The sequence below is a fragment of the Pseudoalteromonas denitrificans DSM 6059 genome (assembly GCF_900112265.1).
GTDB classification, from domain to species: Bacteria; Pseudomonadota; Gammaproteobacteria; order Enterobacterales; family Alteromonadaceae; genus Pseudoalteromonas; species Pseudoalteromonas denitrificans.
In genome coordinates this window covers 256977-364194 of the sequence record NZ_FOLO01000001.1, presented here as the reverse complement: position 1 = coordinate 364194, position 107218 = coordinate 256977, and the positions used below count along the sequence as shown (strand labels likewise).

At 35.0% G+C, this 107218-nt stretch carries 86 protein-coding genes (1 of these 86 running past the window's edge); 33 read left to right on the top strand and 53 right to left on the bottom strand.

The features are described from left to right. Window positions 1–43: 43 nt before the first annotated feature. The 4 genes from alaS to BM088_RS01435 are packed head-to-tail and all read right to left on the bottom strand — an operon-like array spanning window position 44 to window position 4545. On the bottom strand, window positions 44–2644 hold the full coding sequence (gene alaS / locus BM088_RS01450; RefSeq protein WP_091979100.1) for an alanine--tRNA ligase: 2601 nt from the start codon (window positions 2642–2644) through the stop codon (window positions 44–46). A gap of 8 nt (window positions 2645–2652) precedes the next feature. Then, window positions 2653–3111 carry a regulatory protein RecX gene (locus tag BM088_RS01445; protein WP_091979098.1) on the bottom strand — a complete coding sequence of 153 codons (459 nt, stop codon included), beginning with the start codon at window positions 3109–3111 and terminating at the stop codon, window positions 2653–2655. Between the two features lie 13 nt (window positions 3112–3124). Next, a complete protein-coding gene (locus BM088_RS01440) occupies window positions 3125–3910 on the bottom strand; it encodes a BPSS1780 family membrane protein (RefSeq protein ID WP_091979096.1) in 786 nt (261 codons plus the stop codon). Next, complete coding sequence (locus BM088_RS01435; RefSeq protein WP_091979093.1) at window positions 3910–4545, bottom strand: GTP cyclohydrolase II; 636 nt, start codon at window positions 4543–4545, stop codon at window positions 3910–3912. Before BM088_RS01435 ends, BM088_RS01440 begins: the two co-directional genes overlap by 1 nt. A gap of 261 nt (window positions 4546–4806) precedes the next feature. On the opposite strand from BM088_RS01435, the gene BM088_RS01430 reads away from it, so the two are divergent. From BM088_RS01430 to BM088_RS01420, 3 genes are read left to right on the top strand one after another with little or no spacing between them, the layout of a single operon-like run. Continuing rightward, window positions 4807–5451: an energy transducer TonB gene (locus tag BM088_RS01430; protein WP_091979091.1), complete on the top strand. Its 645-nt coding sequence runs from the start codon at window positions 4807–4809 to the stop codon at window positions 5449–5451. Window positions 5452–5502: 51 nt separating this feature from the next. Continuing rightward, entirely contained in the window at window positions 5503–6057 is a 555-nt protein-coding gene (locus BM088_RS01425; RefSeq protein WP_177207912.1) for a sigma-70 family RNA polymerase sigma factor, read from the top strand. A 1-nt stretch (window position 6058) separates the two neighbouring features. Further along, window positions 6059–6661, top strand: coding sequence for a hypothetical protein (locus tag BM088_RS01420; RefSeq protein ID WP_091979089.1), 603 nt, complete (start codon window positions 6059–6061; stop codon window positions 6659–6661). 94 nt (window positions 6662–6755) lie between these two features. Here the strand turns inward: BM088_RS01420 and BM088_RS01415 are convergent, their stop codons facing one another. The 12 genes from BM088_RS01415 to ubiU all read right to left on the bottom strand — a co-directional run bounded on the left by BM088_RS01415 (window position 6756) and on the right by ubiU (window position 24752). After that, window positions 6756–8702 carry an alpha/beta hydrolase family protein gene (locus BM088_RS01415; protein ID WP_091979087.1) on the bottom strand — a complete coding sequence of 649 codons (1947 nt, stop codon included), beginning with the start codon at window positions 8700–8702 and terminating at the stop codon, window positions 6756–6758. Between the two features lie 136 nt (window positions 8703–8838). Next, window positions 8839–11481: a methionine synthase gene (gene metH / locus BM088_RS01410; protein ID WP_091979085.1), complete on the bottom strand. Its 2643-nt coding sequence runs from the start codon at window positions 11479–11481 to the stop codon at window positions 8839–8841. A gap of 14 nt (window positions 11482–11495) precedes the next feature. Next, window positions 11496–12551, bottom strand: coding sequence for a homocysteine S-methyltransferase family protein (locus tag BM088_RS01405; protein WP_091979083.1), 1056 nt, complete (start codon window positions 12549–12551; stop codon window positions 11496–11498). A gap of 69 nt (window positions 12552–12620) precedes the next feature. Continuing rightward, entirely contained in the window at window positions 12621–13568 is a 948-nt protein-coding gene (locus tag BM088_RS01400; protein WP_091979081.1) for a homoserine O-succinyltransferase, read from the bottom strand. 93 nt (window positions 13569–13661) lie between these two features. Next, a complete protein-coding gene (locus BM088_RS01395; protein ID WP_177207911.1) occupies window positions 13662–14282 on the bottom strand; it encodes a 3'-5' exonuclease in 621 nt (206 codons plus the stop codon). A gap of 45 nt (window positions 14283–14327) precedes the next feature. Further along, window positions 14328–16178, bottom strand: coding sequence for a DUF294 nucleotidyltransferase-like domain-containing protein (locus tag BM088_RS01390; protein WP_091979146.1), 1851 nt, complete (start codon window positions 16176–16178; stop codon window positions 14328–14330). A 123-nt stretch (window positions 16179–16301) separates the two neighbouring features. Next, window positions 16302–18026: a sodium:solute symporter family protein gene (locus BM088_RS01385; RefSeq protein WP_091979078.1), complete on the bottom strand. Its 1725-nt coding sequence runs from the start codon at window positions 18024–18026 to the stop codon at window positions 16302–16304. 10 nt (window positions 18027–18036) lie between these two features. Next, entirely contained in the window at window positions 18037–18300 is a 264-nt protein-coding gene (locus BM088_RS01380) for a DUF4212 domain-containing protein (protein ID WP_091979076.1), read from the bottom strand. 535 nt (window positions 18301–18835) lie between these two features. Then, window positions 18836–19210 carry a nuclear transport factor 2 family protein gene (locus tag BM088_RS01375; protein ID WP_091979074.1) on the bottom strand — a complete coding sequence of 125 codons (375 nt, stop codon included), beginning with the start codon at window positions 19208–19210 and terminating at the stop codon, window positions 18836–18838. A 466-nt stretch (window positions 19211–19676) separates the two neighbouring features. Beyond that, window positions 19677–22607: a TonB-dependent receptor domain-containing protein gene (locus tag BM088_RS01370; protein WP_245763724.1), complete on the bottom strand. Its 2931-nt coding sequence runs from the start codon at window positions 22605–22607 to the stop codon at window positions 19677–19679. A 262-nt stretch (window positions 22608–22869) separates the two neighbouring features. Further along, the gene (locus tag BM088_RS01365; protein ID WP_091979142.1) at window positions 22870–23751 is read right to left on the bottom strand and encodes a U32 family peptidase; all 882 of its coding nucleotides are present in this window, start codon (window positions 23749–23751) and stop codon (window positions 22870–22872) included. A 5-nt stretch (window positions 23752–23756) separates the two neighbouring features. Further along, window positions 23757–24752: a ubiquinone anaerobic biosynthesis protein UbiU gene (gene ubiU / locus BM088_RS01360; protein ID WP_091979072.1), complete on the bottom strand. Its 996-nt coding sequence runs from the start codon at window positions 24750–24752 to the stop codon at window positions 23757–23759. 132 nt (window positions 24753–24884) lie between these two features. On the opposite strand from ubiU, the gene ubiT reads away from it, so the two are divergent. Next, window positions 24885–25391 (top strand): ubiquinone anaerobic biosynthesis accessory factor UbiT, encoded by a 507-nt coding sequence (gene ubiT, locus BM088_RS01355; RefSeq protein ID WP_091979071.1) that lies wholly within the window; start codon window positions 24885–24887, stop codon window positions 25389–25391. Between the two features lies 1 nt (window position 25392). On the opposite strand, the gene BM088_RS01350 is transcribed toward ubiT, so the two are convergent. Both BM088_RS01350 and BM088_RS01345 read right to left on the bottom strand, forming a co-directional pair. Beyond that, a complete protein-coding gene (locus BM088_RS01350; RefSeq protein WP_091979140.1) occupies window positions 25393–25914 on the bottom strand; it encodes a cytochrome b in 522 nt (173 codons plus the stop codon). 132 nt (window positions 25915–26046) lie between these two features. Further along, a complete protein-coding gene (locus BM088_RS01345) occupies window positions 26047–26649 on the bottom strand; it encodes a MarR family winged helix-turn-helix transcriptional regulator (protein ID WP_177207910.1) in 603 nt (200 codons plus the stop codon). Window positions 26650–26799: 150 nt separating this feature from the next. On the opposite strand from BM088_RS01345, the gene BM088_RS01340 reads away from it, so the two are divergent. The 4 genes from BM088_RS01340 (at window position 26800) to BM088_RS01325 (ending at window position 33521) form a co-directional block, all read left to right on the top strand. Next, entirely contained in the window at window positions 26800–27390 is a 591-nt protein-coding gene (locus tag BM088_RS01340) for a carboxymuconolactone decarboxylase family protein (protein WP_091979069.1), read from the top strand. Between the two features lie 346 nt (window positions 27391–27736). Next, window positions 27737–28945, top strand: a complete 1209-nt coding sequence (locus BM088_RS01335; RefSeq protein WP_091979067.1) for an aromatic amino acid transport family protein — start codon at window positions 27737–27739, stop codon at window positions 28943–28945. Between the two features lie 96 nt (window positions 28946–29041). Further along, complete coding sequence (locus BM088_RS01330) at window positions 29042–32509, top strand: PAS domain-containing hybrid sensor histidine kinase/response regulator (protein WP_091979065.1); 3468 nt, start codon at window positions 29042–29044, stop codon at window positions 32507–32509. Between the two features lie 61 nt (window positions 32510–32570). After that, entirely contained in the window at window positions 32571–33521 is a 951-nt protein-coding gene (locus tag BM088_RS01325; protein ID WP_091979063.1) for an ion transporter, read from the top strand. A gap of 20 nt (window positions 33522–33541) precedes the next feature. Here BM088_RS01325 and BM088_RS01320 read toward each other — a convergent pair whose 3' ends face one another. The 3 genes from BM088_RS01320 to BM088_RS01310 form a co-directional block, all read right to left on the bottom strand. Then, window positions 33542–38071, bottom strand: coding sequence for an EAL domain-containing protein (locus BM088_RS01320; RefSeq protein WP_091979060.1), 4530 nt, complete (start codon window positions 38069–38071; stop codon window positions 33542–33544). A 138-nt stretch (window positions 38072–38209) separates the two neighbouring features. Next, window positions 38210–38638, bottom strand: a complete 429-nt coding sequence (locus tag BM088_RS01315; RefSeq protein ID WP_091979058.1) for a GNAT family N-acetyltransferase — start codon at window positions 38636–38638, stop codon at window positions 38210–38212. Between the two features lie 2 nt (window positions 38639–38640). After that, complete coding sequence (locus BM088_RS01310; RefSeq protein ID WP_091979056.1) at window positions 38641–38838, bottom strand: DUF3283 family protein; 198 nt, start codon at window positions 38836–38838, stop codon at window positions 38641–38643. Window positions 38839–38917: 79 nt separating this feature from the next. Here BM088_RS01310 and BM088_RS01305 point away from each other — a divergent pair, with 79 nt between their 5' ends. After that, entirely contained in the window at window positions 38918–39628 is a 711-nt protein-coding gene (locus tag BM088_RS01305) for a hypothetical protein (RefSeq protein ID WP_091979054.1), read from the top strand. On the opposite strand, the gene BM088_RS01300 is transcribed toward BM088_RS01305, so the two are convergent. The 9 genes from BM088_RS01300 to zntR all read right to left on the bottom strand — a co-directional run bounded on the left by BM088_RS01300 (window position 39625) and on the right by zntR (window position 49712). After that, complete coding sequence (locus BM088_RS01300; RefSeq protein ID WP_091979136.1) at window positions 39625–39876, bottom strand: DUF1289 domain-containing protein; 252 nt, start codon at window positions 39874–39876, stop codon at window positions 39625–39627. The two genes, BM088_RS01305 and BM088_RS01300, sit on opposite strands and share 4 nt — an antisense overlap. A gap of 98 nt (window positions 39877–39974) precedes the next feature. Next, window positions 39975–41090 (bottom strand): 1-acyl-sn-glycerol-3-phosphate acyltransferase, encoded by a 1116-nt coding sequence (locus BM088_RS01295; protein WP_091979134.1) that lies wholly within the window; start codon window positions 41088–41090, stop codon window positions 39975–39977. Window positions 41091–41200: 110 nt separating this feature from the next. After that, window positions 41201–42286 (bottom strand): DUF1513 domain-containing protein, encoded by a 1086-nt coding sequence (locus tag BM088_RS01290; protein ID WP_177207909.1) that lies wholly within the window; start codon window positions 42284–42286, stop codon window positions 41201–41203. A 1-nt stretch (window position 42287) separates the two neighbouring features. After that, window positions 42288–43424 (bottom strand): imelysin family protein, encoded by a 1137-nt coding sequence (locus BM088_RS01285; RefSeq protein ID WP_091979050.1) that lies wholly within the window; start codon window positions 43422–43424, stop codon window positions 42288–42290. Between the two features lie 10 nt (window positions 43425–43434). Further along, window positions 43435–44856, bottom strand: a complete 1422-nt coding sequence (locus BM088_RS01280; protein WP_091979048.1) for a di-heme oxidoreductase family protein — start codon at window positions 44854–44856, stop codon at window positions 43435–43437. Beyond that, window positions 44856–46544, bottom strand: a complete 1689-nt coding sequence (locus BM088_RS01275; protein WP_091979046.1) for a di-heme oxidoreductase family protein — start codon at window positions 46542–46544, stop codon at window positions 44856–44858. The genes BM088_RS01280 and BM088_RS01275 overlap by 1 nt, the downstream gene beginning before the upstream one ends. A 78-nt stretch (window positions 46545–46622) precedes the next feature. After that, window positions 46623–48050 (bottom strand): imelysin family protein, encoded by a 1428-nt coding sequence (locus BM088_RS01270; protein ID WP_091979044.1) that lies wholly within the window; start codon window positions 48048–48050, stop codon window positions 46623–46625. A 173-nt stretch (window positions 48051–48223) separates the two neighbouring features. Continuing rightward, window positions 48224–49312, bottom strand: coding sequence for an SO_0444 family Cu/Zn efflux transporter (locus BM088_RS01265; RefSeq protein WP_177207908.1), 1089 nt, complete (start codon window positions 49310–49312; stop codon window positions 48224–48226). Beyond that, on the bottom strand, window positions 49284–49712 hold the full coding sequence (gene zntR / locus BM088_RS01260; protein ID WP_091979042.1) for a Zn(2+)-responsive transcriptional regulator: 429 nt from the start codon (window positions 49710–49712) through the stop codon (window positions 49284–49286). Before zntR ends, BM088_RS01265 begins: the two co-directional genes overlap by 29 nt. 162 nt (window positions 49713–49874) lie before the next feature. On the opposite strand from zntR, the gene BM088_RS01255 reads away from it, so the two are divergent. The 5 genes from BM088_RS01255 (at window position 49875) to BM088_RS01235 (ending at window position 56209) form a co-directional block, all read left to right on the top strand. After that, the gene (locus BM088_RS01255) at window positions 49875–50834 is read left to right on the top strand and encodes a D-2-hydroxyacid dehydrogenase (RefSeq protein WP_091979130.1); all 960 of its coding nucleotides are present in this window, start codon (window positions 49875–49877) and stop codon (window positions 50832–50834) included. 139 nt (window positions 50835–50973) lie between these two features. Then, the gene (locus BM088_RS01250) at window positions 50974–51792 is read left to right on the top strand and encodes an MBL fold metallo-hydrolase (RefSeq protein ID WP_091979040.1); all 819 of its coding nucleotides are present in this window, start codon (window positions 50974–50976) and stop codon (window positions 51790–51792) included. A 53-nt stretch (window positions 51793–51845) separates the two neighbouring features. Then, window positions 51846–53426 (top strand): HD domain-containing phosphohydrolase, encoded by a 1581-nt coding sequence (locus BM088_RS01245; protein WP_091979038.1) that lies wholly within the window; start codon window positions 51846–51848, stop codon window positions 53424–53426. A 118-nt stretch (window positions 53427–53544) separates the two neighbouring features. Beyond that, a complete protein-coding gene (locus BM088_RS01240; protein WP_091979036.1) occupies window positions 53545–54477 on the top strand; it encodes a hypothetical protein in 933 nt (310 codons plus the stop codon). Between the two features lie 73 nt (window positions 54478–54550). Further along, a complete protein-coding gene (locus tag BM088_RS01235; RefSeq protein WP_091979033.1) occupies window positions 54551–56209 on the top strand; it encodes an amidohydrolase in 1659 nt (552 codons plus the stop codon). On the opposite strand, the gene BM088_RS01230 is transcribed toward BM088_RS01235, so the two are convergent. Further along, window positions 56199–56435 carry a YgjV family protein gene (locus tag BM088_RS01230; RefSeq protein ID WP_091979031.1) on the bottom strand — a complete coding sequence of 79 codons (237 nt, stop codon included), beginning with the start codon at window positions 56433–56435 and terminating at the stop codon, window positions 56199–56201. The two genes, BM088_RS01235 and BM088_RS01230, sit on opposite strands and share 11 nt — an antisense overlap. 114 nt (window positions 56436–56549) lie before the next feature. On the opposite strand from BM088_RS01230, the gene BM088_RS01225 reads away from it, so the two are divergent. Beyond that, a complete protein-coding gene (locus tag BM088_RS01225) occupies window positions 56550–57206 on the top strand; it encodes a Crp/Fnr family transcriptional regulator (RefSeq protein ID WP_091979029.1) in 657 nt (218 codons plus the stop codon). A 51-nt stretch (window positions 57207–57257) separates the two neighbouring features. Here the strand turns inward: BM088_RS01225 and BM088_RS01220 are convergent, their stop codons facing one another. The 3 genes from BM088_RS01220 to BM088_RS01205 form a co-directional block, all read right to left on the bottom strand. Then, the gene (locus BM088_RS01220) at window positions 57258–57818 is read right to left on the bottom strand and encodes a phosphoribosyltransferase (RefSeq protein ID WP_091979027.1); all 561 of its coding nucleotides are present in this window, start codon (window positions 57816–57818) and stop codon (window positions 57258–57260) included. Between the two features lie 198 nt (window positions 57819–58016). Beyond that, entirely contained in the window at window positions 58017–58736 is a 720-nt protein-coding gene (locus tag BM088_RS01210; protein WP_091979023.1) for an SIMPL domain-containing protein, read from the bottom strand. Between the two features lie 4 nt (window positions 58737–58740). Next, window positions 58741–59115, bottom strand: a complete 375-nt coding sequence (locus tag BM088_RS01205; protein WP_091979021.1) for a cupin domain-containing protein — start codon at window positions 59113–59115, stop codon at window positions 58741–58743. Window positions 59116–59354: 239 nt separating this feature from the next. On the opposite strand from BM088_RS01205, the gene BM088_RS01200 reads away from it, so the two are divergent. Both BM088_RS01200 and purU read left to right on the top strand, forming a co-directional pair. After that, complete coding sequence (locus tag BM088_RS01200; protein WP_091979019.1) at window positions 59355–62027, top strand: bifunctional acetate--CoA ligase family protein/GNAT family N-acetyltransferase; 2673 nt, start codon at window positions 59355–59357, stop codon at window positions 62025–62027. A gap of 98 nt (window positions 62028–62125) precedes the next feature. After that, window positions 62126–62959 carry a formyltetrahydrofolate deformylase gene (gene purU, locus BM088_RS01195; protein ID WP_091979017.1) on the top strand — a complete coding sequence of 278 codons (834 nt, stop codon included), beginning with the start codon at window positions 62126–62128 and terminating at the stop codon, window positions 62957–62959. A 190-nt stretch (window positions 62960–63149) separates the two neighbouring features. Here the strand turns inward: purU and BM088_RS01190 are convergent, their stop codons facing one another. Both BM088_RS01190 and acs read right to left on the bottom strand, forming a co-directional pair. After that, complete coding sequence (locus BM088_RS01190; protein ID WP_091979015.1) at window positions 63150–63800, bottom strand: response regulator transcription factor; 651 nt, start codon at window positions 63798–63800, stop codon at window positions 63150–63152. A gap of 70 nt (window positions 63801–63870) precedes the next feature. Continuing rightward, window positions 63871–65811, bottom strand: a complete 1941-nt coding sequence (gene acs, locus BM088_RS01185; RefSeq protein WP_091979013.1) for an acetate--CoA ligase — start codon at window positions 65809–65811, stop codon at window positions 63871–63873. 393 nt (window positions 65812–66204) lie between these two features. Here acs and BM088_RS01180 point away from each other — a divergent pair, with 393 nt between their 5' ends. Further along, window positions 66205–67377 (top strand): DcaP family trimeric outer membrane transporter, encoded by a 1173-nt coding sequence (locus BM088_RS01180; protein ID WP_091979011.1) that lies wholly within the window; start codon window positions 66205–66207, stop codon window positions 67375–67377. Between the two features lie 125 nt (window positions 67378–67502). Here BM088_RS01180 and recA read toward each other — a convergent pair whose 3' ends face one another. Both recA and BM088_RS01170 read right to left on the bottom strand, forming a co-directional pair. Then, a complete protein-coding gene (recA, locus tag BM088_RS01175) occupies window positions 67503–68540 on the bottom strand; it encodes a recombinase RecA (RefSeq protein WP_091979008.1) in 1038 nt (345 codons plus the stop codon). Window positions 68541–68621: 81 nt separating this feature from the next. Continuing rightward, on the bottom strand, window positions 68622–69110 hold the full coding sequence (locus BM088_RS01170; protein ID WP_091979006.1) for a CinA family protein: 489 nt from the start codon (window positions 69108–69110) through the stop codon (window positions 68622–68624). A 25-nt stretch (window positions 69111–69135) separates the two neighbouring features. Here BM088_RS01170 and mutS point away from each other — a divergent pair, with 25 nt between their 5' ends. Beyond that, window positions 69136–71718 (top strand): DNA mismatch repair protein MutS, encoded by a 2583-nt coding sequence (gene mutS / locus BM088_RS01165; RefSeq protein ID WP_091979004.1) that lies wholly within the window; start codon window positions 69136–69138, stop codon window positions 71716–71718. Window positions 71719–71783: 65 nt separating this feature from the next. Here mutS and BM088_RS01160 read toward each other — a convergent pair whose 3' ends face one another. After that, a complete protein-coding gene (locus BM088_RS01160) occupies window positions 71784–72353 on the bottom strand; it encodes a LysE/ArgO family amino acid transporter (RefSeq protein WP_245763723.1) in 570 nt (189 codons plus the stop codon). Window positions 72354–72504: 151 nt separating this feature from the next. On the opposite strand from BM088_RS01160, the gene BM088_RS01155 reads away from it, so the two are divergent. The 5 genes from BM088_RS01155 to BM088_RS01135 all read left to right on the top strand — a co-directional run bounded on the left by BM088_RS01155 (window position 72505) and on the right by BM088_RS01135 (window position 80845). Continuing rightward, window positions 72505–73410 (top strand): LysR family transcriptional regulator ArgP, encoded by a 906-nt coding sequence (locus BM088_RS01155; protein ID WP_091979000.1) that lies wholly within the window; start codon window positions 72505–72507, stop codon window positions 73408–73410. A gap of 93 nt (window positions 73411–73503) precedes the next feature. After that, entirely contained in the window at window positions 73504–74091 is a 588-nt protein-coding gene (locus BM088_RS01150; protein WP_091978998.1) for a TetR/AcrR family transcriptional regulator, read from the top strand. Between the two features lie 265 nt (window positions 74092–74356). Beyond that, a complete protein-coding gene (locus BM088_RS01145) occupies window positions 74357–75502 on the top strand; it encodes an efflux RND transporter periplasmic adaptor subunit (RefSeq protein ID WP_091978996.1) in 1146 nt (381 codons plus the stop codon). Next, a complete protein-coding gene (locus BM088_RS01140; RefSeq protein ID WP_091978994.1) occupies window positions 75502–78825 on the top strand; it encodes an efflux RND transporter permease subunit in 3324 nt (1107 codons plus the stop codon). Before BM088_RS01145 ends, BM088_RS01140 begins: the two co-directional genes overlap by 1 nt. Before the next feature lie 133 nt (window positions 78826–78958). Continuing rightward, window positions 78959–80845, top strand: coding sequence for a DUF885 domain-containing protein (locus tag BM088_RS01135; protein ID WP_091978992.1), 1887 nt, complete (start codon window positions 78959–78961; stop codon window positions 80843–80845). Between the two features lie 31 nt (window positions 80846–80876). Here the strand turns inward: BM088_RS01135 and BM088_RS01130 are convergent, their stop codons facing one another. From BM088_RS01130 to BM088_RS01115, 3 genes are all read right to left on the bottom strand, one after another. Further along, window positions 80877–81578, bottom strand: a complete 702-nt coding sequence (locus BM088_RS01130) for a hypothetical protein (RefSeq protein ID WP_091978990.1) — start codon at window positions 81576–81578, stop codon at window positions 80877–80879. 417 nt (window positions 81579–81995) lie between these two features. Beyond that, window positions 81996–83225: a hybrid sensor histidine kinase/response regulator gene (locus tag BM088_RS01120; protein WP_091978986.1), complete on the bottom strand. Its 1230-nt coding sequence runs from the start codon at window positions 83223–83225 to the stop codon at window positions 81996–81998. After that, the gene (locus BM088_RS01115) at window positions 83218–85599 is read right to left on the bottom strand and encodes a response regulator (protein WP_091978983.1); all 2382 of its coding nucleotides are present in this window, start codon (window positions 85597–85599) and stop codon (window positions 83218–83220) included. Before BM088_RS01115 ends, BM088_RS01120 begins: the two co-directional genes overlap by 8 nt. 226 nt (window positions 85600–85825) lie before the next feature. Here BM088_RS01115 and BM088_RS01110 point away from each other — a divergent pair, with 226 nt between their 5' ends. Further along, window positions 85826–86443 (top strand): LysE family translocator, encoded by a 618-nt coding sequence (locus BM088_RS01110; RefSeq protein WP_091978981.1) that lies wholly within the window; start codon window positions 85826–85828, stop codon window positions 86441–86443. Window positions 86444–86500: 57 nt separating this feature from the next. Here BM088_RS01110 and BM088_RS01105 read toward each other — a convergent pair whose 3' ends face one another. Beyond that, window positions 86501–88303, bottom strand: coding sequence for a DUF885 domain-containing protein (locus BM088_RS01105; RefSeq protein WP_091978979.1), 1803 nt, complete (start codon window positions 88301–88303; stop codon window positions 86501–86503). A gap of 141 nt (window positions 88304–88444) precedes the next feature. Between BM088_RS01105 and BM088_RS01100 the strand changes: the two genes are divergently transcribed. Then, a complete protein-coding gene (locus BM088_RS01100) occupies window positions 88445–89269 on the top strand; it encodes a mechanosensitive ion channel family protein (RefSeq protein WP_091978977.1) in 825 nt (274 codons plus the stop codon). A gap of 206 nt (window positions 89270–89475) precedes the next feature. Further along, complete coding sequence (locus tag BM088_RS01095; RefSeq protein ID WP_091978975.1) at window positions 89476–89817, top strand: hypothetical protein; 342 nt, start codon at window positions 89476–89478, stop codon at window positions 89815–89817. On the opposite strand, the gene BM088_RS01090 is transcribed toward BM088_RS01095, so the two are convergent. From BM088_RS01090 to BM088_RS01050, 9 genes are all read right to left on the bottom strand, one after another. Continuing rightward, window positions 89756–90997 carry an HD-GYP domain-containing protein gene (locus BM088_RS01090; RefSeq protein WP_091978972.1) on the bottom strand — a complete coding sequence of 414 codons (1242 nt, stop codon included), beginning with the start codon at window positions 90995–90997 and terminating at the stop codon, window positions 89756–89758. The genes BM088_RS01095 and BM088_RS01090 overlap by 62 nt on opposite strands. Before the next feature lie 272 nt (window positions 90998–91269). After that, window positions 91270–91605: a ribonuclease E inhibitor RraB gene (gene rraB / locus BM088_RS01085; RefSeq protein ID WP_091978970.1), complete on the bottom strand. Its 336-nt coding sequence runs from the start codon at window positions 91603–91605 to the stop codon at window positions 91270–91272. A gap of 29 nt (window positions 91606–91634) precedes the next feature. Further along, window positions 91635–92333 (bottom strand): 1-acylglycerol-3-phosphate O-acyltransferase, encoded by a 699-nt coding sequence (locus BM088_RS01080; protein ID WP_091978968.1) that lies wholly within the window; start codon window positions 92331–92333, stop codon window positions 91635–91637. A 176-nt stretch (window positions 92334–92509) separates the two neighbouring features. After that, on the bottom strand, window positions 92510–94807 hold the full coding sequence (gene parC / locus BM088_RS01075) for a DNA topoisomerase IV subunit A (RefSeq protein WP_091978966.1): 2298 nt from the start codon (window positions 94805–94807) through the stop codon (window positions 92510–92512). Between the two features lie 91 nt (window positions 94808–94898). Further along, window positions 94899–96788, bottom strand: a complete 1890-nt coding sequence (parE, locus tag BM088_RS01070) for a DNA topoisomerase IV subunit B (protein WP_091978964.1) — start codon at window positions 96786–96788, stop codon at window positions 94899–94901. A gap of 62 nt (window positions 96789–96850) precedes the next feature. Next, entirely contained in the window at window positions 96851–97423 is a 573-nt protein-coding gene (locus BM088_RS01065) for a YqiA/YcfP family alpha/beta fold hydrolase (protein ID WP_091978962.1), read from the bottom strand. Then, complete coding sequence (locus BM088_RS01060; protein WP_091978960.1) at window positions 97420–98205, bottom strand: metallophosphoesterase; 786 nt, start codon at window positions 98203–98205, stop codon at window positions 97420–97422. Before BM088_RS01060 ends, BM088_RS01065 begins: the two co-directional genes overlap by 4 nt. Further along, the gene (locus tag BM088_RS01055; protein ID WP_281247122.1) at window positions 98192–98599 is read right to left on the bottom strand and encodes a DUF1249 domain-containing protein; all 408 of its coding nucleotides are present in this window, start codon (window positions 98597–98599) and stop codon (window positions 98192–98194) included. The genes BM088_RS01060 and BM088_RS01055 overlap by 14 nt, the downstream gene beginning before the upstream one ends. A gap of 47 nt (window positions 98600–98646) precedes the next feature. After that, window positions 98647–99261, bottom strand: a complete 615-nt coding sequence (locus BM088_RS01050; RefSeq protein ID WP_091978957.1) for an NUDIX domain-containing protein — start codon at window positions 99259–99261, stop codon at window positions 98647–98649. A 185-nt stretch (window positions 99262–99446) separates the two neighbouring features. Here BM088_RS01050 and tolC point away from each other — a divergent pair, with 185 nt between their 5' ends. The 3 genes from tolC (at window position 99447) to BM088_RS01035 (ending at window position 102501) form a co-directional block, all read left to right on the top strand. Continuing rightward, the gene (gene tolC / locus BM088_RS01045; protein WP_091978955.1) at window positions 99447–100799 is read left to right on the top strand and encodes an outer membrane channel protein TolC; all 1353 of its coding nucleotides are present in this window, start codon (window positions 99447–99449) and stop codon (window positions 100797–100799) included. A gap of 114 nt (window positions 100800–100913) precedes the next feature. Further along, window positions 100914–101840, top strand: a complete 927-nt coding sequence (gene lpxL / locus BM088_RS01040; protein WP_091978953.1) for an LpxL/LpxP family Kdo(2)-lipid IV(A) lauroyl/palmitoleoyl acyltransferase — start codon at window positions 100914–100916, stop codon at window positions 101838–101840. An 82-nt stretch (window positions 101841–101922) separates the two neighbouring features. Then, entirely contained in the window at window positions 101923–102501 is a 579-nt protein-coding gene (locus BM088_RS01035; RefSeq protein WP_091978951.1) for a TcpQ domain-containing protein, read from the top strand. A 146-nt stretch (window positions 102502–102647) separates the two neighbouring features. On the opposite strand, the gene glnE is transcribed toward BM088_RS01035, so the two are convergent. After that, window positions 102648–105515 carry a bifunctional [glutamate--ammonia ligase]-adenylyl-L-tyrosine phosphorylase/[glutamate--ammonia-ligase] adenylyltransferase gene (gene glnE / locus BM088_RS01030; RefSeq protein WP_091978949.1) on the bottom strand — a complete coding sequence of 956 codons (2868 nt, stop codon included), beginning with the start codon at window positions 105513–105515 and terminating at the stop codon, window positions 102648–102650. Window positions 105516–105573: 58 nt separating this feature from the next. Here glnE and BM088_RS01025 point away from each other — a divergent pair, with 58 nt between their 5' ends. The 3 genes from BM088_RS01025 to hemW all read left to right on the top strand — a co-directional run. Then, on the top strand, window positions 105574–106461 hold the full coding sequence (locus BM088_RS01025) for a DUF350 domain-containing protein (protein ID WP_091978947.1): 888 nt from the start codon (window positions 105574–105576) through the stop codon (window positions 106459–106461). A gap of 63 nt (window positions 106462–106524) precedes the next feature. Beyond that, window positions 106525–107127: an XTP/dITP diphosphatase gene (locus BM088_RS01020; RefSeq protein WP_091978945.1), complete on the top strand. Its 603-nt coding sequence runs from the start codon at window positions 106525–106527 to the stop codon at window positions 107125–107127. A gap of 2 nt (window positions 107128–107129) precedes the next feature. Then, on the top strand, window positions 107130–107218 hold the beginning of the coding sequence (hemW, locus tag BM088_RS01015; protein WP_091978943.1) for a radical SAM family heme chaperone HemW. 1078 nt of this gene lie beyond the right edge of the window; 89 of the gene's 1167 nt are visible here — the first part of the coding sequence; its start codon is at window positions 107130–107132; the stop codon falls past the right edge of the window.

Sequence of the window (107218 nt, the reverse complement as noted above, 5' to 3'; positions counted from 1 at the left end):
GACATGAAGCCATATCAAGGTGACTGTAAACCTTTTTTAAGGTTTAAGCTTTTTCGGTTACCCAAGCTTGTACACTATCAAGTGCCGAAGCTAAGTTTTCAGGTTGTGAGCCGCCGGCTTGCGCCATATCTGGACGACCACCACCTTTTCCGCCTACTTGCTGAGCAAGGAAATTAACTAATTCACCCGCTTTAAATTGGCTGGTTAAGTCTTTGGTAACACCTGCAATTAAACTTACTTTAGCGCCAGCTGCCACACCTAATACGATAATACCTGAATTGAGTTTTACTTTAAGGTCATCAACCATACCACGTAACGCTTTTGATTCAGTACCTTCAACATTGGCTATCAATACTTTCACGCCATTAATATCAATGACAGAATCTAATAAAGATGCACCTGCTGCACTGGCTAGTTTATCATTCAATTGACTTATTTCTTTTTCTAAGCCTTTAGCTTTATCAACAAGAGCAGATACTTTTTCAAGCGCTGTATGGCTATCAGCTTTTACGAGTGCAGCTATTTTTGCTAATACATCAGCTTGTGCATTTACATGTTCTAGTGCCGAAATGCCTGTTACAGCTTCAATACGACGAACACCTGCAGCAATACCACTTTCAGATACAAATTTAAATAAACCAATATCACCAATTCGATTTACATGTGTACCACCACATAACTCAATTGAAAATTCACCAATACTAACAACACGTACTTCATCATCATATTTTTCACCAAACAGTGCCATCGCACCTTTTTCTTTGGCTTCATCAATTTGCATTAGCTCAGTATTTAAATCAAGATTACGACGAATTTCACTATTCACCATAGCTTCAATTTTTGACAATTCAGCTTTAGTAACTCCTTCAAAGTGAGAAAAATCAAAACGTAAACGATCTGGACCAACCAAAGAACCTTTTTGTGTAACATGTTCACCTAAAACTTGGCGTAAAGCTTCATGTAGCAAATGAGTTGCAGTATGGTTTTTACGAACACTATCACGACGTGCAACATCGATTTTTGCATCAGCACGGTTATTTAAACCAATTGAGCCAATAACTTTACCTTTATGTGCAATTGCATTACCAAGCTTAGTTGTATTTTCCACTACAAACTCGCCACCATTTACCTTAATCACGCCAGCATCACCAATTTGACCACCAGATTCAGGGTAGAATGTTGTGCGATCTAAAATCACGATGCCTTCTTGACCATCCTCAAGCACTGATGCATTTTCACCATTCGTAAATAATTCTACAACTGTGCTGCTTATATGATCATTTTGGTAACCTTTAAATGATGTAGTGTGGTCTGATTTTAATTGTTCATTATAATCTGTACCAAACTTACCTGCTTTTTGTGCTGTTTCACGCTGTACTTGCATTGCAGCTTTAAAGCCATCTTCATCAATTGTTAGTTCGCGTTCACGTGCAACATCAGCAGTTAGATCTGATGGGAAGCCATAAGTATCATAAAGTTTAAATACTAAATCACCAGGGATCACAGTACCTTCAAGTGCTTTTAAGCTATCTTCTAAAATCACTAGCCCACGGTCTAATGTTTTACTAAATTGCTCTTCTTCAATACGTAGCACTTTTTCAACAATTGCTTGTTGTTTGGTAAGTTCAGGGTAGGCATCACCCATTTCATTAATTAATGAAGCAACTAACTTATGGAAAAAAGAACCTGTCGCACCCAGCTTATTACCATGGCGAACAGCACGACGAATTATACGGCGCAATACATAACCACGACCTTCATTAGATGGCATCACACCATCAACAATCAAGAATGCACAAGAACGAATGTGATCGGCTACAACACGTAATGACTTATCTTCTAAATTAGTTGCATTTGTTACAGTCGCTGCTGAGCGAATTAAATTTTGAAATATATCAATTTCATAATTTGAATGTACACCTTGTAAAATAGCTGCAATACGCTCTAAGCCCATTCCTGTATCTACCGAAGGTTTAGGCAAAGGTTCCATGGTCCCATCTGCATGACGGTTAAATTGCATGAAAACTAAGTTCCAAATTTCAATATAGCGGTCGCCATCTTCATCAGGTGTGCCAGGAGGTCCACCAAAAATATCTTCACCATGATCATAAAAAATTTCAGTACATGGACCACATGGACCAGTATCACCCATAGACCAAAAATTATCTTTAGCGCCTATACGTGCTACTCGATCTGGATTAACGCCAATTTGATTAATCCAAATATCTGCAGCTTCATCATCTTCAGTGTAAACAGTCACCCATAATTTTTCTTTCGGTAATTGAATCACTTCAGTTAAGAAATGCCATGCAAACTGAATTGCTTCAACTTTAAAATAATCACCAAAACTAAAATTACCTAACATTTCAAAAAATGTATGGTGACGGGCTGTATAACCCACATTTTCTAAATCATTATGTTTACCGCCAGCTCGAACACAACGTTGAGAGCTCGTAGCTCTTGTATAAGGGCGATTTTCTGCACCTAAGAATACATCCTTAAACTGAACCATTCCCGCGTTGGTAAATAGTAAAGTAGGATCGTTACCAGGCACTAAACTACTAGAAGGAACTATTTGATGTTGCTTACTAGCATAAAAATCTAAAAATGTTTGGCGTAATTTTGAAGTACTCATGTGTTGCATGGATTATCTCACTCGTCTGACGGCGATATTGCGAATTCAATTTGTTCATAGTTAAAACCCCGATACATTAAATAGCGAACGATTTTCGCTTTTTGCTTGTAATCAGGAGTAGCTGTTAATGCTGAAAACTTCTTATTATAAGCAGCTCTAGCCATTTCATACCAGTCTATTTCCATTTCATCAATTTGAAATGATAATAGTGTTTTATCTATACCTTTTGCTGATGCTTCTGATTTAATACGTGCGAAACCATGCCCTTTGGCTAAATGACGTCGTATAAATCCCTCGCAATAGCGTGTTTCATTTATATAATTAAGGCTTTCACACCAGTCTAATAATGTTTCTATATATTCTGGTGAAGCTTCTTTTTTTTGTAGTTTAAGCATTAAATCTCGACGAGAATATTCTTGTCGAGACAATAACCATAAAACATAGTTTTTTAATTTTTGTTTTACTTGATCATCCATCTAATACTCGACTTTAAGCATTAAATTGGCCATGAGAACTAGGCGGTTCATCATGTTTATCTGTTGATTTTTCTGCTATCTCTATCTGAAAAATAGCTTGATACGCAACAAAGAAAGCAATGTAACTTATCGGCATAACAACCAATAATGGGAGCAAAGATAAAAGAGACGAAATTAAAATCAATCCTGAAATGATGCCACCAAAAACCCCAAGCGCCGCAAAGTTATGCCAAAAAGCTAATAAACTGACCTTAATAACTTCAAATATCGCTTGCTTCTTTTTAAAATAAACAAGCGGTACAGCAAAAGCAAATGCCATCATATATACAGATATTAAACTAATAAATATCAGCACGCTCACAGGCTCTATTGCGGCAATAAATTGCTCAATAACTTGTTCTGGATTTTCACTATTTTGTTGTAAAATTAATAATGCATCTTCAAATAAAGCACTACTGGCAATAGCCAATAAAATTCCCATCGCCATTTGGTATAAACCTAAACGAAATAGCCCCAATCTAGCCCCTTTTTCTGAAAAAGGCTTTAAAATATCTGCAAGCATAATTTTTTGACCTTGCAGTTTAACCAAAACGGCACGATAAAAACCTGCAATCAAAAAAGGAGCTGCCAGCGCAGCCGGTATTTGCAATAAAGGCATCACCAAAGGAATTAAACCCACCAAAATGATAAATATTTGCATAAAAATAAATGTACTAGGTTGGGTTTTAAAGATTTTCCAACCGGCTTTAAACCAGTCTAAGCCTGATTTTGCTTTAAAAACTCTTAATTCTGTTGCCATTACTTGTCTTCATTCTCTTTTCGTATACTAATTACTTTGCCTAAATCTAACCTATGCGAACCATGTTTTATTTTAGTTTCAAGATATGCCTTGTTGCCTTCTTTAACATGCGCATGTGTACCAACAACACTTTCAACTGAGATCCCAGCATCTTTTAACGAATTAATTTTACGAGGGTTATTTGTTAATAGTTGAACTTGAGAAATACCTAATGCTTTTAACATTAATACAGCATCTGAAAAATCACGTAAATCATCTTCAAAACCTAAATGATTATTTGCTTCATAGGTATTCATACCTTGGGACTGTAAAACATAGGCATCTATTTTATTATATAAACCTATGCCACGTCCTTCTTGGCGTAAATAAAGTAAAATACCACCTTGCTGATGCATTTTTTCTATTGATTCATTTAATTGCTCACCACAATCGCAGCGTGATGAATGGAAAACATCGCCTGTTAAACATTCAGAATGCATACGCACTAAAGGTGCTTCTTGATTTTTGTCAGCATCATTGAAAATCAAAGCAACGTGTTCTAATTGATCTTTTAGGCCTGTGAATGATACTAATTGCGCTAAGACATCACTATTTTTGCCAACCTTAAGTTGAACTCTTGCCCTTACTTCTGCCACAACATATCTCAAATCTAAATTTAATAGCGGTATTATACTTAAACCGCTTCAAAATACGAGTTTCACAACTTTAAAAAACACCTTTAGAAATATACTTCAAACCACTATGAAATTTACAACTACCACAATCAATTATTTCCTAAAAAAACTATTTTTAAATTAATTTAAAAAACTTCACCCCTTTTTCATTTATGTAACGTTTTATATATGAGCCTTATATTTTCAGACATTCAAATGAATTATAATTTCTAGGAGAAGTTTATGACATTCGCAATTAATCAAAGCCCTTTGTATAAAAGTGCAAAGTTTTCATCATTCATTCTAGGTGCAACATTAACGACCTTAGTAACTTTTGCGTTCATGCACTACTTAATAAAAAATAATTACACAACATCGAGCACACCACCTCCTCCTATAGTGATTGATGTAATTAGTGAGCCAGAAATAAAAAAAGTAACATTGAGAGATAGAATGCCACCACCGCCACAAATAAAACCTCAGCCACCTAGAAATATACGCCCTCAGGTTGAAAGTATTGCGCAAGGAGGTCAATTGACACATTACACGCCATCACTTTCTCAGATAGAGCCGAAAATAAATATGCCTACCATGCTAAGTTCTGGTCAAGGAGGTGCAACCCCTTTAGTTAGAATATCACCTAAATATCCCATAAAAGCCGCTAGAGAAGGAAAGCAAGGTTGGGTACAAATTGGCTTCACAATTTCAGAAATTGGTACTGTTACCTCACCGTTTATCATAAACTCAGAACCTAAACGACTTTTTGATAAAGCAGCATTAAGAGCAATTAGAAAATGGAAATACAAACCAAAAATGATTAATGGCAAAACAGTTAAACAAACAAATCAAAGTATTCAACTTGATTTTAAAATAGACCAAGCACTTTAAATATAAAAATGGAGTGTAAAATACTCCATTTTCAAAGGGATAAATTTATTGATGATATTGAGTTTAAAAAAATGGTTAAACCCAGAAATAGATGCCGAAACTTTAATGTCTCGTTATGCAAAATCTGGTAACAATGATTTATTAAAACGACTTATAGAACTGCATGCCGATGATTTATACCACTATTTAATTAGCCAAAGTGATATAGAACTAGCTAAAGATATCAGTCAAAAAACGTGGTTAAAAGTGATAGATAAACGAGAGTACTATCAAAGTAGTGGTACTTTTAAGGCTTGGTTGTTTACCGTCGCTCGTAATGCTTTATTTGATGAAATGAGAAAGTTGCAAAGATTTAAACTCATTGTCGATCAGAATATAGAACCAGAGTTAATCGCCATCAAACCTTTAGAGCATAATGAAGATATGAACATTAAATTCAGACAAATATTAGAACAACTACCTTTTGTGCAAAGAGAAGCCTTTGTATTACAACAAGAAGGGTTTTCTATTGCACAAATTGCTGACATTACACAACAAAAAATTGAAACAATAAAAACCAGATTACGCTATGCAAAATTACAATTTAAACAACACATAGGAGCCTGACATGTCACACCATAATGACGATTTTGATACCAAGCTCAATCAATTATATAAGCAACATAAAAACCAAAATAAATTATCGAATATAGATAAAAAAAACTTATTACTAGGTGATGAAAAACGAAAGAGTACGCCTGAATTTAGTTGGGTTAATACACTGCAATTTAGCTTAGCGGCTATCGCATTATTTACTTTATTTAACTTATATTTTAACGAACAAGCTTATTTAACCAGCCCTGAAATAAATGTAAAATCAGCAAAAATCTCGATTACTGAAATTCATTATTTAGAAAAAAATACTTACCACAAAAAAATTAAATATAGCCACCAGCAAGCTAAAGAACAATTAGCGCAAGCCAAAGAAACACTAAAAAACCAAGTTCTGTTCAGAGGAAGATTAATTAATAAAGCAGATGATTGGTACATTGCATCATGCAATAAAGAAATATTAGTACAAGTTAATGCTTCTCTTTTACAGCAATTAAAAACGAATAAAACACTTGATAACAACATTGCCCAAGGTGATTTATTAGCCTTTAAACATAATTCTAAAGGTGAAATTATTGCGTTACTCAAAACAGATAATATGCAGCAATGTCGGGGATAATACTGTTATTGTTAATTAACATACCACTAAATTTAATCAAGCACTCTCGATAACGTAACTCGAAGTACTTGATTAATCTATTTTCCTATAACTACTATAAATGCTTATCTAAAAAACCTACCACTTTTTTCATATAAGCTTTTTGATTTTCAGGGTTATAAAAACCATGGCCTTCTTTATCCAGCACAAACCATTCATATGATTTATCAACTTTATCAAGTGCTTCACGTAAACGCTCAGCATGCGCGTAAGGTGCGCGCTCATCATCTTCACCATGCGCAAGTAATAAAGGTATTTTAATTTTTTCAACATAATTTACAGGTGACATGCTTTTTAGTAATTTATCATCAGTGCCGAGTACTTTTTTTAAATAACTCATTCCTGAACGACGCTCTTGTACATCTCCTTCATCAAACATAAGATCTAAATCATATATTCCCGCATTTGCAATCGCACACTTATAAGTTGAGGGATAAATAGCTGCGCTTTGAATGGCTGAATAAGCTCCAAAACTTGCACCCATTATGCAAACATTATTCTTTTCTGCTTTTTTATTTTTAACTAACCATAAATACGCATCCCGAATATCTTGTTGGATTAAAGACCCCCACACTTTATAACCAGCAGTTTCGTAATCATAACCAAAACCACCTGATCCCCGATAATTCACTTGTAAAACAGAATAACCATTGGATGCGAGATACTGCACTTGAGATGAGAAACCCCAGTAATCTCTTACGCCATGAGGACCGCCATGAACTAACACCACAACTGGCGCCAATTTATTTTTTTCAGTTATTTTTGCTTGTGTGAAAAAACCATTGAGACTCTTTCCATCAGATACTTCAAATTGAATTGGTTCAACTGGCGAAAAATCTGCCTTTTTAAATTCAGGTTTAAACTTAAATAGAACTTTTAACTTATTTTTTATTTTATCAAATAAATAAAGTGTACCGGGGTCAGTGTCAGAAGACACCATTACCACATAAAACTCACCATTTTTTGTTTTACTCGTAATAGAAACTTCACTATAAGGAAAAGTGGTTAATAAGTTTTTGAATACTTTTGCTTCTTCAAGTTTTTTATTTAAGATTAAATAAGCTGGGTATCCATCATCAATACGAATTGCATAAGCAGAGCGATTATCGGTTGTCATTTCAACACCCGTTATATTGACCTTTTTATCTGTAAAAACCTTTTTATAGCTATAATCTTCAAGATTTAATTTAAAAAGCCCCTTTATATCTTGTTTATAATTATCAATTGTATACAAATACTTGCCTGAGGCACTAACTGATAATAGTTGTATGCCTGTTCCAACTCTACCTAAGGGGACTTGCTTCCACTGACGATCTTTACTGACATATAATAATTCATTATTATTTTCATCCGTACCGACCAAAGCGCGTAACTCCCCTTTAGTGTCAGTTAAAAAATGTGAAAAAGGAACAGGGGATCTCCCAAGTTTATTTTTAATAATTCCTGTATACACATTAAGTTTTAAAACTGAAGCTAAACTTTCACCAGTCCTAGTCATAGGTGTTGAACTTATTAATATATGTTTGTCATCTTCAGGTAAAATATCGATAATCTCCCCCCAACCCCGAGTTGATTGTTTTTTCTTTACGTGGCTACCGGTTTGCATTTCCCCTGAACGATATCCATATATCATCTTTCCTTTTTTTCCATTTAAATTTACTGCATATAATTCACCGTATGAACTAGGTAGTTCACGCCAAGGTTTTTGCTCTACAATGCTTATAACAACTCGTTCATTGTTAACCCAGTAATATTCTCCAACACTTAAACGTCCATGAAACTTAGCAGTTCCAACCGCTTTAAATGTGCTACGTTCCAAAAATATTAGCACTTTTTTCCCTTCAGAAAAGACAGCCACAGCAAGATGCTTACCATCAGGTGAAATTTTAGCATTCTGGTATTGAGAGTGATCAAATAGCTTCTCCCATTCTTTGGCTTTCGCATCATTATTTATGACAAGTAAGCTTATTATGCAAAACACTAAAACTATTTTGTTTATCACTTTATATCCTTTAGGAAGATTTTATTAATTTATGAATTACCATTTTAACAAAGTAAAATAAACAAAAAAGCCGCCTAGGCAGCCTTTTTGTGAATAAGCGTAAATGCTTTATTCTTTAACAATCACATCAGATAAGTTAATTTTCATAACCCAAGTTTGGACCTAACCAACGTTCCGCTTCTTCTAAGCTCATATCCGCACGAATGGCATAATCTTCAACCTGATCTTTTTGAATAGCAGCAACAGCATAATATTTCGAATCAGGATGAGAGAAATACCAACCAGATACAGCAGCACCAGGCCACATAGCATAAGAACTCGTTAATTTCATACCAATACGATTTTCAACATCAAGCAACTGCCAAATCTTTTTCTTCTCCGTATGTTCAGGACAAGCAGGATACCCAGGAGCCGGTCTTATGCCTTGATAGTTTTCACGGATCAATTCATCATTAGTCAGATTTTCATCTGTTGCATAACCCCAATATTCTTTACGTACTTTTTCATGTAAATATTCAGCAAAAGCTTCAGCAAGTCTATCGGCTATGGCTTTGATCATAATTTTATTATAATCGTCTTGTTGAACGTCAAATGCATCGGCAATATCATCCTCAGCTAAACCACCCGTTACTGCAAAACAACCAAAATAATCTTTAACCCCCCTTTTTGCGATATAATCTGTTAAGCAATAATTGGCAAAATCTGTTTTTTCGGTCTGTTGGCGTAACTGACATGATTTTGTGATTATTTCAGAACGAGTTTCGTCTGTGTATATTTCAATGTCATCTTCAACCCGATTAGCAGGGAATAAACCGATAATACCTAGAGGTTGTAACTTACCTGAGACTTCAAGTTCATCTAACATAAGATTGGCATCTTTAAATAAATTTTGCGCTTCTTCACCTACAATTTCATCGGTTAAAATTCGTGGATATTTCCCTGCCAATGACCAAGTCATAAAGTAAGGGGTCCAATCTATATATTGGCGCAATGTTTTAATTGAAACATTTTTAAACTCCGTAATACCTAATTTTTTAGGTACTGGCGGTGTGTAATTATTCCAATCTAATTTAGCGGCATTAGCTCTTGCTCTCGCTAGAGTAACGGGTTTAGAACGCGGGCGTTTACGCGCTTGTTGATCTCTTACTTTTACGTATTCACCAGTGGTTTTTTGTAAAAATTCGGTTTTATTTTTTTCACTTAAAAGGTTAGAAACAACACCCACTGCACGACTGGCATTATTCACATAAACCACACCTTTTTTATCTCCTTCAGCACGATATTGTGGTTCAATTTTAACTGCTGTGTGAGCTTTAGAAGTAGTAGCCCCCCCAATCATAAGTGGAATATCAAACCCCTGGCGAGTCATTTCTTTTGCAACGTGCACCATTTCATCAAGCGATGGTGTGATAAGACCAGACAAACCTATGATATCTACATTTTGTTCTTTTGCGGTACGTAAAATCGTTTCTGTCGGTACCATTACACCTAAATCTATCACTTCATAGTTATTACATTGCAGCACAACACCGACAATATTTTTTCCGATGTCATGTACATCTCCCTTTACCGTAGCCATCAAAATTTTACCATTTGATGAACCTTTTACTTTTGTTGCCTCAATATAAGGGTCTAGGTAAGCAACCGCTCTTTTCATTACACGTGCCGACTTTACAACCTGGGGTAAAAACATTTTACCTGCGCCAAATAAATCCCCGACTACGTTCATGCCATCCATTAATGGACCTTCAATCACTTCAATCGGTAAATCAGCTTCTAAACGACATTCTTCTGTATCTTCTTCAATAAATTGCGTAATACCTTTAACTAACGCATGCTCTAAACGTTTTTTAACTGACCAAGTGCGCCACTCTAAATCTTCTTTTTTATTTTCTTGCGCCATACCTGAGTATTTAGGTGCAATTTCAACTAAACGCTCTCCCGCTTCAGCGTCACTATTTAAAACAACATCTTCAACTGCATTTCTAAGCTCTAATGGAATGTCATCATAAACAGCCAATTGACTTGCATTTACAATGCCCATATCCATACCTGCTTTTATTGCATGATATAAAAATACAGAGTGAATCGCTTCACGTACCGGGTTATTACCCCGAAATGAAAACGATACATTAGAGACTCCACCTGATACTTTACAATGTGGCAGCCCTTGCTTTATACGTCGTGTTCCTTCAATAAATTCAACAGCATAGTTATCATGCTCTTCAATACCTGTCGCAACAGCAAAAATATTTGGATCAAAAATAATGTCTTCTGCTGGGAAACCTATTTCGTTAACTAAAATATCATATGCACGTTTACATATATCAAATTTACGGTCTTGTGTCTCAGCCTGTCCGGTTTCATCAAATGCCATTACAACTGCAGCAGCACCAAAACGCTTAATTAATTTTGCCTGATGTTTAAAATTATTTTCACCTTCCTTTAAAGAGATAGAATTTACAATTGCTTTACCTTGAATGCATTTAAGGCCAGCTTCAATCACATCCCATTTAGAAGAATCTACCATGATAGGTACTTTACAGATATCAGGCTCTGCTGCTATCAAATTTAAAAATTTAACCATGGCAGCCTTTGAGTCCAACATGGCTTCATCCATATTGATATCAATTACTTGCGCACCATTTTCAACTTGCTCTCGCGCAACGCTAAGCGCTTCTTCATATTCTTCATTCATGATCAGGCGTTTAAAACGTGCTGACCCAGTCACATTTGTTCTTTCACCTACATTAGTAAAAACAGCTACTTGTTGTGTCATAATCACTTTCTCAACTAATTTAGGTTACAGGCTTCAAGACCTGATAAACGCATTTTGACTTCAAGTTCAGGTAATTTACGAGGTGAAACACCTTCAACACCATCAGTAAAGGCTTTAATATGCTCAGGCGTAGTACCACAACAGCCACCCACAATATTAATAAAACCACATTTAGCCCAGTCAATCATTTCAACCGACATTTCATATGCTTCCAAGTCATATTCACCAAACTCATTAGGTAAACCGGCATTAGGATGTACCGAAGTATAGGTTTCACATACTCCCGACAACTCTTCCACATACTGGCGTAATAAATCAGGCCCTAATGCACAATTTAAACCTATTGAAATCGGTTTAATATGACGAATTGAATTGTAAAAAGCCTCAGTGGTTTGACCCGATAAAGTTCGTCCAGAAGCATCTGTGATAGTACCAGAAATCATAACAGGTAAAGTACGACCTGCTTGCTCAAACGCTTCTTCAACACCAAAGGCTGCAGCTTTTGAATTTAAAGTATCAAATATGGTTTCTATCAAAATAATATCTGAACCGCCTTCCATTAATGCTAAAGTTGACTCTATATAAGCCTCTACTAAGGCATCAAAAGTGATATTTCTAAATGAAGGATCATTCACATCCGGTGATAATGAACATGTTTTTGAAGTTGGACCTAATACACCTGCAACATAACGTGGTTTGCTTGGATCTTTTGCCTCTATTTCATCACATACTTTACGTGCTAACTTTGCAGATTCAAGATTAATTTCTCGGCTAAATTTAGCCATTTCATAATCTTCCATTGAAATTGTGGTTGCATTAAAAGTATTAGTTTCAATAATATCAGCGCCCGCTTCTAAATATTCACGATGAATTTGTTCAATGATCTGTGGTTGAGTCAAACTCAATAAATCATTATTGCCCTTAATTAAAATATGCCAGTCAGCAAAACGCTCACCACGGTAATCTTCTTCTTCAAGCTTATGTTTTTGGATCATTGTGCCCATAGCACCATCTAAAATAAGAATGCGTTCTTGTAACGCTAATTTTAACTGCTCTAGCTTGGTAGGCATTAGTATTTCATCCTATATCTTTTAATCTGTTTTATTACGTTGTCGTATTTATTGATATGCGCAGCTAATTTATTCTGCATAGTTATCTGTTCTAATATCTTGGCTGATAAGCTTTATATCATATGGTGTGGTTTGATATACATAATAGTTTAGCCAATTTGAAAATAATAAAAATGCATGACTTTGCCAAGTTTTTGAAGGTACACTTTTTGGATCATCATTTAAATAATAATTTTCAGGCAAAGGTGCCTTTGGCCCTTTAGCAACATCACGCGCATATTCACCCGCTAACGTATCAGCATCATATTCAGGGTGACCAGTTATAAATATTTGGCTACCCGAACTATTTTTAATTAAGTATGCACCAACTTCACTTGAACCTGCGACAACTTCTAACTCAGGGATATTATCTATTTGTTCTAAGGAAATATGGCCATAGCGAGAATGTGGCACTAAAAAATTATCATCAAAACCTCGGGTTAAAGCACCATGCTCTGAAAAACAGTGATGTTTAAATACACCACATAATTTATTCTCTTTAAGTTCACGTTTTAAATCATAATGATGAAATAAACTGGCATGTGCTGCCCAACATGAAAATAACGTAGAAGTTACATGTGAATTAGCCCAATCAAAAATAACCCCAAGCTCTTTCCAATAAGCAACATCTGTATATTCTAAATGAGCCAAAGGGGCTCCAGTGACAATTAAAGCATCATAATTAAGATGTTTAACTTCTGAAAAATAACGGTAAAAAGTATTTAAATGTTGCTCTGATGCATTTTTACTTCTATGAGTATCTAAACGCAATAAATCAACATTAACTTGCAATGGGCTATTTGCCAATAAGCGAATAAATTGCACTTCAGTTTCAACCTTGTTTGGCATCAAATTTAAAATAGCCAAGCGCATAGGACGGATCTCTTGTGTTTTAGCGCGACTTTGCGGCATAACAAATACATTTTCATTTCTAAGCGCTGCAATAGCAGGTAACTGATCTTGTACCGTGATAGGCATAAAAAATCTCCAAACAAGTTTACATATCCGTATTATGAACGGATAGCTAGAATTATCAAGCTCTGGATGTTTAGACGTCCACGCAAGGACTATTTATAACAACTGCTTTATCAATAATGCTTTTGAACGACTCATATTATTAATTTGTGCTAGCAATAATTCAGCTGTTGCCATAGCATCCGTAAATGCATTGTGATTAGCATAGTCTGGCAAATGATACCTTTTACGGCATCTCTCTAAATTTAATGCATCAAAACGCATATCTTGACTCTGTCTAGATAGGCGTCTATGTTCAATTTTCATCGTGTCTATCATTACAATTGATTTTATTTTTTCTGTCGGTATAGAAATATTGTAGTCTTTAAATGCCTTTAATAAAAAAGCCCAATCTAATGACGCATTGTGAAATACCAAAACTGAATCATCAATTAACTTTACTAATTGCTCTAGCGCAGAATTAAGTGGTTTGCCTTGCTCAATTGCACCAGTATCTAGACCATGAAATATAGGGCTTTGCTTCAACTTTCCTACTTGAGAGTTTATAAAATACTTTCCTTTACCTACATAGATCCTTTGTTTAACAATCGGTAACCAGGCAAGAGAAACAATTTCATCTTGCTTTGAATTAAGGCCTGTTAACTCTAGGTCAATCACTAAATAATTAACATCAAAACAGCTTAGGTTATGACGTTTATTCAGATTATTTAAACGCAAAAAAAAATGCAGAATCATTTTTGGTATTTTTAAAATCATGCCTATTTATAAACTCCCTCGGGCAAATTTAAAGACTACCGCTTGTTGCGCTTGTTTTATTAAATAAAAAGCCTCTTTTAGCTGATGTTTCTCCATAGATGTTAGGTTTTCAGGATTTATGCAATTACTTGGCAAACCTTCCTGATTAATCTGAGTACGTAAACGCAATTGCGTTAAGTAACGCCAACAATCTTTTAAATTGTAAATATCAGTTTTATTTATGTCAGGCAATTTAGCTAAAGCATTTAAACGCTCCAAAGTATTGTCTGCTCGAACCGAATAGTTCAAAGCATATAAGCGCACTATGTCATTAATTATTACCACGCCACGCTTTTTCAAATCAATAAACTTATGTTTATACGGTTCTTTTTCTCTAGTTTTTTCTAATTTGAATTGATTAAACAAACCTATAGGCACTGAGTTACGATTAATATCAGTTGCCATACCAGCAAAGAACAATTGGTTTTTAGGAATATTTACAAGCTTATTCATAAAATTATCAAATAACTCTGCTGAACCTTCAACATAGCGAATATCAAAAAAAATTTTACAGTTGAGCAAACTACTTGGTGAAGGTTTTTTAATCCAAAGATAAAATTGAGCAACCCAAGCTTCAAGTTCTAATCGACATGGATCAGAACTAGCCATAATGTTACCCGGACAGAATTTAATGCCACAGCTTGCTAAATTTGTACACACAAACTCTCCCAAACTTTTAAAGTATGACCTTTGTTCAGCCGTAATATCATCCGATAGTAATAAACCATTATCTTGATCTGAATGTAAGGTTTGCTCTTCTCTGGCCTGAGATCCAAAACAAATCCAACAAAAAGGAACTTCTGCCAAACCAAACTCTTCTTGATATAAATAAATAAGTCTAGAGGTTAAAGCATCTGTAATACCGCTTAGAAGCTTACCTATTAAACTGATATCTTCTACTTTATGAGAAAAGCCTTGCAATAACTCAGGTATTTCTAATGCATAACGCTTCACGTTTGCCACAGAATTAGCTTTATAGATCCGCCCAATTAATTGCACAGGATCAGATTTTTGCTGTCGTAATAAATCCGTACTGGTAAGCATTCCAATAGGTTTGAATGCTTCAGTAAGTACAGGCAAATGATGGATATTATGTCTGAGCATTAATTGAAAAGCTGAAAATACACGATTATTTTCAAAAATATACTTAGGGCTGGAGGTCATAATATGTGTCACAACAAGGTCAGGATTTACATCTAACGCCAAGACTCGGTTACGTAAATCTCTGTCAGTTATCACACCAATAAGCTTATCTTCTTTGGTGATCATAATAGATGAAACACCACTTGCACTCATTTTTTTAGCTGCTTGACGAATACTGGCATCAGGGGGGAGTGCCACAGCTCCCAAGTGCATTAACTCTGAAATTTTTCGATCTGACCAGTTATCTTGTCTTTTTTTATAATGAGATGAGAGTAAACGGTTTGCGTGAGCACGTACAAAATATTGCTCAAAAACCTTATATTCTCGCCGTAGAAAGTCGAAATCAGCTTGTTCTAATAAATAAACAATCCCATCTTTTTGCACCTCTAAACTATTTTTTATCGTTTCACCGCTCAACAACGACGGATAACCAAAATAATCGCCTTGACTTAAGCGCGTTATCACCTCATTTTGTGGGTTTACTAAATCATACAAACCTGAACGAATTAAAAACAAAGAGGGGTTATTTGAATCAAACCATTGAGACTGATTTTCTTTACTTAAATAAATAATTTGCAGATGTTTAATAAAATAACTAATAGCAGTAGATGCAAGTTCTGAAAATGGCGCTTGTGCATTCAAAAATTGAAACAATTCTTTTTGCTCTATCGTTATGTTAGTCATGACTTACTCCGTTTAAACTCTACTCCCTTCACTTTACTTAATTTAAGAACAAAAAAAAGCTCGACTATAGTCGAGCTTTGGTTATTAATTGATATGTATCAATGTGTTTCTATTTTAATGAGCGTGAGCTTCACCTGAACCTTTAGGGCTTCGTATAGATTCAACCATATCAATGACATCTTTTGGTATTTCTTTCGTTACTTTTTGTACCGCAACAGCAACTACAAAATTAACAAGCATACCAATCAGGCCAATACCTTCTGGAGAAATACCAAATAACCAGTTTTCAGCACTGTTCAAATCAGGGCTAATGAACTTAAAGTAAACGATATAACCTATAGTGAATAAAATACCCGATATCATACCTGCAATTGCACCTTCTTTATTCATCGTCTTAGAGAATATGCCCATAATAATTGCAGGGAAGAAACTCGAGGCTGCTAAGCCAAATGCAAAAGCAACAACTGAAGCCACAAAACCAGGTGGATTAATACCAAAATATGCCGATATGGTAATGGCCACCACTGCAGCCAGTCTTGCGGCCCTGAGCTCTTGCTTATCGCTAATATCAGGCTTCAAGGTACGTTTAAGTAAATCATGGGAAACTGACGTTGAAATAACCAATAATAAGCCCGCTGTTGTTGATAACGCTGCAGCGATACCACCAGCTGCAACTAATGCAATAACCCACGCTGGTAAATCAGCAATTTCAGGCGTAGCTAAAACAATAATATCGCGGTCAATTTTAACTTCGTTCTTGCTAGCAGGATCTGAAATTTTACCTGCGGAGTAGAACATTTTGCCATCTCCATTTTTATCATTAAAGGTGATAAGTCCTGTTTTTTCCCAATTTTTAATCCAGCTAGGAGCTTCAGCGTACGCAGTACCACTCCCCTCTTTACCATTAATGGTATCAACCATATTGACACGAGCAAAAGAAGCTAATGCGGGCGCTGTCGTGTAAACAATTGCAATAAATATTAAGGTCCATGCAGCTGAAATACGTGTATCTTTTACTTTTGGCACAGTGAAAAATCGTACGATTACATGTGGTAAACCTGCCGTACCCACCATTAAAGCACCTGTAATAGCAAAGACATCTATCATACTTTTGGAGCCTTCGGTGTATTGAGCAAAGCCCAATTCAGTACTTAAACCATCTAGCTTATCTAACAAGTGCATGCCTGAGCCATCAGCTAAAGTCGCACCAAAACCTGTTTGGGGTAATACATGCCCAGTCATCATTAACGATAAAAATACAGCAGGTACTAAGTAAGCAAATACTAAAATACAATACTGAGCTACTTGCGTATATGTAATGCCTTTCATACCACCTAAAACAGCATAGAAAAATACAATTACCATACCAATGTAAACACCCGTTTCTATTTCAACTTCTAAAAAACGGGAAAAAACAACACCAACACCACGCATTTGCCCTGCAATGTAAGTAAAACAAATAAAGATGGCACAAATTACCGCCACAGTGCGCGCTGTTTGTGAATAATAACGATCACCAATAAAATCAGGCACAGTAAATTTACCGAACTTACGTAGATAAGGCGCTAAACATAAAGCTAATAATACATAACCTCCTGTCCACCCCATTAAATATACACCACCATCATAACCTGCAAATGAAATAATACCTGCCATTGAAATAAATGACGCTGCACTCATCCAATCTGCGGCTGTTGCCATGCCATTTGCTAAAGGTGGCACACCGCCACCAGCAACATAAAACTCTTTTGTTGAGCCAGCTCGTGCCCATACAGCTATGCCTATATATAGCGCAAAACTTAAACCAACAATTAAAAAGGTGAGAGTTTGAACATCCATCATATTGCTCCTATTCGTCTACGCCATATTTTTTATCTAACGCATTCATTTTCATTGCGTAAACGATAATCAAAGCTACAAATGTATAAATTGCACCCTGTTGTGAAAACCAGAACCCTAACTTAAACCCAAAAAACCTTATTTCGTTCAGTACATCAACAAGTAAAATACCAAATCCAAAAGATACTAAAAACCAAATTGCCAATAGTTTAAACATTAAGGACAGATTTTCTGACCAATATGCTTTTGCTTGTTCATTATTTTTAAAAGCCATTTTTAATTCCCTAACAACATTCATATTAAGTGCGTATTCATTGCCATATTCAACATAGCAAGCTCATCTGAACTTTAAAGTCAGACCTTAGTCGTAACAAACTGTTAACGTGTATTGTTTCAGATATTAAACAAGTTAACAATAAAAGATAAGTGACTGATAAATAAGCACTTACCAAGCTAACAATTGATAACCATCATGCATTTAACACTGAATGAGACATTAGTCTTATGATATATAGTGTCTAAACTGAGGTAGAGTCTAAGTGTAATAATTATTTTTTCGGTCTATTTGTATTTTTTAAATTCATTAACTGATTTTTGAAAAGACTTGGTTGATCTTAAATATGTTAGATAGGCTGCATTTTAAAGTAGCTTGAGAAGTATACTATTTAGCCTCAAAACTTATCCTGAATGTTATCTATAAGTATTCTGTTTGATGATAAATAAAACCTCGCAAAAAAAACACACCAAAAGATTGATTTAACTACATTTATAGAAAGTAAAATTAATTAACCTATGATAATATTGACTTGTCAGGCGACGATACTTGCGTGCCCAGTTAAAACTTGCCATCGACTATCAAGATTTCCCCACCCCTTTGTGAAACGAAAATGACCACTTGTAGCTTCCCCTTTATAACTCCCCTTAATTTTTGCATGGACAGATACAATAACAACACCACCAGAAGTTTTTACGATTTGATCAGATAATGACAGAGCATTAATTTTAAACTCACCTCTTTTGTGGGCAGCTAAATCATCACTTTTTGAAAGGATCTGCCCCATGTGATTAGTAAAAATTAAATCCTTTGAAAAAAGTTGGTTAAGTACCTCAATGTCAGATGAAATCATTGCCGACTTCAATTTTTCTTCAGCTTCAATTATTTCCTTTTTTAATGCAAAATTCAAAACTATCTCTTTATAGCATTACAACTTAATAGACAAAATTATTTCTTCTTTAATTTCTTCTTTATTAAATTCAAACTAGCATTAAACATAGCACTTCCTCATCTAACAAAAGCATTTTAGACTCTTAATTGCATTATATATACTGGATGATTACAAGAACTTAACTATAAATATTGAAAGTAAAAAATACAGTAATTAGCTTAGTGATTTTTGATTAAACTTATAAATACATTTTATGAATAAAATAAAGTTCTAAAAAATGTTTTGAAGACGAGTATTTTATACGAATATAAAAAGTGGATCGTCTTAGCTGGAAAATGATATTTACAATCTAACAATTAATATTTTAGGTTTAACTTAGCCAATATTAACTTAAGCTGGTTAAATTAAACCTATAAAGTAATGACTTACAAGATAAAAACCACTTGATAATTTAAGTGGTTTTACATTTAAGACATTGACCTAATTAAAAGTTGTACTTAGCTGTTAACGCTAAAGTACGCCCGTATACATCAAAATATTGACCATCATCAAATGTATATGGATTACGTGTTGGCGCTTTATCAAAAACATTACGTATACGCGCAGTTAGAACAAAGTCTTCAGATATATCAAAACCAGCCTGTACATCAGCTCTTGTATAAGAGGCTATATCATTATAATTACTTGTTTCTATTGTTCCATCTAGATCGCGTTTTGTGCCATGACGATAATTAACGATTGCACCGATGAAGTAACCTTCTGCCTGATAACGCGCAGTCAATCTCGTTTTTATTCGCGTATAATTATGATCATCATTGTACTCTCCTAGCTGAACCTCAACCGCATCAGCTTCACCCGTTGCATTATAATCAGCTTCTAAATTATAAGTTCCCACAAAACCAAATGAAACAATGCCTCCTTGAACATCAAACTTATATTTAGCATCAAAATCAATACCTGAACGATTCCACACAGCTGCATTTAAGGGGCGTTCATAAAAATTATCAATTTCATTGGTTGTTTTGTTACGATTTACATTGGCACAAAAAGGACTATCTGGATCGCCTGACTCATAACATAAGTTGATAGACTCATCACCAAAGGTTTCAAGTGCGCCTTCAATCTCAAATGTCCAGTAATCTAGTGTCATATCTAAGCCTTCAACTGACTTAGGTGAGTATACAATACCAAAAGTATAATCATTTGACGTTTCATTTTTAAGTTCTGTATTACCTTCCACATATCCTATGATTGAGCCACCATCTAACCACTGATCTGAAGGTCTAAAATCAGTTGGTACACCTTGAGCCTCACACACAGCTTTCACTTGAGCAGCTTTTATATCACGAGCAGCTAAATTGACAGCTGTACATGGATCTGTTCGAGTTCCATATGTCACTGAGCGAGTATTAAATAACTCGCCTAAGGTTGGAGCTCGTACAGATTTAGAACGGGTAGCTCTAAATTTAAGCTCATCATTTACTTCATAATTGAGCCCTAACTTCCATGCATTATCACTACCTGTTACTGAGTAGTCCATATAACGAATTGCAGTATCTAATGTTAAACTTTTACCCCACTCACTGTCTGCTAATAATGGCACAGAGAACTCTGCGGAGACTTCTTTCACTGACATTTCACCATCCATAGGATCACTTGAATTACCAAAAATGGTGCCATTTTGCATATCTTCACTTGGTCTAGTTTTAGCCGTATTTTTACGATATTCAACAGAAAATGCAGCAGCGATGTCACCTGCTGGTAACTCATATAGAACACCATCAACAGTTGCGCCATAAGCCGACATTTTACTTGATCTGTCATTTCTTGCGACTGTTACAAGGTAGTCAGATTGCGCTTGTGTTAAAGATTGTAAGTTCATCACATTCAAAGGTGTACAACCTGAAATAGCGCCTATTACCTCACCATCATTATTTCTATCGGCACAAACTATATTGCCATTTAACTCAACCGCATCAACTGCATTTGCGATGTTTTGCTCAAAAACTTCACCGAACCATTTAGAGTTATTTTCATTACTGCCATATTGTGCGTAAAGGTCATAATTCCAGTTATCATTAATAGCGCCATTAAAACCAAAATTAAAATTTAAAGCCTCACGGTTTTGTTCATATTCACGATTTCCAAATACAGGTGTCATTTGAAATAATGTAATACTCTCTTTTGCATCGGCTTCACCCGCTTCATTGGTATTATTAGCCAATAAATTTTTCATTTCATCACTCATAAATGCATTATCAGTGGTAATTGAGTGTTGATAAAAGGTCGGCGAAGATAAGCCAGTTCCTTTAGATTGGGTATAATAAATACTTGAAGTAAATTCATGGTCTTGTGAAATATCATAACTTAGAGAGGTCGCAAAGTTTGCTCGCTCCAAAGGTGAATTAAAATACTGGTATTGATTAGTACCCCCATGAGGAATACCATCACCTAGATTATCCCCATTTGAAGCATAATAAACACTCGCATTTTCACTAGGGTGATCATATAATCGCCCTAACCCATAGTCGAATAAACGTATGCTTCCATCAGGATCAAAAGTATAATTACGATTATCTAAAGCCCAACCATCTCTAGTACTACCTAAAACAAAATTACCTTGAGATGCATATAAACCATAACCTTCACCAAAGTTATGGGATATTCGTCTGGGAATTAAATCAGAGTTAGTTGTGTTCGCAGGATTAAAATGAGACTCAACAGGTGTTCTAAAAAAATCACGGTCCATTTTTTTCAAAGCTTCATTTTTTGTATATTCTACAGATGTAACAAAATTAAAACCTGAAAACTCAAAGCCACCTACTAGACTAATTGCATGCTTCTCACCACCTGTTTGCTGTGGTTTACTGGTATCAAGTTGCACCGAAATACCTTGGTGTGATTTTTTAGTAATTATATTTACAACACCAGCTACTGCATCAGCACCATATACCGCCGATGCACCACCAGTAATAACTTCAACACGTTCAATCATAGATGCAGGTATGTTATTTAAATCAACTGCAGGATTTGTAGGACCAGCACCAATAAATCGTTTACCATCAACCAATACAAGCGTACGCTCAGATCCTAGTCCTCTTAAATTATAAGTATTTAGACCATTAGCATAAATATAACCATTTGTTGAATCAGGTGATAAACCCACTTCACCACTGGGTAACTCAGCTAATAAGTCATTAATATTAGTCACACCCGCCTGTGCTAAATCTTCACTACTAATAACAATTACGGGGGTAGGAGAAGTAATACCAATTCTTTTTATTTTAGAACCAGTCACTGAAATACGTTCTATTTTTTCATTGTTGATTTCAGCAATTGAATTTTGTGATACAGAAACTGTTGCCAGCATTAATGCTGACTTGATCGCAAGAGAAACTAAATTTAATTTTTTCAAAATTTTTACCTGTTTTTATTATGAATTTAATAATTTAGAAGCTGGTAAAAACCAACCCTGAAATATAAACTTACATTTACTCATTACTTGTAACATAAAAACCCATAACAGGTACACAGTAATGAGTTAAACAGATATCAACTTAATTAAAAAAAACACTACAAAATGTAACCTTTCGTTTACATTACAGGTACACTAGCGTGCAACAATTGACATTCATTTTATTTTCATAATAAAAATAAGGCTTCCGCCTTTTAAACCTCTAAACCTCAACTTGAACCATGCCCTCTACCTTATGCCAATAACCGTTACATTCTTGTTCTTTATCAAGTGGCATAGGGTTTTGACCTGTTTCGTTAGCACGAAAATTTTTTAACATTTTTAATGTATCTTCTGACTCAGGACTAAGCCTGACAACATCAACAGTATTGTGCATACTTTTTAAATCATTAATTAAGTTATATTTTAATCCCGACATTGTTTGTATACCATTGATCACAAATAGTTGATTTTTATCTTGGCTATTAACCACTCGTCCTTGCGGGTAGTCAATGCAACATAATTTACATTCATCTTTTGAGTGGTTTTCAGAACGCGCAGTAAAACACCTAGCAGAATAAGCCAATGGCATATTGCCATAAGCAAAAACTTCAACTTCAAAATCCGTACGTTTATTTTCAAGTAAAGGGGCATTCACTATTTTCCGAAGCCAGTCATGGGATAACTCAACAGGCATAGTCCAACGCTTCATGCCTTTATTTAAAAATAAGTCAAGCGTTTGTGCGTTATAACAATTTACTGCTGGGCCCACAGAAAAAGGCAAATCTTGCTTTGACAATAATTGAATTGCCGATAAATCATTGGCCTCGATCATAAAATCTTGTTGATCGCAATAACGTTTTAACATGGCTAAATCTGAAGGTGTTTCAAGGAGAGCCATGGTAGATAAACACACTTTTTTACCTGCACCAATTAACATTTGCGCTATCTTCAACCAATCTTGAATCTTTAGCTCTCGACGCTTTGAGCAAACCGTTTCACCTAAATACACGATATCTACATCGGATTTTGCAACCATATGATAAAAATCTTCAACGCGCTGTTTTGGCCAATAATATAAAATAGGACCTAATGCATATTTCATAACCTTTACTTCCACTTCTTATGATAGGCACCCAAGGTAGTTTGACTACCTTCAGATAAATTACTTAAACATTGTTCTGTTTCTACCGATGGCTTGAAACTATCTGGTGAAGCTTTACAGGCATCAATGGCTTGACGCCAACTCTTTGTGACTTGAGAAACATAAGCAGGGCTTCGCTGACGCCCTTCAATTTTGATAGCACTTATACCCATTTGCATTAATTCAGGTAACATTTCCATGCTATTTAAACTAGTAGGTTCTTCAAGCGCATGATATCGCTCATCGCCAACATCAAATCTACCTTTACATAATGTCGGGTATCCTGCTTTTTCATCATCAGTAAATTTGTCAATTAAAATACCATTTAAATGAGTTTCTAAACCGGTATCAGTTTCTTTATATTCAACAAATTTAGCTGGAGAGCATGCCCCTGCGGTATTAGGGGATTCACCTGTTAAATAAGAAGATAAATAACAGCGCCCTTCAGCCATTATGCATAGACTACCATAGGCAAAAACTTCAATTTCAACAGGACTTACTCGGGCTAGCTGGCGAACTTGATGAATAGAGAGTACTCGTGGCAATACCACCCGCTTTACATTAAAGCTATCTACAAAAAAGTTAATTGCAGCTGCATTAGTTACCGAAGCTTGTACTGAAGCATGAATCTCAATGTTTGGATACGTTTTAGCACAATAATCTAATACAGCTAAATCTGCGATAATCAGTACATCAGCACCTATTGAAACAGCTTTATCTACCGACCCTTTCCAACGCTCTAAACCATCAGGGTGAGCAAATGTATTAATGGCAACATGCAATCTGCAATTATGCTGACGTAAATATCTGATGCCTTTTTCTAACTGTCTGTCAGTAAAGTTTAACCCTGCAAAATGCCGGGCGTTAGTATCATCTTTAAAACCAATATAAACAGCATCTGCACCCGCATCGACCGCCGCTTTTAAAGAAGCCAGACTTCCCGCTGGACAAAGTAGTTCCATGAATAAAATACCAAAAAATTTTTATTCAGTTAATTTAATGATAATTGCTAAGGGAAACTTGATTTAGATTAAGCTTTGAAATGATCTCTGCGAATAAAATAACAGCCACTCTAAACATTAAACTTGATTTATATGACCTTTTTAAAAAATGTAATTAAATTTGCAGTAGAAAAGTTTCCTCAAGGTGGAAAGTTAGCACTAAAGCTTATTCCAAATCAGGTCCCCTGCTTTGTACTTGAACGTATTTTAAATAAAGTATTTATAGCTGAAATAAAAGATCAAGAATTCGATTTTTTAATCGATAAGTGGCTAGAGTTAACCATCACAGATTTAGACTCGTCTTGGTATATCAGTTATCAAAACCATCAAGGTCAATCTCGTTTGATAATCAAACCTCATGCACAGTCCAACGTTGTTTTTAGAGGTAATTTTAATAGTTTTGTTTTAATGGCGAGTCAAAAAGCGGATCCAGATACTTTATTTTTTAATCGAGAATTACTTTTAACCGGTGATACTGAACTAGGGCTAGAAATAAAATCTATTCTTGAAAATCTTGACCGTGAAACTTTACCAAAATTCAGCCAAGATTTACTTAATTGGCATAGTAATCAAATTTTATCTTTAACGGAGATCAAATAATTTATTTTTTCACCGGAAACATTAATTCGAGCACATTATTTTGGTTGTAAAACTTATGTTTTAACGCCGCTAAGATATGAATACTGACCATGAAAGATAAAAAAATACAAAGCATAATATGTAATTTAAAAAAGAAAGTATTTATCACAATATCAGAGATAGGGTTATTAATTGTAACAAGCCAAAAAAACTGAAATGGTACCTTTAGCATTAAATAACCACTGATAAATACACCAAATATTATTAAATATAAGAGTGAATGAATTAACTTAGCACTTTGCTTTTGCCATTTAGGAATACTTAAGGGTAACTCTGGTGTCACTCTGAAAAATGACCATATATATCTAAAACAAAATATAGGGACTGCGACTGTTGCCAAAGACATATTCAAAACGGACAAAGTATTGAATATGATTGGGTTAACTAAGTGAGATATAAAGCCCGCTATTAATGTATAAATAATAATTACAGCCATAGATAAATGGAGTATTCGCGCAAAAAGATCATATGATTGAGATCTCATAAATTTAGACCAAAAAATATTAGCGATTACTTGTTGTAAATTCAATCTACAAACAGTAATCGTATTTAAGCTGGCATCCTTCTAGCTCACTATAATTGATAATGATAGTTGTTATCAGTTGCAGTCGCAAATTTAATTCGTATTGGTTTTTTTATGCCAGCGAATGAGTTCTTTTTGATCTGTGGGTGCATCCAAGCCCTGCTTAATTAATTCAGATGCTTGCGTTGCTAAAATTGCTTCAGTTTTATTTTCAATGCGTTCAAGCATATTAAAAAATAAAGCTTTTTCTTCATTCGATAATATACTTTCTAACTCTTTTGCCCTTTCATCCATAGCAAAGATCAACTTTTGATATAGTAATTTTCCAGCATCATTTAAATATAAATTTTTTACATTCTTTTTTATTTCATCTTGGCGAGACGCGATTAAATTAAGTGCCAGCAATTTTTTTACAGCTCTGCTCACAGTATAAGAGTCAAGCCTAGATTGATACGCAATATCAGCCGACTTAACCGGCATATATGAACCTATATTAAGTAATACTCGCATTTCTCTCGGATCTAAGTCCGTTAAGTTACGAATTTTCCAATCACGATTTAATGCCAATAAATTACTCACAACCGCAACTCGATATGGCAAATGAGAAGTTAAATCCAATGGATCCTCAATGTATTCTGTCAGGGTAAATGCCTGACTTCTGGCTGACTTACTAATGTGCTTTGCCTTAAATGTCATAAAATCGAGCTCACTTTACCATTTAATTGATTCAAATAAAAATCCTCTAACAAAAACAGAATGCTGCATATGCAACAATAAAGTTATTGCATATGCAGCAATAAATAAGTAGAGTCGTTTTATAAAATAATATAAAACATGGAGAATACAATGCCACTAATAACCCCACTTCCCACAGATGCCAACAAAGAAGTTATTGAACTAGCTGAATTTTTTAATGAAACATTGGGTTTTTGCCCTAATAGCGTTTTAACGATGCAACGTCGCCCTGCAATTGCAAAAGCATTTATTAATTTAAATATGGCTGTAATGGCAAATGAAGGTCGTGTTACTGCTGAGCAAAAAAGATTAATCGGTTATATCACCAGTGCAAATACAGGCTGCCGCTACTGTGAAGCCCATACAATTTTAGCTGCTGAACGTTATGGCGGCAGCGAAGATCGCTTAGAGAACATATGGTCATTCAGAGAAAGCAATTTATATACACCAGCAGAAAAAGCCGCTTTTGAACTTGCTTTAGCCGCTTCAAGTGTACCAAACGCTGTTGATGATGAAATTACAGCACAAATGCATGAATATTGGGATGATGGTGAAGTTGTTGAGATTTTGGGCGTTATTTCATTGTTTGGCTATTTAAATCGCTGGAATGACTCAATGGGAACAACCATGGAAACTGGCGCTGTTGATGCTGGAGAGCGTTTATTATCAAAATCAAATTGGACACGTGGTAAACACGTTTAATCAATTTGTAAACTATTCTACATATCCAAAGTTGTGAATAAAAATAATGTTCAACTGTCACATAAATATGGGAGTTGAACATACTACCCAGTATTGCCAACTCACCAGACTCACTAAAAATACTCATAAACTTTAAACGTGGTTTAATAATAATTACATCTTGCTTACCTCTTATTAATCAAATAGGTACATTCTAATCCTTCAATAAAATACGCCCGACTTAGTTTTTACATGTAAATAAAATGCTACAAGACAATTAATCTTTTTGCTCCTTATACTTTCATTTTGATAAATAGCCTTTAACCTAGCCAAAGAATTTCTAAGAATAAAAGATGAGGTCAGGTTCATGATCCAAGGTAAAACAATTGGCAGTATGTTAATTATTGCGGGAACTACGATAGGCGCAGGCATGTTAGCTTTACCAATAGCCTCGGCTGGTTTAGGATTTTCCACTGCAACTGCTTTACTATTTGCAGCCTGGGCATTAATGACCTACACAGCTTTATTAATGCTAGAAGTTCATCAATATGCACATGTTGAAGCAACTTTAAATTCTTTAGCTAAAAACCTACTCGGAAAGAAAGGCCAAGTCATTGCTAACTTTTCTATGATTTTTTTATTTTATGCATTATGTGCCGCCTATATCGCAGGCGGTGGCGCTCAATTACAAACTAAACTAGCTCAATGGACCCATATTCAATTACCTGAACAAACAGGATCTATTTTATTTGCCGTGATTTTTGGCACCATCATTACCTTGGGAACAAGTGCTGTTGATAAAATTAATCGTGTTTTATTTACTATCAAAATAATTGCCTTAGCCAGTGTTTTTTATTTGCTAACCCCCTATGTACAAGGGCAACATTTACTTGAAATGCCGATAGAGCAAGGACTAATATTATCCGCTATCCCTGTAGTATTCACCTCATTTGGCTTTCATGGTTCTATTCCTTCAATAGTGAAATATGTTGGCATCGATATCAAATCACTTCGTAGAATCATGATCATGGGAGCCGCTTTACCTTTATGTCTTTACTTATTTTGGCAAGTCGTAAGCCAAGGAGTAATGAGTCAATCAAACTTATTACAAAGCGAAGGGCTATCTGGTTTTATTACAAGCATAACTTCTATGTTGCAAAGCCCTAAAATTAGCCATGCGATTACAATATTTGCTGATTTAGCATTAGCAACATCATTTTTAGGTGTAAGCTTAGGCCTTTTTGATTTTTTTAGTGATACCTTAAAAAAAGGAAATAGTAAAAAAGATAGGTTATTTACTGCATTCGTTACTTTTATACCCCCTTTAGGATTCGCTCTTTTTTATCCTAAAGGTTTTATTATGGCCTTAGGTTATGCGGCTATTGCTCTCGTTGTATTGGCTGTATTCTTACCTGTCGCTATGGTTTACAAACAAAGGAACCAACGTGAAATCTCAAATGATGAGTATCGGGTAAAAGGTGGGAATTCAGCATTGGCCTTTGCAGCTTTATTTGGGGTCATAATTATTAGCGCTCAATGTTTACAAATGTTTGGTTTTCTTCCTGAAATTGGTTAGCTTTTTATTATAAGTACACAGTAGACCAAGGAATAACATACATCATACCTTCACCATGTTAAGGTATGATAAATAAGAATATTTTGATTGTATACAATGACTTTATCTCTGATCTTCGCAGGTCTATGTTACATGGGCCTTTTATTTTGGCTTGCCAACTGGGGTGATAAAAAAACACCTTTAGCTAAAAAAATCAGTCACCACCCTTTTGTATACTCTTTGGCACTAGGTATATATTGCACTTCATGGACATATTATGGTGCCGTTGGCACAGCAACTAATTCAGGCTGGAACTATTTACCGATATTACTTGGACCAGCCTTATTATTTATGTTTGGTCACAGGTTTTTATATAAATTAGTTTTAGTCAGTAAAAAACAAAACATTACAACTATTGCTGATTTTATTTCAGCACGTTATGGTAAACGCCAGCTAACGGCCATTTTAGTAACCTTAATTGCATTACTTGCCACTATTCCCTATATCGCATTACAACTCAAAGCGCTGAGCTCTAGCTTTATTTTATTGCAAGGGGATACAAAAATATCAGGCACCTTACTTGCCCTGTTTGGAACTTTAATGATGGCATTATTTGCAATATTTTTTGGTACCAGAAAAGTAGATGTCACTGAATATCGTTCTGGATTAATGTTAGCCATTGCCTTTGAATCACTCATAAAGTTATTAGCATTAATTGCTGTGGCAGGATTAGCTGTCTTTGTATTTTTAAACTATCAACCCGGAATGATTTCAGTTTTAACCAAGCAAAGTGCCTTTAGTCACTGGAAAACCGATGACTTTCTAAGCTTTAATTTTATAGGCCAAGCCCTTATGGCTGCCGCTGCAATCATATGTTTACCCAGACAATTTCATGTCACTATTGTTGATAATCAAGATTTAAAACATCTGAAAACTGCTCGCTGGGCTTTTCCGCTTTATTTATTACTGACTGCTGCTGTTATCATCCCTATTGCTACTGCTGCATTTCATCCTGAAATAGGCGCTCATTTTGCCGCCGATAGTTTTGTACTCGCACTACCTGTCACTGAAAATAATGCAATTTTAACCACTTTTGTATTTATTGGCGGACTTTCAGCAGGTACAGCTATGATAATCGTTGCAACACTCACTCTCAGCACCATGATATCCAATGATGTTGTATTACCTTTACTTTTAAAACGTAAATTTAAACGTAACCTAATAACCACCAGCTATAAACGTCAAATATTATTAGTGAGACGTATTACCATAGCCGCTGTACTCGCCCTTGCGTATTTTTATCAACAAAGGCTGGCTAACAACTCAGCACTTGCAAGCATGGGCTTAATTGCTTTTTCATTAGTAACGCAACTTTTACCGGCAATTGTGGGTGGTTTATATTGGCGAAAAGGTCATGCCTATGGCGTATACGCAGGTTTAATTGCAGGTTTTATTTTTTGGATGCTTTTTTTAATGTTTCCATTACTTCAAAATGCATCTATAGACAGCAATATCATACAGCAAACAGTGATCACTCAAGGTACTTTCATTGCATTAATTGCTAACATTGCCTGTTACATCGCCTTTTCACTAGGAGCACAAGAACACTTAATAGATAAAATTCAAGCAACTGCTTTTGTTAACCCGAGAGAGCAATTATCAATAGAAAAACGCCAAAATAAAGATGTCAAAGCCACAATTTATGATTTAAAAGTTTTACTACAAACCTTTTTAGGCATACAGCGCAGCAAGCAATTATTTAATTATTATATGATGAATAGTGAACTTGCTGATGACAATGAATTCCCTAACTCTGAGTTTATTGATTATTGTGAACGTTCTTTAGCTGGTGTATTGGGTGCATCATCAGCCCAAGCACTTATTAGCACTGTCTTGACAGGTAAACAAATGGCTTTTGAAGAAGTTGTGAACTTCTTTGATGAAACCACTCAAGCGCTTCAATTTAATCAAAACTTATTATTTACTGCCTTAGAAAACCTAAGCCATGGTATTTCTGTTGTTAATAAAGATTTAAAGCTGGTTGCATGGAACAAAGGTTATATGGAAATGTTTGAATATCCAGAAGGTTTTTTAGAGGTTGGACAGCCTATCGAAGAAGTGATCCGTTTTAATGCCAGTAAGGGTGAGTGCGGACCAGGAGAACTTGAAATACAAATAAATAAACGTGTACAGCATTTAAAAAATGGCACACCGCATCATTTTATTCGTCGAAGAAAAAATGGACAGGTGTTTGAAATGACAGGAAACCCTTTACCTGATGGTGGGTTTGTTACTAGCTACTCCGATATTACCAGCCATATCGAAACACAAAACCTATTAGAAGAAATCAATATTTCACTAGAAAACCGTATTGAAGCGCGTACTCAAGAAATAAGCACAATTAATAAAGAGCTTGAAGCTGAAATTGGTCGCAGAAAACACACAGAACAAGCACTCACTCAGGCAAAGCATGAAGCTGAAAATGCAAATGATAGTAAAACAAAATTTTTAGCGTTAGCAAGCCACGATATTTTACAGCCGCTCAATGCTGCGCGTTTATATTTAGCATCGATAGAAGACAAAGACCTTAGCGTTAACAATCAAAATAGTTTTGAAAAACTAGGCCATAGTTTAGATTCAACCGTCCATTTAATGTCTGCATTGTTAGAAATAGCGAAACTTGACCAAGGTGCACTGACCCCACAAAATAGGCATTTTTGCATTAATGATATTTTAACGCCTTTAAGTAGTGAATATGCCATATTATGCAAAGAAAAAGGGCTACAACTTAAAGTGAAAAAATCTAATGCAATAGTCCAATGTGATACCACTTATTTAAGACGTATTTTACAAAATTTAGTATCTAATGCTGTTAAATATACAAAACATGGCAAAGTTTTAATTGGCTGTCGACATATCAAAGCAACTTCTATTGAACACGCTTATATCAAAGTTGAAATTTGGGATACAGGCCCTGGAATTTCAAAATATCAACAAGGTAAAATATTCAGTGATTTTTATAGAATAGATAATTCAGATAATAATGGCATAGGCCTTGGTCTGGGTGTTGTAAAACGTATGGCTGATTTATTAAGTCTAACACTTGAAGTCAAATCTATATTAAACAAAGGTAGCTGTTTTAGTATCAAAGTGCCTGTCGGGATAAAAGAGCTTGTACAACAAAAAAGTGTTAATCAAATTCAATTTGACAATAAACAGTCATTTAATGTGATGATGGTTGATGATGCTCAGGAAAACCTAGATGCGATGGCAAGTTTACTTAATAAATGGGATTGTAAGCACAATAGCTTTAAGAGTTTTGCTACAGCAATCAATTTTGCTAAAAATAATCCTGCTCCCGATATTATTTTAATGGATTACCAGCTCGATAATGAATCTAATGGCATAACATTAGTCCTGAATTTACGTGATATCTGGCAAAAAAAGCTTCCAGCAATACTTATCACAGCCATGCGAGATGAAGCCCTTAAAGCAGAAACAAAAATCAATGATATTCACTACTTAAGTAAACCTATCAAACCTGCCAAATTAAAAGCGCTTTTGAATCATAAAAGGCATGGTTAAATAACCTTTTTAAGTTATGCTATTAATAACAATAGCATAACTTAATTTCATGGATATTTAAGTGCACTCATTCAGACATTTTCTTGCTCAGGTTTTAGAAAGTTCGGGTAAGCATATCAATAAAGGCCGCTGGCTTGATTTTTTTTTAGTATTACTTATTTTAACCAATGTTATTGCAATTGTTATTGAGTCTGTTCAAAGTATTGCCATTGAATACAAACACTATTTCATCTGGATTGAAATTATCTCTGTGGGCCTATTCACTTTAGAGTATTTAGCCCGATTATGGGCTTGTGTTGATAAAGAAAAATACAAAAACAGTGGTGATAGCCATTTAAAAATGCGATTTAAATATATCACCAGTCCTTTAGCCTTGATTGATTTACTCGCTATTTTGCCTTCTTATTTAATGCTTTTCATGTCATTTGACTTGCGATTTTTACGCGTCATTCGCTTAATGCGTGTTTTTAAACTCACTCGTTATTCTCGAGCAATGCAACTCTTATTGCAATCATTTAAAGAAGAAGCAAGCTCCTTAGGTGCCGCTTTTTTTATTATGGCAATCGTGCTTATACTCGCTTCCTGTGGCATTTATTTAATTGAACATGATATTCAGCCTGATAAGTTTGGTTCTATTCCTGAGTCTATGTGGTGGGCAATGGCAACACTCACAACTGTAGGGTATGGCGATGTTGTACCTATCACACCGTTAGGACGCTTTTTTGGTGGTGTTATCACAGTATTAAGTATGGGAATGGTTGCAATCCCTACAGGTTTGTTAGCTTCTAGTTTTTCAGAACAATTAAGAAAACGTCGCACCCAGTTTGAAGATGAAGTGCATGCTTGCCTAGAAGATGGCAAATTAACATTAGATGAAAAAAATAAGCTTGAAAGGTTAAGGTTAGAACTCGGGCTAAGTAAACAAGAAGCAAAGTCGGCCATAAAAAAACAGCAAAGTAGCCTTTACCAAAAACAATACTGCCCCCATTGTGGTAAAAACACCCATAATTGATTCTGATAAAACAGAGTCAATTATGGCTTAAATTTATTCTGCCAGTCTTTATTCAATAAGGTGATAACGTCCTCTGCCGGCACAGGTTTTGAAAATAAAAACCCTTGCATATAAGAGCAACCTAACATTTGCAAAAAACTCACTTGCTCAAATGTTTCGACTCCTTCAGCAACGCATTCTTTACCTAAACTGTTTGCCAGTGCTAATGTTGACTTAATAATCGCTTCATTGCTTTGTTCAACACCTATGTCTTGAACAAAGCTGCGATCTATCTTAAGTACATCTATAGGGAAGTTTTTTAAATAAGTTAATGACGAATACCCGGTGCCAAAATCATCTAAATACAATAAACAACCCAGACTTTTTAAATCTTGCATACACTTTAAAGCTTTTTTTGCGTCAGACATCAGTACTGTTTCGGTTATTTCAAAAACTAAGTGCTGAGGTTTTATTTTTGAGCTTTTTATAAGCTGCGTAATGTTGTCGAATAACATTTCATTTTCAAAATCTTTTGCCGATAAATTAACCGACAAATAGCATTCACTTGAGAACTCTAACCATTTAACTAAATCATTTAGAGCCCGTTTCAATGTGGCTAATGTCATTTTTTTGATTAATCCAGTGCTTTCAGCTGCAGGAATAAATTCGTTTGGAAGGATCATTTTACCATTGTGTGACCACCTTAATAAAACTTCAAAGCCTAAAGTCGCTTTTGTGACGCCACAAATAATAGGCTGATAATAATTAACAAATTTATTCTCCTCAAATGCTAACATCAAATCACTTTCTAGTTGTAACTTCTTTTGTATCTTATGATTCATTTCTTGATGGAAAAACTGATAGCTATCGCTGCCCTGCTTTTTTGCATGAAACATAGCGATATCAGCAGATTTTAATAAATCAGTAGTATTATCAGCATCCTCAGGGCATACGGCAATACCGATACTAGAGTTCACACTTACTTTATTTTGCCCTAATAACACAGGTTTCGAAATATTGTCAGCCAACTTATTACAGACCACTAACACTTCATCTATATGCTTGATATCTTCTAGTAAAACAACAAACTCATCTCCACCCAACCTGGCAACTGTATCTTGTTTCCTTAACGCACCTCTAAGCCTCTGTGTAATTTCAACTAGTAGTTTATCTCCTTGATTATGACCTAAAGAATCATTAACTTGTTTGAACTTATCTAAATCTATAAATAATAATGCCAGTTTGCTTTTTTGACGTTTGCATATCTCTAGAGCATGATCGATTCTATCTAATAATAATGATCTGTTTGGTAATTTAGTAAGCGCATCATAATTAGCCAATACTCTTAGTTCATTTTCAGCTTCTTTTTGTTCACTAATATCGGTTATCACAACAATATAGTTCTCTAATTCGCCTCCATGAGTACCTGCATTATTTTCATTTGCATCAGCAATCGCATTCACTTTAATAATGACCGGATGTTCAACTTTATCGGCTGTTATTATCACCTCATTAAACTGAAAGTGCTCTGATGGTTTTAATTTAGATAATATTCTTAAATAATTTAATTGCGTATTTTTACTTAATCCTAAATTAATTTTTCGACTTGAGTTTAATTTTTTAGAAATATGAAAATCATCTCTCACAGCTTGATTTGTTGCTCTGATACGAAATTTTTTATCTAAAATAAATACCCAATCACGTGTATGCTCAAAAGCAGCACCAAATAAACGCGCATTTTCTTCAAATACTAATTCTCTAGTGATATTGGTATAGGTACCAGCCACATTTATAGCTTGTGAATTATCCCAAGCCATTACTTTTCCTAAGTCTTTATACCAACGCCAATGTCCCGCAATATGCCGTACACGATAAGTACAATCAAAATAGCCCTTGTCAGTAGATAAAAACTCTAACCATTCAATTCTAAATTTTGCACGATCTTCAGGGTGAATTTTTTTAAGATACTCATCTAGAGTTACTTTTTCTATTTCATAGCCCAACTCTGTTACCAATCTAGGTTGATAAATTATGGGGGAGCTATTCTGCCAGTCCCACACTCCAGATCGACTCCCCTCAAGGGCCAACTTAAGCCTTGCTTCACTTTGCTGGGTATCTTTATGCGCGGTCAATAATTGCCGTTGGATTTTATGTCGTCGAGAGATCCACGTAAAGGTTAAACAAAATATTACCAAAGCGTAGATAAGCAATGCATACGGAGATTTCCACGGTGCATAAGCAACATTTATTTTTAAGTTTGAAGCCTTAGTATAAACACCTGTTAGCGGATCTTTTGCTCTGATAGATAATGTATAGTTTCCCGCATTTAATTTTGGAAACATAATACGATTTGTATTGCGTGTTGTAACTTTTTTCCCATCTGATAATTGATATTCAAATTCAATACGCTCCTGATATTTAAATGCCATTGCAGAGAACGCAATATCTAAACCAATATCATCATATTTTAATTCAATTGTTTCAACAGGTGCTGTTGCGGGAAAATCTAATTTACGGGACATTAACTGTATTGAAGTAATATTAACTTGATTTAATAACGCTTGTTTAGGCCGATTATCAGCTGGAGAAAATACGGTTATGCCCTTCACCGAACCATACGCAAGTCGCCCATCACTAAGCTGGGTTCCTGACATAGAATTAAACTCGTTAGTATCAAGCCCATCTTCAACTGTATATTGCTGGAAATGCAGATTGTCAGGATCAAAGCGCCAGATACCTTTATGACTACTCATCCAGATCATCCCTTTATCATCAGTAAACATATCATAAAGTAAGGAGCCTATATGTTTATGTTCTTTTCCAATACGATATAATTCTTTAAAGCTTGTTGCATCTAAGCCTATTAACCCTAAATTATTAAATGATAGCCATAAAACATTATTTTTATCGACAAGATAGGAAGACAACGAAATATCAGCTGTATTTTTTTTATGTAGCTGATAAATCACTTCTAATGAGTGTTTTACTTGGTTAAAACGATATAACGTACCCGATGAATAGAATAAAGGAGAAATTGGCTTATCTGGTAATGGCGGAAAGAAACCCAGCGCTAAAAATGGGTCTATATTTTGAAAATCACCTTTTAAGGGTTTTACTTCAAAAGTATCAAGTTGATAAGAAAATATCCCTTGCTCAGGATGAACTAAATATAAAATTCCAGAAGGATCTGCGTAGGCGCCACGAACAAAACCAGTAATAAACTTATCTAATTCACTATTTTTTGCCTTAGCCCTTATTATTTCTTTTGAAGTAGTGTCAAATCGAAATAACCCTCGACTTGTTATCATCCATAAATAATGTTTATAAGGAATCAGTTTAAAAATACTAAACTCTCTATTATAAGCATCTCGGATATAGTCTTTTAAATAAGTTTTTGTTTGATAGCTGTGTAAATCAAGTTGTGTTAAACCATTTGCAGTTCCTAACCAAACTTGGTTATTCAGCTGTGCAATGGACCATATATTATGGTGTGTTAGTTTTTCACCTTTCACATTTTCATTATGATAATTATAAAAAAAGTACGCTTTATTTGGTACAAAAAAAGCACCATCATTTTTAGTTGCTAGCCACATAGAACCGTGCTGATCTTCAATCATATCTATGATGCTGTTATCAGATAAGGTATAACGACTATTGGCAAGGCGATTACTCTTATCTAAATGGTTATCTTCTGGATAATAATCAAATATGCCTTTATCCGTTGCAAGTTTAACTTTATTATTTTTAGGATGAATTTTCCAAATATTTAAATCTGAAATATACATTTTTGAATTAAAAGCAGTATTTGGTGTTTCAAACAGTTGCTTGGCATTACTAATATCAACCTGATAAAGACCTTGTACAGTTCCAACCCAGAGTGTATTTCGATCTTTTAAAGCAAAGGATTTCACATTATTTTGATCAACATGTTTTGCATCACCTTGTAAATGATTTAATAATCGCCAACGCCCTGTGGCAACCTCCAAAATATAAGCTCCTTCCGTAGTGCCTATATAAATAAACCCTCGATGATAAAATAATCGACGAACAAAACTTTGTTTTGTTGCATTTGGCAGTAAAAAAACAGGCTCTATTTTTCCTGTATTTATATTAAGTTTAGCTAAATCTTTACCTCGACCAAGCCAAATAGAATCCTTATCTCCAGTATCAACAATGCTATAAACGGCTTGAAACGACAATTGTTCTTCTGTTTTTGGCGCAAAAACAAATTGTTTAAATTTACCTGTATCTGGATCATATCTAAATACACCATTTAAATAAGATGTGATCCAAATATAGCCTTGATAATCCTGATATATGACATCAATTATTGCATCAGTTAAAACATCATTAGGGCCGACTACAGCCTCAACCTGGTAGCCATCATATTTGTTTAGTCCCCCCTGTGTAGCCAACCAAAGGTAACCTTTTTTATCTACTAGTAAATTACTTACGTAGCTTTGTGCTAACCCTTCGTTAGGAGAAAGCCTTTCAACTTTTGCAATTGCATTTGTTGTAATAAAATTAACACAAAATAAAAAGATGAAGTTTGAGATTAATCGATATAACAAAGGCAACTCACAAAAAATAGCTATTATTCAATTATGAACTGATTGCATCATTATTGTAATAAATTTGATAATAATTCTTTAATTTAGCATTAAGACATTAAAAGGGAGGATTAAAATAGCACAAAAAATTAACTTACCTTATGTATACATAGGTATAATTTTTCGACCTTGCAATTGGTAACTTTCAAACATGCATTTTAATTCAATTGGTAAATTCTGGCATGCGTTAAAACCAAGTGAATTATAAAATGAATCTAAAGTGGAATAAGCAAAAGTAAATATTGGTAATAATGATTTATTTCTATAATATTCAATTAAATATAGTAACAAATCTCTTGCAACACCTTCATTTCGCATTTGAGGCAATACAAATAAAGTCGATAAAAATAAGTGACTGGCAATTGTTTGAACCCGACATGCAGCAATAATTTCAGAATGATTCCTTACAACCCAGACATCATCTTGTTTATTAGCACGGCCTTTAACCCGATTTAAATCATAAAATTTATTTACTAAGGGGGTTTTTATTTTAACCAATAATTCTATTTCAAACTGAGCATATCGCATGTTTACATAGCAGCGAGGTATTTTTCAAACTGTTGTTTTAAATAATCCTGCTCTGAACTTGGACGAGCTAAAATGTTGCCATAAATAACATCTCGGCTACTTTTACCTTTTTTAATTTGATAGGCCCAATAAGATGCTTCATAATCTAACTGGATTTGATATTTTTCATTTCTGGATAAAAGACAAAGGTTATAATTCATGAATTGTTATTCTAACTTTTAAAAGCACAGCATAGTATAATCGATTTTAAATTAAAAAACTAACGGTGAAAATATATCGATGCTTCAGCCATTCATTATTTTTTGTATAACTACTTTTATTTTTACTTTTAGCTGTAAAAGTTATGCTGAGCAAAAATTAACTTTTAACCTGCCAACTGAAACCGCACAATCACAATATGTCATTGAATTAATGAAGCTTGCTTATAAATCTATTGACTATGAAATGTCACTTAAACCCTACTCTTATGAAAATGCCCTCAAAGCAGCAAATTTAGGTTTTTTTGATGGCCAGCTAGGTCGTATTGCAAATATTAGTCAGCAATACCCTAACTTAATCAGAGTTCCTTTTGCATTATTTAATTTCAAACTGCTATTAGTTCATAATAAAACAAAATGCTTACCATGTAATATTTCAGAGTTTTCTTCTATTAGCTATAGAGCTGGTTACCCTGTTGCAAATAAATATTTAAATACAGCCAACTTTTTAGGCACAAGAATTCCAGTACAGAATATAAAAACACAATTGTCATTATTAACACAAAAAAAAGTTGATGCTGTATTATTATTAGACTTCCAACTTTCCCATGATTTACCACATTTTGAAAAAATAAAATATAAAGTACAAGAAGTTGAACTACTCAATTCATATCATTTTTTACATGAAAAACACAAAAAATTGGTGATACCTTTAACTCAAGCACTAAACCAATTAAAAAAACAAGGTATCGTAGACACTCTTAAAAATAAACATGGCATAGCGCATTATTAAAAACCAAAATCTTTTTGCTCACAAATATTATGCTCACTCGTATTTTTATTTGCCGCTATTTTTTGCTGATGACGTTTCCTCCTTTGCTGACATAAAATAAGTACTTTTTTTTTCTGAGAAACATCCATTTTTAGCCATTGAAACCTCTCTTCTCTACTGCGGTAACAGCCTAAGCAATATCCTCGACTATTCGTTTGGCAAACATCAATACAAGGGCTAGGAATTTCAAATATTTCAATTTGTTGCATCATACCTCCCCCTTAGATAATAATGACTTAAGTATAGCCTGAATTTTAGACACAAAAAAACCGCTAACGCGGTTTTTAAAAACTAATATTTATAATTTTTATAACTGTTTGAGCTGTTTCTCTAAAGGTTTAGCATATATGCCTAATACAATTTCCTTTAACTCATCTGGCACTTGTATCATACGCTGTTCAAACTGTTTTTTATCAATATCGCTTACATCAAGCACATTATGATTAGCCGCTATATAGTTTCCAGGATGTAAATAAAAAGATGATAATATTTGCTGGTCGATGGTTTGTGCTAATGCTTCAGCAGAACTGCACCCATCAACAATAGGTTGCCCAAAAGCCATATGTACGTGACCTTTATTTGCTCTAAAGCCCTCCATTATACTATCCATATCTTCACCTTCCTGCTTTTGATATTCACCATATTTATCTTTATGAAAACGCTCATTTGCCTTTGCAATATCACATGGTTCAAATTGATAAGAAATAGAAACAGGCACAATATTTAACTTTCGAACATACTCTTCAAAACTCAGTTTTTGCTTGCGACCTTGCAACTGAATCATTTTGAGTAAGGCAGGATCTGTATAGTCATCACCATCTTTAGCCCTTCCTTCTTTTTGTGCAATCCAGACAGAATTACCTGTATTGACTGAATCAAAAATATAAGCTGAGAGGTGCGATAATGCTTTAAACATTTCTTTTGGTGCTTTTATTGAGCGCTTTACAATAAAACTCTTATTTAATCGCATTAGTTCAGTAATATATGGTACTTGCAATAAGTTATCACCAATAGCGATGCGCACAGTATCCATTCCATGAGAAAACATGCCCCAATTTAAAAGCGCAGGGTCAAGCGCAATATCTCTATGGTTAGAAATAAAAAGGTAAGATTTTGACTTATCTAGCTTATCAAGCCCCGAAAAAGTAACCTGAGATGTCGTTTTTTTTATGACTAAACCTAAGTATTTATAAACTTCAGCTTGTAATTTTTTGACTGTATTTAATTTCAGCCATTTTTTAGCTAATTGTTTTTTTAATAAAGGCTTAGTAATAAATGAAAAAGGCGATAACCATTTAGGAATGTTATGTTTTGCAATTAAGTTAATAAAATCATCATCATTAATCAAGCGCTCTAATGCCGCGGGCACTTCACTATCATTATAAGGACGAATATCTACAAATTTATCTTCTTTTTGGCTCACGTCAGTTTGACTCAATGCATTAATAAAATAAAATGGACCATAGTCTACCTTGACTTAGTACTCTTAGCCAAGGTAAACATCTCTTACCAGTTCAATATAGCTCTTATATTTTAAACAAGTGCTAGCATATGATTATCCCATTTAATTCCCGCACTACGCTTTTGTTTTAAAGGTGTTTTAGATAAAGCAACAATGCGCTCGATCACCCCTGTACCATTTGATAATACAAAACCATCATCAGCCAAAGCAACCCCCGCACAATCAGCACTGTGATACTGACCTAAATATTTATTGTTATTCAAATCCCAATAACTGACTAAGTTTCCTCTGGGTGCACTCACAGCTGCAATATTTAACGCATTATCAATACAGACACTTGCCGTATATTGATTCATTTGCTGCCAAACCTCCTGCTCTACTTCACAAGCCTGTAAAGCATTATCACCTTGCTGTGTAAAAATAAGAGGTACTTTATCTTGTTTATTGCCTTGATATTGCATACCTACAACAACTTTATCTTGCTTACTAACATCTAAATGGCGAATACTTAATTGATCATGAGGCGGTAGGATCTGAGCTTTTACTTCACCCGTTTGTGTATTTAAATAAGTTAAATTTGGTTTCATCGAGGCTATATTAAGCTTTTTACGGGGCTGATTTGGATGTGTCGCGATACCACCATTTGCAATGACTAAAGTAATACCGTCACTTAATAGTGCACATTGGTGTGGCCCAACGCCACCAGAATCATATTCAGCTAAAACAGAAGAGTCATTCACATTCCTTACAACAATTTTTCCCACTTGATTTTCAAAATCATTTTCAGGTGTAAATAAAAACTGTCCATCTAAAGAAAAAACGCCATGACCATAAAAATGACGACCTTTTTGAGATTCTATCGTATTAGTTAACGTACCCTCTTCTAAGTTAATATCAAAAATCATATTTCCAGGGCGTCGTGCAAATGCAAATACACGATTTTTTTGATTTGGTACTTGAGCCAAATCATGACCTCTATAGGGGATTTCAACCTGAGTCACAATTGCGCCATTTTCATCTAACTTGGCAATAAAATGTTTATTGCCAAAAGTATTAAAAGCACTGGCAAATTGTTTATCTTTTAAAAGATTACAAGCAGGTAAATTGGTTATGCCGGCAAAAGCCAGCATGGATTTACAAAAACCACGACGATTCATATTAATCGCCATCAGTTGTATTTATTAGCGGATAAAAATCTGTTGTTTGCACAAAATCGGTTGTCATTATGGTACGAAGTGCTGTTAACTTAGTTGTAATTTCTTCTAAAACTTGTCGTGTTACATTATCGGTAACAGCTTGCTCTAATGATATATCCAATTTATTTAGAGCTGCATACACTTGTATAAAAGCAGCTTTAATCACTTTGTCTAACTCCGCTTTTTTATGAATTTCTAATAAGTAATCATCAAAACCATAACCATCGCCACCTAAATACACAACTTCAAGTGCTTTTACGTTTTTCTTTATACTTTCAAAAGAAGTTTTACTGCGATATTGCTCTGCATTTTTAACGATTCCAGGAATCCCCTCTGCTAATACTTTATTTATTTTATCATCCACAATAGCTTCAAGTACTACAAACCAACTTGTTAACTGTTTTTCTATCTGCTCTTCTGAGCCACTAATATATTGCGCCCTTTCATTACCGCCTGTTTGCAACCATAACGTATTAATTTCAAGCACTATGGCTTTAACATTTGCTGCAATAGACATGACTGCAAGACAGCGCTTTTCTTTATCAGTGGCGATTAGTAGACTTTGTGCTTCTAGCTCAGGATATAATAGATACTCTAAAGCTGGTAAGCCTTGCGCGCCATCTTGCGTTTGAGAGACGACCATTTCATTTAGAGGCTCTGCTGCAAGTAACGTTTCAACTCCTCTTAAAATAGCCGTTTTTTCTGGCCATGTTTGCATTCTTGAATTCACAAAAGTATTGTCAGCCATACCTTCCTTTACAGGCTTTGTATGCTGCCAACTTAAACTCAAACTTAGCCAACTCTGTCGTAATTTTGTTAACTCAGCAGTTCCAGCTTTAGAATTCGAGCAAAAATCAATACTTGCAGATTCAAACTCATCAGCTTTATTAGCCAAATCGCTGTAAGAAGGCAGAATATAATTATCAGCTAATGATGTTAATACAGCTATCATTGCTTCTTCTTTCGTTTTTACTGGTTCAACAGTATCTGTTCCCCCATTTCCGGTGTTAGTATCAACAGCCTCTGTTGAGTTTGATGATCCGCCACCACATGCAACTAGTGCGAAGCTCATTGCAATCATTAATGCTAATTTTTTCATTTTATCTTCTCTATATCTGTTTTAAGAAAAAGATAAGTGCCTCTCTTTGAGGTTTATCTAGTGCTATAAATTTTTGTTGTGCGGCTTTTGCTTCGCCGCCATGCCATAAAATGGCCTCTTCTAATGTCCTTGCTCTGCCATCATGTAAAAAGGCTTGATAACCTTGAATACGGTTTTGCAAACCAATTCCCCAAAGCGGTGCTGTTCGCCATTCATTTTTATTCGCTTCAAACTCAGCTTTCCCATCGGATAAACCAGGACCCATATCATGCAAAGCTAAATCTGTATAAGGCCAAATTTTCTGCCCAGCTAATTCTTTTACCGGATAATTATCATCAGTTTTAAAACTAGGTTGATGACAAGAATCGCATTTAAGTTGATAAAAAAGTGAGCGACCTTGCTGTGCTTTTTTATTTTTTAATGAACGTGTAGGCTGAACAGCTACATGTTGGCCCATGTACTCAGTGAGTTGATGTAATTTAGCGGGGATTTCTAATTGACTATCATGACCCCCTATTTTTGATCTCTGACGACAACCAACTTGTATATAAGTACAGGTATCGGTTTGAAAAAAAGGATTTGTAATGCCAATATCATTTACAAATGCACCTGCAATTTGCTGCGCAAGTGACGGATGTAAAGCTTTAAAACCAAAGCGTCCTAAGGCAATTTTATTATTTAAAACATCAGGTACTTTATTATATTTAGCACTAATACCATCAGCATTTTCATCTGTAATATCTTGCAACGCTAATAAATCAGACTCTTTTATTGCATCTAATAAACCCATGCCATAAATTGCTGGCGCATAACGAGGAGATAGCACTGTATGCTCTGCTAGCTCACCATAGTTTAAATTCACCAAATCATAGTGTGGTTTTCTTAATTGATAACGCGTGCCATCTGAATATTGACCATCAAGCATTTGATATTGCAATTTAACATCCGCCTCTCCTTTAATAGGAGTTGAAAGTGACTGATGAGACAAAGTGATAGAAAATGGCTGTAGCTGACCACCATAATTCTCATCAATAGCAGCACCATTATTTTCATTACCCAAACGAATAAGCAAGGCCATAGGTTTGCTTATTCCTACATTAGGAAGCTTTCCACGACCACCTCTGGAATGGCATGCCTTACAAGAGCGCGCATTAAATAATGGCCCAAGTCCATCCCTATCTTTTGTAGCAGCTGGAGCTGCAACCCAAGGATCTCTGAAAAATGAAAAACCGTCCCAAAAATCTAATTCATCTTCAAGGGATAAATTTCCAGATGGATGGATGAAAGTCCGAGTATTAAGGCGCTTTAAAGTCGCCTCACCACCGGGTTTAAACTCACTAATATCAAATTCAGGCACATTAATATCATTACTTTTTATTGGCTGACATGCAGCCAATAAAAACATTATCAATATGAAATATAAGAGCCGCATTAAAGAGACTCTAAAAAGGTCAGCAATTGCGTACGCTCAGCTTTGGATAGAGCCACAAAATTTTGTTTTGCCGCTTTAGCTTCACCATCATGCCAAAGAATTGCTTCGGTAATAGTACGGGCACGACCATCATGTAAAAACGTAGCATTTGGATTAACAGTTTGAACTAAACCTAAACCCCAAAGCGCAGGTGTTTTCCATTCTGTGCCAGTTGCACTTCCTTCAGGGCGATCATCCGCTAAGCCTTCACACTTTTGCACCCAATAACACTGTGAACCCGAAAGACACGAATTTCCTTCATCATCTTCTCGTGTTATTTCAGGACAGTGTCCTCCCATATCATGCAAGAGTAAGTCGGTATAAGGATAAATAACCTGCTCACTTAAGGCCGCTATAGGTGTAGATGTATCTGAAATATCTAATAAACCAGCATCACCTAATAAACTCCCTTCAGCTTGGCCTGTTTTATGGCGTGGTACATGGCATGAAATACACTGTGCCTGATGGAATAACTCACGACCTGTAAGTACATCCGCATTCCAAGTATTTGTTTGAGCATTGTAACCTCTACGCTGGGGCACAGCTAATAGTCGATTATAAAACTCAACTTGAGCCAATGATAGCTTGCTTAAATCCAAGCCGTTTTCTCTATCATCTTTCTCTTGTTCAGCTTTATTGATGCAAGCTGCTTGCATTGACGTGCAGGGCTCCTCTTGTGCAACTATATTTGTCACCCCCATATCACCACGATATGCACCTGATATTTGTTGTAATACAGATGCTGTTACAGCTTTATAGCCAAAGCGCGCTAGTTTATTTTCATTTGATATTGGCTCATCAACATAAACAGCACGACCTGAAATGCCATCATTATTTATATCATCAGGGTCAGCATACGAAGTAATGTAATCTTCGGGTATCGCATGTAATAAACCGGAACCAAATACAGATGGAGAAACCCTAGGAGATAAACGAACAGAGTCATTAAAATCACCATATGATAAATCTTTTACTTTATAAATTGGTTTTCTAAGCTGGTAGGCTTCACCGTCATTAAATTGGCCATTTATCACTTCATATTCCACAAAGGCATAAGCTTCCCCATATGCTAAACCTTCATTTAAAGCGCCATTATATTTTGGTAACGCCCCTTCATTATGATCAGCAACAGTGCCAAAGGTTTGAATTTGATCACCATAAATAATATCAGGAGTACCTTTATCATCACTTATTCTTAAAAACATGCTTGTCATAGGCATACTTGGATTTCTAGGGACTTCACCCCGACCATCTTTGATATGGCACCCCTGACAAGTTGCATTATTAAATAAAGGACCTTGACCATCGTGCAGAGTTCTAAATAATTGGTCGCCTGCTTTAAATACACCTTCTAATTCAAAATCACTTTGAATTACCTTGGCTGATTGGCTAAATGCATCTTGATTAAATACATTTGTACTGACTTCTCCACCAGATAAATGCTCATTTTTATCTGGAGTGTGTGCTGAAATAGGTGCTAAACCATCTTTTGGTTGTCCAGGTAAAACAACAGTAGTGCCACCACCGTTAGTATCTGTATTACCATTGTTATTTGAATTGTCAGAATTATCTGAAGAAGAACCTGAACCGCCACATGCGCTAATAAAAACACTAGACAGTATGCAAAGTGTAACAATATGCTTTTTCATTTTACGCCCATAAATAAAAAGCTAATAACAAAAAAACCCATCAAAGTTATTTGATGGGTTTTAAACTAAATATAATAACTAACCGCCAAATTCCTCGGTATCTTGCTTTAAGTCACTTGTTGTAACTTCAAGAGCAGTGATCGCTTCATTGATGACATCAGTTTGAAACTGTAAAGCTTTAATCGTTTCTGTTACTGCAGGTTTAAATTCATTTAACTGGATTTGTAAATCAAATGAAGTTCCCATTTTTGCATTTGTATCAATAACAGCAGCTTTGGCCATAGTTAACTCAAGTGCCGAACGTAATTTATTAGCAAGTTCAGGATGACCTTCAACAACTAATAAATCATAAATACTTGCACCTTGTAAGTTTTCACCTGTATCACGAGTATAACTCCCTAAAAATGCATTTTGTATACCTTTAGCATCCAAGTAAATATCACGATGGGTATTATCAGAAAAACATGAATGCTCATCTTCTTGTGAATCCGTACGAAGTGCAATACTCATGCGCTCACCCGCTAATTCACCATAACTTAAGCGGCCCATTCCTTCTAATATTTTAGCAAGAGATGTTTTTGCATTTTCAGCTTTTGTAAATTCATTGTAATGAAAACCAGAACCTGGTGCCCAAGCATTTGTAACCGCTTGTAAATCATCAATTAGTAAATCTGCGGCTGCAATCAAGTATTGGCCACGACGAATACATAAAGCATTGTCAGAACCTGCTTCACCTGAAGTACACGTACCCACTTTACCTTCAAAATCATTCTCGACTGTATAATAATCAGATGCTTTACGGTATCCGGCTGAATAATCACGATTTGCCGTATATGTGCCATCTTCGTTTAAATCTTGTCCCCACAATAAGAATTCAATTGCATGGTACCCTGAAGTAACATTCGCTTCATCTTGTGCCTCATTTAAACCACCAAAAGAAGATTTGAGTACTTCTTTATTGATTACTGGAAACTCTTCCAAATTAGAGATTATATTTCCGCCGACTGAAATTGAAGCTATGCTTTCAGGGTTTTGTGCGCCATCCATATCAATAGTGTAATCGATAAAGGCTTCTGCTAATGGCCACGCATTAATCGCTCCTTCAGGTCCAGCTTCTGGTTCTAAGATCCAGTCACCCGCATCATTTTTTGTTAAATTATCAATTGGACCTTCGCGAAAACGATAAACTTCAGACTCACCATACGGTTCGCGAGCATCAAGCCAAGCTTCTTTCGCTTTAGTGAAATTTTCATTAGTAGGTGCAGCAACAAATACTTCTAATTGCGCTTTTAAAGCTTTAGCAGCAAGAAGTGAGTCACTATAAACAGCATAAGCATGTTGTGCATTAGTATTAACGACATCAGATGTGGTTACAAAAACACTAACACCATCTTTACCGGCATCACCTTGTGCGCCATTAGTACCGTCTTTACCATCGTCTCCACCACAGCCAGATAAAATAGCAGCACAAACTAATGACAATGCAAAACTTTTAGAAAATTTCATTACGTTCCCTTAAAATGTAAATGATAATTAATATTATTTGCACGGCATTCTATATACTTATAAAAACAAGATCAATAACGATAATCACTTTCATTTACATTATTTAACAAAAAAAAGGCACAAACATATATGCTTGTACCTTTTTTGTATTATGCTAACAGGTTATTTAAATATTAACTTTTTTTATTTTTAAACTTCAATACAACTAATCGCACCAACAGAACAATCAGTAATAAAGCCGTAAATTGCATAAACCAATGAGGTAAAATATGACTTTCTTCACGCAACATAGGTGCAACTTGAATTGAAAATCTATTAACCAAATAATCAGTTAATAGACCAAATAAAATAGCAACACCTATTACACCGGTTAAATAAGCCATTACTGCGCGTTTACCAAGCTCATTAAATACTACACCTAAAGTCGCGATATTTGTGGCCGGTCCCGCTAACATAAAGACCAAAACAGCACCAGGGGATACGCCTGATAATAATAACCCTGCTGCAATAGGTGTTGAAGCTGTCGCACATATATACATAGGAATACTAATTAAGATAACGACTATCATCGCAAATATGCCATTCCCCCACAAAGTGAAAAAGTCTGCAGGGACATATGTTTGTATCAATGCAGCAAAAAATAATCCAATCAATAGCCACTTTGCTGTATCTTGTAATAATTTAGTGCAACTAAAACGTAAAGCTTCAATTAAACGATCAAAATTGGATGGTTTTAAAGTTTGCTTTGTATCACTACAGCAAGATAATTTATCAGTTATTTTTTTCTCTTCTTTAGTGCTACAGCATGACTTTTTTTGTATGTGTGACACTGTATTATCGGCGGTTGATTTTTCTTTATCTCGCCCCACTAGAAATCCTGACACAATTGCACTTGTAACAGCTGCAATCGGTCTAACAATAGCCATAAAAGGTCCTAGTAAAACATAAGAAACAGAAATAGAGTCAACGCCAGTTTCAGGCGTTGAAACTAAAAATGCCGTAGTTGCACTTTTTGAGGCACCCGCTCTCCTAAGTCCCAAAGCCGCAGGAATTACCCCACAAGAACACAATGGCATAGGTGCCCCTATTAATGCAGCTTTAAGAGTAGAAACAAAACCTTCTTCACCTAAATGTCTAATTAAAAAATCTTTTGGTAAATAAACTTTGATCAATCCAGCAACAAACAAACCTAATAATAACCAAGGTGCAGATATTAAAAATAATTGCCAAAAATTATTGGATAATTCGACTATCTGTATCATCTATATTCTCCAAAGCAGATAAAATTGAGCAATGAACAGCCACTTCATCACCACCACAACAGGCATCCGATAATAACTGTAACGAATCTTTAAACCGGGTTAATTCAGCTATTTTGACTTCAACTTGCTGTTTTTTTTGTAACGTAAATGACTTAACCTCACCACAACTATGACTATTTTTATCAACTTTAATTGATAATAATTCTTTTATTTCGTTTAAGCTAAAACCAACACTTTTAGCGCTGACAATAAACTGCATACATTGTAAACAAGCTTCATTGTATAAGCGATAACCAGAATGACTTCGACCCGATGGCATTAATAAACCATGCTTTTCATAATACCTTAATGTATCTGTAGAAACAGATAACAGCTTTGCTAATTCACCTATTCTATACATGATAACTCTCTTTTTTACTAACAATGACGAACATGATAAAGCTTAGAGTAAACTCCAAGGTCAAGAGGTGATTTTATATTATATTTACAACACAAAAAATAATTAAAGGGTAAACTTCACAAATGTATAATCATTAAAAAGATAGAATTCATGCCTTCAACAATTAATATTGTCATTTTAGATGCCGCAACTCTAAACAATACAGACTTATCAGTTTTAAATAAAATAAATGCCAAAATAATGACACAAATTGAATTCTATGAAACCACCAGCAAAACACAAATTTTTGAACGCTGTCATAATGCCGATATTATTATCACAAATAAAGTACATTTAGCGCATCATGATTTAGCTCAATTACCAAAGCTTAAACTTATTTGCATAGCTGCAACTGGCACTAATAATATCAATTTAATCTCGGCCAAAAAATTAGGCATAGCAGTAACAAATGTGGCAGGTTATTCTACCGCCTCTGTTGTACAACATACGTTTACGTTATTACTGACTTTAATGAATAGTAGCCACAAATATATTCAAGATTGTCAAAATGGCGTTTGGCAAAAAAGTAGTATGTTTTGCTCTTTAAAGCATTCTATGAATGAAGTTCAAAATAAAACATTGGCCATTATTGGCTATGGAGATTTAGGCAAAGGGGTTGCAGACATAGCACAAGCATTTGGCATGCATGTGCTCATTTGTGAAAGAAAAGGTTCTCAACCCAGAGAAGGTAGAACAGACTTTAACTCTGCACTTACACAAGCCGATATAATATCAATTCATTGTCCATTAACCGCAGAAACACACAACCTTATATCTGATACAGAATTGAACCTAATGAAGCCATCAGCGGTGTTAATCAATACAGCCAGAGGCGGGATCGTTGATGAAAAAGCCCTTGTTAACGCTCTAGAAAGTAAAACTATTCAAGCTGCTGCAACCGATGTATTAACTAAGGAGCCAGCCGATGATGATAACCCTCTAATACGATACTCAGGCAATAACTTAATTATCACGCCACATATCGCTTGGGCTTCAAAGGAGTCGATTAATCGATTAGTTAATGAAATTAGTTTAAATATTAAAGCTTTTTATAATGATGAAAACCGCAATCGCGTTGAATAAAGCATTATTTATTGAGGTTTATTTTTATAGTTATCACATTAAATATATCAAAGGATTAATGGACAAGTAAGACTTTTACCACTATAAAAAAGAAAGCATTTACTTCCTTTTTTAAAATAAATTTTAGCGAGTAAAATACGTGAAATTAACCTTTTATGGCACCCGAGGTTCAATACCAACCCCAGGGAAAAACACGGTTAAATACGGTGGCAATACCGCATGTATTTTACTTGAAGCCGAAGGTCATAAACTTATAATTGATGCCGGTACGGGTTTAAAGCTTGTAGGGGAGAAATTGGCATCGAATAATGATCCCGTCACTATTTTATTAAGTCATAATCATTGGGATCACATTCAAGGGTTTCCATTTTTTATTCCTGCATATCAAAAAGATAGAAAAATCAACATCTATAGTGCACCAACAAACCCAGTTCAACACCAAGCCATTTTAGAACAAATGGATATGAGCACATTTCCAGTACCTGCAAAAAGTTTAGCCGCCAAAATCAACATTATTCCACTAAAAAATGAATTCAAAAATATGCCAATTAATGGTTTTAATATTTCATCAATTAAAATAAACCACCCTAATGATGGTTTAGCCTACAAGATACAATATAAAAATAAAGTAGTTGCTTATGTTACCGATAACGAAATTTATTCAAGTGACAATTTAAATACCAGTTTCTCTGCCTGGGTTGAGTTTTTAAGTGATGTTGACTTTTTAATACATGATGCACAATACACAGATTCAGAGATGCCTTTAAAGCTAGGTTGGGGCCACTCATCAATTGATCAAGCAATTGAATTAGCCCTTGCTGCCAAGATCAATAAGCTCGCTTTATATAGTCATGCACCCGAACGAACCGATGAAGCGTTAGATAAGATCATCAACAAAATACAATTGAATAACTTACAAATTATTGCATCTCAGGAGGGAGTGACGCATGAAATATAATGCAATTTCATTCCTTAATTTTATTTAAATCAATTTATTAAGAGTATAGGCTTATGTCTGAACTAAACAATGCCGATGCACTCAAACAACTATTGGCTCTTAGCTACCGCCTATCAACTGAAAAAAATACCACAAAACTTTTAGAAGATATCCTAATGAGTGCTAAAGCACTCACCCATGCCGACGGCGGTACAATTTATTCAGTGACGAATAACCATGCTCTCAAGTTTGAAACTTTAGTTAATGATTCTCTTAAACTTCATATGGGAGGAACATCAGATACACCTATTAACTTTGATTGCATTCCTATCTTAATTGACGGTGAAGCCAATAAAGATGCTTTAGTTGCTCTTGCTGCAGCAAACCATGAAACAATAAATATTGAAGATGCTTATCAAGTTAAAGAACACAATACCAGTGCAGCTCGCGCTATGGATCAAAAAACAGGTTACAGAACACAATCAGTATTAACAGTCCCATTAGAGAATCATGAAGGTGATATTAATGGTGTTTTACAACTGATCAATGCACAAGATAAAAGTAAAGTTGTACCATTTAGTCAACAAAAAACAGATCTCGTTTTATCTTTATCTTCGTTGGCCGCTGTCGCCTTAACGAATAAGCAGCTGATCACTGACATGGAGATTCTATTTCAATCTCTTGCAAAATTAATTGCTAGAGCCATTGATGAAAAATCCCCTTATACCGGAGGACATTGCCGCAGGGTTCCAGAGCTCACTTTAATGTTGGCCGATGCCGTAAATAATATAAATTTAGGGCCATTAGCTGACTTTACCTTAAACGCGGATGAAAAACATACTTTAAGTGTCGCAGGGTGGTTACACGACTGTGGAAAAATCGCAACGCCTGAGTATGTTATGGATAAATCGACCAAGTTGGAAACCGTATTTGATCGAATTGAATTTGTTGATGCAAAGTTTGAAATAGTCAAAAAACAATTTGAAATAGAAGAATTAAAATTTCCTGAAAAAAAAGATGCTATAAAAGATAAACAACAACAATTAGTTGAAGACCGTCAATTTATTAAGCATATTAATATTGGTGGTGAATACCTACCTCAACCAGATGTTGAGCGAGTAGCTCACATAGCAAAAAAATATAATATTGAAATGAATGGGCAATTAGAACCTGTACTTAATGAAACTGAAATGAGTTATTTACAAATACAAAAAGGCACATTAAGTGACGAAGAAAGAAATATAATTAATCACCATATTGATATTACAATTCTTTTGTTAGAGTCTCTTCCTTTTCCAAAACATTTACAAAATGTGCCTGAGTATGCTGGAGGCCACCATGAAAAAATGGATGGTACAGGTTATCCTAGAGGGTTAACCAAAGAGCAAATGTCACTCCCGGCCAGAATGATGGCAATAGCTGATATTTTTGAAGCTCTTTCAGCAGGTGACAGACCTTATAAAAAAGCAAAAAAACTGAGTGAATGTATCAAAATAATGGGTTTTATGTCATTAGATAAACATATAGATAACGATTTATTCAATGTTTTTATTCATGAGAAAGTTTATGTGGAATATGCCAATAAATTTATGACAGACACTCAAATTGATGCTGTTGATGAATCAAATATCCCAGGATTTACATCATTAATATAATGATAAATATCATAAAAATTAAAAATTAAAAATTAATAATTAATAATTAATAATTAATAATTAATAATTCAACACTTACAGATGTATACTAGTTTTATAAGGAATAAAGGAAAACTATATGCGTCTGATTATTTTATTTTTGTTCTTTGAATTAATAATACTGCAAGTACAAGCCAAAACCTTACAAAAAACAAACTTAAAAGATAGCATTCAATTTGACTATGCTTGGCAAGATCATGAGCATAAAATGCAAACACTCAGCTTTACCTTACCAAAAAAATTAATAAACAATAGATATCGACGCTTTAAACGTTATGATAAAAATAAGGCAATGAACTATATTTACAAAACCTTATTAGAACAAGTTAGCACCTATAACCCTCGAAAAGTGAGAGTACAATTTAAGCAACAATTTTCACAGCTAAGTTATGTTATTAAAAGTAAAAACGAAAAATTGCTGGAAAATGTTGAGCAAGAATTAACACGTTTAGAACAAAATTCATATTTCGAATTTCTAGAACAACATCATTACATTCAATTTTACAGCCCTTGGGGTGGCACAAAAGTAAAGCCTAATCATCTTAAGTTTGTTAAAGAAGGCGTTGATTACTTACAGCCTATTACTCAAGCTATCAGAGACTCCATATCTGTAAAAAAACCCAGAATATTAATTAATTTTGTACTATCCTGGATACAGTCAATACCTTATTCCACGCTAGAAAGTAGAACTGAGTCTAGTGGCACGGGCTATTACCCACCAATTAAAGTGATTGCACAGAATATTGGTGATTGTGATAGTAAAATGACACTGATGGCCGCTATTATTAAAAAAATATACCCTAGGCTTAGCGTGTCACTTATTTATTTACCAAAACATGCATTGATTGGGTTTCAATTACCAACCCTCAAATCTGATAAATTTACGACGATAGATGGTCTTCATTATATTTTAGCTGAACCTGTAGGTCCGGCTAAATTACCACTATCTGAAATAGCAGATAGCTCAACAGGTTACATTGATGCAAAAGGTTTTTTTTACGAAGTTATTTAAAATTAGAAATACCTTTCAAATTGTTCCTATAAATAATAAAGTTATTTAATAAATAGCTAACAAAAAAATTCATATGCATTTATCCATAAAGATCATTTTCTGTTTAACTTTAATAATACCACCGGTTGTTTCTGCTAAATTTACGCTTATTCATAATGTTACGGGCTACACACTTGAACGAACAGGAAATCTTAAGCAATTTTCAACTCTCGTATTTAAAGATGGAAAAATTGTTAAAACAGGTGATAAATCACTTTTAAAAAACTACCCTAAAGCACATAAAATTAATGGGAACAATAAATACCTCCTACCAGGACTCATAGATGCGCATGGCCATGTTATTGGCTTAGGTCAAAACTTATCTCGACTAGATTTACGTAATACCAAATCAAAACAAGAAATAGGAGAAAAGCTTAAAGTTTTTGCTAAAGACAAGACTGGTTGGATTATTGGTCGAGGTTGGGATCAAGAAAACTGGCCTGTTCAGCAATTTCCTACTGCAAGTGATTTAGATATATATATTAAAGATATGCCTGTGGTTTTAACCCGAGTTGATGGCCATGCTATATGGGCAAATACTAAAGCCATGTCACTTGCGAGTATATCATCTTCAACACTCGCTCCTAATGGCGGTGAGATCATGCGTTTAGATAATAATAACCCCAGTGGCGTATTCATTGATAAAGCTGAAAACTTAATTAATGAACACATTCCAAAATCAACTAAAAATGAAATTAACCATGCGTTAAACTTAGCCGGAGAACACTTGTTATCTTTAGGCATTACCTCAGTTCACGATGCAGGAATAGACTTAACAACATGGCAAGTTTATAAACAAAGATCAAAAAATAAATCATTACCTTTTAGAATTTATGCCATGTTATCTGCAAGTGACCCAAGTTTAGAAAAAATGCTTAACGCCGGAACTTACCAAGAACAAAATGATTTTTTATCTATTCGTAGTATTAAGGTTTATGCTGACGGAGCCTTAGGTAGTCGAGGAGCTGCGCTTTTAGAAGATTATGCAGACAGACCGCAACATAAAGGACTTATGCTTGAATCACAAAATCAGCTTGAAAAATTATATACTCAAAGTTTTAAACACGGTTTTACCGCCAATACGCATGCAATAGGTGATCGCGCTAATAAAACTGTATTAGATGCATATGAAAGTGTATTTAAAAAAACCGGTGGTCGATTGCTACGCAATAGAATTGAGCATGCTCAAATTGTTCATATCGATGATATTCCCCGCTTTAAAAAACTAAATATTATTCCATCAATGCAGCCTGTGCATGCCACTTCAGATATGCATATGGCACCAATAAGGTTAGATGATAAACGTCTTGTAGGCGCTTATGCTTGGCAAACCTTTATTAAACAAGGTTCACATTTAGCCGCAGGTTCTGATTTTCCAGTAGAGCTTGCCAATGTATTTCATGGATTTTATTCAGCAGTATCAAGAATGGATCAAAACCAACAACCTGAAAAAGGATGGTTTTACGAACAAGCATTATCCCGAAAACAGGCGTTTAAAGCTTTCACTTTAGATGGCGCATATGCAGCCCATCAAGAGTTTAAAATTGGCTCTTTAGAGCGCGGAAAATGGGCCGATTTCATCTTAGTTGATCAAGATATATTTAAAGCACCAGTGTCACAGATATATAAAACGCAAGTTTTAGAAACCTGGATAGCGGGTGAAAAAAAATATCAAAAACGCATTAGCAACTAGCTGCTAACTCAGTATTAGCACGATTTAATTTAACTATCTGATACGCATTAACAAGTGATAATACAGCATTTGTTAATGCAACAGGCCAGGCCATAATTACAACACCGTATATAGCAAAGGTTAAGCACCCAACTAAATTAAACCAACGTAGTTTAATAACATCAGTCATCATAAGGGACATCACTAAAAAAACAGAAGCTAAATAACCTAAATAATCCCAAGACATATGAATCCCCAATTAAACGCGTATAATCGATAAAATATATTAAAATCTTTAGGCTTTTATCTTGAAGGACATTTGTCCGAAGCCATAATTATAAAAATACACTCAGGCTAAGCTATGTTTCAATACCATTTTTCCGCTAATTTGATAGAGCAATTACTGACCTTTGCTGACAAAGAGTATCATCAAGAAAAAGGGGCTAGCCTACTAAATCAAGACCAACCATTAACTAAATTATTATTAGTAAAATCTGGTACAGTCTCTTTTAGTTATGATGTAGGCAATGGTAGGCGTTTATTATTAGGGCAACTTGATTGCAATTATACTTTAATTGGCGAAATTGAGGCTCTTAATGCGAAACCTTGTATTTATACAGTTACTTGTCAAACTGATGTTCATTATCACTTAATTGACTTTAAACACTGGCAAACTATTCTTTTACAAAAGCCAGAACTATGTTTATATACGGCACAAACTGTCGCTGCAAAATTTTTAGAAAACCATCAAATTAATCTCGATAAGCTGTTACTTCCTTTGAGTTACAATATAGCAAAAGATTGTTTATCACGTCACCAAAATACCAGTCCCATAGTTTTACGCCCTTACCCGACGGTGAGTGCAGAAGCAGAACGTTTTGCGACAACCGAGCGTGCTTATAGAAGAGTTGTAACGGAACTTGTAGAACAAAAGCTGATAGAGCGTACAGACAAAGGGCTAAAGCCTTTAGATGAAATCAAGTTAAGTGAATTTATTGAGCACTTTCATCAAAAATAAATCACTAATTTAAAAGGTTAAAACATTCTAAATTAGTGATTAAAACTGAGATTATACCAATAGATCTTTAATATTGGTTAAATCAGTTTTTCCTTCAAGAATTTCATCCGGAGTTAAACCTGATAATTCATGAGGAAAAACAAGCCACTCTTCAGAGTCATGAATAAAATAATCTGGCACAATATCTACTTTTGAATTTTTAGGCTTGTAATATGGACAAGCAATGCGTACATCGGTAGGCATATTTAAGCGCATTAATTTTTTAAGCTCGGCTTTTAAAGCAACAATACTACGCCCAGAGTCAAAAACATCATCAACAATTAACAATTTATCGCCCGCATTCGCATTTTCAACGATATAATGTAAGCCATGTACTTTTATATTTTTTGATTGTTTTCCGATACCATAATAAGAAGAGGTACGCACAGCAATGTGGTCTGTTTCAACACCTTTAAAATCATAATACTCTTGTACAGCAATACCAATTGGAGCACCACCTCGCCAAATACCAATGATAAAATCAGGACGAAATCCATCATCATAAACTTGTGCAGCAACACGGAACGAATCTTCTAACAGCTGCTGTGCTGTAATAAATCGTTTATCAGACATTTGAGAGCTCCATAGGGAAAAAAACGAGTGCCATTTATTTTGGCTAAGCCATGTATTTTAACGATAGCGACACTAAAAGAAAGCGTAATTATTGCTACATGTCAAATTAGAGTTAAAAACCTAACAAAAATGACAGTTTTTAAGAAATTACTCAAAAAATGTATTTATAATTTAATCTTAAAGCTAAAATTAATACTCTTAATCTGATAAGTAGTATTCAATTGTTGATACAACTCGCACTTTTTTAATATGAGGCGTATTAGAATCTCTGTCTGAAATTGTGAACTGCCCCTGCTTTGCAGACTTTATTTTTCCTAATTTAGACTTTGAATCAGATGCAAATTTTTGTGCAACTTCTCGCGCTTTTTGTGTCGCTGTTTGAACCATTTGTGGTTTGATATCGTTAAGTTTAGTAAATAAAAACTCTAATCTATTATTATAATCTTGTCTTAACATGACGATATTTTGCTTTGCCAATTCGCTCATTTTTGAGCTGGCATTCAAAACCTTTGCTGTCGAATGAGAGTAAACAGATAAGGAAGACTCAACCGTATAACGAAATTTAAAACCTTGGTTGTTTGAATATTCAGTCGCAAGTTTATCATGTACCGTTTGCGTCCCGATTGTAATTTCATCATCATCAAAACCGTGGAGTTTTAGAAATGCAATCACGCTAGTATTTTTTTCTTGTACAGAGGTTATTAAACTTGCAAGATCATTGCCTGCATCAGAAAACTTGATTGGCCAAATAACGGTGTCAGCATCAACAACTTGTTCCGCTAATCCTTTAACTATTACAGAACGCTCAAGTGATTTAAATGCTAATAAGCCACTTTTGATTGATAGACCTAAACCAATTAAGCCTATAACCAAAGAAATACCTATAACAATACTGTTTAAACGTGAAGTTTGAATCATAATTTTATTCCACTAAATGTTTATCTTGACCTTTATATTCTGGCGTTTGCACCGATAAAACTTTTAATGGTTTAAGAGAAGTCACTTTTACACCATGAATTGTATTTTCAGGTACTCGAATGTAATCCCCTTTTTTAACTTTCTTTACTTTATCATTTATAGTCATATCACCTTCCCCATCAATCACATAAATAATTTCAGTGTGATATTTATGAATATGTAAAGGGACTTGTTCAGCAATGGAAATTAAATATTCACTGGCATGAATATCACTCCCTAATGGTGTGATAGATAACTTATCTTTATCACTTTGAGAAACAATTGTCTCTAGGTTCATAATTGAAGCGCCCATTGCAGCACATATAAACATTAACGTCATGCTTTCCTCAAACCTTTTACTTAATCAAAAATTATTCGTTAGCATACCTAAGTATTGCTCTAAATCAAATCAACTATTGAATGAAATAAACTAAAATGAATGTAGAACTTTACTCGATAAGGTACGGATTTTAAATTATGAGATATATACCAAAGTATATATCTCATAATATCGCAAATTTATCCCAATCACAGTAAAGTACAAACAAAGTGCTAATCTCCTGATAAGGCAAAATAAATATGACCATAAAACGCATCAGCCAATTTTTTAACCCTAAATCTGTTGCTGTTATTGGCGCTTCAAATAAAGCTAATCGTTCTGGTTTTGTTGTTATTAGAAATCTATTACAAGGTGGTTTTAGTGGCCCAATTATGCCAGTTTCACTTAAATATAAAGCAGTGCATGGTGTATTAGCCTACCCTACAATCGAATCTTTACCACAAATACCTGATCTTGCTATTTTATGCACCAATAAATCTTTATCATTTAAGCTAATAAAAGAGTTGGGGGAGAAAGGCTGTAAATATGCAATTTTAATAGCCTCAGGTTTCAAAACAGAAGATAAACATCAATTAAAGTCAGTCGCAAAAGAAGCTGGTGTGAGCATTTTAGGCGCAAATAGTTTGGGTTTACTCGTTCCAAGTATAGGTTTAAATGCAAGCCTTTCTCATACTACAGCTTCAAAAGGAAACATTGCTTTTATTTCCCAATCCGCATCAGTGTGTTCAACTATTTTAGACTGGGCGCAAAATAAAGATATTGGATTTTCATATTTTATTTCTGTTGGGGATTGCATCAATATAGGCTTTACCCAACTAATTGATTTTTTAGGTCGAGATGCCAAAACTCAGGCTATTTTGCTTTATATAGATAATATCAAAGATTCTCGTAAATTTATTTCAGCCGCAAGAGCTGCTGCTATTAATAAACCAGTTATAGCTATAAAAACTGGGAAAACACAAGTAGGGGCTTTAGTAACTCAACATATAACAGGAGATAATAACAGCTCTGATACCGTATATGATGCTATGTTCCAAAGAGCAGGGATCTTGCGAGTAAATGATTTACGTGAATTATTCACCGCGACACAAACATTAGCATTACATCCTAAATTATTAAAACGTGAACAACTAACAATTTTAACAAATGGCACAGGTCCTGGTGTCATGGCGGTTGACAGCTTAACACTCGCTTCTGGTAAATTAGCCCAACTAACTGACGATACAATTACATTATTAAACAAAGTGGTGCCACAAGAAGATATGGCTAGCAACCCTGTTGATATATGTGGCGATTCAGACCCCGAACGCTATCAACAAGCTTTAGAAGTATTACTTAAAGCTCCTGAAGTTGAAAACCTACTCATATTACACAGTCCATCGGCATTGGCTCCCGGTGAGGATTATGCAAATATTATTGTTGATACTGTTAATAAAATTCCAAAAATGCAAAGGCCATATGTATTAACTAATTTTATGGGGGAAAAAGCCGCTTTCGGCGCCAGAAAAATTTGTAGTCAAGGCAGTATACCAACTTATAGAACACCTGAAGGTGCTGTCGGTGCTTTTATGCACCTTATTCAGTACAGACGAAATCAAAAGCATTTGACACAAACCCCAGAATCATTATTAGAATCACTCAATAATGAACCAAAAATAGTACAAAACATAATTGATGCACATTTATTAAAAAAAGAACGTTATTTATCAACACATCAATCCCGAGATATATTAGAGCATTACTGTATTAATACCATAGATACAAAATCGGCTTTAACACCAACAGATGCAAAAGAACAAGCTATAACAATGGGGTTTCCAATTGCTTTAAAATTAATAAGTCCCAGCATTTCATCAAAATCAGATGTTGGCGGTGTCGTACTTAACCTAAACGATCCAGATGAAGTAGAGCAAACCGCATTTGCAATGCTATTAAGAATCAAAAAAACTTATCCGAATGCCTGTATTGAAGGTTTTTCACTGCAAAAAATGGCGCCAAGGGCTGGCGCTCAAGAATTACGAATAGCAGTAAAAACAGACCCTAATTTTGGCCCTGTCATTTTACTTGGAGAATCAGGCACAGGATTAAACTACGCTCAGGCTGCTGTTGCATTACCTCCATTAAATATGAACTTAGCCAAATACCTCATTGCATCAGCACAAGACAAAGGTCTAATAAAAGAAAAACATTTACCAGATAAAATTGATAAATATACTTTATGTGCCTTACTCACCCGTGTATCACAGCTCATCGTTGACCAAAGCGATATTCAAAGCATTGAATTAAACCCTGTACTTGCCAGCGGTGGTAAGTTTTTAGTGCTTGATGCTGTTATACAACTCACAAAATATCAACAAAAAGTAGGTGTAAAGCGATTATCTGTTCGCCCTTATCCTAAAGACTTAGAAAAACAAATCACTCTCAAAGATGGATCTCAAGCCTTACTTAGACCAATAAAACCTGAAGATGAATCATCTCATAGAGATTTTGATTTAGCACTTGATAAAGAAGATAGATATAAACGTTTTTTTGGTGAACTCCCAGAATTTAGCCATGACCAATTAGCAAAAATGACTCAAATTGATTATGACCGAGAGATGGCGTTTATTGTATCAAAACACATAGCAGGTAAAGCGTACACCTTAGGCGTATCACGAGTGCTCATGGATCCTGATAATTTAGAGGCTGAATTTGCCATAGTGATTCGCTCAGACCAACAAGGATTAGGTTTGGGTCAAATTTTATTACAAAGCGCAATAGATCATTGCAAACAACAAGGTGTTGGTTTAGTAACAGGTATTACCTTACCTGAAAACAATGGCATGATAGAACTTGCTAGAAAACTTGGATTTAAAGTCGCTAGAGACTTCGAAGAAGGCACTGTTACAATGAATTTAAAAATTATGAAATAAACACTTCCATTCGTTTTCTCTTTATCAAATAATGTCAAACTGTTTAATTCAGATAACAAAACCCAGTAAAGTTATTTGAATTTATAAAGGGGAATGAAGTGAAAAAAGTACTACTTACAGATTGTCCGGATGAAAAAGGCTTAATAGCTAAAATCACAGGGCTTTGTTATGAACATAAACTCAATATTATTAAAAACGATGAGTTTGTAGATAACATCAATGAACGCTTTTTTATGCGTACTGAACTTCAAGGTGACTTTACCAAAGTCAATTTTCTTGAAGAGTTGAAAGCACAACTACCTAAAGATTGTAACCTAGGTTTAATTGGTCAAGAAAAAATGCGTATTGTTTTACTTGCTACCAAAGAAGCACATTGTTTAGGTGGCGTTTTACTTAAGTATTTTGAAAATGCATTAAATATAGAAATTGTAGCTGTAATCTCTAATTATCAAACTCTTGAACCTTTAGCTAAGGGCTTTAATGTTCCTTATCATTTTATAAGTCATCAAGGTTTAACACGTGAACAACATGACGAAGCCGTTGCAAAGCAAATAGAAGCTTATAAACCTGATATTATAGGTTTAGCTAAATATATGCGTATCTTAAGTAGTGATTTTGTAAAACGTTTTAGTGGCAAAATAATTAACATTCACCACTCCTTTTTACCTGCATTCATAGGTGCTAAGCCCTATCAACAAGCCTACGAACGCGGTGTAAAAATGATTGGTGCAACCGCGCACTATGTTACCGATGAACTAGACGAAGGTCCTATTATTTTACAAGATGTTATTCATGTAACACATGATGATGATGCTGAGTCGCTTGCTAGGTTAGGCCGTGATGTAGAAAAAACAGTATTTTGTAAAGCTTTACAACTTGCCAGTGAACACAGGCTTTTTGTCAATGGAAATAAAACGGTTGTATTTAAATAGCACAGCTATAAATTCACAACTAAGCACTTATAGGCATAACCTGCTTAAAAGTAATGACCGCAGCTTAAATATGAATACACTATATTGTTATCTCTAAAAGTAAAACAGTTGCCACATGGATGTTGCAATAAATCCCTCTAAAAAATATTGATAGTTAACCGGGTTTTAGTAACTGTCAGTAATGATCTTTTTATCCTTCCACTGGTGATTCTAATTGTAATTTTGAAGCAATTAAAACCGCTTGTGTACGATTATAAACGCCTAATTTTCTAAAAATTGCGGTTATATGGGCCTTTACCGTTGCCTCTGAAATATTCAATTCATATGCGATTTGTTTATTGAGTAAGCCCTCATGTAAATAGCTTAATACTTTATACTGCTGAGGCGTTAAGGATGCAACTTGTGTCGCAACTTCAACTTCGTCACCTGATAACTGGTTTACCTTATCTTTCATTGTCTCAGGTAGCCAAGTTTCACCTTCTAATATCTCTCTAATTGCAGCAGCAATTTCTGTAGCTGATGAGGACTTAGGAATATACCCTAAAGCACCATACCCCATTACTTTTGATACAATTGTTAGCTCTTCACTACCGGAAACAACTGCGATAGGTAACTCAGGGTACTCTTCTCTGATTTTGATTAAACCATATAAATCATCATTACCTGGCATATGTAAATCTAATAACAATAAATCCAGTTCATCTTCTTTGTCTAATAATTTAAGTGTCGATTTGAAATTATCAGACTCAAATACAGTTAACTCACTAAAAGTATTTTGTAGCGAGCTTTTTAAAGCCTCACGAAACAAAGGATGATCATCTGCTATCAAAAATTTGTTCATACTCTACTCCTAAAAATGACTGTTATCTTATAACAGCCATTACATTAATGATGACAATAATTCCAAGCAACTAACAGTTAAGGCGGTTTTCGATTAACTCTTCAACTACCGTTGGATCAGCAAGCGTAGAAGTATCTCCTAGCTGTTGATGTTCATTTGCAGCTATTTTTCGTAAAATTCGTCGCATAATTTTACCCGATCGCGTTTTAGGTAAACCCGGCGACCATTGAATCATATCAGGAGATGCTATCGGACTAAGTTCTTTACGTACATGATTTCGAACTTCTTTTGTTAGTTCATCCGTAATAGTAATGCCATCATTCGGTGTAAGATAAACATAAATTCCCTGTCCTTTTATTTCATGAGGATAACCAACCACAGCAGCTTCAGCTACAGCTGTATGCGCAACCAACGCACTTTCAATTTCAGCAGTTCCTAAACGATGACCTGAAACATTCAACACATCATCAACACGACCTGTGATCCAGTAATAACCGTCTTCATCGCGACGACAGCCATCACCCGTAAAATAAACACCCGGATAAGCAGAAAAATAAGTTTGTTCAAACCTTTCATGATCGCCATAAACGGTGCGAGCCTGCGCAGGCCAACTATCTAAAATAACTAAGTTACCTTCAGCCTCTCCTTCAAGCGCATTTCCTTGTGCATCAAACAAAGCTGGTGCAATGCCAAAAAATGGACGTGTTGCTGAACCGGGTTTCATTTGGGTTGCACCGGGTAATGGCGTGATCATCATACCTCCAGTTTCTGTTTGCCACCAAGTATCAACAATTGGACATTTTCCATTACCAATTTTTTCATAATACCAAGACCAGGCTTCTGGATTTATTGGCTCACCAACAGATCCTAAAATACGTAGACTCTCACGATTTGAACTAGCTGTAGGTTCATCACCTTTAGCCATTAAGGCACGAATTGCTGTCGGTGCAGTATATAAAATAGAAACATTATGTTTATCAACTATTTCACCCATACGTCCTGCTGAAGGGTAAGTAGGAACCCCCTCAAACAATACTTGCGTGCAACCATTGGCGAGTGGTCCGTATGCGATATAACTATGTCCAGTGATCCAACCCACATCAGCACTACACCAAAAAACATCACCTTCTTTTAAATCAAAAACATACTCATGTGTCAGAGATGTATAGACTAAATACCCCCCCGTTGTATGCACAACACCTTTTGGCTGACCAGTTGAACCTGAGGTATATAAAATAAATAATGGATCTTCTGCATCCATTAACTCAGGTTCACAACTTGTTGCTTCATCGGCAACTAAGTCATGCCACCAAATATCTTTTTCATTCCAATCAACTTCACCGCCCGTCAATTGATGGACAACAACATGTTCAATTGAAGTGACTGAATCCTGTGAAACCGCTTCATCTACATTTGCTTTAAGCGGCACAACATTGCCCGCTCGACGGCCTTGATCGGAAGTGAGCACAACTTTTGCGTTTGAATTTTTAATGCGATCAGCAATTGCGGATGGTGAAAAACCGCCAAAAACAACAGAATGAACAGCTCCAATACGTGCACATGCTTGCATTGCATAAATTGCTTGTGGTGTCATAGGCATATAAATAGCAACACAGTCACCTTTTTTGACTCCAAGTTTTCTCAAACCATTCGCAAGTTTACAGACCTCATCATGTAATTTTTGGTATGTAATATGCTCTACACTCTCAGGGTTATCTCCCTCCCAAATAAGTGCCACTTTATCAGCCTTATTTTTTAAATGGCGGTCTATACAGTTATAAGAAGCATTTAACTGACCATCTTCATACCATTTAATATCAATATGGCCTTTATCAAAAGAAGTATTTTTTGCTTTAGTATAAGGGCGAAACCAATCAAGTCTTTGGCCTTGCTCCTGCCAAAAAGCATCAGGATCTTCAATAGACCATTTATAAAGTTCTTGATATTTTGCCTCATTAATTATTGCGGCTTCTTTTATTGAAGATGGAATTGGGTAAATACTTTGTGACATAACTGTTTCCCTAATTAATTTGCTGCTTGCTTATTAGCAAGAATTACTCAGCTATCAAAGTTAAAATATTAGACTTTAGTATAAGGTTGTACCTAATGGCTATTCAAATACAAATTTCACTTTAAAATTTTTTTTTCCTGATTTACCAAAGTTATTGAAAAATAACCTATTAGATTAAACTTATTATAAACTTATCGTTAAATTTCATTATTGTTTCAACCAAAGTTTTTATCTCTATTTGAAATAAAGTAGCATCGCGATTTCATACAATCAGAGTAAATTTTAGCTTTATTGCACCTTAGTCTTATAGACCAAAAGGTAATTGAGCAATTTCCACTCATAAATGAATCTAATGTTAACAACAAAGTGCTTTCGTTTAAATGGGATACAACGATGACAAACATAAAACTAATTAAAAAGCTTACTATTACAACAATTTTAGCTGCAATCAGTTCATCAGCTAATGCAACTTACCTTGAAAATACCCAGGTTAAATATGGAGGCTATATAAAGTTAGATACTATCTGGAGTGATTATTCAGATTCATCTGAAGATGGGAGTGTATATGATGGTTTAGGGCGTGATTTTTACGTACCGAGCACCACGCCTGTAGGAAGTGGCGTTAATAACCCTGATGCTGTTTTTGATATGCATGCACGTCAATCTCGTTTCAACTTTTCAACTTTATCTAAACTTGATAGTGGTAAAAGTATTAAAACCAAAATTGAATTAGATTTTATTGTTTCACCAGGAGGCAATGAGCGCGTATCAAACTCTCACGCACCAAGAATCCGTCAAGCTTTTATCACTTATGACGGTTGGCTATTTGGTCAAGCTTGGTCTAATTTTCAAAATGTAAGTGTGCTACCGGAAACCTTAGATTTTGTTGGTCCGGCAGAAGGAACTATATTTGTACGCCAATCACAAATTAGATATACCACTGGAGGAATTTCACTCTCTATTGAAAACCCAGAAAGCACAGTCACTGTTAATAAATCCCGAATTGAAACTGATGATGCTAGCCTCCCTGATTTTAATGCTAAATATACTCATAAATCTGAATGGGGGCATATTGCCGTTGCAGGCTTAATCCGTCAACTGACATATAAAGCACAAGGTATTGATACTGATGAAACTGCTTATGGAGTTAGTTTGTCAGGACGTATTAACGTCGGAAAAAATAACTTTAAATTTATGTTAAATCAAGGTTCTGGCTTAGGGCGTTATGTCGGATTAAATATCGCTCATGGCGGCGTATTAACGAGTAACAATAATATTGAAGCAATAGATTCAACATCCGGATTTCTAGCTTACCAACATAACTGGAGTACTCAAATAAGGTCTACTTTTTTATATTCATTCATAGAAATAGAAAATGATATAAATTTATTGAATTTAACGGGCGATCCCACACAATCTAGCATAAGTTACAGTGCTAACCTTCTATACTCACCAGAAAAAAAACTCACTTTTGGTATTGAGTTTAAACATGCCAATCGTGAAGTTGAAAGTGGACTAGAAGGTGATTTGAATCGCTTACAGTTTTCTGCTAAATATTCATTTTAATCTTAGTAATCTATATATTTCAAAAGCAAGATAGCTAAATTCCCATAGATCTTATTATACTTGATTCTAAAAATAAAAAACGCAGCTCAAGCTGCGTTTATATATTCAAAATTTTATAAAGTATTTTATACTTCTTCACTCACATCATCTTTTTCTGAATCAGGCGTTTCTTCTTCTTTTTTCAGTAAAAGGTTTCTTAAGTTAGTATCTAATTCAAGTGCTAATTCAGGGTTGTCCACCATAAATTTCATTGCGTTAGCTTTACCTTGGCCAATACGTTCTGTGCCATAGCTATACCAAGACCCTGCTTTTTGTACTAAACTGTGTTTAACACCAAGATCTATTAACTCACCTTCTCTAGAAATACCTTGTCCATAGACAATTTGAAATTCAGCCTGTTTAAATGGTGATGCAACTTTATTTTTAACAACTTTTACTCTCGTTTCATTACCAACAACCTCATCACCTTCTTTTACAGCACCTATGCGTCTAATATCTAACCTTACAGAGCTATAAAATTTAAGTGCATTACCACCGGTCGTTGTTTCAGGGTTACCAAACATTACACCTATTTTCATACGAATTTGGTTGATAAAGATCATCATAGTATTTGATTGCTTTAAATTACCCGTAATTTTACGCAGTGCCTGTGACATTAAACGTGCTTGTAAGCCAACATGGTGATCGCCCATATCGCCTTCAATTTCAGCTTTAGGTGTTAAAGCCGCTACAGAATCAACGACAATAAGGTCTACTGCACCTGAACGCGTTAACATGTCACAGATTTCTAATGCTTGCTCACCCGTATCTGGTTGAGAAATGAGTAACTCTTTAATATCTACACCTAAAGCTTGAGCGTAAATTGGATCAAGTGCATGCTCAGCATCTACAAAAGCACATGTTTTCCCTGATTTTTGCGCCTGTGCGATAACTTCAAGCGTTAATGTCGTTTTACCACTAGATTCAGGTCCATAAATTTCGATAACACGGCCCATAGGTAAACCACCTACACCTAAAGCAACATCTAATGCAAGAGAGCCTGTAGATATAGTTTCAACATCCATGCTTTTGCTATCGCCAAGTTTCATAATAGAACCTTTACCAAATTGGCGCTCTATTTGACTCATTGCTGCACTAAGTGCTTTTTGCTTGTTATCGTTCATTTAACTCTCCGGGATCTAACTGGGAAACTCTTAATTGCGCTCAAGTATACTGTATAGAATCACAGTATCAAGCGTATTTTATTAATTAATATGAACTATTAATTTTTTCAAAGCAAAAACAATTGCTTGCAACCTAATTTCCGCTCTTCCACCTATAAAAACTTCACCATAAGTATGGCTTTCATTTAAATATCGGATACAAAACCATACAGTACCCACAGGTTTAGTTTCTGTTGCACCACCTGGACCAGCAATACCAGAAACAGTAATAGCAACATCGGCATTAGCCACTAAACAGGCCCCTTTGGCCATTTCATCTACCGTTTGTTTACTTACCGCCCCATATTCTAATAAAGTTTCATTACTTACATTTAACAATTCTCGTTTTGCTTTATTGCTATAAGTAATAAAAGCACGGTCTAAATAAGCCGAACTACCAGGTGTATCTGTTAAAGCATAACTAATACCGCCACCAGTACAAGATTCAGCGGTAGTGATCCAAAGTGCTTTATCCGTTAGAATACGCCCTAACTGAGCAGCGAGTTCTTGTATATCTTGTTGTAATTCCATATTTAAGCCTAAATAGATAATTTTTATGTCAATTGATCTTTTTTCTGAACATACTATAAGCCAACAAACCCCTATGATGCAGCAATATTTGCGAATAAAAAAAGATCATCGTGAGATCTTATTATTCTATCGCATGGGTGATTTTTATGAGTTATTTTTTGATGATGCAAAAAGAGCGGCTCAATTACTAGATATATCACAAACCCATAGAGGTAAGGCGGGTGGAGATCCTATCCCTATGGCTGGTGTACCTTACCACGCTGTTGAAAATTACTTAGCGCGTTTAGTGCAAATGGGAGAGTCTGTTGCTATATGTGAACAAGTTGGCGATCCTGCCACCAGTAAGGGACCAGTCGATAGAAAAGTTGTTCGTATTGTTACCCCTGGTACTATTTCTGATGAAGCATTATTACAGGAAAGACAAGATAATTTACTTAGCGCAGTATGGCAACAAGATAAAGGCGATTTTGGCCTGGCATATTTAGATATCAACTCAGGCCGGTTTAATATCGTTGAAGCAGCCGATGAAGAAGCCCTTAATTCTTGTTTACAGCGTATTCAACCCGCAGAACTGTTATATCCTGAAAATTTTAAGCCATTTCATTTAATTGAAGGTTTTAAAGGGTGTCGTAGGCGCCCTCTTTGGGAATTTGATTTAGATACCGCAACCAAATTATTATGCCAGCAATTTGAAACTAAAGATTTAATTGGATTTGGAGTCGCGCAAGCTAAAGCGGGGTTAATCGCCGCAGGTTGTTTGATGCAATATGTAAAAGATACACAAAGAATTTCACTACCGCATATTCGTGCAATCACGTTAGAGCAAAATGATCTCAATGTTATATTAGATGCTGCAACGCGAAAAAATTTAGAGCTTACCTTAAATTTATCTGGTGGTTTTGAAAATACTTTAGCACAAGTCCTTGATAAAACTGCAACAGCAATGGGATCTCGACTTTTAAAACGTTGGATCCATACACCTACTCGTTGTCATAAAACACTCAATGGTCGTCTTGATGCTTTATCAGAGTTGATAGATACGGGGCTCATTCCTGATATTTATCAATCTCTGCGTAATATAAGTGATGTTGAACGTATCGTTGCTAGGCTCGCTTTACGCTCAGCCAGACCCAGAGATTTATCTCGCCTCAGAAATGCGCTGCAAGAATTGCATCCATTACAAGACTTATTAACCCATACAAGCACTAAACGCCTAGATAAAATTAAACGCAGTTCACCTATTTTACCGCAACTTCAAAGTTTGCTTGAAAATGCCATTATTGATAACCCACCCGTGCTTATTCGTGATGGCGGCGTAATAGCACCAGGCTACCATGCTGAATTAGATGAATGGCGCGCACTCAGCCAAGGTGCAACTGATACCCTTGAAAAACTTGAACAAAGAGAACGTGAACGTACAGGAATAGCTACCCTTAAAATTGGTTATAACCGAGTACATGGTTTTTATATTGAAGTCAGTCGTGCCTATTCAGATCAAGTACCGGTGGAATATGTAAGAAGGCAAACCCTTAAAAACAATGAAAGGTACATAATCCCAGAGCTAAAAGAGCATGAAGATAAAGTGCTAGGCAGCCAAAGTAAAGCCTTAGCACTGGAGAAAAAACTTTATGAAGAATTATTTGATTTAATTGAATCTAATTTAGAGCAATTGCAAATTATGTCGGCAGCATTAAGTGAACTTGATGTATTAAATAATTTTGCTGAACGCGCTGAGGCACTAAATTATCAAAGGCCTATGTTGGTTGATGGGCAAATAATTGATATAGAGCAAGGTCGTCATCCTGTTGTAGAACAGGTAATGAAAGACCCATTTATTTCAAACCCGATTAAACTATCGCAAGAACGAAAAATGTTGATTATAACGGGTCCCAATATGGGCGGTAAATCAACCTATATGCGTCAAACAGCATTAATTGTACTTATGGCACATATAGGTAGTTTTGTGCCAGCTTCATCGGCAAAAATAGGTCTCATTGATCGCATATTCACCCGCATTGGAGCCAGTGACGATTTAGCATCCGGACGTTCAACTTTTATGGTTGAAATGACTGAAACTGCAAATATTTTAAATAATGCAACGCAACACTCCCTTGTATTAATGGACGAAATAGGCAGGGGAACCAGTACTTATGATGGTTTATCTTTGGCTTGGGCAACAGCTGAGTATTTAGCCAATCAAATTTCCGCAAAAACCTTATTTGCAACTCATTATTTTGAACTAACAGAACTTCCCGATCAATTACCGCAATTAGCAAATGTACATTTAGATGCCGTAGAACATAACGATACTATCGCATTTATGCATAAGGTCTTAGATGGTGCTGCAAGTAAAAGTTTTGGTTTGCAAGTTGCCTCACTGGCTGGTGTTCCAAAACCAGTCATAAAACAAGCAAAACAAAAGTTACATATGCTAGAAAATCATCAAAGTGTAAGTGAAATATCTCCAGTGACAAATTCACAACAAACTGAATTATCATTTAATGAAACACCACACCCTGCTATGGACACATTAACAAGGTTAGACCCTGATAATTTAACACCTAGGGAAGCGCTTCAGGCTCTTTATAAACTAAAAGATATGCTTTAGTTTAAAGTATCAGTCCATTTGAAAAATGACTTAAACACATTGAGTTATATGTGTTTAAGTTATTTCTAAAATTGATGTGAAAATAGTGAATAAGCGACTAACCACATAATAAGCCCAACCAGTATATCTATAACTCTTTGCACTTTAGGTTGCGCTAACCAAGGTGCCATTTTTGCAGCTCCCATAGCTAAGCTATAAAACCATATTAATCCAGCTAGCATAGTACCAATCGCAAATGCGAGTTTTTCATTACCCACAAACTGCCCGCCTACACTCCCTAGAATCATCACAGTATCAAGATATACATGCGGATTTAATAAGGTCACAGCAAAAGTTGTTGCAACTACAGCAGACTTACTTTTAAGCCCTTTTTCACTCGTAAAGTCCTGATACTTATTTTGCCATGCAGCTTTAAATGATATCAAACCATAAACAAGTAAAAAGGAAATTCCTCCCCAAGTAACCAAGAGTAAAATCCAATCACTACTGGCTATAAGTTGGCTACCGCCAAATACGCCTAAGCCAATTAAAATCACATCACATAGCATACAAATTGTGGCAGCCAAAATATGATGGTTTCGCTTTATTCCCTGCCCTAAAATATAAGAGTTTTGTGCACCTATAGGAATGATCATACTCCCACCTAAAACCAAACCTTGAAGCATTGCTGAAATAACCATTAACAGAATCTCACTTAAAATTGATGGTGTAAATTTAATGCTTAAACTAAAATAAATAAAATTAATGTTTTTTATACTTAATAAATTTTACTTATAAAGTGGCTAAATGAATCAATTAGATTACAAATTACTACATGCTTTAAGCGTAATAATAAAGCAGCAAAGTTTTGAAAAAGCAGCCGATGAATTATGCATAACTCAGCCCGCAGTATCTCAAAGAATAAAACAATTAGAACAGCTGGTTGCACAACCTGTACTTATTCGTTCACACCCTATTGTTGCGACTGAACTTGGCAAAAAGCTATTAAGCCACTATCAACAAGTGCAACAATTAGAAGCCGAACTGTTACCTCAAATTTTGCCTGATCAACCTCAGTCTACTTTGACTATAAACTTAGCAACAAATGCCGATAGCTTAGCAACCTGGCTAATAGGGGCATTAACGCCTTTAATCAATAAACATCTTATTGAACTTAATTTAATTGTGGCAGATGAGTCTCGTACATTATCTAAACTCAAAAATGGTGAAGTTTTTGGTGCGATTAGTATTCAAGATACGCCATTATCTGGTTGTGAAGTAACAAAACTTGGGACGATGAATTATATATTAGTGGCATCACCAGAATTCAAACAAAAGTATTTTGCTAATGGTATTAATAGTGACACTTTAAAGCATGCTCCCGGCGCAGCATTTGATCAAAAAGACGACATGCATATTAAATTTATTGAACAGCATTTTGGCTTAAAAGGTGGCAGCTACCCATGTCATACCGTACGTTCATCGGAAGCATTTGTAGAATTAGCAAAAAAAGGTGCTGCATACTCATTGATCCCAGAACTACAAATAGCAAAAGAACTGACTTCAGGTGAAATCATAAATATACTGCCTAATGTAAAATTAACGCAAAATCTATATTGGCATCGCTGGGTTTTAGTAAAAGGTGTTTATAAACAAATATCTGAAGCCATAATACAATCAGGGTTTAAAGCATTAAATATATCTAATATTTAATGGTTTTATATTAGCAATTGACATTAGAGACGACTGGTCCAATAATATTCGGATTAAAGCAACTATTTTTTAACATTTATCCGAGATAGCAAAATGGTAAAACAAGATACCCGAGAGATGATATTAACTGCTGGTCACTCTCTTATAATTGAAAAGAGCTATAACGGATGTGGCCTTAAAGAAATACTAGATGCTGCTGGCGTACCCAAAGGCTCTTTTTATCACTACTTTAAATCTAAAGAAGATTTTGGTATGGCGCTTATTGAGCGTGCTTCAGACGAAAACAGTGAATTTATGCGCGATATATTTCGCGATAGAAAATTTACACCTCTAGCTAGAATTAAAAATTTCTTTGCTCGCATTCAGCAATTTCATGACGAAGAGGGTATAGACTGCCAATGCTTGATCCCTAAACTTGCTTTAGAGCAATCGAAATTAAGTGAATCAATGCGTGGCGCTTTAAAATGCTCTCAAGACTCCATGAATGCACAACTTGCGCAAGTGATTAATGAAGCGCAAGCTGAAAATGAACTTCAAAGTAATATAAACCCTCAAAAAATGTCAGGCTTTTTATTTAGCGCCAGTCATGGTGCATCCATTCAAATGCAAGTAGAAAAGAGCGCGCAACCTTATAACGACTTTGTTGATATCATTTTTAAACATATATTAACCAATAACTAAAAATCATATAATTAATAATATCTTAGTTACATTGTCATCTGAGAAATAACGCTGAAAATTTATATCCAGATGACAAGCAGTACGTTATTTCAACATTCAAAAGCCTTCTTAGTCCCTAAATTCTTATATACATTTTAATATTAAATAGATCAAAAAAAATAAATTTCAACTTGCATCTGATCGCAAAATAATCAAAAATACACCTCTAGACGACTGGTCTAATAACATCGTAAGATTTGTAACATCAATATTATCGGGGGATGATATGCGTCAAAATGCATTTTTAAGCTTAATAAAAGAATCTATACTGGGCATTCTTTTCATATCGAGTGTGATTACACTCACTTTCTCAAACACAGCTTCGGCAAACCAAGTTGTACGGTTCTCTACGGTAGCACAGCAAGAGTTACAGGCACATAAGCGTGTAACAGGTACCTTAAAAGCACTCTCTCAAACACATATTGCTTCTGCTGAATCAGGTGTTATTACCACAGTTTTTGTAAATGAAGGCGACTCAGTGAAAGCTGGTCAGATCTTGCTAGAAATTGATACTCGTAAGATCTCAGCAGAAAAGACACGCTTGGAAGCTGAACTTGCTTTATCAAAAGCAAAACATGCATTGGCTCAAGCTGAATTTAATTTAGCCGAAGATGATTATATCGCTTATAAGCATTCAGCTAATAAAAATGCGATTTCAGAGCAAAGATTACGTCAAAGTAAAGCTGCAGCCTTATCCGGTCAAGCAAATGTAATTGCTGCTCATGAAGCAATTAAAGCCCTGCAAGCCCAAATAAGCATCATAGATGTTCGCCTAGGCGATATGTCAATTAAAGCACCTTTTGATGGTCAAATTACTCAAAGAGTAGCGGAACCTGGCCAATGGTTAGGTGCGGGCGATACATCATTTACTTTAACGTCTTTAGGCAAGCTTGAAGCTTGGTTAGATGTACCTGAACGTCTTACTCATAGTTTAGATATTATTCCAACACAAATTGGTTTAAATGTCGGTGATGAAATGCTTAATAGCGTAAACATAAAAGTATTACGTAATGTTGATGCACGCGCTCGTACATTTAAAGTCATTAGCCAAGTTCAAAATTCAGGCTTAATGCCAGGTATGTCAGTGACAGCTTGGTTACCTGAAGGTGCTAAATCAAAATATTTAACAGTGCCAAAAGATGCCATTGTGCAACGAGGCTCTAATACCTTAGTTTATAAAGTCAATACAAATGGTGATAAACAAATGGCAGAAGCGATCCCTGTTTCAGTTATATTTCACCAAGGTAACATAGCTGCAATATCAAGCCATATGTTAAAGCCTGAAGATAAAGTGATCACCGAAGGCAACGAAAGATTAATGCCAGGCCCGGTATTTGCTGTTGCAGACGATAATAAAATTAAGGCGCTGTAATGAAAATTGTAGAAACGGCTGTAAAGCAGCCGATCAGCGTCATAGTTGGCGTCATATTATCTATTCTTGCGGGTATATTGGCATTTAGCCAAGTACCTGTTCAAATGACTCCTACCGTAGACTCTGTTGTTGTGAGTGTACGTACTTTTTGGGAGAATGCTTCACCCGAAGAAATTGAATCGGATATTGTTGCCGAACAAGAAAAAGTACTCAGCGATGTTACTGGGTTAATTTCAATAACCAGTATTAGTCAAACATCTGCGGCCCAAATTCGCTTAGAATTTAAAACAGGCACTGATATTTCCAAAGCTCAAGCTGAAGTTGTACAAAAACTCAATGAAGTCCCTGCATACCCTTCAGGTGTATCTGAACCTACAGTTGAAGGCGTTGATCCTAATTCTGTAGATTATATTTCTTGGGTGGGTTTTGCTGCTACTGATCCAAACTTTGATAATACAACCTTATATGATTTCATGGAGCGACGTTTACGTCCTCGTTTGGAAAACATTGACGGTATTTCAAAAGTCGGCATTTTAGGTGCCAGAGAGCGAGAGCTGCAAATTCGTTTTGATCCAACTCGCCTTGCTAATTATGGCATTAGCTACAGTCAACTTGTGAGCGCCATTCAACTTACTAATAGTAACTATTCAGGTGGTAAATTACCTGACGGTAAAAATGATATTCGTGTGCGTGCTATGGGTCGATTTAGTGACGTAGAAACGGTTGAAAATACCGTTATTCGCCGAGATTCCAATGGCCCAGTATATTTAAGAGACGTAGCCGAAGTAATCGAAACTTATAAAGAAATGACTGATTGGGTCCGTGCTCGTGGTGTGAAAATGCCATTTTTCAACTTCCAACTAGCCAATGGAGCCAATTTAATACAAGCTATGACTCAGCTTAAAGCTGAAATTAAAACCCTGAGTGCTCCAGGTGGCCTATTAGAACAACACGCCAAAAAATTAGGTTTAGAGGGCACTTTTGAAATGGTTATGGTCGTTGATTCGTCTAGCTATGTTAAAAACTCAATTTCCTTAGTACAAAGTAATATTTTTGTTGGCGGGCTATTAGCCGTTATAACGCTTTTATTATTTTTACGTTCAATTCGTACCATAGGTGTTATAGCCATTGCGATCCCGATTTCTATGGTCGGTTCAATTGTAGTGTTAGTTGCCTTAGGTCGTTCAATAAATATTGTTTCATTAGCTGGGATGGCGTTTGCCGTAGGTATGGTGGTTGATAATGCTATTGTCGTCATTGAAAATATTTTCCGCCATCTAGAAATGGGGAAAAAACCATTAAAAGCAAGTGTTGAAGGCACACAAGAAGTTGCAGGTGCTGTATTTGCATCAACACTTACAACCCTAGTCGTATTTATTCCAATATTAACAATTCAAGACAGCGCAGGTCAGCTTTTTAGAGATATTTCTTTAGCGATAATGGCAGCTGTAATGATTAGTTTCATTGTATCTGTGTTAGTTATTCCTGTTGCCGGAGCTCACCTATTAAGAGCAAGAAATGAGAGTAAACAGGTAAATATTAATCACCCTCTACTCAATAAACTATCAGATAAAGCCAGTGCCGTTCCAAAACAAATAAGTAACTTTGTTTATAACATATCAGGAAGTACCAAAAAACGTCTTACTATAATAGCCAGCTTTGCTACTGTGACTTTAATTGGCATCGCCATTTTAATTCCACCAATGGATTACTTACCAAAAGGTAATAGAGATCTGGCATTTGGCTTTATGGTGCCGCCGCCTGGCTATAACCTACAGCAAGTTTCAGAGATTGGTGAGCGTATGGAATCTCAAATACGTTCATCATGGGAAATTAGTGGTGATCGCTTTGCTGCTGAAACCAACCAACGCGGAGGTCCTCCTTCAACTGAAGATAATAGACCTGATGTTCATCTAATGGATGGGTCAACAATAAAAGCACCTAAGTTAGACAACTATTTCTTAGCGGCTGTTGGTGGCAATGTAATTCATGGTATGTCTCCTATGGAACCAGGAAAAACAGTCGATGCTGTTGACTTTCTGAATCAAACTCTTGTGGGGGTCAATGCACCTGATGTGATTGGTTTTGCATTTCAATTCCCTTTATTTTCAACTGGAGGAACAACTGGATCTGCCATTCAAATTGATTTAGTTGGTGATGATTTATCACAAATCACACAAAGTGCAACAGCTTTATTATTTAAGCTAATAGGAAGTTACGGCCCTTATGCAACGATGCCTGAACCGGCTAACTTTTTACTACCAACACCAGAACTGGCTATCAAACCATTAGATGAACGCTTAGCTGAGCTAGACATGACACGTCGCGATTTAGGTTTAGCTGTTCAAGCAAATGGTGATGGCATCATTTTAATGAATGGTTTTGAAATTGGTGGTGAGCTGAAAGATATCAAAATTGTAAGTAATGCACAGCAAGGTAACTTTCCAATAGATGAGTTATTACAAACACCATTAGCAACGCCTGAGGGTCAAGTCGTTGATTTACAATCTTTAGCATTATTAGAGCGTAGTCAAAGTGTAGATCAAATTAAACATGTAGCACGTCAACGTGCTATTACTTTACAGTTCACACCACCAGCAGGCATGCCGTTAGAGCAAGCTATAGCTTCTATTAATAGCATGGTAGCCGAACTTAGATCTGCTGGTGCTATTTCACCTATCGTTGAGGTCAACTTAGCTGGTAGTGCGGGTAAACTAAATGATATTAAGACTGCATTATTAGGTGATGGCTCACTTGCTAGTACCTTAGGTTCTAGCTTCTTTTTGGCCATGCTAGTGGTTTATTTAGTCATGGTGGTATTATTCCAAAACTGGAAGTATCCACTCGTTATTATGGTAACAGTACCGCTTGCAACTCTCGGTGGATTTATGGGGTTAGCGGCCGTACATTGGGTTAGCGTAATGGACAGATATACACCCATTCAAAACTTAGATGTATTAACACTTTTAGGTTTTGTGATTTTAGCTGGTGTTGTAGTAAATAATGCAATATTGATTGTGCATCAGACATTAAATATTTTGAAACAAAAAAATATTAGTCCACGACAAGCGATTAAAGAGTCGGTTGAAAGCCGTGTTCGTCCTATTATGATGTCAACTTTAACCTCTGTTGGCGGTATGTTACCGCTAGTTCTAATGCCAGGTGCGGGTAGTGAGCTATATAGAGGTCTAGGCGCGGTAGTCGTCGGAGGTTTAGTGGTATCTACCGTATTTACTTTGATTTTAGTACCAATCATATTAAGCTTTATGATAACTGATCAGGACCGCAAACCTGATGAGCTATCTTTAGGGAAAGCCGCATAACTTTGTAGTGAAGTAAATGTGTAAGATATGGAATTCAATTGATGACTGACAAAATCCCAGCTTATGCTGGGATTTTTATTTCTCTTCAATTTTGTATACAATCGTCACCTACTCCCACAGCTTTGGAATTCAAATGCCAAAAATAAGTCTAAAAAAAAGTTTAATAACCTTAGCAATAGCCACAACTTTAGTTGCTTGTGATAATAAACCTTTTGGTGAAAATGAACCTGCTAAAACTCAAAGCACCACTGAGTCTCATAAACACGTTACCCGCGCTGAGCTTGATAAAACCATAAATACTTATACCCAAAACTTTATGACTCTTCAGCCCGCTTTAGCGACATCATTAAAGCTATCTACCAGTATTGCTGGATCTTATAAAAATAAATGGCCAGATTATTCACCTAAAGGCATGTTAGCACTGCAAAATTCAATGCAAAACTCATTAAATGCACTCACAGCCTATGATTTAAAAACTTTGAATGATGCAGACCAACTACACCTTAAAGTTAATCAAGTCATCGCTAAATACTATTTAGGAGATCAAAAGTTTAAAGCTGGTTATATCGATACTTGGGGTGGACATTTACCTTATATTGTTAATCAAATTGCAGGCCCATTAATTGATATACCAAAATTATTACAAGATCAGCACAACATAGAAAACAAACAAGATGTTGAAGATTATTTAACACGTTTAAATGGGCTTGTAGATTTAATTGCCGCTGTTAAAAGTAAAGTTTTAACTGACGCTTCAAATGGTATCATCTTACCAAAAGCTTTATTTCCTAATACTTTAGGTTATTTAAACAATTATGTTGCAATGCCATCAACCGAGCACAGTCTAGTAACAAGCTTAATCAATAAAATGCGCCCCCTTAAAAGCCTCAGTGATGAACAAAAGCAAACTTATGCCAATACTGCAATTAATCTAGTAACTGAAAAGTTATACCCTGCATTTTCAGATATAAAAGAGACTATGATCTCACTTGAAGCTAAAGCACCACCAGAAGATGGCATTTGGGCACAACCTAACGGAAGTGAATTTTATAAACACGAAATTTTATATTTAGCCGATTCAAATCTTAGCCCAGATAAAATACATGAAATAGGTTTAGCCGAAGTTAATCGCATTTCAAAAGAAATGGATCAGATATTAAAATCCCAAGGCATGAATGCAGGCACAATTGGCGAGCGTATGGTTAAATTAGGTGAAATGCCTGAATTTATATATGAGGATTCAGACGAGGGTCGCACAAAATTACTTGCTGATTTAAATACTGAAATTGACAAAATAATGCTCGAGGCACCTAGTTTATTTAATACAATTCCTAAATATGAAGTATTAGTTAAGCGTATTCCTGTTGTATCACAAGATGGTGCTGCGGGAGGTTTTTATATGCCACCGGCACTAGATGGTTCTCGTCCAGGTGAATTTGCAATTAACTTAAAAGATATGAAAGCCCAACCTCGTTTTAGTTTAAAAACTTTAACTTATCATGAAGCTGTACCAGGACATCACTTTCAAATATCTTTAAACATGGAACAAACAGATATTGGCATTATGCGTCAAAATGGCCAATTTAATGCTTATGTTGAAGGTTGGGCACTTTATTCAGAGCAGGTAGCCTCTGAAATGGGTATGTACAAAGATGATCCTTGGGGCAATTTAGGACGTTTACAAGCAGAGGTTTATCGTGCTGCTCGTTTAGTCGTAGATACGGGCTTACACCACAAACGTTGGACTCGCAAGCAAGCAATTGAATATTTCCATAATGCAACGGGCACAGCAATGAGTGATGTAGAAGGCGCTATAGATCGATATATGGCGTGGCCAGGTCAGGCTTTGGGTTATAAACTTGGCATGCTTAAAATTTTAGAACTCAGAGAATGGTCAAAAAAACAACTAGGTAAAAAATTCGATATTAAAGTTTTCCATGACTTAGTATTGTTACCTGGCGCTCGACCACTCACTATTTTAGAAGCCGACGTAAAACGATGGGTCGCTAAAACTAAATAACAAAACGAAAACACTATAAAGCATCTAAATGTTATTTTGATGCTTTTCTTTTTAACATTATTCTTCTCAGCTCTACAGTTAACTTAGGAACTAAAAACGCTAACTTTTCATGAACATAATGATAAACTTTAATTTCATTGAGCTGCACACTTAAATATTTTGACTTATCTATAAAAACATAATTACCGAACTCAGCCTCATCTAAACTAATAATGTAATTTAAGCGACCCTTTTCAAACATTTTGGCTAATTTAAAGCCATTTTTGACCTGATAACGACTGGCTCTTTTATTTTTAAGTAAATGAGAAGAAAAAGTAACTCCTGATACCGTACCGATCACATTTTTTTTATTATCAAAAACAGACTGATTACATAACAGCTCCTTTTGACAGTAAAGCATAAGATAACCTTGTGCTAAAAGAATAGGCACTTTAATAATGCTTTTATTTTTTTCATCTTTTTTATTGGCAACTTTCACTAATAACGCATCTACATGACCAGCTTCTATCTCTAAAAGGGCGCGCCCAGGTGCCATTTGATGAAAAATCACCCTATAGTCCAATCTATTATAAGCCTCCAAAATTATGGCTTTATAAATAGATAAAATATCTAAATCTGAGGTAATAGGAATATTAACAGTTTTTAAATCATCTTCAGCACCAAAAGAAGTACTACTATTTAAAATACAAAGTAAAAGTAACACTTTAAAATTAAAGCTTTTTAATATGGACATGGCCTTCCTCCAATAAAAAGTTACTTTTCAAAGTATGAGGAAGTATTGATATAGCGCAAATTATAATTTCACTTGATAAATTTTCGTTTTTTCAAACATTATATTAAGGAAAATACAGTGCTTTTTAATAACCATTATTCTGAATTAAAAGACAAAGATAAAACTTATATACAATATTGTAAAAAATACTGTTACAAAAAGTCTAGATTATTGGGAAAGTTAATATTTATAATCTTTCTTTGGCTTTTACTTTATAAATTTTTATTGCTGGATGGTATTCACTTATTGCCTGAACACATTACACAATATCAAGGAGGAGTAATCTCTTTCATTGTTTTATTTATCCATATTTTATTACTTATTTTTCCTGTTCGTTACCTCAAAAAATGCAAATAATAAATATAAAGATGAATTTAATCATAATTTTTCATAAGGTAAATAAATATAAAAACAAGCGCCTTGAGGTTTATTTGTTTCATATCTAATTTCACCATTCAGTTTTTGCTCAATGAGTTTTTGTGTGATAAATAAGCCTAAACCACTGCCACCTTCACCCATTCGCGTTGAAAAGTATTTATCAAATATTTTACCTTCATCTTCAGTATTAATGCCCTTGCCATTATCACTCACTTTTATGATCACATTTTCAAGTTTAATTGATACATTAATTGTAATAGCCCCCTTAACCTCATCGTTAAACGCATGATTAAGCGAATTATTTATTAAATTAATTATGACTTGAGAAAGCGCTCCTCCTTGAGCATTTAGAATAATATTACGAGGGCAATTTATTTCAATGCTGTGTGGGCTGCGCTTTATTTTTGGCATCATTAAAAAGAAAATATCTTCTAAAAAATGCTTTAACTCAAATTTAGTTTTTATTTCACTGAATTCACCTACAACGATTTCTTTAAAACTCGAAACAAGTTGGTTAGCATAACGTACATTAGACAGGGATATATCAAAGCTTTCCCGTGATACATATAAATAATTTTCTAATGCTGATTTTGATAGTTTTTGCGCTACAACATCACTTTCTAATTCTTTATTTTTTTCTATCACAGTACTTACTGCGGTATTGATGATACCTAAAGGTGTACACAATTCATGGGTTAACTCTCCCACTAATTCACCTATATGGCTTAGCTTTTCAGACTCTTCTAATTTTTTATCTTTTGCTTTTGCTAAGTTTTCTAATTCTATATTCTTCTCTCGCAACTGGTTTATAAGCTCATCTCTAATGGTAAATAGCCTGCGTAACTTAATATGCGTTGCTACACGCGCAATGATTTCCTCATGTCTTATTGGCTTTGTAACATAATCAATAGCCCCTATTTTAAAACCCGCCACAACATCACTAATATCAGTTCTTGCTGTCACAAAGATAATAGGAATATCTCTTATTGAAGTAATTAACTTCATACGTTTGCACGTTTCAAAACCATCTATGCCCGGCATCATTACATCAAGTAAAATTAAATCGGGTAAAAATAATGAAGCAACTTCAAGGGCTTTTAAACCATCTTGGGCAAACGCAATATCATAACCTTGCACTTCTAATATTTCGGTTAATAATTCTAAATTTTCTTTTTTATCATCAACAATTAAAATTTTTGAACCACTAACATCAATATCTGTTTCAGTCATAACTTATCTCCTTTATAGCTAAAATAAGTCCATCCATATCATAATTATCTATAAATCTTAGTAAATGTTCAGCTAAAGGTTTATTTTCCGGTTCCTGTAATTCAAGATCTGCTAATATGCTTTTAACATGAGATAACCTATTTATTTCTGCTGAGGTTCTTAATTGATTTATCACAGATTCAGAAATGTTAAAGTCCGTTAATACAAACTCTTTAGTAGTTTCAGTTGATAATAAATCATCATTTGACTCATAAGTTGAATCAAAATCATCGGGGAAATATTGTAATATGCATTTGAAAATTTCAGAGAAATGATAAGGCTTTGCGATGAATTGATTAAAGCCAATTTGATAAAAGTGTTTAACTTCATGGCTTAAACTAAAAGCTGATATAGCAATGCAAATTAATTTATCTAACTTTAATTCTTTACGGATCACTTCAATTGCTTCATCTCCTCTCATGACTGGCATTAATAAATCAATAAAAGCAATATCAAATACTTGGCTTTCTAACCTTTCGATAGCTTCTTTGCCATTACAAGCTTCTACCACTTCAATATTACAAGAATGCAATAGCTTAGCTAAAACTTCCCTATTATTAGGATTATCATCAACCGATAGCACTCTGAGTTTACGCTTTGGTTTACATCTTATTCTCATTAGTTTTTTTTCTATTTGAGGAATTGTTTTAACGTCTGAGCGCGCTAGGGGTGTAGAAAAACAAAACTGAGACCCTTTACCAAGGACAGATTTAACCTCAAGGTTACCACCCATCATTTTTGCTTGTTTAAGTGCAATAACCAGACCTAAACCAGAACCACCTTTATCTTCACCCGCTTTACCTTGGGTAAATATCGTAAAAAGAGTACTGAGTTCAGACTCAGAGATCCCAGGCCCGGTATCAAGTACTTCAAATTGAAATACACCATTTTCAGGCTCGCTCAGTATTAAGCTTACTTCGCCTTCATCGGTAAACTTAACCGCATTACTCAGTAGATTAATTAAAATTTGTCGTACTTTTCCTTGATCGCCAATCACATATTCAGCATGTTCCAGTTGATTATCAAAATGCCAACTTAAACCTTGCTCTTTGCATCTCATTAAAAACATTTGGTTTATATCATTCACTAAAGAAACTAGCTCAAAGGTACTTTTTTTAAGAGTCATCGCCCCTGCTTCAATTTTTGAAATTTCCAAAACATCATTAATAATTTCAAGTAAGTGCTGGCCTGCTTTCATTATTTTATCTAATGTATCAGAATGATCTGAAGTGATATTATTAGCAAGTTTCATTAATTGTGTGAAACCTAAAATAGCATTCATGGGTGTGCGAATTTCATGACTCATATTTGATAAAAACTGACTTTTAGCTAAGCTTGCCTGTTCAGCTCTTTTAGTTGCCTGCATTAATTCAAAAGTACGCTCAGAAACCTTTGATTCGAGATTTGTATTTATTACAGCCAGTGACTCTTTCAAGCAAACATTACTACATAATATACTGATATCATTAGAGAAGCTCATCAATAAGTTTTGCTCTTCTATATCCGCAATATCACTATAATTTAACAGTAATAAAATACTTTCATCTTCATCACTTTTATAAATAAAATGAATGGAACGGGTTTCAATAAAAATATTTTTATGTTTTTCATCAACCTGCTTAAAAAAACTAGAGAAATGTTTATTAAAGTTAATTTCAAAATCATCACTTTGTTCAATAAAGTGATGTTCATGGGAGTTAACAACAATAATGCCAAACTCAACAGAACCTTTAGGGTGAAGTGAAAATAAAGGCAGTGTTGTCGGTAATGATAATGCTAAAACATTAAAAAAAGCCTCGCTAGAAGCCACTGATAATAAAGCTTCCATACACAGTTTTATTTTAGCTAACGCATGATGAATACTAACTGAGTTGGATAAATCATTGTATGAGCGCAATGCTGATATAATAGATGTTTGCAGCTTACTATAGGTAAGTTCTGTTTTATTTTTATAATCATTAATATCGTAGTTTTGGATCACATCGGCTTCAGGTGCTGTACCTGGTTGTCCAGTACGTAAGATAATTCTAACAATATTTAAATTAAGCTCTTCTCTTAAATACTTTGCAACTTCAAGTCCTGCATGATTTGTCTCCATTACGACATCTAACAAAATAACAGCAATATTTTCAACTTCAGCTAACATCTTTTTCGCTTGTTCACCAGAATAACAATGCAAGAAAGTTAAGCTTCTGTTTTTGTACTGTACTCCCCCTAAAGCAAGCTTAGTCATCTCATGGATATCAGGCTCATCATCTACAATAAGAATCTTCCAAGGCTCACCATCAAGAATGACTTCTTCCGGTTCATCTACAAATAAAAAAGTATCAGTCACTATTTTTAGCCAGTGCTATTTGATATTTATAAAGTGTAGTTAAAATAATTAAAAGTTCACTTTTGAAATAATGCATATTTATTTAAACGACATATTTTCAGATTTAAAATGAAATGAAGGTTGAGCTAAAACCCAATCTGAGTTGTTTTTTTATATGTGACACGTAAAGTATCTAAATATTTAACTTAACAATCTATTTAAACCTTTATTTTTAAGAGTAATAACAATGTTTGATTTAGCTATTTTAGCGATATTTATTCCAACATGCTTTTTTGTTTCTATCACACCAGGTATGTGTATGACTTTAGCCATGACCTTAGGAATGAGCATAGGTGTACGCCGTACTATATGGATGATGCTTGGTGAATTAATAGGTGTCGCACTTGTTGCTATGGCAGCGGTATTAGGTGTTGCTAACATGATGTTAAACTACCCTACTGTTTTTGAAGTTTTAAAGTGGCTAGGAGCGAGCTATTTAGTGTATATCGGAGTAAACATGTGGCGCACACAAGCCAAAATACTTTTGGAAGGCAATCAGAAATATAGTGTCAGCCGACAGTCATTATTCTCTCAAGGGCTAATCACTGCAATTGCGAACCCAAAAGGCTGGGCTTTTATGATTTCCCTATTGCCCCCTTTTATTAATGTTGAACATGATTTAGCGCCACAGTTAATGACTTTAATCAGTGTTATTATGGTAACTGAATTTACATGCATGATGATATACGCTTCAGGAGGTAAAAGTTTAAAGTTATTTTTAAGTCGTGGTGATAACGTAAAGTGGATGAATCGAATTGCGGGTAGTTTAATGGTTTTAGTTGGTTTCTGGCTGGCTTTAGGATAAATCAAAACTCAATATCAAAATAAAAGCCGCTATTGCGGCTTTATTGAATCTTTTTATTTATACTTTTTGACTTGCTACCCAACGCTTTATCTTTGCTTCTAGGATGGGCATAGGTAATGCGCCATCTATCAGTATTTGAGTATGAAATTGCTTAACATCAAATTTATCGCCAAGTTCTTTTGCACCATACTCACGTAATTCACGAATTTTAAATTGACCAAGCTTGTATGATAAAGCCTGACCAGGCCATGCAATATACCGCTCAACCTCAGACTCAATATCACTGGCTGCCATAGATGAATTTGCTTTCATATATTCTATGCCTTGCTCTCTTGTCCACCCTTTCGCATGAAACCCAGTATCAAGTACTAAACGCATAGCTCTGAGTTGCTCATCAACTAAACGACCATACCACATATATGGGTCTGTAAATAAACCAAGCTCTTTACCCAAACTTTCTGCATATAATGCCCAACCCTCGGCAAAAACAGTATAACCACCAAATTTACGAATACGGGGCAGTGCATCTACTTCTTGCTGTAATGCAATTTGAAAGTGATGCCCTGGAGCCGCTTCATGAATTGATAGCGTCTCTAATAAAAATTTAGGCTGAGCTTTCAAATTATGTGTATTGATATAAAAAATGCCTGGACGAGAGCCATCTGGAGCAGGCCCTTGATAAGAAGCCCCAGCAGCTGATGCAGCTCTAAATTCCTCGACGGCTTTAACGATATAATCGGCTTTTGGCGCAATGTCAAATAACTGAGGTAAGCTTGCATCAATTTTTTGTTTCACTTCTTCATATGCTGTGATCAAAGCTTCAGGGGTATCATAATAAAACTCATCACTTTCCCTTAAATGTACAAAAAATTCAGCCAAGTCGCCTTTAAAGTTAACCTGTTCTTTCACTTTTTTCATTTCACCTAAAATACGTGAAACCTCATTCAAACCTATATTATGAATTTCGTCAGCATTTAAATCTAAAGTTGTATTAGTTTTAATTTGATATTCATACCAAGCTTTCCCATTTGGTAGCTCACTATAGCCTACGCTAGCGCGTGTTTTTGGTATGTATTCTTGTTCTAAAAAATCCACCATGTTTTGATATGCCGGAACTAGATTATTTAAAATCATATTCTTATAATCGATTTTAATTTTTGCTTGTTCAGATCCCGTTAAAGATTTATCCATTGCAACAACTGGCATCCAAAATACGGATTTTGTATGATCAGAAACAACATGCGCTTTAAATTGTGGTAATAGCTTAATAGCTAATACATTTGGTAAAACAATATCTTGTTCTACTCCTTGCCTCATAGCTACCTGAACACTTTCAAGCCAAGTAACAAACCCTTGTGCGCGTAAAGTAAAGTCTTTAAAGTCTTGAGCAGTTTTAAATGGTTGAGCGCTTTGTCCTGAACCTAATCCAGCAAAAGTATTATGTTCTCCACTCATTTGATCTATAGGCAATAAATGATCTAAGAATTTTTCGCCCTCTATTGAAAGCGCTAAATCACGTGTGAAAATCTCATACGTTAATAAAGCTTGCCCTGTCAATTTAGTAATATCTATTTTATCTATTTTATTTTGGTATTTTTTAATAAAAGCTAATTCTTTTTCACGATTCTCTACACTAATAGCAGGTGTAAATTGATCATTATATTGAGATTGACCAACAAAAGTGCCTGAAACCGGACTAAACGCTAACCCTTCGTCAAAATAAGCTTCAACGATATTTTCTACTTTTTTATTTTCAGATATCAGTATGTGTTGTTCTGGTTCAATTTTTTTAACACTAGATTCAACACAGCCAAGTAAACTACTACAAATGGCAAGAGCAATTATTGTTTTATTTTTCATGAGAGACGCTTAATTTAAAAGTATGATTTTGGACCAAAACATCTGGTATTCATTTATTGTCAGTGTATATTCTGTAGTAATAAAACGAAACCTATATAAGCATATATTTATACTTATATTGCCCATTTATTGAGAGCTAAAATGATTGAATCTGAAATAAAACAATTTGAGCAACTCTACGCCTTAATAATTGAATACTTAGTTACTTATAGTTTTCAAGTCATTGGTGCATTATTTATTTTGCTTTTAGGTATTTGGTTAGCTCAAAAAGTATCTAAATTTATTTTTAGATTGATGCAAAAACAAAATATAGATATCACTTTAAGCACCTTTATTAGCAATGTAATCAAAGTATTGTTTATTACTATGGTCGTTGTGATATCGCTCGGTAAGCTAGGGATCAGTGTCACTCCTTTTGTTGCAGCAATTGGTGCAGCCTCTTTAGGAGCAGGCTTAGCATTACAAGGCATGTTATCAAACTATGGTGCTGGCCTTGCTATTATTGCAACACGTCCATTTAAAGTTGGAGATACGATACAAGTAAATAGTGTATGTGGCCAAGTTAAATCAATAGAGCTGGGGGTTACTATTTTGTGCAATGAAGATAATGTAGAAATCACGATTCCAAATAAACATATTGTCGGTGAAATACTACATAACTCTTTTGCTTATTCATTGATTTCAGGTGAAGTAGGCATTGCCTATAATAATTCACCTGATGTTGCAATTGATACCATTTCAACAACTTTAAATCAAATTGAAAATATAGCACAAGAACCTAAAATTCAGGTTGGAATTGAAGCATTTGCAGATAGCAGTATTTTGATTAGTTATCGTTACTGGGTGCCAACAACAACATTAGTTTCTACTAAATTAAAAGTAAATTTAGCAATATTTGAAGCGTTAAAAAATAAAAATATTGAAATTCCATTTCCACAAAGGGTCATAACAATTAATAAAGAATAACTCAAAAGGTTTCTAGCGATAAACTTGAAACCTTTTAATACATAAAATATAAATGTACCTTATTTAAACTCAAATGTATTACCCCCTAGAATCAGTAAATAACAAAAAAGTTAAAATAAAAACACTTAATGATAATAATTATCATTTACATTATATTTATTTAAGGTACACTAGATTTCAAATTAAAGATAAAGGAAATCTATATCATGAATATTGTCATTTTATTTTTTGCCATAAGTAGCAGTTTAATTGCTGTCTATACCTTTAAAAAAAGCATGTATTTTGCAACAAGGGAATTATTAGATCGTAATAATGCTATGACCAGATATTGGTTTGTAGGTATTGCGTGTGCTTGCTTATCTTTAGCAACGTTTTCAATCAGTTTAGGATGCGGTTTAGGCACTTTATGCTGGTTATTATTAATAGGTTCTCATCTTACAGCTATTTTTTCATTACCTAGTATATTTTCTACCCATAAAAAACCAGTTAAGCAATCAGCTGCTCTTTTAAAAGACGACTCAAATTTATTTGATGATCTTGTGGTCTAACACCTGAAATAATTTTTAAAGTGCTATCTTGTTCACTTAAATGAATATCTTTGCTGGTAATATAATGTTTATGCTTAGCATTATAAAAAACTTTAACTTTAGGTCTAATAGGGTCATGTCTATTACCAGCCAATACAATAGCAAGTCTATCCGTTGTCAGTTTCACAATAGAACCGACTGGATGCACTCCCATGCACTTTATGAATTTTTGTACTAGCACTGAGTCATACTTTTCTTTTTGGCCTAATAAATGACGTAATACGCTGATAGGCTCGAGTCCTTGTTTAAAAACTCGATCTGCAGTCATCGCATCATATGCATCTACAATAGCCATCATTCTTGCCGCTTTACTTAACTTTTCGCCTGTAATACCCCTTGGGTAGCCACTACCATCTAGTCTTTCATGATGATTCACAATCATGTCTAGCATAACAGGTGTCACGCCCTTTTGAGTTTTACTTAAGTTAAAACCATGAGCGACATGTTTTTGCATCGCTTTGTTTTCTAACTCAGATAAGGAACTTAACTTATTTATAATACCTAGAGGAACTCTAGCCTGCCCTAAATCATGTAATAATGCCCCTAATGTCAGTTCATGAGCCGATTTTTTAGAGTAATTAAGGTAACGCGCAAAAACAGAAATTAAAATTGCACTATTAATAGTATGACGCCATGCATAAGCATTTTTATCTCTTAAACGTGTTAATACCGCCATTGCATCTTCATTACGAAAAACAGAGTCTATTATTTCTGTAGCAACTTTTTGCAGTATTTTAATATCAACTTTCATACCTGAAGCGATATCTTGATGTACTGTTCTCACTTTATTTAAGCTTTGATCGTATGTTATACATGCTTTTGAAAATTCTTGTTCTAGTGAGATATCATCTAGTATTTGTTTTTTTGTTTTTTTGATTTTCTCTGTACTTTCTATATTTTTCGAGGCTGATTCTTGCAATTTTTTCTCTACAATTGTTTCTTGTTTTTGAGATACAATTGTCGGATCTTTTTGGGCTAAATCCACGACAACTTCAAGTATACCTTCTTTTTTCAGTTGCTCTATTAAATTTTGACTACGCACCCAACCATGCGTTTTAATTTTAAGCTTTTTCTTTTGCTTACTAACGTTTTTTACAAACATTCCTGGGCGTAAATCTGAAATAGAATAGGTTTTAAGCATAAATGAAAGTAACTTCTATATGTTTAACTAAGCAATACCAAAGACTTAAAGTATAAATTTAGTTATTTATATTAATATGAAATATGATTGTTCGAAAGCATCACTATTGTTATTTACCAGAAATTAACACTAGATAATGTATTTGTCCACCTACAAAAACAAAGCTAATACTTTAGTGCCAGACAAAGGTAGAGAGAGATTAAATTAAAAAATACGATATTCATATACTATTTAAGAATAGTTTTAAATAGCATATGAATTGTAAAGAATGTTTATTCTTGGAAGTAAGTGCCCCAACCATCATATTCAACATCCATTTCTTTGGCTAAGGCAGCCAATTTATCAACATCTTCCATAATAACATCGACATTTAGTTCAGCTTCAACAACGATATCAAAACCCCAGACTTTACCACCATCTTCTAACTCTAGTTCAGCAGGATCTTCAACATCATAACCAAATTTAAAAGCCTCTAGAGCAGCACTTTCTAAACGTTTAAAGTCATCACATACAAAATGATGTTCTACTTCATAAAGTACTTCAGGATCAGAGCCATCTTCTAATAATGAATCAACTATGTCTTCACTTATTTCACGCCAGTTTTCCATTTTCTTTTACTCTTATTTTTTCAATTTACTTACAGCGCATCTAGCTGTTTGATCTTAGAGTCCATAATAGCATGAACTTCATTAGCTTGCTTACGAACACTAGCGTCTTTATTTAAAATAATGGGATCAAGGAATTCTATATATATAGTGCCATTATCCCAACGATTTAAATTAATCTTCTTATGTGTTGTACTCATACAGACAGGCACAACGGGCACATCAGCTTGTAAAGCAGTATGAAATGCACCTGTTTTTAACGGTAATAACCCTCGGCCATAACTACGAGTACCTTCAGCAAACATCCAAACCGATAAGTTTTTTTGCTTAATTTTATTTGCAGCTTTACTTATTGTTCCGACGGCTTTAGTTTTATTTTTACGGTCAATTAAAATATTACCCGATAACCAATAGAGCTGACCAAAAAATGGAATCCATTTCAGACTTTTTTTACCTATGCTTACTGTGCGTTTTGGAACGGCGCCTGTAATCGTAAAAATATCGTAACTATTTTGATGATTAGCCACATAAACAACGGATTGACTATCAGAACGAGGAGCGTTATTTATTTCTAATTTAATGCCTAATAATTTTGCGACTTGACTGTACCAGGTGGCACAACGATGTACATGATTTGGATGAAATGGAACAAGAATACACATTAACAGTCCTACTAAACCACTCATTAATATGAATAAAGCAATTAGAAATAAACGAATAACAGCTAACAAATGAAAGTCCCCATAAAAATGGCAAATATAATAAACGCGAGCAGTATACCTCATTTGATAAAAAATGCATGTTTTAGCTTACAAGTGTACGCTTTAAATGTTAATACTAAAATGTACTAATAAAAAAACAAAAACCCCTTTCGGGGTTTTTATAATATTAAGTTCACAATAAATGTTTAACTAATATTGTCAGATGCATCCGTTTCATTACTTCGTATTTTTAACTGCTCAACCTCAACTGAATCAACACGTTGCAGACCTCTTGGTAACTTATTACCTCTACGACCTCTATCCCCGTAATAATGTTCTAAATCACTAGGTTTAAGAGTCAGTTTTCGCTTACCAGCCAATAGAGTGACATGGCTATTTAACGGCACGACAGCCAGTACTTTTACAAACTCTTCACGCGTTTTAACTCTTGCTGTGGGTATTGAAATAATTTTATTGCCTTTACCTTTACCTAGCTTTGGTAAATCACGTAATGGGAATAATAACATTCGCCCTTCATTAGAAATGGCCAGACACATATCTGTTGCAATATCATTGACTTTACTTGGTGTCATTAACAAGGCAGCTTCAGGTACGCTAACTAAGGCTTTACCGCTCTTATTTTTACTGATTAAATCAGAAAAAGAAGTCACAAAACCATAACCGCCATCAGAAGCCATTAAAAATAAACTTTCATTTTCTGCCATTAAAACATGTTCAAAGTTCACACCAGCAATTAAATTAAATCGCCCAGTCAAAGGTTCTCCCTGACTTCTCGCTGATGGTAATCCATGGGCATCTAAAGTATATGCACGGCCACTTGAATCTAAGAAAATAGCAGGCTGATTACTACGCCCTTTTGCACAAGCACGGTATTCATCACCTGAGCGATAATTTAATCCTTGTGCATCAATATCATGACCTTTAGCACAACGCGCCCAACCTTTATCTGACAGCACTACAGTAACCGCTTCTGAAGGGATTAAATCTTTTTCGCTCATCGCTTTTGCTTCAGTACGCTCAATAACTGGTGAACGTCTGTCATCTCCATAAAGCTCAGCAGCTTCAATGATTTCTTTTTTGATTAAAGTAGACATGCGGCGCTCTGAGCCTAATGTCAGCTCTAATTTATCACGCTCTTTAGCAAGCTCGTCTTGCTCGCCGGTAATTTTGAATTCTTCTAATTTAGCAAGGTGGCGAAGTTTTAACTCTAAAATCGCTTCAGCTTGAATATCCGTCAGGTCAAAACGCGCCATTAATACTGGCTTAGGTTTATCTTCTGTGCGAATGATTTCAATCACTTCATCAATATTTAGAAATGCGACTAATAAAGCTTCTAAAATATGTAAGCGAGCTAATACTTTATCTAAACGGTATTGTAGTTTTCTACGCACTGTTTCACGTCTAAATACGAGCCACTCAGCTAAAATCGTTTTTAAATCTTTAACTTGTGGGCGACCATTTAAACCTAACATGTTTAAATTAACACGATAGCTTTTTTCTAAATCAGTTGAAGCAAACAAATGCGACATTAAAGGTTCAACTTTAACGCGGTTTGAACGTAACATGATCACGATGCGTGTTGGATTTTCATGATCTGACTCATCACGTAAGTCTGCAACCATAGGCAGCTTTTTAGCTAGCATTTGCGCTGCTATTTGCTCTAAAACTTTACCGCCAGAACATTGATGTGGTAAAGCTGTAATGACAATATCGCCATCTTCTTCTTCATAAACCGCGCGCATTTTCACAGAACCTTTACCTGTTTGGTAAATTTTTCTGAGATCTGCTTTAGGAGTTATAATTTCGGCATCAGTAGGATAATCAGGCGCTTGAACTAGCTCTAAAACATCATCAAGTTCAGTTTTAGGTTTATCTAATAATAAACAACATGCTTGTGCGACTTCTCTCACATTATGCGGCGGTATATCAGTTGCCATACCAACAGCAATACCAGTAATTCCATTGAGTAAGATATGTGGTAAACGTGCAGGTAAAACAACAGGCTCTTTCATGGTACCGTCAAAGTTAGGTGTCCAGTCGACAGTTCCTTGGCCTAATTCTTTCAGTAAAACTTCAGAAAATTTAGACAAACGCGCTTCGGTATAACGCATCGCAGCAAATGACTTAGGATCATCTGGTGCACCCCAATTACCTTGCCCATCTACTAATGGGTAACGATATGAAAATGGCTGTGCCATTAATACCATAGCTTCATAACAAGCACTGTCGCCATGAGGATGAAACTTACCTAATACATCACCTACTGTACGCGCTGATTTTTTATATTTTGCCGCTGCAGATAAACCTAATTCGCTCATCGCATATACAATACGACGTTGCACAGGTTTTAGGCCATCACCAATATGTGGCAATGCACGATCCATGATCACGTACATGGAATAATTAAGATAAGCGTCTTCTGTAAAACGCGCCATTGATTGTTGTTCTATGCCTTGCAAACTTAAATCTGTTGCATCAGTCATTGTTATTTATTCTCTTTAACTTTTTTATTCTGAGTACTAAAACACAAAACGCCGCTCTGTGATCTTTAATAAAGTTGTGCAGCCAATTTATTTATACTTCTGCACGATCGCCACTAGATTCAAGCCATTGTTTTCTGTCACTGGCGCGTTTTTTCGCTAACAACATATCCATTAATTCAATGGTATTGCCTTCATCATCTAAAGTAAGTTGCACTAAACGGCGGGTATTTGGATCCATGGTTGTTTCTCGTAACTGCAATGGGTTCATTTCACCCAGACCTTTGAATCGCTGTACATTCACTTTACCGCGTTTTTTCTCTGCAGCTATGCGATCTAATATGCCATCTTTTTCATCTTCATCAAGGGCATAATAAACTTCTTTACCAATATCAATACGATATAGTGGTGGCATGGCAACATAGATATGGCCTTTTTCAAGCAAGACTCTAAAGTGCATCATAAATAACGCACATAATAAAGTTGCGATATGCAAACCATCGGAATCAGCATCCGCTAAGATACATATTTTACCGTAACGTAATTGTGATAAATCGGTTGAGTCTGGATCCATGCCTATGGCAACAGAGATGTTATGTACTTCTTCTGATGCTAATATTTGGCCAGAATCGACTTCCCACGTATTTAAAATTTTACCACGAAGCGGCATTATCGCTTGAAAATCACGATCTCGAGCTTGTTTTGCAGAACCACCAGCAGAGTCACCTTCCACTAAAAATAGTTCAGTTCGTTCAACATCACTGGCTGAACAATCTGTTAATTTACCTGGTAATGCAGGGCCTGATGTAATTTTTTTACGAACAACTTTTTTAGCTGCTCGCATACGTTTTTGCGCATTTGAAATACATAGTTCAGCAAGTAAGTCAGCTTTATCTGTATGTTCGTTTAGCCATAAGCTAAATGCATCTTTTACAACACCCGATACAAATGCGGCACATACACGGGATGATAGTTTCTCTTTAGTTTGTCCGGCAAATTGCGGATCTTGCATTTTAACCGAAAGAATATAATTACATTTATCCCAAATATCATCAGGAGTCAGCTTCACACCGCGAGGTAATAGGTTTCTAAACTCACAAAATTCACGCATCGCCTCTAAAAGACCTTGGCGTAAACCATTTACATGAGTACCACCTTGCGCTGTTGGGATCAGGTTTACATAACTTTCAGCAATGCCTTCGCCACCATCAGGTAACCAAACAACAGCCCATTCAGCGCCTTCGGTTTCACTATTAAAATTGCCAATAAATGGTTGCTCAGGTAAACAGTCAAAACCTTTAACAGCTTCTTTTAAATAATCTTCTAAGCCAGCGGCATATTCCCATTCAAGTGTTTCTTTGGTTTGTTTATTGATAAAACGAATTTTCAAACCAGGGCATAAAACAGCTTTAGCTTTTAGTAAGTGTGTAAGCTTTAAAACAGAAAAGTTAGCAGAATCGAAGTATTTTGGATCAGGCCAAAAATGTACGCTAGTACCTGTATTTCTTTTTCCTACAGATCCTGTGATTGATAAGTCTTCAACTTTATCACCATTTTCAAAGGCCATTTGATATTGATTGCCTTCACGCTTTACAGTTACTTCAACACGTGTCGATAAGGCATTTACAACTGAAATACCGACACCGTGCAAACCACCTGAAAACTGGTAATTTTTATTGGAAAACTTACCACCAGCATGCAATTTAACAAAAATAAGTTCTACAGCAGGAATACCTTCTTCAGGATGAATATCTGTAGGCATGCCTCGACCGTCATCCACAATTTCCAAAGAATTATCAGTATGTAAAATAACATCAATTTTACTAGCATGCCCTGCTAGTGCTTCATCAACACTATTATCGATAACCTCTTGACCTAAATGGTTAGGTCGTGTGGTATCGGTATACATACCTGGTCTGTGTTTTACTGGATCTAGGCCATTTAATACTTCAATTGACCCTGCGTTATAATCTTGTTCACTCATAATTGCTATATTCTTACTTATTATTTATGTTTGATTAATTATTTTGATTAATTGTTTTATTTTTAAGCTATTTCTAAAAAATTAGCAATACTTTCAAAGTGACGCTCAAACTTTACAAAGCTATGATCGCCACCAAATTCTACTGTTTGCCTGCCATCAGCATAATATTTTACTGCATCTTGATAATTTAAAATTTCATCGGCTGTTTGCTGTAATAAATAAACTAATTGAGGCTGATGCAATTTAGCAATATGTATCTTCTTTAATTGCGCAACATGTCTCATTTCAAGTTGATAGTGATAGTCTTGGTATGGATTATATTGCTCACCTAAATACGTTTTCATTAAATTAAAAGGCATAACAGCAGGATTAACTAAAACTGCTTTAAGTCCAAATTTTTGCGATAAATAGGTCGCAAAAAAGCCACCTAAAGAACTACCAATTAAAACCGTATTACCATTAATTAATGATTCTAATGTAATTAATGCCGCTAATGGCTCATGATTTAAACATGGCACTAAGTATTCTACCCTATCATTAAACGTTTGTTTAAGATATTGACCAAATTGCTTTGCTTTAAATGATTCAGGTGAACTATTAAATCCATGCACATATATAACACGTACTTTATTCACTGTTTGGCTACCCAAACAATGCGCGTATTCACTAGCCCTTTCGCATTGATATCAATCAATCTATAGCCGGGGCCTAAATTTTCTTGCTGCCAATCACTTGTATTTTTTTTAAATTGAATTGATGTTGCTGGCGTTGCATAAATATCAATACCTTTATAGTTTTTGTCATATTCATTATGCACATGACCATGAACATACAAAGGTACTTTATTTGTTTCACTTAACTCAGTTAGTAATTGCTTACCATTGCTTAATATGTGTTTGTCTATATAACCATTAACAGCTAATGGGTGGTGATGTGCAAAGATAATACTTGGTTTATCACTATCATTTACCTGTTTTTTGATTTCCATTAATTCAGTGTTACTTATGAACCCTGATGGTGTTTCACTTTTGCTATTGAGTAATAAAATTTGAAAATGAGCCGTATCAATGCATTTATGGTTCAGTAAATTACTTTGATCTTTAAATGCAGCTGCAAACATCTCTAATTCATCATGATTACCTGGCAACCAAAATACCGGAAATTCGAGCTGTTCACTTTGAATTAAATCAACAAACCTCTCATAAGACGCAATAGTATGATCTTGTGTTAAATCACCACCAAAAATCGCTAAATCGGGTTTGTTAGTCTCGATATCTTTTAGCGTTTGTTTTAATGCTTGTGAAGTATTTACAGCAAAGTACTCACCGCTATCTTGAGAAAATAAATGACAATCCGTAAAATGTGCAATTGTGATACTTGACTTATTTATTTGATAACGACCATCAAACCAATCCATGATTCACATCCCACAAACAATTAGCACGACCATGCGTAATGCAATGATCCAGCCAATCTAATAAAAATGCATTCACCTGATATTTTTCATCTTTTTGATGCATTAAGGGGTTTGGATATTCATTTGAAGGTTTAATACGTTTTAAGTAATCTGGACTTATCACTTCAGCCATACGAGCATCATGATAAATACGTACAAGTAATTCAGGATTAATAAAACCCACAATATTACTGCTTGTTTGTTTAAATATAATATCAGTTGTAAAACGTGAAGTTGACGTTATCTCCAGTTGATAAGAAAAACGCTCAACATCTATCAAACTTGTATCACCAACCTCTTCCCTTTTGGGCATTAACTTCATGACCCTAAAAAAGTTCTGTTCGCATATTTTCATGAATGCTGGCAAATCCGGAATATATTTCATCGATTTAACTAAATGTGTCATAACTTAAACTTATCTAAATTTAATGCTAACCATTGTAAACAAATTACACTTGCTGCATTATCTATACAGCCTTGTTCTAGATATGTCATGGCCTCTAAGCGCGGTATAACATGTACTTTAATATCTTCTCCTTCATGATCTAAACCAAATAGTCCGCCAGATTGAGATAGGTCAGTTTGCGCTAAATACAAATATAAACGTTCCGTTGTACCGCCCGGGCTCGATAAATATGACAACATAAAAGTGAGGTTATCAAGCTCTAATCCCGCTTCTTCTTGCGCTTCTTTGATTGCAACTTTCTGGTAATCATCACTGCCATCAGCCATACCTGCTATACACTCTAATAACCAGGGACTCTTATCTAAAGTGGGATCTAAAGCTCCGATGCGTACTTGTTCAATTAACAAAACAGTATCATTTGCTGCATCATAAGGTAGCACAGCTACCGCATGACCTCTTTCTAAAATTTCACGATAAATAATATCTGAATACCCACCAGAAAATAGCTTATGCCGAAAGCCATAGCGTTCTATTTTAAAAAAACCTTTATATACAGCTTCTTTTTCAACAACTTCGATGTCGTCACTCTTGAAAATTGAAATATTGTTCATATATAGACCTAATAGCTATTGCACTAATACATATAAGTGTACTCTTACATCTTATTACAGAAAACAAAATATATTCTGTTACACTTGAACAGCTTATTTTACGTATTAATTTTTTCTGTTAGCGTAAAAACAGTTTAACATCTGTGCAATTAAATAAAGAATTATTGATAACGGACGCCATTTAAATGAATAAAAAAATTCTCTCTGCCCTTATTGGCTTAACTTGTAGTTTTGCTGCAAGCAGCAGCTTTGCTGATGATTTATTGCAAGTATATGAAATTGCAACGGCAAACGATCCAACCGTTTTAAAAGCAAAAGCTAATGCTGATGCACAAGCTTATGGAATTGATATTGCTTTGAGTTCTTTGTTACCTTCTATAAACTTTTTAGCTGATTATGATAAAAGTGACTCTGATTCAACTTCTACACAAGTAATCGATCCAGGCCCTTACATTATGAACAGTTCTGAATCTGATACATTTTCAAGAAAAATCTCTTTATCTCAAACTTTATTTGATTTGGGCGCTTGGAAAGCACTAGGCATATCAGAAAAACAAGCGATGCAATCAAAAGCAACTTATGATTTAGCTCAGCAAACCTTAATTGTACGTGTTTCAAACGCTTACTTTGCTGTATTAGGTAACCTAGATGATTTGGAATTTGTTCAGGCCGAAAAACGTGCCATTGAGCGCCAACTAGAACAAACTAAGCAGAGGTTTGCGGTTGGTTTAACAGCCATTACCGATGTACATGAAGCACAAGCACAATTTGATAATGCCGTAGCCCGTGAAATTGTGGCAAAGAATGATGTTGAGACTACACGAGAGCAACTTCGTGAAATCACAGGTAAGTATCACTCTAAATTAAACCCACTTAATACAGATAAATTTTCAACGGTTAATCCGGCGCTAAAAAGTGATGATTTCATTAAAACTGCAGAAAATAAAAACTTAGAGCTCCAAGTGGCAAAAGTTTCAGTAGATATTGCAAAAGAGCAAATAGAAAAAGCAAAAGCAGGACATTACCCTAAATTAACACTTAATGCGTCTTACACAGATTCTTTAATGGATTCAACATCGGGAACATCTGTATCTAATTTAAGACCTCGTTCGGATACAACCTCAATTGGTGTTACATTTTCAGTACCAATTTATTCTGGTGGTGGCACACAAGCCGCTGTAAAACAAGCAAGTGCTTATTTTGTTGGTACAAGTGAAGATTTAGAAGCATCACATCGTTCTGTGATCAGAAATGTACGCACCTCTTACAATCAAGTGGTATCAGACATCGCAACTTACAAAGCATTAGAACAAGCAGTTGTATCAGCACAAAGTGCATTACAAGCAACTGAAGCTGGTTTTGAAGTTGGTACTCGAACTATAGTTGATGTTTTACTAAGTACCCGAAACTTGTACGACGCTAAACGTAACTTGTCATCTGTACGTTACAGATATGTTGTTTCAACTTTAAGTTTAAAGCAAGCAGCTGGTACACTAAGTAAAGCTGATATTGAAGCAATTAATCGCGGTTTAAACTAGTAAATATTCAAAGGGGAGCATAAACCTCCCCTTTAGTTTTAATCTCTATCTTCAATAAACTGGTTTCCTCGTTTATACTCTTGCCTCTTTTAATACCTAACTTAGAGTTGCCTTGTGGTTAAAGATCCTAAATTTAAATTATACTTTTTACATCCTAAATTTTGGCTAACTTGGCTTGGTACTGCTATTTTATATGTCATTTCTTGGCTACCTTTCAAGTTTCAAATAGCCATGGGCAAGGGGCTAGGCCGCTTACTACATAAGTATTTTAAAAAGCGTAAACACATAGCACAACGAAACATCGAATTATGTTTTCCTGAAATGCCAAAAACACAACAATCAGCTCTTGTTCTTCAAAGTTTAGAAAATACAGGCATAGCAGTATTTGAATCTGGTATGGCATGGTGGTGGCCCGAGTGGCGCGTAAAGCGTCACCATGGAGACATTAAAGGATTTGAGCATATAAAAAAAGCACAAGAGTCTGGTAAAGGAGTTTTACTTTTAGTACCCCATATGCTTCATTTGGAGATGTCTGGCCGCATGATGGGCGTTTCACAAAATGGTGTTGGCTTTTATCGTCCTCACAATAACCCTTTAATTGAATACTTTATGACTAAAGGGCGCTTACGTTCCAATGAATACCTTATAGGCAAAAAAGACGTTAAAGGTTTATTAAAAGCACTGAGCAAACAAAAATTATGTTATTACTTACCCGATCAAGATTACGGAAGAAAACGTTGTGAATTCGTTCCCTTTTTTGCAATGACAGAAACGGCAACCACTACCGGTACTACTTTATTTGCTTCAAGTAAAAATTGTGAAACCATAGGTTTTAGCAGTAAGCGAACAACCGATGGTAAATATGATATTGAAATAACTCCTATATTTGAAAACTTTCCAACTGACGATAGTAAAACCGATTTAACCAAAATCAATCAACATATTGAATATGCGATTAATAATGCACCTGAGCAATATATGTGGCTCCATAGACGCTTTAAAACCCGCCCAGACAAAAACGCACCTTCGGTTTACAAATAAAAAAGCGATTCTTGGAGGGGATTGATCGACATAAAAAAAATGTTAATATGGCGATTCCCTTTATTGAGAGCTTTTCCTTATTATGTGGTTTTGGATTAAACATTTATCTTTAGCAATTATTTTAATTGCTGCAGCGGCTTATTTTCTATTAGCCGACGGTCCTCTCTACACCCCCTCGAAAGAAAAAAAATCCAATGCTGCGGCAGATGGTTTATCTAGTTTTTATGCATCAATTCGTGGTTCTTTAGATCGAGTATCTGCTGGTAGTGATTTTGTTAAAGATATAAAAATGCCTACAACAAAACTAACAACGGCATTGAAAGAACGCGCTGAAATAGTAAGACCTTCTACGGCAAAATGGAGAGGCACAGTGCAAAGCCGACGCTTCGAGTCTGGTAAAATGCTCAAATCAATTATGAATCAATATGCAAAAGATGAAGGTATTGCATTTTATTGGTATTTAAATAAAGATTATAAAGTAAAACATAATTTCAGAGTTGAAAATAACTTTGTAGCTACTTTGTATCAAGTAGGAAAAGCGATAGATAGCGACTTTGAGTATGATGTTAAAACTTTCTTCTGTTATAAACATCGTGCGGCTGTTATAACTGAAAAACCCTCTTTGTTCGTTCGTGAAAACTGCATCAAGGCCACAATGTAATATTGTAAATCATGGTTTGGAATGAATATGATTTCAAACCTATATCGGATTTTAACTCTCGTGACTCTGCGTAAAACTCAAAATGGTTTTCAACTTTAATTTCGACTACCTTAGTGTGATTAAACCCTTGAAGTATGCCTTTGAATCTAAAATCCGATAATCTCTTGCCATGCCTGATAAACATTATATTTATGCTGTTCAATATTTGCCTTACTTACAAGTTTATCTTGTTGTCGTAAACTTAATAAATGATATTGATCTCTATAATCACAATAAGCTTTAATAAGTTGTTCGCCTTTTTCTACCGAAATTAAACCAATTTTTCCCGCAGTTTTAAAAATACGGATATTATCAGGATAAAACATCATTTTTTCCTGATTGTGGCTATTTGCTAAAACTAAAAACTGCGCAATAAATTCAATATCAGCCATACCGCCTTTATCTTGCTTTAAGTCGAAAAATTCATTATTGCCTTTAGCTAAATGTTTACGCATTTTTTCTCGCATTTTTGCAACTTCCATTTGTAGTTCATTTTTATTTCTAGGTAAACTTAAAATTTGTTTTCTAATATCATGAAATCTTGATTCTAAATCGCTTTGACCAAAGATCATTCGCGCTCGTACCAAAGCTTGATGCTCCCATGTCCAAGCTTCTTTTAATTGATATTCAGCAAAGGTTTCAATATTAATAGCTAATAATCCTGAAGTTCCCTCAGGGCGCAAACGAGTATCTAATTCATATAAAATCCCTGAAGCTGTTCGCGTATTAAATAAATGCATTAATCTTTGTGCCAGTTTTAAATAAAATTGACGAGAATCAATTTGTTTAGCTCCGTTTGTTGACGAATTTCCGAGACAATTATGTAAGAAGACAAGATCAAGATCCGAACCATAACCCAGCTCAATGCCCCCCGCTTTACCATAGGCGATAACTGCAAAACCTTTATCTTCATCGGTTGCATCTTGCGGATAACCAAAGCGTTCAATCATTTGTTGCCATGCCAACAATACACTTTGCTCTACAATCGCCTCTGAGAGTGCCGTTAAATGGTTACTGACATTCATAATATCAAGCACACCTGTTGCATCCGCTGCTGCAATTCTTAACTGATAAGCTTGCTTAAACTGTCGTAGTGCTTCCATTTGTTGTTCTAAATCATCACTATCTATTCGTAAAAAATACTGGCGAATTTCATCTTTATAAGCATCAAGCTCTAAAGGTTGATATAAAACAGCTGGGTCAATCAACTCATCTAAGAGAATAGGATAACGTGCAAGCTGCTCACCTATCCATTTACTGTGACTACAAAGTGACACTAATTGTTTTAAAGTACCTTGATTTTCAAAAAGTAATTCAAGATAAGCTGTTCTCGAAGCCACTTTTAAAATGACCTTATTTATCAAACTAAAAATATTAACGCCGATATGTTGATTAGCACCAGCCAAAATTAACTGCTCCAATATTCTGGGCATTAATTTATCAAGGGTATCTCTACCACGACCCCCTATTTTTATTTTTATTAATTGTTGTTTAAATTCGGTTAACTCACTTTGCCATAAAACCTGTTCTTCATCTGAAAAACCATCATTATTTAATGAACTAAAATCTGCATTTATCCACAAATCTTCATATAAGGCTAGATCATCATCTAGAACTTCTTTTTCAGCTCCTACCATAAGGTCAAATTCACAATGAATATCACTCATAACACTTGAAACTTCACCTATCACGGCTTTGTAATCAGGTTTAGCCAGCAAAAAGGTCAGGCGTTGTTGATTTATTTCATCTATTGGTAATGTTTGAGTTTGTTCGTTATCGAAAATTTGTAAATATTGTTCAATTTTTCTTAAGTATAAATACCCTTGTTTTAAATTTTGTGCATTTTTATCTTCTAAGGCCCCCAATTCAACTAAGTGTTCAAGTGCTTTTAGTAAAGATTGTGTTTGTAGATTTACATCCCTACCACCTCTTATCATCTGAAAAGCTTGCACTACAAATTCAACCTCTCGAATACCACCAGCCCCCAATTTGATATTCCCTTTAAGGCCTTTACGCCTCACTTCTTGTGCTATCATAGATTTCATTTTACGAAGAGATTCAATCACTGAAAAATCAATATATCGGCGATAAACAAAGGGTCTTAATAAAGCATAAAATTCAGTCCTATATGCAGTTTCAAAATCAGGTAACATTTTTTTTATAGGGCATTTGAGTAATCGACCTTTGAGCATGGCATAACGTTCCCAATCACGGCCTTGCTCCTGATAGTAATCTTCCATCGCACTAAAGCTGAGTACCAAAGGTCCACTATCACCAAAAGGCCGTAATCGCATATCAACTCTGAAAACTTGACCATCGGGAGTCACCTGATTTAAAGCTGAAATTAGTTTCTGTGATACTTTAGTAAAAAAAACTTGTGCTTCAATACATCGCCTGCCACCTTGTGTTTCACAGTGTTCAGGGTAACTAAAAATCAAATCAATATCAGATGAATAATTAAGTTCAAACCCTCCTAGTTTTCCCATACCTAAAATGAGCATAGGCATCGCTTCACCGGCTTCATTGAGTGGTTTTCCATTTATTTTTGAAACTTGTTGATATGCCCATAGGTAAGCAGAATAAATTAAAGCATCTGACAATTTTGAAATATAATGAATACTATCTTCTATTGGTTTTTTTAAAACTAAATCTAAAAATGCCACCTTAAGCCAATAACGACTACGATATTCTCTTAATAATTTAAAACATGTTTGATCTGTTTCATTTAACATTTGATCATCAGTTAAAACAGGTAAGATATCGATTTTTTTTATTTCTTGTGTATCTAATAACCAGGTTTTTAATTCTGGCGTTTTTACCAAGGTTTTATAAGCAAAATCACTTAAAGCAAGCAGCTGTAATATAGGTAAATTTTTAGCACTATCATCAATTTTATCATTAACTTGATTGGGATAAATTTCAACAAAACGTTTTAACCCTAATTGATACAAAGACTCAGACAAGTTAATCGACATATATTTCTCCAAAAAATTCATATAAAATCTGATGATTCGAATACGATAGCACCACACTATGGATTATATCACTCTTTCAAATCAAGCATTTATCGCTCTTTCCTGTTCTTTTATTCTGGCCTTATTGGTAATTTTAATTGTTCGTTCAATAATAAAAAACAAATCTCCGCATGGCTTACGCAGAGAACTTGCACAAAAAGATAACTTTGCTATGGGTATAAGTTATGCTGCAACATTATTTACTGTACTGGTTGTAACCGGTTTTTTATTTAAAAATTTAAGTTTTACTGACATTCAAGCTGACGCTATTTATGGCTTTTTCCTTATGGTTTTTGCATTTGCCTATATACATTTAGGTAAAAGTATCCACGCTAAAATTATCTTAAAAGATTTTAACGAAGAAAAAGAAATTCAGCATAAAAATATCTGTGCGGCATTAGTTGAATCAGGCGTCATGATAGGTAATGGAGTGCTTATTCTGGGTTTATATAATTGGTCGCATGCACAAAGTTTAGATGGTTTACTCATACTTGCCGTTACTTTTATTCAACTCCAATTTTTTCTGTACTTAAATAGCCGTTGGCATGAGTACTTATTTAGTAAAGCTAACCAAGGTAGTTCTTTACAAAATCAATTTAAGTTTGAAAACATTTCACTGGGTTTGCGTTATGGCGGACAAACCTTAGGAACTTGTTTGGCCATTTATGCAGGTTTAGCAAGCACAAACTACTTTCCAGGTAAAATGGTCGAAAATTTACTTATGGTTGCACTTCACTGTGGTATTTTGATTTTTCTGCAGCAATTTTTAAGCGCACTAGCCATACGCTTAGCATTACCAAAAATAAATACCGAATCTGAAATTGACCAACAAGATAATATTGGCATTGCAAGCATAGAGTTAGCCGTTTATATTGCCGTCGGTTTATTATTAGTTAAGCTATTTTAAATAGCTTTTTAAAATAGTCATCAGTATGATCAACATTATGAGTAATTAATGATGTAGTTTTTCATGAATAAATTAGTATTAGCAACTGGTAACTTAGGGAAAGTTAAAGAGTTAAGCGATATGTTAGGCTCTTTAAATATCGAAGTACTGCCACAAAGTGAATTTAATGTGCCAGAAGTAGCTGAAACTGGCACTACTTTTGTTGAGAATGCGATAATCAAAGCACGACATGCAGCAAAAATTACAGGACTACCTGTGATTGCCGATGACTCAGGACTTGAAGTCGATGCTTTGAACGGAGCACCAGGTATATATTCTGCGCGTTTTGCAGGAAACGATGCCAACGATAAAGACAATATTATAAAATTACTATCAGATCTAGAAGCTGTTCCCGCTGAAAAACGTACTGCAAGGTTTTGGTGTGTATTAGTTTTAATGCGCCATGCAGATGATCCTACACCTTTAATTTGTCAAGGTTTTTGGGAGGGAAGAATTACAATTGAGGCAAGTGGTCTCAATGGCTTTGGTTATGATCCTGTTTTTTATGTCCCAGAGAAAGGTGTCACTTCAGCCGAATTAGATAAGGCTACAAAAAACACCTTAAGCCATAGAGGGAAAGCACTTAAGCAATTATTAGTTTTATTACAAAATAAGTTACAAGCATAAATATGATATTACCTGCATTAAGTTTATATGTGCATATACCATGGTGTGTACAAAAATGTCCTTATTGTGACTTCAACAGTCATAGCCAAAA

What these genes read in the sequence shown, in the direction of transcription:
- alaS (WP_091979100.1), bottom strand. Translation starts at nt 2,644, where the DNA reads ATGCAACACATGAGTACTTCAAAATTACGCCAAACATTTTTAGATTTT.
- BM088_RS01445 (WP_091979098.1), bottom strand. Translation starts at nt 3,111, where the DNA reads ATGGATGATCAAGTAAAACAAAAATTAAAAAACTATGTTTTATGGTTA.
- BM088_RS01440 (WP_091979096.1), bottom strand. Translation starts at nt 3,910, where the DNA reads ATGGCAACAGAATTAAGAGTTTTTAAAGCAAAATCAGGCTTAGACTGG.
- BM088_RS01430 (WP_091979091.1), top strand. Translation starts at nt 4,807, where the DNA reads ATGACATTCGCAATTAATCAAAGCCCTTTGTATAAAAGTGCAAAGTTT.
- BM088_RS01425 (WP_177207912.1), top strand. Translation starts at nt 5,503, where the DNA reads ATGATATTGAGTTTAAAAAAATGGTTAAACCCAGAAATAGATGCCGAA.
- BM088_RS01420 (WP_091979089.1), top strand. Translation starts at nt 6,059, where the DNA reads ATGTCACACCATAATGACGATTTTGATACCAAGCTCAATCAATTATAT.
- metH (WP_091979085.1), bottom strand. Translation starts at nt 11,481, where the DNA reads ATGACACAACAAGTAGCTGTTTTTACTAATGTAGGTGAAAGAACAAAT.
- BM088_RS01405 (WP_091979083.1), bottom strand. Translation starts at nt 12,551, where the DNA reads ATGCCTACCAAGCTAGAGCAGTTAAAATTAGCGTTACAAGAACGCATT.
- BM088_RS01400 (WP_091979081.1), bottom strand. Translation starts at nt 13,568, where the DNA reads ATGCCTATCACGGTACAAGATCAGTTACCTGCTATTGCAGCGCTTAGA.
- BM088_RS01385 (WP_091979078.1), bottom strand. Translation starts at nt 18,026, where the DNA reads ATGGATGTTCAAACTCTCACCTTTTTAATTGTTGGTTTAAGTTTTGCG.
- BM088_RS01380 (WP_091979076.1), bottom strand. Translation starts at nt 18,300, where the DNA reads ATGGCTTTTAAAAATAATGAACAAGCAAAAGCATATTGGTCAGAAAAT.
- BM088_RS01365 (WP_091979142.1), bottom strand. Translation starts at nt 23,751, where the DNA reads ATGAAATATGCATTAGGTCCTATTTTATATTATTGGCCAAAACAGCGC.
- ubiU (WP_091979072.1), bottom strand. Translation starts at nt 24,752, where the DNA reads ATGGAACTACTTTGTCCAGCGGGAAGTCTGGCTTCTTTAAAAGCGGCG.
- ubiT (WP_091979071.1), top strand. Translation starts at nt 24,885, where the DNA reads ATGACCTTTTTAAAAAATGTAATTAAATTTGCAGTAGAAAAGTTTCCT.
- BM088_RS01350 (WP_091979140.1), bottom strand. Translation starts at nt 25,914, where the DNA reads ATGAGATCTCAATCATATGATCTTTTTGCGCGAATACTCCATTTATCT.
- BM088_RS01345 (WP_177207910.1), bottom strand. Translation starts at nt 26,649, where the DNA reads ATGACATTTAAGGCAAAGCACATTAGTAAGTCAGCCAGAAGTCAGGCA.
- BM088_RS01340 (WP_091979069.1), top strand. Translation starts at nt 26,800, where the DNA reads ATGCCACTAATAACCCCACTTCCCACAGATGCCAACAAAGAAGTTATT.
- BM088_RS01335 (WP_091979067.1), top strand. Translation starts at nt 27,737, where the DNA reads ATGATCCAAGGTAAAACAATTGGCAGTATGTTAATTATTGCGGGAACT.
- BM088_RS01330 (WP_091979065.1), top strand. Translation starts at nt 29,042, where the DNA reads ATGACTTTATCTCTGATCTTCGCAGGTCTATGTTACATGGGCCTTTTA.
- BM088_RS01315 (WP_091979058.1), bottom strand. Translation starts at nt 38,638, where the DNA reads ATGCGATATGCTCAGTTTGAAATAGAATTATTGGTTAAAATAAAAACC.
- BM088_RS01310 (WP_091979056.1), bottom strand. Translation starts at nt 38,838, where the DNA reads ATGAATTATAACCTTTGTCTTTTATCCAGAAATGAAAAATATCAAATC.
- BM088_RS01305 (WP_091979054.1), top strand. Translation starts at nt 38,918, where the DNA reads ATGCTTCAGCCATTCATTATTTTTTGTATAACTACTTTTATTTTTACT.
- BM088_RS01300 (WP_091979136.1), bottom strand. Translation starts at nt 39,876, where the DNA reads ATGCAACAAATTGAAATATTTGAAATTCCTAGCCCTTGTATTGATGTT.
- BM088_RS01290 (WP_177207909.1), bottom strand. Translation starts at nt 42,286, where the DNA reads ATGAATCGTCGTGGTTTTTGTAAATCCATGCTGGCTTTTGCCGGCATA.
- BM088_RS01285 (WP_091979050.1), bottom strand. Translation starts at nt 43,424, where the DNA reads ATGAAAAAATTAGCATTAATGATTGCAATGAGCTTCGCACTAGTTGCA.
- BM088_RS01280 (WP_091979048.1), bottom strand. Translation starts at nt 44,856, where the DNA reads ATGCGGCTCTTATATTTCATATTGATAATGTTTTTATTGGCTGCATGT.
- BM088_RS01275 (WP_091979046.1), bottom strand. Translation starts at nt 46,544, where the DNA reads ATGAAAAAGCATATTGTTACACTTTGCATACTGTCTAGTGTTTTTATT.
- BM088_RS01270 (WP_091979044.1), bottom strand. Translation starts at nt 48,050, where the DNA reads ATGAAATTTTCTAAAAGTTTTGCATTGTCATTAGTTTGTGCTGCTATT.
- BM088_RS01265 (WP_177207908.1), bottom strand. Translation starts at nt 49,312, where the DNA reads ATGATACAGATAGTCGAATTATCCAATAATTTTTGGCAATTATTTTTA.
- zntR (WP_091979042.1), bottom strand. Translation starts at nt 49,712, where the DNA reads ATGTATAGAATAGGTGAATTAGCAAAGCTGTTATCTGTTTCTACAGAT.
- BM088_RS01245 (WP_091979038.1), top strand. Translation starts at nt 51,846, where the DNA reads ATGTCTGAACTAAACAATGCCGATGCACTCAAACAACTATTGGCTCTT.
- BM088_RS01240 (WP_091979036.1), top strand. Translation starts at nt 53,545, where the DNA reads ATGCGTCTGATTATTTTATTTTTGTTCTTTGAATTAATAATACTGCAA.
- BM088_RS01235 (WP_091979033.1), top strand. Translation starts at nt 54,551, where the DNA reads ATGCATTTATCCATAAAGATCATTTTCTGTTTAACTTTAATAATACCA.
- BM088_RS01230 (WP_091979031.1), bottom strand. Translation starts at nt 56,435, where the DNA reads ATGTCTTGGGATTATTTAGGTTATTTAGCTTCTGTTTTTTTAGTGATG.
- BM088_RS01225 (WP_091979029.1), top strand. Translation starts at nt 56,550, where the DNA reads ATGTTTCAATACCATTTTTCCGCTAATTTGATAGAGCAATTACTGACC.
- BM088_RS01220 (WP_091979027.1), bottom strand. Translation starts at nt 57,818, where the DNA reads ATGTCTGATAAACGATTTATTACAGCACAGCAGCTGTTAGAAGATTCG.
- BM088_RS01210 (WP_091979023.1), bottom strand. Translation starts at nt 58,736, where the DNA reads ATGATTCAAACTTCACGTTTAAACAGTATTGTTATAGGTATTTCTTTG.
- BM088_RS01205 (WP_091979021.1), bottom strand. Translation starts at nt 59,115, where the DNA reads ATGACGTTAATGTTTATATGTGCTGCAATGGGCGCTTCAATTATGAAC.
- BM088_RS01200 (WP_091979019.1), top strand. Translation starts at nt 59,355, where the DNA reads ATGACCATAAAACGCATCAGCCAATTTTTTAACCCTAAATCTGTTGCT.
- BM088_RS01190 (WP_091979015.1), bottom strand. Translation starts at nt 63,800, where the DNA reads ATGAACAAATTTTTGATAGCAGATGATCATCCTTTGTTTCGTGAGGCT.
- acs (WP_091979013.1), bottom strand. Translation starts at nt 65,811, where the DNA reads ATGTCACAAAGTATTTACCCAATTCCATCTTCAATAAAAGAAGCCGCA.
- BM088_RS01180 (WP_091979011.1), top strand. Translation starts at nt 66,205, where the DNA reads ATGACAAACATAAAACTAATTAAAAAGCTTACTATTACAACAATTTTA.
- recA (WP_091979008.1), bottom strand. Translation starts at nt 68,540, where the DNA reads ATGAACGATAACAAGCAAAAAGCACTTAGTGCAGCAATGAGTCAAATA.
- BM088_RS01170 (WP_091979006.1), bottom strand. Translation starts at nt 69,110, where the DNA reads ATGGAATTACAACAAGATATACAAGAACTCGCTGCTCAGTTAGGGCGT.
- mutS (WP_091979004.1), top strand. Translation starts at nt 69,136, where the DNA reads ATGTCAATTGATCTTTTTTCTGAACATACTATAAGCCAACAAACCCCT.
- BM088_RS01160 (WP_245763723.1), bottom strand. Translation starts at nt 72,353, where the DNA reads ATGATCATTCCTATAGGTGCACAAAACTCTTATATTTTAGGGCAGGGA.
- BM088_RS01155 (WP_091979000.1), top strand. Translation starts at nt 72,505, where the DNA reads ATGAATCAATTAGATTACAAATTACTACATGCTTTAAGCGTAATAATA.
- BM088_RS01150 (WP_091978998.1), top strand. Translation starts at nt 73,504, where the DNA reads ATGGTAAAACAAGATACCCGAGAGATGATATTAACTGCTGGTCACTCT.
- BM088_RS01145 (WP_091978996.1), top strand. Translation starts at nt 74,357, where the DNA reads ATGCGTCAAAATGCATTTTTAAGCTTAATAAAAGAATCTATACTGGGC.
- BM088_RS01140 (WP_091978994.1), top strand. Translation starts at nt 75,502, where the DNA reads ATGAAAATTGTAGAAACGGCTGTAAAGCAGCCGATCAGCGTCATAGTT.
- BM088_RS01135 (WP_091978992.1), top strand. Translation starts at nt 78,959, where the DNA reads ATGCCAAAAATAAGTCTAAAAAAAAGTTTAATAACCTTAGCAATAGCC.
- BM088_RS01130 (WP_091978990.1), bottom strand. Translation starts at nt 81,578, where the DNA reads ATGTCCATATTAAAAAGCTTTAATTTTAAAGTGTTACTTTTACTTTGT.
- BM088_RS01120 (WP_091978986.1), bottom strand. Translation starts at nt 83,225, where the DNA reads ATGACTGAAACAGATATTGATGTTAGTGGTTCAAAAATTTTAATTGTT.
- BM088_RS01110 (WP_091978981.1), top strand. Translation starts at nt 85,826, where the DNA reads ATGTTTGATTTAGCTATTTTAGCGATATTTATTCCAACATGCTTTTTT.
- BM088_RS01105 (WP_091978979.1), bottom strand. Translation starts at nt 88,303, where the DNA reads ATGAAAAATAAAACAATAATTGCTCTTGCCATTTGTAGTAGTTTACTT.
- BM088_RS01100 (WP_091978977.1), top strand. Translation starts at nt 88,445, where the DNA reads ATGATTGAATCTGAAATAAAACAATTTGAGCAACTCTACGCCTTAATA.
- BM088_RS01095 (WP_091978975.1), top strand. Translation starts at nt 89,476, where the DNA reads ATGAATATTGTCATTTTATTTTTTGCCATAAGTAGCAGTTTAATTGCT.
- BM088_RS01090 (WP_091978972.1), bottom strand. Translation starts at nt 90,997, where the DNA reads ATGCTTAAAACCTATTCTATTTCAGATTTACGCCCAGGAATGTTTGTA.
- rraB (WP_091978970.1), bottom strand. Translation starts at nt 91,605, where the DNA reads ATGGAAAACTGGCGTGAAATAAGTGAAGACATAGTTGATTCATTATTA.
- parC (WP_091978966.1), bottom strand. Translation starts at nt 94,807, where the DNA reads ATGACTGATGCAACAGATTTAAGTTTGCAAGGCATAGAACAACAATCA.
- parE (WP_091978964.1), bottom strand. Translation starts at nt 96,788, where the DNA reads ATGAGTGAACAAGATTATAACGCAGGGTCAATTGAAGTATTAAATGGC.
- BM088_RS01060 (WP_091978960.1), bottom strand. Translation starts at nt 98,205, where the DNA reads ATGGATTGGTTTGATGGTCGTTATCAAATAAATAAGTCAAGTATCACA.
- BM088_RS01055 (WP_281247122.1), bottom strand. Translation starts at nt 98,599, where the DNA reads ATGAAAATATGCGAACAGAACTTTTTTAGGGTCATGAAGTTAATGCCC.
- BM088_RS01050 (WP_091978957.1), bottom strand. Translation starts at nt 99,261, where the DNA reads ATGAACAATATTTCAATTTTCAAGAGTGACGACATCGAAGTTGTTGAA.
- tolC (WP_091978955.1), top strand. Translation starts at nt 99,447, where the DNA reads ATGAATAAAAAAATTCTCTCTGCCCTTATTGGCTTAACTTGTAGTTTT.
- BM088_RS01035 (WP_091978951.1), top strand. Translation starts at nt 101,923, where the DNA reads ATGTGGTTTTGGATTAAACATTTATCTTTAGCAATTATTTTAATTGCT.
- glnE (WP_091978949.1), bottom strand. Translation starts at nt 105,515, where the DNA reads ATGTCGATTAACTTGTCTGAGTCTTTGTATCAATTAGGGTTAAAACGT.
- BM088_RS01025 (WP_091978947.1), top strand. Translation starts at nt 105,574, where the DNA reads ATGGATTATATCACTCTTTCAAATCAAGCATTTATCGCTCTTTCCTGT.
- BM088_RS01020 (WP_091978945.1), top strand. Translation starts at nt 106,525, where the DNA reads ATGAATAAATTAGTATTAGCAACTGGTAACTTAGGGAAAGTTAAAGAG.